Annotated in this window: 107 protein-coding genes and 3 rRNA genes (1 of these 110 running past the window's edge); 40 read left to right on the forward strand and 70 right to left on the reverse strand. The window is 71.2% G+C overall.

All coding sequences use genetic code 11. The annotated features are described in order from the left end of the window. Positions 1–722, forward strand: the 3' portion of a protein-coding gene (locus HYQ63_RS09825) for a phosphatase PAP2 family protein (protein WP_179933467.1). Its footprint begins 325 nt before the window's first position; the window shows 722 of its 1047 coding nt (coding positions 326–1047); its start codon lies off the left edge, out of view; the stop codon is at positions 720–722. A 162-nt stretch (positions 723–884) separates the two neighbouring features. Here the strand turns inward: HYQ63_RS09825 and HYQ63_RS09830 are convergent, their stop codons facing one another. After that, a complete protein-coding gene (locus HYQ63_RS09830; RefSeq protein ID WP_009719045.1) occupies positions 885–1100 on the reverse strand; it encodes an I78 family peptidase inhibitor in 216 nt (71 codons plus the stop codon). A gap of 416 nt (positions 1101–1516) precedes the next feature. On the opposite strand from HYQ63_RS09830, the gene gvpO reads away from it, so the two are divergent. The 9 genes from gvpO (at position 1517) to ctaD (ending at position 6822) form a co-directional block, all read left to right on the forward strand. Next, positions 1517–1819 (forward strand): gas vesicle protein GvpO, encoded by a 303-nt coding sequence (gene gvpO, locus HYQ63_RS09835; RefSeq protein ID WP_179933468.1) that lies wholly within the window; start codon positions 1517–1519, stop codon positions 1817–1819. 50 nt (positions 1820–1869) lie between these two features. Next, complete coding sequence (locus HYQ63_RS09840) at positions 1870–2343, forward strand: gas vesicle structural protein GvpA (protein ID WP_179933469.1); 474 nt, start codon at positions 1870–1872, stop codon at positions 2341–2343. Further along, entirely contained in the window at positions 2343–3062 is a 720-nt protein-coding gene (locus HYQ63_RS09845; protein WP_179933470.1) for a GvpL/GvpF family gas vesicle protein, read from the forward strand. The genes HYQ63_RS09840 and HYQ63_RS09845 overlap by 1 nt, the downstream gene beginning before the upstream one ends. A gap of 17 nt (positions 3063–3079) precedes the next feature. After that, positions 3080–3268, forward strand: coding sequence for a gas vesicle protein GvpG (locus tag HYQ63_RS09850; RefSeq protein ID WP_373689050.1), 189 nt, complete (start codon positions 3080–3082; stop codon positions 3266–3268). Continuing rightward, on the forward strand, positions 3247–3597 hold the full coding sequence (locus tag HYQ63_RS45960; RefSeq protein ID WP_179933472.1) for a gas vesicle protein: 351 nt from the start codon (positions 3247–3249) through the stop codon (positions 3595–3597). Before HYQ63_RS09850 ends, HYQ63_RS45960 begins: the two co-directional genes overlap by 22 nt. Further along, complete coding sequence (locus tag HYQ63_RS09860) at positions 3516–4478, forward strand: GvpL/GvpF family gas vesicle protein (protein ID WP_179933473.1); 963 nt, start codon at positions 3516–3518, stop codon at positions 4476–4478. Before HYQ63_RS45960 ends, HYQ63_RS09860 begins: the two co-directional genes overlap by 82 nt. After that, positions 4475–4690 carry a gas vesicle protein gene (locus tag HYQ63_RS09865; protein ID WP_179933474.1) on the forward strand — a complete coding sequence of 72 codons (216 nt, stop codon included), beginning with the start codon at positions 4475–4477 and terminating at the stop codon, positions 4688–4690. The genes HYQ63_RS09860 and HYQ63_RS09865 overlap by 4 nt, the downstream gene beginning before the upstream one ends. Continuing rightward, entirely contained in the window at positions 4687–4965 is a 279-nt protein-coding gene (locus tag HYQ63_RS09870; RefSeq protein ID WP_009719037.1) for a gas vesicle protein K, read from the forward strand. The genes HYQ63_RS09865 and HYQ63_RS09870 overlap by 4 nt, the downstream gene beginning before the upstream one ends. A 117-nt stretch (positions 4966–5082) precedes the next feature. After that, entirely contained in the window at positions 5083–6822 is a 1740-nt protein-coding gene (gene ctaD / locus HYQ63_RS09875; RefSeq protein WP_179933475.1) for a cytochrome c oxidase subunit I, read from the forward strand. Here ctaD and HYQ63_RS09880 read toward each other — a convergent pair. The 3 genes from HYQ63_RS09880 to HYQ63_RS09890 all read right to left on the reverse strand — a co-directional run bounded on the left by HYQ63_RS09880 (position 6776) and on the right by HYQ63_RS09890 (position 10017). After that, positions 6776–7747, reverse strand: coding sequence for a YafY family protein (locus HYQ63_RS09880; protein ID WP_179933476.1), 972 nt, complete (start codon positions 7745–7747; stop codon positions 6776–6778). The genes ctaD and HYQ63_RS09880 overlap by 47 nt on opposite strands. A 99-nt stretch (positions 7748–7846) precedes the next feature. Then, the gene (locus tag HYQ63_RS09885; protein WP_179933477.1) at positions 7847–8707 is read right to left on the reverse strand and encodes a hypothetical protein; all 861 of its coding nucleotides are present in this window, start codon (positions 8705–8707) and stop codon (positions 7847–7849) included. Positions 8708–8778: 71 nt separating this feature from the next. Further along, positions 8779–10017 (reverse strand): glycosyltransferase family 4 protein, encoded by a 1239-nt coding sequence (locus HYQ63_RS09890; RefSeq protein WP_179933478.1) that lies wholly within the window; start codon positions 10015–10017, stop codon positions 8779–8781. A gap of 271 nt (positions 10018–10288) precedes the next feature. Between HYQ63_RS09890 and HYQ63_RS09895 the strand changes: the two genes are divergently transcribed. Next, positions 10289–11119, forward strand: a complete 831-nt coding sequence (locus HYQ63_RS09895) for a hypothetical protein (RefSeq protein WP_179933479.1) — start codon at positions 10289–10291, stop codon at positions 11117–11119. Between the two features lie 61 nt (positions 11120–11180). Then, entirely contained in the window at positions 11181–11546 is a 366-nt protein-coding gene (locus HYQ63_RS09900; RefSeq protein WP_257231777.1) for a hypothetical protein, read from the forward strand. 42 nt (positions 11547–11588) lie between these two features. Here HYQ63_RS09900 and der read toward each other — a convergent pair whose 3' ends face one another. The 14 genes from der to HYQ63_RS09970 form a co-directional block, all read right to left on the reverse strand. Further along, entirely contained in the window at positions 11589–13052 is a 1464-nt protein-coding gene (der, locus tag HYQ63_RS09905) for a ribosome biogenesis GTPase Der (RefSeq protein ID WP_179933481.1), read from the reverse strand. 54 nt (positions 13053–13106) lie between these two features. Then, entirely contained in the window at positions 13107–13787 is a 681-nt protein-coding gene (locus tag HYQ63_RS09910) for a 1-acyl-sn-glycerol-3-phosphate acyltransferase (RefSeq protein WP_179933482.1), read from the reverse strand. Then, positions 13784–14488 carry a (d)CMP kinase gene (gene cmk, locus HYQ63_RS09915; RefSeq protein WP_246097382.1) on the reverse strand — a complete coding sequence of 235 codons (705 nt, stop codon included), beginning with the start codon at positions 14486–14488 and terminating at the stop codon, positions 13784–13786. Before cmk ends, HYQ63_RS09910 begins: the two co-directional genes overlap by 4 nt. Positions 14489–14580: 92 nt before the next feature. Next, the gene (locus HYQ63_RS09920; protein ID WP_179933483.1) at positions 14581–15666 is read right to left on the reverse strand and encodes a prephenate dehydrogenase; all 1086 of its coding nucleotides are present in this window, start codon (positions 15664–15666) and stop codon (positions 14581–14583) included. Beyond that, positions 15663–16025: a chorismate mutase gene (aroH, locus tag HYQ63_RS09925; RefSeq protein ID WP_179933484.1), complete on the reverse strand. Its 363-nt coding sequence runs from the start codon at positions 16023–16025 to the stop codon at positions 15663–15665. The genes HYQ63_RS09920 and aroH overlap by 4 nt, the downstream gene beginning before the upstream one ends. Positions 16026–16154: 129 nt before the next feature. Continuing rightward, the gene (locus HYQ63_RS09930; protein WP_179933485.1) at positions 16155–17219 is read right to left on the reverse strand and encodes a pseudouridine synthase; all 1065 of its coding nucleotides are present in this window, start codon (positions 17217–17219) and stop codon (positions 16155–16157) included. Beyond that, positions 17219–17902, reverse strand: coding sequence for an SMC-Scp complex subunit ScpB (gene scpB, locus HYQ63_RS09935; RefSeq protein WP_179933486.1), 684 nt, complete (start codon positions 17900–17902; stop codon positions 17219–17221). Before scpB ends, HYQ63_RS09930 begins: the two co-directional genes overlap by 1 nt. Then, entirely contained in the window at positions 17899–19191 is a 1293-nt protein-coding gene (locus tag HYQ63_RS09940; protein WP_179933487.1) for a ScpA family protein, read from the reverse strand. Before HYQ63_RS09940 ends, scpB begins: the two co-directional genes overlap by 4 nt. Before the next feature lie 253 nt (positions 19192–19444). Continuing rightward, positions 19445–20059 (reverse strand): hypothetical protein, encoded by a 615-nt coding sequence (locus HYQ63_RS09945; protein WP_179933488.1) that lies wholly within the window; start codon positions 20057–20059, stop codon positions 19445–19447. Further along, positions 20044–21219, reverse strand: coding sequence for a ParA family protein (locus tag HYQ63_RS09950; protein ID WP_179933489.1), 1176 nt, complete (start codon positions 21217–21219; stop codon positions 20044–20046). Before HYQ63_RS09950 ends, HYQ63_RS09945 begins: the two co-directional genes overlap by 16 nt. 384 nt (positions 21220–21603) lie before the next feature. Continuing rightward, on the reverse strand, positions 21604–22719 hold the full coding sequence (gene ald, locus HYQ63_RS09955) for an alanine dehydrogenase (RefSeq protein ID WP_179939923.1): 1116 nt from the start codon (positions 22717–22719) through the stop codon (positions 21604–21606). A 264-nt stretch (positions 22720–22983) separates the two neighbouring features. Next, complete coding sequence (locus HYQ63_RS09960; protein ID WP_373689051.1) at positions 22984–24996, reverse strand: tetratricopeptide repeat protein; 2013 nt, start codon at positions 24994–24996, stop codon at positions 22984–22986. A gap of 675 nt (positions 24997–25671) precedes the next feature. Then, positions 25672–26298: an NUDIX hydrolase gene (locus HYQ63_RS09965; protein ID WP_179933490.1), complete on the reverse strand. Its 627-nt coding sequence runs from the start codon at positions 26296–26298 to the stop codon at positions 25672–25674. 87 nt (positions 26299–26385) lie between these two features. Continuing rightward, entirely contained in the window at positions 26386–28041 is a 1656-nt protein-coding gene (locus HYQ63_RS09970; protein WP_179933491.1) for a CTP synthase, read from the reverse strand. A gap of 589 nt (positions 28042–28630) precedes the next feature. Between HYQ63_RS09970 and HYQ63_RS09975 the strand changes: the two genes are divergently transcribed. Together HYQ63_RS09975 and HYQ63_RS09980 are read left to right on the forward strand one after the other, a co-directional pair. Continuing rightward, positions 28631–30394 (forward strand): glycoside hydrolase family 15 protein, encoded by a 1764-nt coding sequence (locus HYQ63_RS09975; RefSeq protein WP_306664878.1) that lies wholly within the window; start codon positions 28631–28633, stop codon positions 30392–30394. 189 nt (positions 30395–30583) lie between these two features. Continuing rightward, positions 30584–32287, forward strand: coding sequence for a PucR family transcriptional regulator (locus tag HYQ63_RS09980; protein WP_179933493.1), 1704 nt, complete (start codon positions 30584–30586; stop codon positions 32285–32287). A gap of 12 nt (positions 32288–32299) precedes the next feature. On the opposite strand, the gene HYQ63_RS09985 is transcribed toward HYQ63_RS09980, so the two are convergent. The 6 genes from HYQ63_RS09985 to HYQ63_RS45965 all read right to left on the reverse strand — a co-directional run bounded on the left by HYQ63_RS09985 (position 32300) and on the right by HYQ63_RS45965 (position 39433). After that, entirely contained in the window at positions 32300–33475 is a 1176-nt protein-coding gene (locus tag HYQ63_RS09985; protein WP_179933494.1) for a glycoside hydrolase family 64 protein, read from the reverse strand. A 133-nt stretch (positions 33476–33608) separates the two neighbouring features. Then, positions 33609–34742: a glycosyltransferase family 4 protein gene (locus HYQ63_RS09990; RefSeq protein ID WP_179933495.1), complete on the reverse strand. Its 1134-nt coding sequence runs from the start codon at positions 34740–34742 to the stop codon at positions 33609–33611. 440 nt (positions 34743–35182) lie between these two features. Then, positions 35183–36934: a DNA repair protein RecN gene (gene recN, locus HYQ63_RS09995; RefSeq protein WP_179933496.1), complete on the reverse strand. Its 1752-nt coding sequence runs from the start codon at positions 36932–36934 to the stop codon at positions 35183–35185. A 217-nt stretch (positions 36935–37151) separates the two neighbouring features. Then, positions 37152–38117 (reverse strand): NAD kinase, encoded by a 966-nt coding sequence (locus HYQ63_RS10000; RefSeq protein WP_123098873.1) that lies wholly within the window; start codon positions 38115–38117, stop codon positions 37152–37154. Then, complete coding sequence (locus tag HYQ63_RS10005; RefSeq protein WP_179939927.1) at positions 38114–38980, reverse strand: TlyA family RNA methyltransferase; 867 nt, start codon at positions 38978–38980, stop codon at positions 38114–38116. Before HYQ63_RS10005 ends, HYQ63_RS10000 begins: the two co-directional genes overlap by 4 nt. A 42-nt stretch (positions 38981–39022) precedes the next feature. Then, positions 39023–39433 carry a hypothetical protein gene (locus HYQ63_RS45965; RefSeq protein WP_179933497.1) on the reverse strand — a complete coding sequence of 137 codons (411 nt, stop codon included), beginning with the start codon at positions 39431–39433 and terminating at the stop codon, positions 39023–39025. 66 nt (positions 39434–39499) lie between these two features. Between HYQ63_RS45965 and HYQ63_RS10015 the strand changes: the two genes are divergently transcribed. Further along, positions 39500–39847, forward strand: a complete 348-nt coding sequence (locus tag HYQ63_RS10015) for a sterol-binding protein (protein ID WP_179933498.1) — start codon at positions 39500–39502, stop codon at positions 39845–39847. Positions 39848–39869: 22 nt separating this feature from the next. Here HYQ63_RS10015 and HYQ63_RS10020 read toward each other — a convergent pair whose 3' ends face one another. The 4 genes from HYQ63_RS10020 to HYQ63_RS10035 all read right to left on the reverse strand — a co-directional run bounded on the left by HYQ63_RS10020 (position 39870) and on the right by HYQ63_RS10035 (position 44232). Next, a complete protein-coding gene (locus HYQ63_RS10020) occupies positions 39870–40874 on the reverse strand; it encodes an ABC transporter ATP-binding protein (RefSeq protein WP_257231778.1) in 1005 nt (334 codons plus the stop codon). Continuing rightward, positions 40871–41932 (reverse strand): iron chelate uptake ABC transporter family permease subunit, encoded by a 1062-nt coding sequence (locus HYQ63_RS10025; protein ID WP_179933499.1) that lies wholly within the window; start codon positions 41930–41932, stop codon positions 40871–40873. Before HYQ63_RS10025 ends, HYQ63_RS10020 begins: the two co-directional genes overlap by 4 nt. Then, on the reverse strand, positions 41929–42990 hold the full coding sequence (locus HYQ63_RS10030) for an iron ABC transporter permease (RefSeq protein ID WP_179933500.1): 1062 nt from the start codon (positions 42988–42990) through the stop codon (positions 41929–41931). Before HYQ63_RS10030 ends, HYQ63_RS10025 begins: the two co-directional genes overlap by 4 nt. A gap of 210 nt (positions 42991–43200) precedes the next feature. Next, positions 43201–44232 (reverse strand): HAD-IIA family hydrolase, encoded by a 1032-nt coding sequence (locus tag HYQ63_RS10035; RefSeq protein ID WP_179933501.1) that lies wholly within the window; start codon positions 44230–44232, stop codon positions 43201–43203. A gap of 79 nt (positions 44233–44311) precedes the next feature. On the opposite strand from HYQ63_RS10035, the gene HYQ63_RS10040 reads away from it, so the two are divergent. Then, positions 44312–45604 (forward strand): DUF1015 family protein, encoded by a 1293-nt coding sequence (locus HYQ63_RS10040; RefSeq protein WP_179933502.1) that lies wholly within the window; start codon positions 44312–44314, stop codon positions 45602–45604. Between the two features lie 67 nt (positions 45605–45671). Here HYQ63_RS10040 and HYQ63_RS44020 read toward each other — a convergent pair whose 3' ends face one another. From HYQ63_RS44020 to HYQ63_RS10065, 6 genes are all read right to left on the reverse strand, one after another. Further along, complete coding sequence (locus tag HYQ63_RS44020; protein ID WP_373689208.1) at positions 45672–46532, reverse strand: hypothetical protein; 861 nt, start codon at positions 46530–46532, stop codon at positions 45672–45674. Further along, the gene (locus HYQ63_RS44025) at positions 46502–47596 is read right to left on the reverse strand and encodes a hypothetical protein (protein WP_218929692.1); all 1095 of its coding nucleotides are present in this window, start codon (positions 47594–47596) and stop codon (positions 46502–46504) included. Before HYQ63_RS44025 ends, HYQ63_RS44020 begins: the two co-directional genes overlap by 31 nt. Before the next feature lie 178 nt (positions 47597–47774). Further along, positions 47775–47891 (reverse strand): 5S ribosomal RNA (rrf, locus tag HYQ63_RS10050). 109 nt (positions 47892–48000) lie between these two features. After that, positions 48001–51115: ribosomal RNA gene (locus tag HYQ63_RS10055) — 23S ribosomal RNA — on the reverse strand. A gap of 253 nt (positions 51116–51368) precedes the next feature. After that, a 16S ribosomal RNA gene (locus tag HYQ63_RS10060) occupies positions 51369–52895 on the reverse strand. The 16S, 23S and 5S rRNA genes sit together here, the layout of an rRNA operon. A 547-nt stretch (positions 52896–53442) precedes the next feature. Next, on the reverse strand, positions 53443–54105 hold the full coding sequence (locus HYQ63_RS10065; protein WP_179933504.1) for a DNA-3-methyladenine glycosylase: 663 nt from the start codon (positions 54103–54105) through the stop codon (positions 53443–53445). Positions 54106–54303: 198 nt separating this feature from the next. On the opposite strand from HYQ63_RS10065, the gene HYQ63_RS10070 reads away from it, so the two are divergent. Further along, entirely contained in the window at positions 54304–55086 is a 783-nt protein-coding gene (locus tag HYQ63_RS10070; protein WP_179933505.1) for a sporulation protein, read from the forward strand. Positions 55087–55171: 85 nt separating this feature from the next. On the opposite strand, the gene HYQ63_RS10075 is transcribed toward HYQ63_RS10070, so the two are convergent. After that, positions 55172–55507 (reverse strand): barstar family protein, encoded by a 336-nt coding sequence (locus HYQ63_RS10075; protein ID WP_257231779.1) that lies wholly within the window; start codon positions 55505–55507, stop codon positions 55172–55174. An 87-nt stretch (positions 55508–55594) separates the two neighbouring features. Between HYQ63_RS10075 and HYQ63_RS10080 the strand changes: the two genes are divergently transcribed. Both HYQ63_RS10080 and HYQ63_RS10085 read left to right on the forward strand, forming a co-directional pair. Further along, positions 55595–56134 (forward strand): YbhB/YbcL family Raf kinase inhibitor-like protein, encoded by a 540-nt coding sequence (locus HYQ63_RS10080; RefSeq protein WP_179933507.1) that lies wholly within the window; start codon positions 55595–55597, stop codon positions 56132–56134. Between the two features lie 104 nt (positions 56135–56238). Next, positions 56239–56748 carry an HNH endonuclease gene (locus HYQ63_RS10085; RefSeq protein ID WP_179933508.1) on the forward strand — a complete coding sequence of 170 codons (510 nt, stop codon included), beginning with the start codon at positions 56239–56241 and terminating at the stop codon, positions 56746–56748. Positions 56749–56819: 71 nt separating this feature from the next. Here the strand turns inward: HYQ63_RS10085 and HYQ63_RS10090 are convergent, their stop codons facing one another. The 3 genes from HYQ63_RS10090 to HYQ63_RS10100 form a co-directional block, all read right to left on the reverse strand. Further along, positions 56820–57788 carry an SPFH domain-containing protein gene (locus HYQ63_RS10090; RefSeq protein ID WP_123103165.1) on the reverse strand — a complete coding sequence of 323 codons (969 nt, stop codon included), beginning with the start codon at positions 57786–57788 and terminating at the stop codon, positions 56820–56822. A gap of 137 nt (positions 57789–57925) precedes the next feature. Then, a complete protein-coding gene (locus tag HYQ63_RS10095; protein WP_179933509.1) occupies positions 57926–58351 on the reverse strand; it encodes an NfeD family protein in 426 nt (141 codons plus the stop codon). 106 nt (positions 58352–58457) lie between these two features. Then, positions 58458–59249, reverse strand: a complete 792-nt coding sequence (locus HYQ63_RS10100) for an ABC transporter ATP-binding protein (protein ID WP_179933510.1) — start codon at positions 59247–59249, stop codon at positions 58458–58460. Positions 59250–59359: 110 nt separating this feature from the next. On the opposite strand from HYQ63_RS10100, the gene HYQ63_RS10105 reads away from it, so the two are divergent. Beyond that, positions 59360–60163, forward strand: a complete 804-nt coding sequence (locus HYQ63_RS10105) for a hypothetical protein (protein WP_179933511.1) — start codon at positions 59360–59362, stop codon at positions 60161–60163. A gap of 101 nt (positions 60164–60264) precedes the next feature. On the opposite strand, the gene HYQ63_RS10110 is transcribed toward HYQ63_RS10105, so the two are convergent. The 3 genes from HYQ63_RS10110 to HYQ63_RS10120 form a co-directional block, all read right to left on the reverse strand. After that, positions 60265–60495, reverse strand: a complete 231-nt coding sequence (locus HYQ63_RS10110) for a chaplin (protein WP_179933512.1) — start codon at positions 60493–60495, stop codon at positions 60265–60267. Positions 60496–60632: 137 nt separating this feature from the next. Beyond that, entirely contained in the window at positions 60633–61289 is a 657-nt protein-coding gene (locus HYQ63_RS10115; RefSeq protein ID WP_179933513.1) for a response regulator transcription factor, read from the reverse strand. Continuing rightward, positions 61282–62439 (reverse strand): GAF domain-containing sensor histidine kinase, encoded by a 1158-nt coding sequence (locus HYQ63_RS10120; RefSeq protein WP_179933514.1) that lies wholly within the window; start codon positions 62437–62439, stop codon positions 61282–61284. Before HYQ63_RS10120 ends, HYQ63_RS10115 begins: the two co-directional genes overlap by 8 nt. Before the next feature lie 459 nt (positions 62440–62898). On the opposite strand from HYQ63_RS10120, the gene HYQ63_RS10125 reads away from it, so the two are divergent. Continuing rightward, positions 62899–63639, forward strand: coding sequence for a transglycosylase SLT domain-containing protein (locus tag HYQ63_RS10125; RefSeq protein WP_179933515.1), 741 nt, complete (start codon positions 62899–62901; stop codon positions 63637–63639). A gap of 87 nt (positions 63640–63726) precedes the next feature. Here the strand turns inward: HYQ63_RS10125 and HYQ63_RS10130 are convergent, their stop codons facing one another. Then, positions 63727–66345 (reverse strand): FHA domain-containing protein, encoded by a 2619-nt coding sequence (locus HYQ63_RS10130; protein WP_179933516.1) that lies wholly within the window; start codon positions 66343–66345, stop codon positions 63727–63729. Between the two features lie 350 nt (positions 66346–66695). Here HYQ63_RS10130 and serB point away from each other — a divergent pair, with 350 nt between their 5' ends. Beyond that, on the forward strand, positions 66696–67931 hold the full coding sequence (gene serB, locus HYQ63_RS10135) for a phosphoserine phosphatase SerB (protein ID WP_179933517.1): 1236 nt from the start codon (positions 66696–66698) through the stop codon (positions 67929–67931). Positions 67932–68037: 106 nt separating this feature from the next. Here the strand turns inward: serB and HYQ63_RS10140 are convergent, their stop codons facing one another. From HYQ63_RS10140 to HYQ63_RS10150, 4 genes are all read right to left on the reverse strand, one after another. Next, positions 68038–68556 carry a histidine phosphatase family protein gene (locus HYQ63_RS10140; RefSeq protein WP_179933518.1) on the reverse strand — a complete coding sequence of 173 codons (519 nt, stop codon included), beginning with the start codon at positions 68554–68556 and terminating at the stop codon, positions 68038–68040. Between the two features lie 119 nt (positions 68557–68675). Further along, positions 68676–68891: a hypothetical protein gene (locus HYQ63_RS10145; RefSeq protein ID WP_179933519.1), complete on the reverse strand. Its 216-nt coding sequence runs from the start codon at positions 68889–68891 to the stop codon at positions 68676–68678. 162 nt (positions 68892–69053) lie between these two features. Beyond that, a complete protein-coding gene (locus HYQ63_RS44590) occupies positions 69054–69170 on the reverse strand; it encodes an SGM_5486 family transporter-associated protein (RefSeq protein ID WP_257231780.1) in 117 nt (38 codons plus the stop codon). Positions 69171–69193: 23 nt separating this feature from the next. Then, positions 69194–70519, reverse strand: a complete 1326-nt coding sequence (locus tag HYQ63_RS10150) for a CynX/NimT family MFS transporter (protein ID WP_373689053.1) — start codon at positions 70517–70519, stop codon at positions 69194–69196. A 140-nt stretch (positions 70520–70659) separates the two neighbouring features. Between HYQ63_RS10150 and HYQ63_RS10155 the strand changes: the two genes are divergently transcribed. Then, on the forward strand, positions 70660–71340 hold the full coding sequence (locus HYQ63_RS10155; RefSeq protein ID WP_179933521.1) for a FadR/GntR family transcriptional regulator: 681 nt from the start codon (positions 70660–70662) through the stop codon (positions 71338–71340). A gap of 15 nt (positions 71341–71355) precedes the next feature. On the opposite strand, the gene HYQ63_RS10160 is transcribed toward HYQ63_RS10155, so the two are convergent. From HYQ63_RS10160 to fabG, 3 genes are all read right to left on the reverse strand, one after another. Next, positions 71356–71709, reverse strand: coding sequence for a hypothetical protein (locus tag HYQ63_RS10160; RefSeq protein ID WP_179933522.1), 354 nt, complete (start codon positions 71707–71709; stop codon positions 71356–71358). A gap of 219 nt (positions 71710–71928) precedes the next feature. Beyond that, positions 71929–72699 carry an enoyl-ACP reductase FabI gene (gene fabI, locus HYQ63_RS10165; protein ID WP_123103191.1) on the reverse strand — a complete coding sequence of 257 codons (771 nt, stop codon included), beginning with the start codon at positions 72697–72699 and terminating at the stop codon, positions 71929–71931. 5 nt (positions 72700–72704) lie between these two features. Continuing rightward, on the reverse strand, positions 72705–73409 hold the full coding sequence (fabG, locus tag HYQ63_RS10170) for a 3-oxoacyl-[acyl-carrier-protein] reductase (protein ID WP_179933523.1): 705 nt from the start codon (positions 73407–73409) through the stop codon (positions 72705–72707). Between the two features lie 245 nt (positions 73410–73654). Between fabG and HYQ63_RS10175 the strand changes: the two genes are divergently transcribed. Further along, complete coding sequence (locus HYQ63_RS10175; protein WP_257231781.1) at positions 73655–74881, forward strand: lipase; 1227 nt, start codon at positions 73655–73657, stop codon at positions 74879–74881. Here HYQ63_RS10175 and HYQ63_RS10180 read toward each other — a convergent pair. Together HYQ63_RS10180 and HYQ63_RS10185 are read right to left on the reverse strand one after the other, a co-directional pair. Further along, entirely contained in the window at positions 74871–75338 is a 468-nt protein-coding gene (locus tag HYQ63_RS10180) for a nitroreductase/quinone reductase family protein (protein WP_179933524.1), read from the reverse strand. The two genes, HYQ63_RS10175 and HYQ63_RS10180, sit on opposite strands and share 11 nt — an antisense overlap. A 14-nt stretch (positions 75339–75352) precedes the next feature. Beyond that, positions 75353–76426, reverse strand: a complete 1074-nt coding sequence (locus HYQ63_RS10185) for an alkene reductase (protein ID WP_179933525.1) — start codon at positions 76424–76426, stop codon at positions 75353–75355. A 306-nt stretch (positions 76427–76732) separates the two neighbouring features. Between HYQ63_RS10185 and HYQ63_RS10190 the strand changes: the two genes are divergently transcribed. Further along, positions 76733–77164 (forward strand): MarR family winged helix-turn-helix transcriptional regulator, encoded by a 432-nt coding sequence (locus tag HYQ63_RS10190; protein WP_306664818.1) that lies wholly within the window; start codon positions 76733–76735, stop codon positions 77162–77164. Between the two features lie 9 nt (positions 77165–77173). On the opposite strand, the gene HYQ63_RS10195 is transcribed toward HYQ63_RS10190, so the two are convergent. Both HYQ63_RS10195 and HYQ63_RS10200 read right to left on the reverse strand, forming a co-directional pair. Then, entirely contained in the window at positions 77174–78430 is a 1257-nt protein-coding gene (locus HYQ63_RS10195) for an MFS transporter (protein ID WP_179933526.1), read from the reverse strand. Next, positions 78427–78606 (reverse strand): hypothetical protein, encoded by a 180-nt coding sequence (locus HYQ63_RS10200; protein WP_179933527.1) that lies wholly within the window; start codon positions 78604–78606, stop codon positions 78427–78429. The genes HYQ63_RS10195 and HYQ63_RS10200 overlap by 4 nt, the downstream gene beginning before the upstream one ends. 73 nt (positions 78607–78679) lie before the next feature. On the opposite strand from HYQ63_RS10200, the gene HYQ63_RS10205 reads away from it, so the two are divergent. The 4 genes from HYQ63_RS10205 (at position 78680) to tyrS (ending at position 84181) form a co-directional block, all read left to right on the forward strand. Continuing rightward, positions 78680–79618, forward strand: coding sequence for a LysR family transcriptional regulator (locus HYQ63_RS10205; RefSeq protein ID WP_257231782.1), 939 nt, complete (start codon positions 78680–78682; stop codon positions 79616–79618). A 100-nt stretch (positions 79619–79718) separates the two neighbouring features. Then, positions 79719–81251: a TldD/PmbA family protein gene (locus tag HYQ63_RS10210; protein ID WP_179933528.1), complete on the forward strand. Its 1533-nt coding sequence runs from the start codon at positions 79719–79721 to the stop codon at positions 81249–81251. Further along, positions 81248–82633, forward strand: coding sequence for a metallopeptidase TldD-related protein (locus HYQ63_RS10215; RefSeq protein WP_179933529.1), 1386 nt, complete (start codon positions 81248–81250; stop codon positions 82631–82633). Before HYQ63_RS10210 ends, HYQ63_RS10215 begins: the two co-directional genes overlap by 4 nt. A 129-nt stretch (positions 82634–82762) precedes the next feature. Further along, positions 82763–84181: a tyrosine--tRNA ligase gene (tyrS, locus tag HYQ63_RS10220; protein ID WP_179933530.1), complete on the forward strand. Its 1419-nt coding sequence runs from the start codon at positions 82763–82765 to the stop codon at positions 84179–84181. A gap of 125 nt (positions 84182–84306) precedes the next feature. On the opposite strand, the gene HYQ63_RS10225 is transcribed toward tyrS, so the two are convergent. Continuing rightward, positions 84307–84588 carry a GlsB/YeaQ/YmgE family stress response membrane protein gene (locus HYQ63_RS10225; RefSeq protein WP_179933531.1) on the reverse strand — a complete coding sequence of 94 codons (282 nt, stop codon included), beginning with the start codon at positions 84586–84588 and terminating at the stop codon, positions 84307–84309. Positions 84589–84801: 213 nt separating this feature from the next. Between HYQ63_RS10225 and HYQ63_RS10230 the strand changes: the two genes are divergently transcribed. After that, the gene (locus HYQ63_RS10230) at positions 84802–85227 is read left to right on the forward strand and encodes a DUF3099 domain-containing protein (RefSeq protein ID WP_179933532.1); all 426 of its coding nucleotides are present in this window, start codon (positions 84802–84804) and stop codon (positions 85225–85227) included. 193 nt (positions 85228–85420) lie between these two features. Beyond that, positions 85421–85660: a hypothetical protein gene (locus tag HYQ63_RS10235; protein ID WP_179933533.1), complete on the forward strand. Its 240-nt coding sequence runs from the start codon at positions 85421–85423 to the stop codon at positions 85658–85660. Positions 85661–85742: 82 nt separating this feature from the next. Here the strand turns inward: HYQ63_RS10235 and moaA are convergent, their stop codons facing one another. The 3 genes from moaA to HYQ63_RS10250 all read right to left on the reverse strand — a co-directional run bounded on the left by moaA (position 85743) and on the right by HYQ63_RS10250 (position 88797). Further along, positions 85743–86732 (reverse strand): GTP 3',8-cyclase MoaA, encoded by a 990-nt coding sequence (gene moaA / locus HYQ63_RS10240; RefSeq protein WP_179933534.1) that lies wholly within the window; start codon positions 86730–86732, stop codon positions 85743–85745. Between the two features lie 92 nt (positions 86733–86824). Then, positions 86825–88444: a cation acetate symporter gene (locus HYQ63_RS10245; RefSeq protein WP_179933535.1), complete on the reverse strand. Its 1620-nt coding sequence runs from the start codon at positions 88442–88444 to the stop codon at positions 86825–86827. Then, positions 88441–88797 (reverse strand): DUF485 domain-containing protein, encoded by a 357-nt coding sequence (locus HYQ63_RS10250; RefSeq protein ID WP_179933536.1) that lies wholly within the window; start codon positions 88795–88797, stop codon positions 88441–88443. Before HYQ63_RS10250 ends, HYQ63_RS10245 begins: the two co-directional genes overlap by 4 nt. Positions 88798–89067: 270 nt before the next feature. Between HYQ63_RS10250 and HYQ63_RS10255 the strand changes: the two genes are divergently transcribed. Further along, positions 89068–90669, forward strand: a complete 1602-nt coding sequence (locus HYQ63_RS10255) for a S8 family serine peptidase (protein WP_373689055.1) — start codon at positions 89068–89070, stop codon at positions 90667–90669. Positions 90670–90764: 95 nt separating this feature from the next. On the opposite strand, the gene HYQ63_RS10260 is transcribed toward HYQ63_RS10255, so the two are convergent. Beyond that, entirely contained in the window at positions 90765–91418 is a 654-nt protein-coding gene (locus HYQ63_RS10260) for a lysoplasmalogenase (protein WP_179933537.1), read from the reverse strand. After that, complete coding sequence (locus HYQ63_RS10265; RefSeq protein WP_179933538.1) at positions 91415–92296, reverse strand: sterol desaturase family protein; 882 nt, start codon at positions 92294–92296, stop codon at positions 91415–91417. Before HYQ63_RS10265 ends, HYQ63_RS10260 begins: the two co-directional genes overlap by 4 nt. Positions 92297–92458: 162 nt before the next feature. On the opposite strand from HYQ63_RS10265, the gene HYQ63_RS10270 reads away from it, so the two are divergent. The 5 genes from HYQ63_RS10270 to HYQ63_RS10290 all read left to right on the forward strand — a co-directional run bounded on the left by HYQ63_RS10270 (position 92459) and on the right by HYQ63_RS10290 (position 97214). Then, on the forward strand, positions 92459–93454 hold the full coding sequence (locus HYQ63_RS10270) for a DEDDh family exonuclease (protein ID WP_123106035.1): 996 nt from the start codon (positions 92459–92461) through the stop codon (positions 93452–93454). A 63-nt stretch (positions 93455–93517) separates the two neighbouring features. Next, on the forward strand, positions 93518–93751 hold the full coding sequence (locus HYQ63_RS10275) for a hypothetical protein (protein WP_179933539.1): 234 nt from the start codon (positions 93518–93520) through the stop codon (positions 93749–93751). A 78-nt stretch (positions 93752–93829) separates the two neighbouring features. After that, positions 93830–94642: an SURF1 family protein gene (locus tag HYQ63_RS10280; RefSeq protein ID WP_179933540.1), complete on the forward strand. Its 813-nt coding sequence runs from the start codon at positions 93830–93832 to the stop codon at positions 94640–94642. A gap of 30 nt (positions 94643–94672) precedes the next feature. Next, positions 94673–96454 (forward strand): glycoside hydrolase family 15 protein, encoded by a 1782-nt coding sequence (locus tag HYQ63_RS10285; protein ID WP_179933541.1) that lies wholly within the window; start codon positions 94673–94675, stop codon positions 96452–96454. A 4-nt stretch (positions 96455–96458) separates the two neighbouring features. Further along, positions 96459–97214 (forward strand): SDR family oxidoreductase, encoded by a 756-nt coding sequence (locus HYQ63_RS10290; protein ID WP_179933542.1) that lies wholly within the window; start codon positions 96459–96461, stop codon positions 97212–97214. 725 nt (positions 97215–97939) lie between these two features. Here the strand turns inward: HYQ63_RS10290 and amaP are convergent. The 5 genes from amaP to HYQ63_RS10315 are packed head-to-tail and all read right to left on the reverse strand — an operon-like array spanning position 97940 to position 100096. Continuing rightward, a complete protein-coding gene (gene amaP / locus HYQ63_RS10295; protein ID WP_179933543.1) occupies positions 97940–98485 on the reverse strand; it encodes an alkaline shock response membrane anchor protein AmaP in 546 nt (181 codons plus the stop codon). Positions 98486–98494: 9 nt separating this feature from the next. After that, complete coding sequence (locus HYQ63_RS10300; RefSeq protein WP_179933544.1) at positions 98495–99055, reverse strand: DUF6286 domain-containing protein; 561 nt, start codon at positions 99053–99055, stop codon at positions 98495–98497. Next, positions 99052–99378 carry a hypothetical protein gene (locus tag HYQ63_RS10305; protein ID WP_179933545.1) on the reverse strand — a complete coding sequence of 109 codons (327 nt, stop codon included), beginning with the start codon at positions 99376–99378 and terminating at the stop codon, positions 99052–99054. Before HYQ63_RS10305 ends, HYQ63_RS10300 begins: the two co-directional genes overlap by 4 nt. Further along, positions 99375–99566 carry a hypothetical protein gene (locus HYQ63_RS10310; RefSeq protein WP_179933546.1) on the reverse strand — a complete coding sequence of 64 codons (192 nt, stop codon included), beginning with the start codon at positions 99564–99566 and terminating at the stop codon, positions 99375–99377. Before HYQ63_RS10310 ends, HYQ63_RS10305 begins: the two co-directional genes overlap by 4 nt. Before the next feature lie 53 nt (positions 99567–99619). Continuing rightward, the gene (locus tag HYQ63_RS10315; protein ID WP_179933547.1) at positions 99620–100096 is read right to left on the reverse strand and encodes an Asp23/Gls24 family envelope stress response protein; all 477 of its coding nucleotides are present in this window, start codon (positions 100094–100096) and stop codon (positions 99620–99622) included. Positions 100097–100210: 114 nt separating this feature from the next. Here HYQ63_RS10315 and HYQ63_RS10320 point away from each other — a divergent pair, with 114 nt between their 5' ends. After that, complete coding sequence (locus HYQ63_RS10320) at positions 100211–100897, forward strand: hypothetical protein (protein ID WP_179933548.1); 687 nt, start codon at positions 100211–100213, stop codon at positions 100895–100897. A gap of 3 nt (positions 100898–100900) precedes the next feature. On the opposite strand, the gene HYQ63_RS10325 is transcribed toward HYQ63_RS10320, so the two are convergent. From HYQ63_RS10325 to HYQ63_RS10340, 4 genes are read right to left on the reverse strand one after another with little or no spacing between them, the layout of a single operon-like run. Further along, entirely contained in the window at positions 100901–101359 is a 459-nt protein-coding gene (locus HYQ63_RS10325; RefSeq protein WP_179933549.1) for a MaoC family dehydratase, read from the reverse strand. 31 nt (positions 101360–101390) lie between these two features. After that, the gene (locus HYQ63_RS10330; protein WP_179933550.1) at positions 101391–102875 is read right to left on the reverse strand and encodes a long-chain fatty acid--CoA ligase; all 1485 of its coding nucleotides are present in this window, start codon (positions 102873–102875) and stop codon (positions 101391–101393) included. A gap of 7 nt (positions 102876–102882) precedes the next feature. Continuing rightward, positions 102883–103755: an amidohydrolase family protein gene (locus HYQ63_RS10335; RefSeq protein ID WP_179933551.1), complete on the reverse strand. Its 873-nt coding sequence runs from the start codon at positions 103753–103755 to the stop codon at positions 102883–102885. After that, positions 103752–104690, reverse strand: coding sequence for an SDR family NAD(P)-dependent oxidoreductase (locus HYQ63_RS10340; RefSeq protein WP_179933552.1), 939 nt, complete (start codon positions 104688–104690; stop codon positions 103752–103754). The genes HYQ63_RS10335 and HYQ63_RS10340 overlap by 4 nt, the downstream gene beginning before the upstream one ends. Positions 104691–104827: 137 nt before the next feature. Here HYQ63_RS10340 and HYQ63_RS10345 point away from each other — a divergent pair, with 137 nt between their 5' ends. Continuing rightward, on the forward strand, positions 104828–105298 hold the full coding sequence (locus tag HYQ63_RS10345; RefSeq protein WP_179933553.1) for a MarR family winged helix-turn-helix transcriptional regulator: 471 nt from the start codon (positions 104828–104830) through the stop codon (positions 105296–105298). Here the strand turns inward: HYQ63_RS10345 and HYQ63_RS10350 are convergent. Both HYQ63_RS10350 and HYQ63_RS10355 read right to left on the reverse strand, forming a co-directional pair. Further along, on the reverse strand, positions 105292–105921 hold the full coding sequence (locus tag HYQ63_RS10350; protein ID WP_179933554.1) for a two-component system response regulator: 630 nt from the start codon (positions 105919–105921) through the stop codon (positions 105292–105294). The genes HYQ63_RS10345 and HYQ63_RS10350 overlap by 7 nt on opposite strands. Next, complete coding sequence (locus tag HYQ63_RS10355) at positions 105918–110216, reverse strand: HAMP domain-containing protein (RefSeq protein ID WP_179933555.1); 4299 nt, start codon at positions 110214–110216, stop codon at positions 105918–105920. Before HYQ63_RS10355 ends, HYQ63_RS10350 begins: the two co-directional genes overlap by 4 nt. A 96-nt stretch (positions 110217–110312) precedes the next feature. Between HYQ63_RS10355 and HYQ63_RS10360 the strand changes: the two genes are divergently transcribed. After that, entirely contained in the window at positions 110313–112187 is a 1875-nt protein-coding gene (locus tag HYQ63_RS10360) for a SpoIIE family protein phosphatase (protein WP_373689056.1), read from the forward strand. The last annotated feature ends 21 nt before the right edge of the window (positions 112188–112208 follow it).

Genomic DNA, 112208 nt, shown 5'->3' on the forward strand with positions numbered 1-112208 from the left:
CGGGGCTGGTGCTGGGCACCTCGCTGCTGCTGCTGAACGCCACCGTGGGCGCGGTGAAAATCGGCTTCGGCCGACTCGGTCCGCACTACGCGACGAGCGTCGGCGCCAATGAGATGTGGCGCACCGGCGATATATTTCCTTCGGGTCACACCGCGAACGCGGTGGTCACCTGGGGTGTGCTGGCCTATCTGGCGACCACTCCCCTGGCCCGCAGGATCGCCTCGCTGATCGCCGCGGGCTTCGCCTTCGGCGTCGGCATGACGACCGTCTACCTCGGCACCCACTGGCTGAGCGACGTGGTGCTCGGCTGGGCCGCCGGAGTGCTGGTCCTGCTGGCCCTGCCGTGGCTGGAGCCGGCGATGGCCCGTGCCGAGGTGCTGCTGCTGGGCCTGTACCGGCGGATCCGCGACGGCCGGGCGTCGGTGCCCGTGCCGCCCGCGCGGCCGGCTCCCGGCCCCGCCCTGGCCACACCGCGCACCGCGCGCGACGACGAGCCCCCGGTCCGCGAGCCGGTGAGCGTGGTCGGCCGCCCGGGTGCCACCGGGCGGGTGCCCGAGGCGCGGCCGCACCACGCGGGGCGGCAGCACACGGTCCGCTCCGAGCGCACCCCGGTCACCCCGGTCGGCAGCCGCCGTCCGCCGCACGCCGACCGCGTGCCGCGCACCACGACCCCGTTCGGCCCGTCGGCCGGGCGCGGGCGCACCACGGCCACCGGCGGCTAGCCGCCCCGCCGCACCGCGGGCCGGTACGCACACCCCCGCGGCCCGCGGTGCGGCGGCGAGCAGATGCGCGGGCGAAGGCCCCGGAGGCTCCTGAGGGAGCTTCCGGGGCCTTCGTCATGCCCGTGGGCCCGTCGGTCCCGCGGTGTCGGCGACGGCGGGCCGTCAGCCGCGCCAGCAGCGCCGTACGGCGTCGTCGGCGACCTCGAAGTTGATGCGGCCGTACAGGTACTCCATCGTGATGATCGCGCCCGGCGGAAGCGCCCGCACGGTGGTCCAGCCCCGCTCGCGCGCCACGTCTTCGGCGGTCCGGGCGTCGAGCCCCACATAGCTGTCGAGGTCGTCGTCGGGTTCGGCCGGAAGGTTCGGTACAGGTCCCATGGCAGCCACCGTAGGCGTAGCGGAACGGGTAGGGCAGGCAGGAAAAGAACATGTTCCGGCGTGCTGTGGAGCACACCGACAACGCCTCATGCGGCCCACGTCCGCCATTCGTCACACTTGTGTCACAGAAAACACGCCCGGGTTTGTCATCGACTTTGTCACTCTTACGAGCCGCGTGTTGACGCCCCAAGGATGACGGAGAGTTTTCGTCGATATCCCCTGTCAAAGGCAGGGTTCTGGTATAGGCGCGAGGCCGCCCATGACATGCCCCTCGAGGAATTCAACGGCCGCAGGAATATGCCATCGCCGATCGGGCACCCGGGATCCGGAGCGCACAATTCCGACACAAATCGGGGAATTCGAACCCCGAGGTTTACCCCGCCGGGACCGCGGTACCCGGCGCCACCGAGGCGAACATGACAGACACATCCGATGGAACCCGCAAGAAGACGGCGACCAGTGGCCCGAGCCCACTGGCGCTCCTGCGATCCGCCCGGGAACAGCTCGCCGAACTGACGGGCCTGTACCCCGAGTCGATGCCCCGCCTGGAGCAGACCGACGAGGGCTGGGTCCTGGACGTCGAGGTGGTGGAGCTGGCCCGGGTGCCGGAGACGATGAGCCTGATGGCCCTGTACGAGGTGACTCTCGACGCGGACGGCCAGCTCACCGGCTACCGCCGCATCCGCCGTTACGAGCGCGGGCGAAGTGACCGCGGCTGACCGGCAGGGGGAACGGCCGGCCCGGCCGGACACGAGAGGACACACACGACATGACCACGGTTGTTCCGGCACAGCAGAGCAGGGGCGGGGGCGGCACCAGCGGCCTCTACGACGTCCTGGAACTCATCCTCGACCGCGGCCTGGTGATCGACGCGTTCATCCGCGTCTCCCTGGTCGGCATCGAGATCCTCAAGATCGACATCCGGGTCGTGGTGGCGAGCGTCGACACTTACCTCCGGTTCGCCGAGGCGTGCAACCGCCTCGACCTGGAGGCCGGGCCGAACAAGTCCCCCGGCATCCCCGAGATCCTCGACGGCGCCACCGAGGGAGCCGCCCGCAGCAAGACCAAGGGCGCGCTCAGCGGCGCCGGTGAGACCGTCTCCAAGGCCGCCCATTCGGTGGCCGAGGCCCTGCGGGGCGACGAGGAGCCCGAGCCAGAGGAAGCGCCCGCCCGCACCCGCTCCCGGCGCCCGGCGGCGCGCAAGTCCACGCAGTCCGCGTCGAGGAAGAGCGAGGAGAGCTGATGAGCACCTATGTGTACGGGATCGCCCGCGGCACCCTCCCGGACCTCGGCGACACCCTGCTCGGCATCGGCGATCCACCGCTGCCGGTCCGCGCGCTCAACGAGGGCGAGCTGGCCGCGATCGTCAGCGACTGCCCACCGGAGCTGAAGCCCCGGCGCCGCGACCTGCTGGCCCATCAGCACGTGCTGACCGAGGTGAGCGACAAGCGCTCGGTGCTGCCGATGCGCTTCGGCTCGGTCTCCGCCAGCGACGAGGACGTCCGCACGGTGCTGACCCGGCACGCCGACCGCTACGAGGACCAGCTCCAGCGGCTGGCCCACCGGGTGGAGTACAACGTCAAGGCGGTGCACGACGAGGACGCGGTGCTCCACCAAGTGCTCTCCGAGGAACCTGAGTTGCGGCTGATGGCCGAGGCCAACCGGGCCGCGGGCGGCGGCACCTACGAGGAGCGGATGCGCTTCGGCGAACTGGTGGCGAACGCGGTACGGGCCCGTGAGGTGCGCGACGCGCGGATCGTGGAGGAGGCGCTGGCCCCCACCACCGAGGCGGCGCGCCCCGGCCCGGAGGGCGGCGGCTGGTTCCTGAGCCTGTCGATGCTGCTGGCCAAGGACGGCGCCGAACCGCTGATGGAGGCGGTCGCCGACCTGGAGAACACCCACCCCTGGATCAAGCTGCGGGTCAACGGCCCGCTGCCGCCCTACAGCTTCGTCGAATCCTGATGCTGCTGATCGGCTGGGTGCTGAGACAGGTGCTCGCCGCGGCGGAGCGCGAGTACTACGACCCGGCCGCGATCCAGCGCGAACTGATCGCACTGGAGACGCGGCTGGAGGACGGGGAGATCGACGAGGCGGAGTTCGAGCGGCAGGAGGACGTGCTGCTCGACCGGCTGGAGGAGGCGCAGCAATGGGCGAACGGGACCCTGTGACCACCGCGTACGGCTCCCCGTCGGCGTCGTACGGGTCGTCGGCGGCCTACGGTGCACCCGGTCCGTCCGGGCTCGCCACCCGTGGTGATTCGGCCAATCTCGCCGACATCCTGGAGCGGGTGCTCGACAAGGGCGTGGTCATCGCGGGCGACATCCGTATCAATCTGCTCGACATCGAACTCCTCACGATCAAGCTGCGGCTCATCGTGGCCTCCGTCGACAAGGCCAAGGAGATGGGCATCGACTGGTGGGAGCACGACCCGTCGCTGTCGTCGCGCGCCCGCCGCGCCCCGGTGGAGAACGGCACGAGCGAGGAGGCGGCCGGATGACCGACGCGACCAACGTGACCGACCCGACGGACACGACCGGAGCGACCGCGGCAACCGCGGCGGCCGAAGCGACCACCGCGACCGACCCGACCCCCGCGACCGGAACGCTGGAGTACGCGTACGCCGTCGTCCGCGAGGCCGACACCCCGCACGCCGCCCTGGAGCGGGTGCGCGGGGTCGCGGGCGAACAGGTCCGCGCCGTCCGCCATCTGGGGCTCGCCGTGCTGGCGGGCCCCGTACCGGCCGCCGACTTCGACGAGGGGCCGCTGCGCGAGCGGCTGGAGGACCTGACGTGGCTGGAGGGCGTCGCCCGCGCCCATCAGCAGGTGGTCGACACGGCCGGGGCGGACACGTGCGTCATCCCGGTCCGGATGGCCACCGTCTGTCGCGGTGAGGAGGGGCTGCGGCGGCTGCTCGCCTCCGGCCGGGACCGGTTCGCGACGGCGCTGGACCGGCTGGAGGGCCGGGTGGAGTGGGGCGTCAAGGTGTACGCGGCGCCCGCCCCGGCCGAGGAGCCGTCCGCCGAGCCCTCGGCCGCCTCCTCGGGCCGCGACTATCTGCGCCGCCGCGGCGCCCAGCGGCGCGCCTCCGAGCAGGCTTACGTGCGCACGGAGGAGGGCGCGCGCCGGGTGCACGAGACGCTCGCCGCGCTCGCCGAGGGCGCCCGGCTGCATCCGCCGCAGGACGTCCGGCTGTCCGGGGAGGCGGACCGCAATGTGCTCAACGCGGCGTATCTGATCCCGCACGAGGAGAGCGAGGCGTTCGCGGAGCGGGTGGGCGAGCTGGCCGGGCTCGAGGCGGCGCTGCGGCTGGAGCTGACCGGCCCGTGGGCGCCGTACTCCTTCGTCGCCGCCGAGGGCAACGGACGGGCCGAACCGTGACCACGACGCTCGCCCACCGGCAGATCGCCCTGGTGGACCTGCTGGACCGGCTGCTCGCGGGCGGCGTGGTCATCACCGGCGACGTGACCCTGCGCATCGCCGACGTGGATCTCGTACGCATCGATCTGCGCGCGCTCATCAGCTCGGTGAACGAGAACGTGCCCTCCCCCTGGGACGAGCCGCAAGAACCGCGAGGACCGGAGGAACCGTGAGCCGGAAGCTGGAGCTGGACCAGGACACCGTCGAGCGCGATCTGATGAAGCTGGTGCTGACCGTCGTCGAGCTGCTGCGGCAGCTGATGGAGCGGCAGGCGCTGCGCCGGGTGGACCAGGGGGACCTGACGGAGGACCAGGAGGAGCGGATCGGGCAGACCCTGATGCTGCTGGAGGACCGCATGGGGACGCTGTGCGAGCGCTACGGAATCAAGGAGTCCGACCTCAACCTCGACCTCGGGCCGCTCGGCCCGCTGCTGCCCCCGAGAGAGTGACGCCGCCCTGAGAGAGACACCCGGGACAGTGACACCCGGGACATAGCCTCGCGGATCACCACAAAGCGGGCGATCATGGGCCGGAGCCGACCCCAGCGACAGCCCCAGGGAGCCCCGATGGTGACAGACACCGCGCGTCCCGCGGCCGGACCGGCCGGACGGGGACGGCTGGCGCGCCGGGGCCGGGTGCTGGCCGACTGGCTGACCACCACCGACCACAAGAAGATCGGCCATCTCTATCTGATCTCCTCGTTCGGCTTCTTCCTGGTGGGCGGCGTGCTGGCGCTGGTGATGCGGGCCGAACTGGCCCGGCCCGGGATCCAGATCCTCTCCCAGGAGGCCTACAACCAGGCGTTCACCCTGCACGGCACGATCATGCTGCTGCTGTTCGCGACGCCCGCCTTCGCCGGGTTCGCCAACGAGATCATGCCGCTCCAGATCGGCGCGCCCGATGTCGCCTTCCCGCGCCTGAACATGCTGTCGTACTGGCTGTATCTGTTCGGCGGGCTGATCGTGGTCGCCGGCCTCATGGTGCCCGGGGGCGGCGCGGACTTCGGCTGGACCGCGTACGCCCCGCTGAACAGCATGGTCCGCTCCCCCGGCATCGGCGCCGACATGTGGATCATGGGGCTGGCGCTCTCCGGTTTCGGCACCATCCTCGGCGCGGTGAACTTCGTGACGACCATCATCACGATGCGCGCCCCGGGGATGACGATGTTCCGGATGCCGATCTTCACCTGGAACACCCTCTTCACCTCGGTCCTCATCCTGATGGCGTTCCCGGTGCTCGCGGCGGCGCTGCTGGTGCTGGAGGCGGACCGGCGGTTCGGGGCGATGGTGTTCGACGCGGCATACGGCGGGGCGCTGCTGTGGCAGCACCTGTTCTGGTTCTTCGGCCATCCCGAGGTCTACATCATCGCGCTGCCGTTCTTCGGCATCATCACCGAGATCGTCCCGGTCTTCTCGCGCAAGCCCATCTTCGGTTATCTGACGCTGATCGGCGCGACGATGGGCATCACCGCCCTGTCGATGGTGGTCTGGGCGCACCACATGTTCGCCACCGGGGCGGTGCTGCTGCCCTTCTTCTCGCTGCTGTCCTTTCTGATCGCGGTGCCGACCGGGGTGAAGTTCTTCAACTGGATCGGCACCATGCAGGGCGGCTCGCTGTCCTTCGAGGCGCCCATGCTGTGGGCGGTCGGCTTCATGGTGAGCTTCCTGTTCGGCGGGCTGACCGGCGTCATCCTGGCCTCGCCCCCGCTGGACTTCCACGTCACGGACACGTACTTCGTCGTGGGCCACTTCCACTACGTGGTCTTCGGGACCGTGGTGTTCGCGATGTTCGCGGGCTTCTACTTCTGGTGGCCCAAGTTCACCGGGAAGCTGCTGGACGAGCGGCTGGCCCGGATCCACTTCTGGACGCTGTTCGTCGGCTTCCACCTCACGTTCCTGGTGCAGCACTGGCTGGGCGCGGAGGGGATGCCGCGCCGCTACGCCGACTATCTGGCGGCGGACGGCTTCACGGCGCTGAACATGGTCTCCACGATCGGCGCCTTCCTGCTGGGGATCTCGACGCTGCCGTTCCTCTACAACCTCTGGAAGACGGCCCGGTACGGCACGAAGGTCGAGGTGGACGACCCCTGGGGGTTCGGCCGCTCGCTGGAGTGGGCGACGTCCTGCCCGCCGCCCCGCCACAACTTCCTGACCCTGCCGCGGGTGCGCAGCGAGTCGCCCGCCTTCGATCTGCACCATCCCGAGGTGGCCATGGTCGAGCAGGAGCGGGACCAGCAGCTGAAGGGCAGCCGAGGGACGATCAGCCCGGAGCACGGCCGCCCAGAGCGCGGTCCAGACGGTCCCTGATCTCGCGGATGTGCTCGATGAGTTCGACCGGTTCGCGCACCTCGAAGTCGAAACCGGCCAGCACGATGTGGACCACCAGGACATCGAGGCCATGGGCACCGGTGTGCAGCAGACAGCTGTGCTCGTCGACGGCCTCCAGCACCCCCGCCGCGGGCGAGATGCGCTGCGCCGCCCGCTCGACGGGCACCCGCAGCAGGACGGTCGCCTGCTCGCGGTAGACGGCGCCCGACACGCCCCGGGCGACATACGCCGCGAGATCGTCGGCGGGCGGGCGGCGCGGGGTGAAGCGGGGGCCGTGCGGCGGGGTGGGGGTGATGCGGTCGACCCGGTACGTACGCCAGTCGTCCCGGTCCACGTCCCAGGCGACCAGGTACCACCTGCGCCGGGCCGCGACGAGGCGGAGCGGTTCCGCGGTGCGGCGGGTGACCGCACCGCCGTGGTCGCGGTAGGTGAAGCGCAGCGCTTGAGCGTCCCGGCAGGCGCTCGCCAGCTCGATCAGGACCGCCGGGTCCGCCCCGGGGCCCTGGACCGCGCCGGGCATCGGCACGGTGAACGAGCTCAGCGCGCTCACCCGGCGGCGCAGCCGGTCCGGCAGCACCTGTTCCAGTTTGGCGAGGGCGCGTACGGAGGTCTCCTCGATGCCCTCGACGCCGCCCGTGGCCTGGCGCAGCCCGACCGCGACGGCCACCGCCTCCTCGTCGTCCAGCAGCAGCGGCGGCAGCTGGGCGCCCGCGGAGAGCCGGTAGCCGCCCGCCGTGCCGGGGGCGGAGTGCACGGGGTAGCCCAGCTCGCGCAGCCGGTCGATGTCGCGGCGCACCGTGCGCGGGGTGACGCCGAGCCGGTCGGCGAGGTCCGCGCCGGACCACTCGCGGTGGGCCTGGAGCAGGGAGAGCAGACGGAGCAGCCGGGCCGAGGTCTCCAACATGGGGCCGAGTCTGCCAGCCCCTGAGGACGGAGTATGTCCTCAAGGGCACTCAAGGGCATTCAAGGGCGGTCGCCGACGGCCCGCGGTGAGCGGAGGCGCTCAGTCCGGGTCGGCGACCCTCACCGACAGATCGTTGTCGACGGTGTAGTACGGACGGACCGCGGCGGTGCCGTGCGGGGCGTCGACCGTCCGCGCCGGGTAGGTGAAGATCTCCTTCTTGTCCGCGACGTCGTCGAGTATCCGGGCGAGCCGCACCGGGGCCGCCGTCCCGTCCGCCGGGCGCAGCCACAGGTCCCACAGGTCCGCGCCGCCGCCCCAGCGCTCCGCGAGCCGCGCGTAGTCGAGGGTGAAGGAGAACGTGGCGCCGTCCCCCGTCACCGGCGCCGTGCACACCAGGGTCCGGTCCCGGCGGCAACGGGCCTCGGCCACCGCGCCGTCCAGCCAGCCGGCCGGGTGCTCCACCCGGTACAGCCGCCCGCTGACCGCCATCGCGCCGTCCTCCAGCCGGATCTCCCCGGCCTCGGCGTGCGGCACCCGGCGCCAGGTGCGCAGGCTGAGGTTGCCGTGCTTGGTGGCGTAGGGGATGCGGACGGACAGCGGCGAGGTGCTGGGGCCGGGCCTGCGGTCGACCAGCGAGCGCAGATCGTGCAAGCCGGGGACGAGCCGCCGCGGCTCCTGCTCCCCGTACGCCACGAACACGTCCCAGCGGCCCTCGGGCAGGGCGACGGTGCCGGGCAGCGCGGCCTGCAACCGGCCGTCGGCGGTGGGGCCGAGCGGCAGCCGGACCTCGCCGTCGTCGGCGGGCCCGGCGCCGCGCCGCATCAGCACCAGCGCCCCGCTCCAGTCGTCGTAGCTCCCCGGCTCCGGGCGGACCCAGTCGGAGATGTGGAAGGTGAGTCCACCGGCGGAGTCCGCGACGCAGTCGGCGCGTGTCGCGGCAGTCTCGGTGGCTTCACTCATGCTGTCCCCTTCCATGGGCTCCATGGGCTCCATGCGCTCGGCCGCTCTCGCTGTCGCGCTCCCGGTTCCGCTCATGCCATTCGCACCCTTCGCATCGCCTCGGTCGTCGCCATCGCCCCGCCGACCAGTGAACCGCGGGCCCGGTGCAGCGAGCCGCGCAGCCCGCCGCGCGCCGACAGGTCGGCGAAGAGGCTCTCGTAGCGGCCGGCCACCCGGGACGGGTCGAAGCGGGCGGAGTCCTTCAGGGCCGCCTGGCCCATCTGCTGCCGCAGTTCGTCGTTGTTGATGAGGTCCAGCAGCGCGGTGGCGATCGCGTCGGTGTCCCCGGTCGGGACGAGGCGGCCGTCCACGCCGTTGTCGATGATCTCGGCCGGGCCGTGCGGGCAGTCGGTGGCAACCACCGGGAGGCCGCAGCGCATCGCCTCCACGATGGTCATGCCGAACGACTCCAGGCTGGAGGTGACGGCCGCTATCGAGCCCTTGGCCCACTCGGGGTCCAGGGGGTTGGCGGGGCCCATGAGGAAGACGTGGTTGTAGAGGCCGAGCTTGTCGATGAGGGCGCGCAGCTTGGCGCGCTGCTCGCCTCCGCCGTAGATCCGCAGCCGCCAGTCCGGGCGGGCCGCGCTGACCTTGGCGAACGCCCGTATCAGCAGGTCGTACCGTTTCACCGGGGCGAGCCGGCCCGCCGCGACGACCCATTTGCCGGTGCCGTCGGCCGGTTCCAGACCGGGCTCGGGGACGCTGTTGGGCACGGACTCGATCCGTACGCCCGGCAGCCGCATCTCGGCGCGGTAGTCCCGGGCGTCGGCCTCGGTCACGGTCGTCACCGCGTCCAGCCGGGGGTAGAAGCCGCGCAGGGTGCGCTTCAGCCCCTTGGAGTGGGTACTGAGCGTCAGATGCTCCTGGCCGACCCGGACCGGGCCGCGGCGCGCCTCCCTGGCGATGTGCACATTGAGGCCCGGGCGGGTGCCGACCACCACGTCGGCCCGGAGCCGCCGCAGATGCTCGCCGATCCGGCGGTCGGTCAGCTCGCTGTACTGCTTGTACCGGCCCTCGGTGACCGGGAAGACCTTCGCGGGCCGCGTGTACGCGGGGTCGTCGCCCTCGTAACCGGGGCTGTTCTTACGGATGTCGACGAGATGGCTGATCCGCACGTTCGGACCGGGGTCGAAGATCGGCTGATCCCGGTGGCGGAACACCGAGACGATCTCCACGTCGTGTTGCTCGCCCAGGGTACGGGCAAGGTTGTACGTGGTCCGGATCGTCCCGCCGATCCCGTACGCGTTGTGAATCAGGAATGAGATGTGCATCCGTCCCGTATCCCACCGTTTTTGTGCGGACGGGGTGTCTCGTCCGCCTACCACGAGGTAAGACCCCGAAAGGGGTTGTCGGGTTGGGTTCCATCACTGTCTTGTTCCTCAACAGATAGGAAATCGGTAGCCAATTCGGGGAACTTCCGAGGGAACTGACGCATCAGAGGTGCGGCGGGCTTCAGGCCGCGTGACCCCCGCCGTGGATGGCCGTTGTCTACGTATGAGCCGGGGACCGCCCGGCCCACGGACCAAGACCGAGGAGCCACCCGTGCCGCGCATGCTCGACGTCAGCGATGACGTACGCGCCGAGATCGGCGACGAAGAAGCCGACCGGCTGCTCGCCGGTGACAACGCCCCGGGCGCCTACGACTGCACGTCCTGCCGCACCCCCGGCAACTCCGACCAGGAGCGCACCAGCACGGTGCTGTTCGTGGGGCAGGAGACCGCCGTGCTCGCGTTCGCGCACGCCACCTGCGTTCCCTCCCAGGTCGTCCCGGTCTCCGAGGAGCAGCTGGCCGGTGCGGTCCGGTCCATCACCGCCGAGGAATCCTCGCCGTACGGGGCCGAGCCGCCGCCGCCCGCGCAGCCCGCCCCCGCCGCCCACGCCTACTCCGCCCCACCGCCGCAGCAGGCGGTGCTCGGCGTCACCAGCGGGGTGGTGCTGGTGGGCGGGGAGCAGCGCCCGGCGCTGGTCGTCGAGCCGACCGGGCCGATCACCCGGCCCGGCGCGACCGGGCACGGCGACGACTTCCTGCCGCTCCTCACCGAGCAGGGCTTCCTGCCCGTGGTCGACCTCGGCCGGCCGCCGGTGGCCATCCCCGGCTGGTCGGTACTGCTCGCCATGGGGCAGCTGCACGCGGTGCTGATGCCCGCGGCGGGCGGCGGCTCCCCGGTGGCCTGGTGGCAGGCGCACAGCCCGATGCCGCTCAGCGAGGGCTGGCGCAGCGCGGTGGGCCGCTCCCAGCAGGTCCTGGTGTACGCGGCGGCGGCGGGCACGATCGGCACCCAGCCGCGGGAGGACCAGCTGCGCGCCGCCCTGGACCGGGCCGCGGCGCACGGCGCGCTGGTCGGCGCCTCGATGCCGCTCGCGGGCACCTGATCCGGTGACCCACCCCGTTCCGGGCTGCCGCTGCCTGACCCAAGCGGCCCATTCGCCGCCTATGCCGCATCCCCCGGGCGGCCTGGTCGTTGGCACATACGTGCACGGATACGACCTCCCCTACCGCTCCCCCTCGTACGCCCACATCCCGGCCATGCGCCCGGCGCTGGAGGCGTCGCCCGACCCGTGGCGGCACTCCGCGACGCCGATCTACGACGCGCTGTACGCGGAGTACCGGCGGCTGTTCCGGGCGCTGCCCGGCGACCGGTCGGACGAGGAGGATCTGGGGTTCGTCGCGTTCAGCGCCATCGGCCAGCCCCGCGGACTGACCAGTGGCGGCCACGGCGGGGCCTGGGACACCGGCGGGCTGTACTACCGCACGTACCTTCCCGCGCTGCCACCCGGCCAGCGCGACGGGCGGTACTGAGGCGCCACCCGACGGGTGGCGCCCCGCGCGGCCGCGAGGGGCTTACTTCTTGCGGCCGCGCTTCTCGCGCACCCGCACCGAGATCTGGATCGGGGTGCCCTCGAAGCCGAACTCCTCGCGCAGCCGCCGCTCGATGAAGCGGCGGTAGCCCGCCTCCAGGAAGCCCGAGGCGAAGAGGACGAACCGCGGCGGCCGGGTTCCGGCCTGGGTGCCGAACAGGATGCGGGGCTGCTTGCCGCCGCGGATCGGGTGCGGGTGGGAGGCGACGATCTCGCCGAGGAACGAGTTCAGCCGCCCGGTCGGCACCCGGGTCTCCCAGCCCGCCAGCGCCGTCTCGATCGCCGGGACGAGCTTCTCCATGTGGCGGCCGGTGCGGGCCGAGACATTGACCCGGGGCGCCCACTGGATCTGCCCCAGCTCGGTCTCGATCTCCCGCTCCAGGTAGTAGCGGCGCTCCTCGTCGAGGGTGTCCCACTTGTTGTACGCGATGACCAGTGCGCGCCCGGCCTCCACGGCCATCGTGATGATCCGCTGGTCCTGGACGCTGATGGGCTCGCTGGTGTCGATGAGGACGACCGCGACCTCGGCCTTCTCCACGGCGGCCGCGGTGCGCAGCGAGGCGTAGTAGTCGGCGCCCTCCTGGAGGTGGACGCGGCGGCGGATACCGGCGGTGTCCACGAACTTCCAGGTGATCCCGCCGAGTTCGATCAGCTCGTCCACCGGGTCGCGGGTGGTGCCCGCGACCTCGTTGACGACCACCCGCTCCTCGCCCGCCACCTTGTTGAGCAGCGAGGACTTGCCGACGTTCGGGCGGCCGATGAGCGCGATGCGGCGCGGGCCGCCGACCGTGGCCCCGAAGGTCTGGGCCGGGGCCTCGGGCAGCGCCTCCAGCACCGCGTCGAGCATGTCGCCGGTGCCGCGGCCGTGCAGGGCGGAGACCGGGTGGGGCTCGCCGAGGCCGAGGGACCACAGCATCGCCGCGTCCGCCTCGCCGCTCGGGCCGTCGACCTTGTTGGCGCACAGCACGACCGGCTTCCCGGCCCGGCGCAGCAGCTTGACCACGGCCTCGTCGGTGTCGGTCGAGCCGACCGTGGCGTCCACCACGAAGACCACCGCGTCGGCGGCCTCGATGGCGAACTCGGCCTGGGCGGCCACGGACGCGTCGATGCCGAGCACGTCCTGTTCCCAGCCGCCGGTGTCGACCACCTTGAAGCGGCGGCCGGACCACTCGGCCTCGTAGGTGACCCGGTCACGGGTGACGCCCGGCTTGTCCTCGACGACCGCCTCGCGGCGGCCGATGACCCGGTTCACCAGGGTCGACTTGCCGACGTTCGGGCGGCCGACGACGGCGAGCACCGGCAGCGGGCCGTGCCCCGCCGCGGCGAGGTCGCCCTCGACCTGTTCCAGGTCGAAGCCCTCCTGCGCGGCGAGCTCCATGAACTCCGCGTACTCGGCGTCGCCCAGCTCTCCGTGTTCGTCGCCGCCGCTGTGGATCTGGTCGTTCATGAAGTGATGTCCTCGTCGTCCCTCAGTGCCGCGCGCCCTCATGGGCGCGCGGGTCTATGTCTCGTTGTGGCGGCCCGTGAGCCGCCTGGCGCTCCCCAGGTGCTCGCCCAGACGCTTCTGGATGAGCACGGTCGCCTCGTCCAGCGCCGCCCTGGTCCGTCGGCCGCTGCCGTCCCCCGCCTGGAACGGGTCGCCGAAGACCACGTCGATCCGGCTGCGCAGCCTCGGCAGCGCCCGGGCCCGCCCGTCGGCCCGCCGCTGCTCGCCGGTGCCGAGCACGGCCACCGGCACGATCGGTGCGCCGGACCGTACGGCGAAGTACGCGAGCCCCGAGCGCAGCGACGCGAAGTCGCCCTCGCCGCGGGTGCCCTCGGGGAAGATCCCCAGCATCCCGCCGCGCTTGAGCACGCCCAGCGCATGGGTGATCGCGGTGCGGTCGGCGCTCTCCCGGTCCACCTTCAGCTGGCCGATGGAGCGCAGGAACGGGTCCAGCGGACCGGTGAACGCCTCCTTCTTGACCAGGAAGTGCAGCGGCCGGGGCGAGGTACCGATCAGCATCGGGCCGTCGACGTTGTGGGAGTGGTTCCCGGCCAGGATGACGGGGCCGGCGGACGGGATCCGCCACGCGCCCAGCACCCGCGGCCGCCACAGCCCGTACATCAGGCCGATGCCGATCCCGCGCCCCACCGCGGCACCGGCCGCGCTCGGCAGTGCGGCGTCGGCGGTGGCGGTCATGCGGCGGCCCGCTTCTCCTCGACCAGCGTGACCACGCACTCGATGACCTGGTCGAGGGTGAGGTCGGTGGTGTCCACCTCGACCGCGTCGTCCGCCTTCGCCAGCGGCGACGCCTTGCGGCCCGAGTCGGCGGCGTCCCGCTTGGCGAGCGCCGCCTGGGTGGCGGCCAGGTCGGAGGCCTCCTTGCCCTTCAGCTCACCGCTGCGGCGGGCGGCCCGCGCCTCGGCGGAGGCGGTGAGGAAGATCTTGAGGTCGGCGTCCGGGAGCACGGTGGTGCCGATGTCCCGGCCCTCGACCACCATGCCGCGCGGCGCCTCGGTGGCGATCGTCCGCTGGAGCTCGGTGATCACCTGGCGCACCTCGGGAACCGCGCTGACCGCGCTGACCCGGGAGGTGACCTCCTGGGTGCGGATCGGCGCCGAGACGTCGGTGCCGTCGACGGTGATGGTCGGGGCGGCCGGATCAGTGCCGGAGACGATGACCGGCTTGCGGGCGGCGTCGGCCACGGCGACGGCGTCCTCGACGTCGATGCCGTTGTTCACCATCCACCAGGTGATCGCCCGGTACTGGGCGCCGGTGTCGAGGTAGCCGAGGCCGAGCTTGGCCGCGACGGCCTTGGAGGTACTGGACTTGCCCGTGCCTGCGGGGCCGTCGATCGCGACAATCACTGCTGCCGGGGCGGTCCGGGCGGCGGTTTCCACGGTGACAGACACCTTTCGTATGCACGGGGCTGGTTCGAACGGAGCTTGGTGAGAGCCCCGGACAAGGTTACTGGCTCATCCGGGGCTCCCGGTCACTGCCGGATGGACCAGCCCCGCTCGCGCAGGGCCTTGGTCAGACCGGGGGCTGCGGCGGGCTCCACCATCAGCTGGATCAGGCCCGCCTGCTGGCCGGTGGCGTGCTCGATCCGCACGTCCTCGATGTTGACGCCCGCCCGGCCCGCGTCGGCGAAGATCCGGGCCAGCTCGCCCGGCTGGTCGCCGATGAGGACCGTCACGGTCTCATAGACGGCCGAGGCGGCGCCGTGCTTGCCCGGCACCCGCTCGCGCCCGGCGTTGCCGCGGCGCAGCACGTCCTCGATCCCGGCCGCTCCCCCGCCGCGCTTGGCGTCGTCGGCCGACTGGAGCGCGCGCAGCGCCCGCACCGTCTCGTCCAGGTCGGCGGCGACCGCGGCGAGCACGTCCGCGACCGGGCCGGGGTTGGCCGACAGGATGTCGATCCACATCGCGGGGTCGGAGGCCGCGATCCGGGTCACGTCGCGGATCCCCTGGCCGCACAGCCGCACCGCGGTCTCGTCGGCGTCCCGCAGCCGCGCCGCGACCATGCTGGAGAGCAGATGCGGGGTGTGCGAGACGAGCGCCACGGCCCGGTCGTGCGCATCGGCGTCCATCACCACGGGCACGGCGCGACACAGCGCGACCAGTTCCAGTGCGAGATTGAGCACTTCGGTGTCGGTGTCGGCGCCGGGTGTGAGCACCCACGGCCGCCCCTCGAACAGGTCCGCGGTGGCCGCCAGCGGCCCCGAGCGCTCCCGCCCGGCCATCGGATGCGTACCGATGTACCGGGTCAGGTCGCAGCCCAGCTCCTCCAGCTCCCGGCGCGGCCCGCCCTTGACGCTGGCCACGTCCAGCACCGCCCGCGCCACACCCCGGCGCAGCACATCGGCCACCGTCCGCGCCACGTGCGCGGGCGGCACGGCGACGATCGCCAGGTCCACGGGCCCGTCCGGCTCCTTCTGCGTACCGGCCCCGAGCGCCTCCGCGGTCCGCGCCGCGTCCGCGTCGTGGTCGGCGAGGTGCACGTGGATGCCGCGGCCCGCGAGGGTGAGCGCGGCGGAGGTACCGATCAGTCCGGTACCGATGACGAGGGCTGTTCTCACTGGGCGATGTCCTTGCGGAGGGCCGCCGCGGCGCCGAGGTACACATGGGCGACGTCGGTCTTGGCGAGGTCGGTCTCGACATGCGCGAGTATCCGGACGACCCGCGGCATGGCCCCGGCGATGTCCAGCTCCTGCGCACAGATCAGCGGCACATCGGTGATCCCCAGCTTGCGCGCGGCCACCGCGGGGAAGTCGCTGTGCAGATCGGGCGTGGCCGTGAACCAGACGCTGATCAGATCGTCCGGCACCAGGCTGTTGCGCTCCAGGATGGCGGTCAACAGCTCGGAGACCTGCTCCTGCATGTGCCCCGCTTCGTCCCGCTCCAGCTGAACCGCCCCGCGGACCGCTCGTACCGCCACGTCTGTGCTCCCTGCGCCTGCTCTGCCCGTACCGCGTCCCACGCGTGTCTCCACGCCGTACGCGTCCCCAGTGTCCCCGCCCAGCCTAACCAGCCCACCCCCGCGCCCCTCACGCGTCCGCGGGGAGGCTCAGAGGTCCACCTCGCGCATCAGCATGCCGACCTCGGTGTTGGTGAGGCGGCGGAGCCAGCCGGACTTCTGGTCGCCGAGGGCGATGGGGCCGAAGGCGGTGCGGACCAGCTTTTCGACCGGGAAACCGGCCTCGGAGAGCATGCGGCGGACGATGTGCTTGCGGCCCTCGTGGAGGCTGACCTCGACGAGGTAGTTCTTGCCGGTGTTCTGGACCACCTTGAAGTGGTCCGCGCGGGCGTAGCCGTCCTCCAGCTCGATGCCGTTCTTGAGCTGCTTGCCGAGGTCGCGGGGCAGGGGGCCCTGGATGGCGGCGAGGTAGGTCTTCTTCACGCCGTAGCGGGGGTGGGTGAGGCGGTGGGCCAGCTCGCCGTGGTTGGTGAGCAGGATGATGCCCTCGGTCTCGGTGTCGAGGCGGCCGACGTGGAAGAGCCGGGTCTCGCGGTTCGTGACGTAGTCGCCCAGGCACTGGCGGCCGTCCGGGTCCTCCATGGTGGAGACCACACCGGCGGGCTTGTTCAGCGCGAAGAACAGGTACGACTGGGTGGCGACGGTCAGCCCGTCGACCTTGATCTCGTCCTTCTCCGGGTCGACGCGCAGCCCCTGCTCGGTGACGATCTTGCCGTTGACCTCGACCCGGGCCTGGTCGATCAGGTCCTCGCAGGACCGGCGCGACCCCATGCCCGCGCGGGCCAGGACCTTCTGGAGCCGCTCGCCGTCCTGCTCGCCGAAGGTCTTGGGCAGCTTGGTCTGCGGCTTGTTGTGGCGGGCCCGGTTCCGCTCCTCTATCTGGGCCTCGTACTCGCGCGGGCGGGCCGGGGCGTTCGGCTTCCGGCCGCGGCCGCCGACGCCCTTGGGGGCACCGCTCTTGGCCGCGCCGCCCCGGGGGCCGCCGCCGCTCTGCTTCGGGGCGCCCGCGTCGTAACGGCGCTCCTCGGGGCGGGGGCGACCGGTGCGCTTCTGCTTGTCGTCGCGCCCGTTCCCGGCCCCCCGGTAGTTCTTGCCGCCGCTGCTGCCGCTGCCGCCGCTACCGCTGCCCCTGCTGTTCCTGCCGCTGCTTCGCATCAAGTTTCCGTCTGAGAGTGGCTGCTGTCGTCTGCGTCTACGTGTGCGTGTGTTACGTCTGTGTCCGGTGCGTCCGGGTCGAACGAGGGCACGCCCTCCTGGGACTCGCCCTCGACCGCGTCCACCTCGGGGAGGAACGGTGCCAGCTCGGGAAGCTCGTCCAGGCCGCGCAGACCCATCCGCTCCAGGAAGTAGTTCGTCGTCCTGTACAGGATCGCACCTGTTTCGGGTTCCGTGCCCGCCTCCTCCACCAGTCCGCGCTGGAGGAGGGTGCGCATCACGCCATCGCAGTTGACGCCGCGGACGGCGGAGACGCGGGAACGGCTGACCGGCTGACGGTACGCGACCACCGCGAGGGTTTCCAAAGCGGCCTGGGTGAGCCGGGCGTGCTGGCCGTCCAGAACGAAGCCCTCGACGGCCGCGGCGTACGCGGGCCGGGTGTAGTACCGCCAGCCGCCCGCGACCAGCCGCAGCTCGAAGCCGCGGCCCTGCGCCGTGTACTCGTCCGCCAGCTCCCGCAGCGCCCCCGCGATCGCGCGGCGCGGGCGGTCCAGCACCTTGGCGAGGTGCTCTTCGGTGGCGGGTTCGTCCACGACCATGAGGACGGCTTCCAGCGCGGGCTTGAGATCGAGCGCCGCGACCTCCGAGGGCTCCGCCTCGGTCTCGGTGACCGGCTCGCTCATGTCCGTACCTCCTGTGCCTGCGCCTTCTGTGCCTGTGCCTTCTGCGGCTGCGCCTCCTGGTCGAACTCATCGGTGACCAGCGGCCTCTGCCCGTCCTCCGCGCCGCCCGTCCAACGCACCAGGAGCGACCCCAGCGCCTCCGACTGGTCGAGCAGGACCGCGCGCTCCCGGTACAGCTCCAGCAGCGCCAGGAAGCGGGCCACGACGGTGAGCACGTCCGGCGCGTCCTCGGTGAGCGCGGCGAAACTGGCCTCCCCCAGCTCCCGCAGCCGCCCCACCACCACCTCCGCCTGCTCCCGCACGCTCACCAGCGGGGCGTGGATGTGGTCGACGTACACCTGCGGCTTGGGCTTGGCCTGCATCGCCTTCACGGCCAGCTTCGCGAACCCCTCCGGGCCGACACGGATGACGACGTCGGGCAGCAGATCGGCGTGGTGCGGCTCCAGCCCGACCGTGCGGGGGTAGCGGCGGGCCTCCTCGGTCAGCCGGTCGTGGAAGATGTCCGCGATCTGCTTGTACGCGCGGTACTGGAGCAGCCGCGCGAACAGCAGGTCCCGCGCCTCCAGCAGCGCCAGGTCCGCCTCGTCCTCCACCTCGGCGGCGGGCAGCAACCGGGCCGCCTTGAGATCCAGCAGGGTCGCCGCGACCACGAGGAACTCGGTCGTCTGGTCGAGGTCCCAGTCCGGCCCCATGGCCCGGATGTGCGCCATGAACTCGTCGGTGACCTTGGAGAGGGCGACCTCGGTGACGTCCAGCTTGTGCTTGGAGATCAGCTGGAGGAGCAGATCGAAGGGCCCCTCGAAGTTGTCGAGCCGAACGGTGAAGGTGCCGTTGCCGTCCTCGGCACCTTCGTGGTCTTGGGCGCCCTTGCCGTCTCGGACGCCTTCGCCGTCTTGGGCTGCCTCGCCGTCTGCGGCCGCTTCGTCGTCCTGGGCGCCCTCGCCGTCCGCCCTGGGCTCGCCGTCACCGTCACCATCGACGGAAGGCTCCGTACCGCCGTCGGGCGGCGCGCCGTGGCCCCGGGCGGCGTCCTCGTCCGCCCCGTCCTCACCCTGGGCCCGCTCGTGCGCGGGCTCGGACTCCCCGGCGGACCGCGTCGACGGGGCCGCCTCGGACGGCCCATCGCCCGGCGCGGGCTCTGTCCTCGGCTGGTGGGCGGCGTCGGGGCTGCCGGGCGCCGGGCCGGGGTCCGTGGCAGTTTCCGCCGCCGTGGGGGGCGGGGTGGTGCCGGGGCCTCGGCCCAGGGGGCGGCGGCGGGGCGGGGGGTCGTGCGGGTCGTTGGTCGGCATCGCGGTCCAGGGTGCTAGGGGGTGCCTTGTGGATCAGGCCGGATCAGCGAGCGGCCGTCTGGTGCAGGGGGCACCTCCAGCGGTAGCTGGGGGAGGCTCGCAACCCGCGTGAGGAGAGCGCAGCGGCACTGCGTGCGACGAGCGCGGGGCCGCGAGGTGCCGTGCCAGACGTCGGGGGCCCGGCATGATCCACAAGGCACCCCTGGGGCCGGGCGGTCAGCCCGCGATCCGGGCAGGCTATCGCCCGGCCCGGTCAGCGGCCGCGCAGGCGGCGCACCAGAATGCTCGCGTCGCCGCGCGACTCGAGGTCGGCGAGGACGACCGCGACCGCCTCGCGGACGATCCGGCCGCGGTCGACCGCGAGTCCGTGTTCGCCGCGGAGCACCAGTCGCGCGTGTTCGAGGTCCATCAGCTCCTCGGCGGAGACGTAGACCGTGATCTTCTCGTCGTGGCGCTCGCGCCCGCTGGGGCGCCGGTTGGCCGCGCGGGCGCGGCGGCGGGCGGGGCCGCCCTGGGCGGGTGGGGAGGTGCCGTCGGGCGCCTGACGGCCCTTGGCGGGCCGCTCCCCGGGCCCCGGCCCGGTCCCGGCCGCGGCCGCCGCGGCGGGGCGTCCGCCGCCCGCGTCCTGGGGCGTGGTCTCCCGGCCGCTGTGCTCGGCGGCGCCGGACTGCTCGCCGCCTTCGGCCGGTGCGCCGCCCGGCGCCGCCTCGCCGCCGCCCGGGTCGGACTCGTTGGCGGGGGCGGGGACCCGTGGGGCCTCGCCGTTCGCCTGGCGGCGGCCGGACGCGGGCGAGGAGGACTGGAGCCCCATCCCTCCGGTGGTGCGGAACAGTTCGTCGGCTCCCGGCAGACTCACTCGGCGTGACACCGGGCGAGCACCTCCCTGGCGAGCTGGCGATAGGCGGCGGCACCGACGGAGTTGGACGCGTACGTGGTGATCGGCTCACCGGCGACCGTGGTCTCCGGGAAGCGGACCGTACGGCCGATGACCGTGTGGTAGACGTGATTGTCGAACGCCTCGACCACGCGGGCGAGGACCTCACGGCTGTGCACGGTGCGCGAGTCGTACATCGTGGCGAGGATGCCGTCGAGCTCCAGGTCGGGGTTGAGCCGCTCCTGGACCTTCTCGATGGTCTCCGTGAGCAACGCCACACCGCGCAGCGCGAAGAACTCGCACTCCAGCGGCACGATCACCTTGTGCGCCGCGGTGAGCGCGTTGACGGTGAGCAGGCCGAGCGAGGGCTGGCAGTCGATGACGATGTAGTCGTAGTCCGCCATCAGCGGCTTGAGCGCCCGCTGGAGTGTGGACTCGCGGGCCACCTCGCTGACGAGCTGCACCTCGGCGGCCGACAAGTCGATATTGCTGGGCAGCAGGTCCATGTTGGGCACGGCCGTCTTCAGCAACACCTCGTCGGCCGACATGCCCCGCTCCATGAGCAGGTTGTAGACGGTGAGGTCCAGCTCCATGGGGTTGACGCCGAGGCCGACCGACAGCGCGCCCTGCGGGTCGAAGTCGACGAGCAGGACCCGGCGTCCGTATTCGGCGAGGGCCGCGCCCAGGTTGATGGTGGAGGTGGTCTTGCCGACCCCGCCCTTCTGGTTGCACATCGCGATGATCTTCGCGGGGCCGTGGTCGGTCAGCGGCCCCGGGATCGGGAAGTACGGCAGCGGCCGACCGGTGGGACCGATGCGCTCGCGTCGCTGGCGGGCCGCGTCGGGGGCGAGGGTGGCCGCGTATTCGGGATCGGGCTCGTACTCGGCGTCCGGGTCGTAGAAGTGCCCGTCGGGCAGGTCGTCGTAGTCGGCGAAGCGGGCGGGTTCGTTGCCCCCCTGGTCGCCGGCCATGGCGTTCACGTGATGGCCGTCCATGCTGTGGCTCTGGTGGGCTGTGGTCATGCTCGTCACGCTCTGGTGGGTTGCGAAGGTACGGACAGCGACGGAGCCGACAGCCTCGAGCCCCGAGGGACCCTGGCCCCGCGCAGCCGATCCTGGTTGACCACCCCCGGGAGAAAATGTCGACTCATTCACAAGTCGTCCTACCTCCTTGGTGACCAGGAAATTTCTCGATAGGTCAGCGTGACACCATGCCGACGGTTGGCGACTCTATGGCGTGTCGGCGGTCCTCAGCAACACAATCCACCGGACACGGCACGATGTGTCGGCAATCGAACACCCCGATGTCAAGGGCGTATGAGGGTCGGCGCGGAGATTTCACCACCCCCCAAAGCGTCTGGATAGTTACATTCAGGGCTAGTTGACCGAAGCCCGAGCCGGGCCTGATCCGGGGCGTTCCGGACACACCCGCGGCCGGGTCCCGTCGCTCGACAAGACCCGGCCGGATGCTCGGTGTTGACCTGATGTTGACGGCTCGCGTTGACCTGCCGTCGCCCGGAGTTGACTGGCTGCGCGGCCTCAGCCGATCAGCGAGGTCAGTTCGACGGAGGGCAGTCCGTGGGCCTCGGCGACCGGCCCGTAGACGACCTGGCCCTCGTGGGTGTTGAGCCCCTTGGCCAGCGCGGCGTCCCGGCGCAGCGCCTCGCGCCAGCCGCGGTTGGCCAGCTCGACGATGTACGGGAGCGTCGCGTTGGTGAGCGCGTGGGTGGAGGTGTTGGGCACCGCGCCCGGCATGTTGGCGACGCAGTAGAAGACCGAGTTGTGGACCGTGAAGGTCGGCTCGGCGTGAGTGGTGGGACGGGAGTCCTCGAAGCAGCCGCCCTGATCGATGGCGATGTCGACAAGGACACTTCCCGGCTTCATGCGGGACACCAGCTCGTTGGTGACCAGCTTGGGCGCCTTGGCACCGGGGATGAGGACCGCGCCGATGACGAGGTCGGCCTCGAGGACCGCCTTCTCCAGCTCGTAGGCGTTGGAGGCGATGGTCTGCACCTTGTTGCCGAAGATCCGGTCGGCCTCGCGCAGCTTGTTGATGTCCTTGTCGAGCAGGGTCACGTGGAAGCCCATGCCAATGGCGATCTGCGCGGCGTTCCAGCCGGAGACGCCGCCGCCGATGACGACCGCGCGGGCCGCGGCCACGCCGGGCACGCCGCCGGGCAGCGCGCCGCGGCCGCCGGCCGAGCGCATCAGGTGGTACGCGCCGACCTGCGGCGCGATCCGGCCCGCGACCTCGGACATCGGGGCGAGCAGCGGCAGCGCGCGGTTCGGGGCCTCGACGGTCTCGTACGCGATGGCGGTGGTGCCCGACTCCAGCAGCGCGTCGGTGCAGGCGCGGGACGCGGCGAGGTGGAGGTAGGTGAAGAGCGTCTGGTCCTTGCGCAGCCGGTGGTACTCCTCCGCGATCGGCTCCTTGACCTTCAGCAGCAGGTCGGCGGTGGCCCAGACCTCGTCGGCGGTGGCAAGGATCCCGGCGCCGGCGGCGACGTACTCCTCATCGGTGATGGAGGAGCCCAGACCGGCGCTCTGCTCCACGAAGACCTCGTGGCCGTTGCGCACCAGCTCGTGCACGCCGGCGGGGGTGATGGCCACACGGAACTCGTTGTTCTTGACCTCGCGGGGGATACCGACCTTCACGTCGATCACGGTCCTTGATATGGGGGGAACTAAGGGCTTGACCGGTCACAACCGGTCATAGACCGGCCGGAACCGGCCATAGACAGGCAAAACGGATGAGATCCGCATGCCGGAAACCACCGCTGCGATCGCGGTACAGCCAGTGTAATGAAGGACGTCTCACTGTCTAGCCTTGCATTGCTTCAATCTTTCGCGAGACCACCACTGATTTCGTAGGTCGACTCGCGATCTCCCTTCATCCCCGGGGTTCGCGGCCCTCCGGCGTCATGTCCCCTCCCCGCGCTGTGACCTGCTCCACTCGTCCGCCCGCCGCGCCGCCGCGGCCGCCTCCGACCATGTGCGCAGCGCCTCCTTCGACCGCCCCGTCTTCTCCTGGGCCTTCGCCGTGCCGCTCAGTGCCCGCGCGTACCCCTCCGGGTCCCCGGCCCGGCGGCAGGCGGCCGCGGCGGCGCGCCAGTCGCGCAGCGCCTCGGCCCAGCGGCCCGCGTAGCCGCGGACCGTGCCCAGACGGGCGTACAGCCGGGCCTCGGCGGCCAGGTCGCGGCGGCTCAGCCGCAGTTCCAGGGCGCGGCCGTACCAGTCGGCGGCGCGGTTCCAGTCCTCCAGCTCCTGGTACGTCCCGCCGATGGACTCCAGGGCCCGCCCGGTCGTATACGGATCGCCCGCCGCGCGGGCCGCCTCCAGCGCGCCCTTGTAGCGGGCGAGCGCGGCGTCGATCCGGCCCGCGCCCGCGTCCAGATCGCCCAGGTTCAGCAGCGCCGCCGCCCGCTCCACCGGCAGATCGCGGCGCCGCGCCACGTCCAGCACCAGCTGGTGGAGCCCGTACAGTTCGGGCGCCGCGCCCTCGGCGCCCCGGTGCGCGGTCAGCGCGTGGGTCAGCGCGGCCACCAGCCGCCGGGCCAGGGTGTCGACCTCACCGGCCTCGACGGCCACCCGGGCGGCCTCGACCAGCGCGGGCATCCGGCTCTCCAGCCACTCCCGCGCCGCCTCCGCCGACGGAAAGCGCAGCGACGTCGGCAGCGCCGCCAGCTTCTTGCGCGCCGGGGAGCCCGCCGGCTCGGCGGCCAGCCGGCAGGCGTGCAGCTGCCGTACGGTGCGCTCCAGCATCCGCGCCCGGGCCAGCTCCACCTCCGCCGGGCGCTCCGTCGCCTCCAGCAGCGCGCGCAGCAGCGGGTCGAGGCAGCCGGGCAGCTCGTACCGGCCCTCCTCGCGCGGCCGCAGCATCCCGTACCCGGCGAAGCCCTCCAGCGCCGCCTGGCCGTCCGCCACCGAGCATCCGGCCAGCGCGGACGCGGTGTGCGCGTCGGCCGACCCGGCGGGCGCGAGCGCCAGCAGCCGCAGCATCCGGGCGGCGGCCGGGGGCAGCGAGCCGTACGCCAGCCGGAAGGCGCGGGCCAGCGGGCGGGCACCGCGGTCCACGTCCCCGTCGGTCGGCGGCAGTTCGCGCAGCCGCTCGATGACGTCGGACACCGACGCCTCGGGCCGGGCGGCGAGCCAGCCGCCGACGAGCACGAGCGCCGCGGGCTGACCGGCGCACTCCTCGACCAGGGTCTGCGCGGCCACCGGGTCACAGGTGATCCGGGTCGGCCCGGTGTACTGCGCCAGCAGCCCCACCGCCGCGCTCACGTCCAGCCCGCCGACGGTGCACGGGCGGACGTCCGGAACGCCGGTCAGCGGGCCCCGCGAGACCGCGACCACCAGGCAGTCGGGCTCGTCCGGCAGCAGCGCGTCCACCTGCTCGGCACCCGCCACGTCGTCGAGCAGCAGCAGGATCCGCTTGCCGTCGAGGGCGCCGCGGAGCATCTCGCCCAGCTCGTCCTCGTCCGCGCCGGGCGGGGCGGTCACGCCGAGCCTGACCAGCAGGTCGCGGGCGGTGCGCTCGGTGGGGACGGGGTCACCGGAGGACGTCATCAGCCGGGCCTGGAGCACCCCGTCGGGATAGTCGTCCGCCAGCCGCCGGGCCAGCTCCTCGGCCAGTGCGGTACGGCCCCAGCCGGGGCGCCCCGCGATGAGCAGCACCCGGCTGCGGGCGGCCTTGCGGCCCGCGATCGTGTCGAGCCCCGCGCGGTCGATGTCGGCCCGCAGCGCGAGCAGCTCCCGACGGCGGCCCGCGAACCCCCGGCCCACGGTGGCGGCGGCCGCGAACAGCACCGCGCGCGTCGCGCCGCTCCACACCCCGCCGTCGACTGCGCCGCGCGCCGGAGGCACTCCGTCCGCATCCCCGTCCGCGGGTTCGCCCAGGGGCTCCCCGTCGGTGTCGACCGCCTGCTCCGCCACGGGCCCCACTCCCGTCCACCTGCGCATACGAGCCCGCCGCGGCTGCGGTCAGGGTTCATACGAGCGTAGTTCACTCCGCGTCAGGTCCCGGGCACTCCGGGCCGGTGACGCGGACCGAAAATCACCCCATCGGATGGTGCGACGGGTCGGGCGACCCGGTTTGTCCCCCACCCCGCCCCTCCCCGAACCGAGGGGGCTCCGCCCCTGGCCCCCGACACCGACGGATCGCCCGGAGCGGAAACAACAAGCGCCGCCCGCGCCCGGCGGGAACGGTTCGGAAGCGCGCCCTGAACTAGGGCGAGGCGCACGGCCCGGGCCGCGGGCCCGGCGGGTACAGGGTGGGAGCGCGCGGCCGCACAGGCGCGAGACACACGGCCCGGGACGCGAGCCCGGCGGGAACGGGCGCGGACCCGCGGGCCCGCACAGGGCGAACAGCACGGCCCGGCGCTCGGGCCCCGCGGGCCCAGGGCAGGAGCGCGCCCCGTACGGGGCAGGCACGGCCCGGGACGCGGACCCGGCGGGACCGGCCGGAAGCGCGCGCCCGGTCGGGGCGGACACCACGGCCCAGCGCGTGGGCCCGACGGGGACGGAGCGAAAGCGCGGCCCCGCACAGGGGCGGCGCGCGCGGCCCGGGGCGCGGGCCCGGCTGCGCGGCTCTCCCCCGGTTCGGTGGGGTTACGGCTCGAAGGGGCGGGCCGGCCAGGGGGCGTCTGCTTCGCGCAGGGCCTCCACGCCGTCGCCTGCCAGCGCGGCGTGGAGGGCCAGGACGCCCACCGCGAGGCAGTTGTTGTGCAGGTCACCGGCCAGTACGGCGCGTACCAGCTCGTCCAGCGGCACCCGGGCCAGCTCCATGTCGGCCTCCTCCTCGGAGACCTCGTACCGCTCCCCGTCCGCCGCCGAGATCTCCCGCGCGAGGAAGACCCGTACGGCCTCGTCGCAGCCGCCGGGCGTGGTGTAGACGTCGGCCAGCACGCGCCAGTCCTCGGCCTTGACGTGCGCCTCCTCGTACAGCTCGCGCTGCGCGGCGTGGAGCGGGTTCTCGCCGGGGATGTCGAGGAGACCGGCCGGGATCTCCCAGAGCCGCTGGCGGACCGGGTGGCGGTACTGGCGCAGCACGATGACGCGGTCGGTGTCGTCGAGGGCCAGGACGGCGACGGAGCCGGGGTGGACCTGGTAGTCGCGATTGACGGTGGTGCCGTCGGGCATGACGACCTCGTCGGTGCGCACGCTCGTCTTGTTGCCGGTGAACGGCGTGGCGGTGGCGATGGTCCGCCACTCCTCGGGGGTGTCCTGGATGCCCATTGCTCTGCCTCAGCGTCCTTTCCGCATGCGGTTGACCGGGGGCGGCGGGCCGCCCGGAGCGGCCGGCGCCCCCGTCAACCGTATCGGTCAGGCCCCGGCGGCCTTGCCCTGACCAGCGGTCTGTCGCTCGACTGCCGCCTTCACCAGACCCGCGAAGAGCGGGTGCGGGCGGGTCGGCCGGGAGCGCAGCTCGGGGTGGGCCTGGGTGCCGACGAGGTAGGGGTGGACCTCGCGCGGGAACTCGACGTACTCGACCAGCTTGTTGTCGGGGGAGGTTCCGGAGAAGACCAGTCCGGCCTTCTTCTCCAGCTCACCGCGGTAGGAGTTGTTGACCTCGTAGCGGTGGCGGTGGCGCTCCTCGACGTACGGCTGGTCGTCGTAGACCTCGCGGACGATCGAGCCCTCGGCGAGCTTGGCCGGGTACATGCCCAGCCGCATGGTGCCGCCCATGTCGCCCTCGCCTGCGACGATGTCCAGCTGCTCGGCCATGGTGGAGATCACCGGGTCGGTGGCGGCCGGTTCGAACTCGGTGGAGTTGGCGCCGGAGATGCCCGCCAGGTTCCGCGCGGCCTCGATGACGATGCACTGGAGGCCGAGGCACAGGCCCAGCAGCGGGATCTTGTTCTCGCGGGCGTAGGTGATCGCGCCGACCTTGCCGATGACGCCGCGGTCGCCGAAGCCGCCGGGGATGCAGACCGCGTCGCAGTCCGCCAGCTGCTGCCGGGCACCGGCGGCGGTCTTGCAGTCGTCGGACGTGACCCACTTGATCTTCACTCGGGCGTTGTTGGCGAAACCGCCCGCACGCAGCGCCTCGGTGACGGACAGGTAGGCGTCGGGCAGGTCGATGTACTTGCCGACGAGCGCGACCGTGACCTCGTGGTCGGGCTGGTGGACCCGCTTCAGCAGGTCGTCCCACTGGGTCCAGTCCACGTCGCGGAAGGGCAGGTCCAGCTTGCGGACGACATAGGCGTCCAGCCCCTCGGAGTGCAGCACCTTCGGGATGTCGTAGATCGACTTGGCGTCGATGGCGGCGACCACCGCGGCGTCGTCCACGTCGCACATCAGCGAGATCTTGCGCTTGATGGAGGTGGGGACCTCGCGGTCGGCGCGCAGCACGATGGCGTCCGGCTGGATACCGATGTTGCGCAGGGCGGCGACCGAGTGCTGGGTGGGCTTGGTCTTCAGCTCGCCGGACGGGCCGATGTACGGCAGCAGGGAGATGTGCACCACGAAGACGTTGTCCCGGCCGACCTCGTGGCGGACCTGGCGGACGGCCTCCAGGAAGGGCAGCGACTCGATGTCGCCGACGGTGCCCCCGACCTCGGTGATGACGACGTCCACGTCATCGGTGGCCATGCGCCGGATGCGGTGCTTGATCTCGTTGGTGATGTGCGGGATGACCTGCACCGTGTCGCCCAGGTACTCACCACGCCGCTCCTTGGCGATCACGCTGGAGTAGACCTGGCCGGTGGTCACGTTGGCGGAGCCGTCGAGATCGACGTCGAGGAACCGCTCGTAGTGGCCGATGTCCAGGTCGGTCTCGGCGCCGTCGTTGGTGACGAACACCTCACCGTGCTGGAACGGGTTCATGGTGCCCGGGTCGACGTTCAGGTACGGGTCGAGCTTCTGCATGGTGACCCGCAGACCCCGCGCCTTGAGCAGCGCACCGAGGCTGGAGGCGGTCAGGCCCTTGCCGAGTGAGGAAGCGACACCCCCGGTGACGAAGAGGTGCTTGGTCGTCATGGGCTTAGCGGCAATGGCCAAAAGGGGGCTCCCGTGGTCGCGTCGTGAGGGTGCGGTCCGGCTGCGGCCCCGCTGTCGCGGGGGTGCCGTCGCTGAGGTTCGGGGGTTTTGTGCCCGCCGCTCCACGGGCTACCAGGGTATCAGTGCCCCGGGGCGGCCGCTGGAGCCCGTCCGCGTGGCACGGCCCGCCGCACCTCCGCCGCACCGTACGCTGTCATGACAACAGAACGCGTATCGTCCGCACCCCGCGTCGCCCTGCGTCGCCCCGCGTCACCTCGCGTATCGCGACAGCCACCGCCCGTACGCGACCGCTCGACACGGACGGACACCCACCGGTGATCCCGCCACCCGATCGGCGGTCGTGACGCGAGCCACGATATGGACGGGCTCAAGCGGATCACTGTCCTGCGTCGTATCCTGCTCGGACGAAACGCTACGAGCCCCGGCACGGCACCACCAGCTCGCCCCCGGAACAAGAGCTCGTCCAATATTTCCGGAGACCGTAAGCACCCCCGCAGGGGCAATGCGGCCGTTCGAATAGGGGAAGCACGTGGCCGGGCGTATCGAGGACTACGCACTCATCGGGGATATGCAGACCGCCGCCCTCGTCTGTAAGGACGGGACGGTCGACTGGCTGTGCCTGCCGCGTTTCGACTCCCATGCCGTCTTCGCCGGTCTGCTCGGCACCGAGGAGCACGGGTTCTGGCGGCTGGGTCCCGCGCACGCCGCCGGAAGCGAGCCGCCGGTCGCCGACCGCCGCCGCTACCGGGGCGACTCGCTCGTCCTGGAGTCGGAGTGGGACACCCCGCGCGGCACGGTCCGCGTGATCGACTTCATGCCGCCGCGGGACGGCGTCCCCCAGCTGGTGCGGATCGTCGAAGGGGTCAGCGGCCGGGTGCCGGTGCGCTCCGCCCTGCGGATGCGCTTCTCGTACGGCTGGGTCGTGCCGTGGGTGCACAAGGTGGACTCGCGGACGGTCGCCGTCGCCGGCCCCGACTCGGTGTGGCTGGACACCGAGGTCGACACCTTCGGCAAGGACCTCACCACCTACGCCGACTTCACCGTCGCCCCCGGCGACCGGATCGCCTTCACCATCAGCTGGCAGCCCTCGCACAAGGAGCCGCCCGCCCTGCCCGAGCCGGAGGCCGCGCTGGAGGCGACCGAGGCGTTCTGGCGGGAGTGGGTCGAGCACTGCACGTACCACGGCCCCTACCGGGACGCGGTCGTCCGCTCGCTGATCACGCTCAAGGCGCTCACCTACGCCCCCACCGGCGGCATCGTCGCGGCGCCCACCACCTCGCTGCCCGAGGACATCGGCGGCGTACGGAACTGGGACTACCGCTTCACCTGGCTGCGGGACGCGGCGATCACCCTGTCCTCCCTGCTGCGCACCGGCTACCGCGAGGAGGCGCGCGCCTGGCGCGAATGGCTGCTGCGCGCGGTCGCGGGCGACCCGGAGAACCTCCAGATCATGTACGGCATCGCGGGTGAGCGCGAGCTGTCCGAGGCCGAGCTGACCTGGCTGCCCGGCTACGAGAACTCCCAGCCGGTCCGGGTCGGCAACGGCGCGGCGGGCCAGCTCCAGCTGGACGTCTACGGCGAGGTCACCGAGGCGCTGCACCTGGCCCATATGACGGGCCTGGCGCGCAACGACTACGCGAGCGTGCTCCAGCTCAAGCTGATCCGCTACCTGGAGGAGCACTGGGACGAGCCCGACGAGGGCATCTGGGAGGTGCGCGGCCCGCGCCGGCACTTCGTGCACTCCAAGGTGATGGCCTGGGTCGCCGTCGACCGCACCGTCAAGCTCATCGAATCGGGCGACGTGGACGGCCCGTTGGACCGCTGGCGGGATCTGCGCGACGAGATCCACCGGGACGTGTGCGAGAAGGGGTACGACGCCGAGCGCAACACCTTCACCCAGTCCTACGGCTCCAAGGAGCTGGACGCCTCCCTGCTGCTCATCCCGCAGATGGGCTTCCTGCCGCCGGACGACAAGCGGGTCATCGGCACCATCGAGGCGATCCAGCGCGAGCTGTCCACCTCCGACGGCTTCGTGATGCGCTACCCGACCGCGGGCGAGGACGCGGGCGTGGACGGCCTGGAGGGCGACGAAGGCGCCTTCCTCGCCTGCTCGTTCTGGCTCGCCGACGACCTGGCGATGATCGGCCGGGTGGACGAGGCCCGCAGGCTCTTCGAGAAGCTGCTCGCCCTCCGCAACGACCTGGGCCTGCTGGCCGAGGAGTGGGACGCGCACCTCCAGCGCCAGGTGGGCAACTTCCCGCAGGCGTTCAGCCATGTCCCGCTGATCGACACCGCCCTGCGGCTGACCGCCTCCGGCGCGTACGGCGGCTGACGCGGCTGCCGTCACACCGGCCCCGCGCAGATGCACGTCGTCGTCCTGGATGCCTCCCGCGAACCGCCCCGGTTCAGCGCGCTGAAGCGGGACATCGACATCGCGCGGCGGCTGCGGGACGCCTGGCAGTGAGGCGCTCGCGGGCGTGGCCCGGGGCACCTCTGAGCGCAATCGACGAGCCGGAGCCGGATGGACACACAAGGAACGATCACCGTGGCGCGGGCGCTGGACCTGCCCGCCCTGCGCCGTGGGCTCCCCGAGGTGGTGACCGGGGGCGAGTTGCTGGACCGGCCGGTGCGCTGGGTGCACGCGGGTGAGGCGCCGAACATCGCCGCCCTGCTCAAGGGCGGCGAGCTGCTGCTGACCACCGGTCTCGGCGTCGGCCCCCGCCCCGCCGAGCAGCGCGCCTTCGTCCGGCGGCTGGCCGAGCGGGGGATCGCGGCGCTGGTGGTGGAGCTGGGGCCGCGGTTCCGTACGCTCCCGGTGGCGGTGGTCGACGCGGCGCGCTCGTGCGGGCTGCCGCTGGTGCAGCTGCATCGCGAGGTGCCGTTCGTGGCGGTCACCGAGGAGATCCACACCGAGATCGTCAACGAGCACTACGCCCTGCTCCAGCAGGCCGACGTCGTGCACCGCCAGGGCACCGAGGTGCTGCTGCGGGGCGGCGGGGTGCCGGAGATCCTGCGGAACTTCGCGGAGTTCGCGGGCAATCCCGTGTTCCTGGAGACCCCCGACGGCCGGCTGCTGTACGCGGCCGGACCCGCGGGCGTACGCCCCGGCGCCACCGATCCGCTCCAGGCGTGGGAGGGGCTGCGGGCCCGCCACGCGGACCGGCCGGACCGGCGGCCGTCCGAGCCGACGGCGGGCAGTGTGCTGGCCGACGTGCCGGGCGGCGGCCAGGGCCCCGGCGCGGTACGGGCCCGGCTGACCGTGCTGCCGGTGGCCGCGCCGCTCGGCCCGGTCCACCGCATCGCCGCCGAGCGGACCGCGGATCTGCTGGCGGTGGTGCTGCTGCGGGCACGTCAGGAGGAGGAGCTGGCGGCGCGCGGCCGGGGCGACTTCCTCACCGATCTCGCGGAGGGGCGCGTCGAACCGTCGGACGCGCCCGCGCAGGCGCGGGTGCTGGGCTTCCGGCCCTCCGGTGACGGCCCGCTGCTGCCGATGGTGATGCGGCTCGCGGAGGACCCGCATCCGCTGAGCGGGAGCGGAAGCGGGGCCGGGGCCGTCGGGACCGCCGGTGGCGGCGGCGCGGAGGGCTGGGCGGCGCTGGCCCACGCGCTGCGGGAGGAGCTGGCGGCGGTGGGCGTGCCGGTGCTGCTGGGCGTACGGCTGCCGGAGGGCCGGGTGCCGCTGCTGGCAGGGTTGCGGACCGCGGCGGACCGCGGCGCGGTGGCGATGCGCGTCGCGGCGGCCCTGCGGGCGGGGGTGGAGCGGGCCTGGCCCGACCGTCCCGCCGGGGCGCACCCGCCCGTGGTGATCGCCGGGCTCGCGGCCGGGTGGGACGCGGTCGGCGGCGAGTTGCGGCACGCGGCGGAGGCGGCGCACGCGGCGCACGGGCTGGCGGACCGGGACTGGTACGACGTGCGCAGCCTGGATGTCGACCTGTTGCTGTGGCGACTGCGGGAGCACGGGGACCTGGCCGCGTTCGTCGACCGGGTGATCGGTCCGCTGCTCGCCCATGACCGCGACGCCCGTCCGCCGCTGGTGCCGACGCTGGAGGCGTATCTGCGGCACGCGGGCCGCAAGGCGGAGACGGCCCGCGCACTGCACCTCAACCGCCAGACGCTGTACGACCGGCTGGCCCGGATCGCCCGGCTGCTCGGCACCGACCTGGAGGACCCCCAGACGGTGCTCGCCCTGGGGGTGGCCCTCCAGGCCCGCCGCCATGTGCGGTGAGGAACCGTGGCCCTAGAACGGGGTCAGGGTGAGGGTGATCCCGGTCGGGGCGGTGTCCTGGATGTACGACGCGAAGTCGGCCACGTCGTCGAAGGCGAAGCCGTACGCCTTGCCGTCGGCCGTCGCCGCGTGCATCGCCTTGGCGTAGTGGTGGGTGATCTGCTCACCGTAGAAGGCGGCCGGGTCGGTCGTCGGCTGGGCGGCGGTGTCGTGCAGCGTGGTGCGGTTGAAGCCCGCGCCGAGAATGGCCGCGACCGGCCCCGTCGTACCGTCGTTGGGCGCGGCCAGGGCGCCGTCGCAGAACAGCACGTCCTTGGTGGACGGCTTGTCGAAGGCGACCGGTGCGGGGCCGGTGAAGGAGAGCCTGCCGCCGCTGACGCGGCCGGTGAAGGTGCCCGCGTTGGTGGTGACCTTGAGGTCCTTCGAGGCGTAGGCGTCCCAGACGCGGTCGATGTAGGACGCGAAGTAGTCCTGCGGGAACAGCCCCGCGCCCAGGCCGTGGCCGGGCGCGACGACCCGCAGGTCGTCCCCGATGACCAGCGGCTCGAACGCCTCGACCGCGCGGAGGTCGGAGAAGACCTTGGCGCGGGCGCCGTCCTTGAGGGTGCCGGTCGTCTGGTCCTTGGCGCCGGTGAGACGGATGGCGAGCGGGACGCTGAACATGTCGACCATGGTGGTGTTGCAGAACATGCCGGAGGCGTTGAAGGTGAACTCCGCGCAGTCGTGCATGACCTGGTAGTTCGGGTCGCCGGACACCCAGCCCGCCGGGTACTGGAGCGCGGCCTTGCCCGCCCCGTCCGTCACCACCTTGAACTTGAGCTTGGCGCCCAGCGCGACATAGATCCGGCCGGACATCCGGGGCAGCGTCAGCTTCGTGTCGCCGTTTCCGGCTAGCGGGATGGCGTAGTCGGCGAAGCCGTCGGCGCCGTTGTCGGAGAGCGCGACGGGGGCGAGGGTGCCGTCGGGGGTGACGCGGACCTGCTGGTTGTCGGCGTTGCCGACGATGTAGAGCCATATCGACGCGTTGCCGAACTGGCCGGTCTTGTTGGCGACCGTGAGGGGAAGCGTTTCGGCACTCGTCAGGGCCTGACTCGTCAGGGCCTGCGCCCTGCTGCCGAGCATGAGCCCGGTGCCCGCGGCAGCGGCGGAAGCGGCGATTCCACTCAGCAGCATTCTGCGTGTGATCATGACAATGCACTCCTCGGCGTAGTGGGGGTTGCCGGGACATGACAGGAAAAGCGACACGAGGAAAGGCGCGCGCCGTCAGAGAGCGCTCTCTCGGTCCACCGCGCAGCACCCTGCCGATCGGCGACCGGGGGCGTCAACCCCCTGCGCGCAGAAAGGTCTGCACCAATTCGTCGTAGACGCTGAGGACATGGGCCACCGTGTCGTCCTCCGTCGGCCACTCCACGGTCCGCGTCCGCCCCGCCGCGGTCAGCTCCGCGCGCCGCCCGGGGTCGCCCAGCAGCCGGATCACCGCGTCGGCCAGGGCGTCGGGGTCGCCGTACGGGACGAGTTCGGCGGCGTCCCCCACCAGTTCGGGCACCCCGCCCACCGCCGTGGCGACCAGCGGAACCCCCGCGTGCAGCGCCTCCTGGGCCAGCAGCGAGCGCGCCTCCCAGCGGCTGGACAGCACGCAGACATCGGCGACCGCCAGCAACTCCGGTACGTCGTCCCGGCGGCCGAGCAGCCGCACCGGGAGGCCCTCGGCGTCGATCCGGCGCTGCAACACCGCACGGTCCGGCCCCTCCCCCGCGATCGCCAGCAGCGGCGGCGGGTCCAAGGTGCGCCAGCGGCGCGCCGCGTCCAGCAGCGCGCCGTGGCCCGTGGCGGCGTCCAGACGGCCGACCGCGAGCAGCAGGGCCCGCTCCACCGCGCCCAGTTCCGCGCGCGCCTTCTGGCGGGCACCGTCGCCCGTCTCGGGCGCGGGGCGCGGCGCGGGCACCGCGACCGGCGCGAGCCGGGCGTCGCGCGCCCCACGGTCACGGGCCCGGTCCACCAGGTCCGAGGACACGCCCAGCACCACCGAGGCGGCACGTGCCACCCGCCGCTCCATCATCCGCACGACGCGGCCCCGCGGCCCCTCGGCCTCCCGCTTGGTGTGCCAGGTGACGACGAGCGGGACCCCCCGGCCGCGCAGCGCGAGCGCGGCCAGCAGACCGGGCCACAGGCCGTGCGCGTGCACCAGCCCCGCGCCGACGGACGCCGTACGGATCGACGCGATGCTCCCGGCGTCCGTACGGCCGTCGAGCGGCGCGAACCGGGCGCCCGCCTCCGTGAAGCCGTACCCCTGCTGGGCGCTCCAGGGCCCGCACACGGTCACCCGCAGCCCCCGCGCCACCAGCCCGGCCGACAGCGACCGCACATGCACCCCGCTGCCCGAACTGCCCTCGCCCAGCACCTGAACGGCGTGCAGCGACGGCTGCCCGTGCGGCGGGACCGGTGTGTTGCTCACGGTACTGCTCACTCGGGCGGAGCTCCTGGGGCGGTGTCGGAGGTGCGGTTGCTGCGCTGCTCTTTGCTCCGCCAAGAATGCCAGCCTTCGCGGTGCGCTCGCCGCAACGTTCCCATGCCACACCCGCCTAGCGCTCGCCCGTACGTCCGCAGCACCACCCATATGGGTGACCTCGATGGCATTCCCCCTCCCCAATCCGGCAGCTTGCCCAGGCCCCCGGCGCGCCCCCGGCAACACTCGCACCCGGGCTGGGGGCTGAGGCCAAGCCCCGGCAGGGCCCGGAGACCAAGCCCGGGGATGGGGGACCCGGCGAGTCGGGGCGAGAGCCCGGGAGGGGGCAAGCCACGGCGGGCCCGTGGGCGGGGGGCCAGGGGCGGAGCCCCGGCGGGGCCGGGCGGCGCCCGGTTCGGGAAGGGGCGGGGTGGGGAAAGGCCCCCCGGTCAGCGGCCCGTGCGGGCAGCCTCCAGCAGCTCCTCCGCGTGGGCCCGGGCCAGCTCCGAGTCCTCCTGGCCCGCCAGCATCCGGGACAGCTCCCGGACCCGGTCCTCGCCCTCCATGGCCTTCACGCCGCTGCGCGTCACCGCCCCGTCGTTCGTCTTCTCCACCACCAGGTGCCGGTCCGCGAAGGCCGCGACCTGGGGCAGGTGGGTGACGACCACCACCTGGGCGGAGCGGGCGAGCCGGGCCAGCCGGCGGCCGACCTCGACCGCGGCCTTGCCGCCGACGCCCGCGTCCACCTCGTCGAAGAGATACGTCGGTACGGGGTCGGAGCCCGCGAAGACGACCTCGACCGCGAGCATCACCCGGGACAGCTCACCGCCCGAGGCGCCCTTGGCGATGGGGCGGGGCGGGGCGCCGGGGTGGGGGGCGAGCAGCAGCTCGACCTCGTCGGCGCCGTGCGGACCGTACGCCACCGCGCGCCCGCCGACCTCGACGCCGGACGCCTCGTCCGCGGCCTCGGTCTGACGGATCGCGAACGTCACCCGGGCGTGCGGCATCGCGAGGGAGGCCAGCTCCTCGGTGACGGCGTCGGCGAAGCGCGCAGCGGCCTCCGTACGGGCGTCGGTGAGCGCCTGGGCCAGCCCGCCCAGGTCGGCGCGGAGGGCGTCACGTTCGGCGGTCAGCTCGCCGATGCGGTCGTCGTCGCCGTCCAGTTCGGCGAGCCGGGCGGCGCCCTGCTCGGCCCAGGCCAGCACGTCGCTGATGTTCTCGCCGTACTTGCGGGTCAGCTGGGCCAGCGCGGCGCGGCGCTCCTCGACGGCGGCGAGCCGCAGCGGGTCGGCGTCCAGATCGTCGGCGTACCCGGCCAGTTCACCGGCCACGTCGGACAGCAGGATGCCCACCTCGCCGATGCGGTCGGCGAGCCCGGCGAGGGCGGGGTCGTGGGAGCGGACCGCCTCCAGGGCGCGGTGCGCGCCACCGACGAGGGTGGCGGCGTCCACGCCCTCGGGGTCCTCCGGGTTGCCCGCGAGGGCGGTGTGCGCGAGGGCGGCGGCGGACGCGAGGGCCTCGGCGTGGCCCAGCCGCTCGGCCTCGGCGGCGAGTTCGTCGTCCTCGCCCGCCCGCGGCTCGGCGGCGGCGACCTCCTCCAGGCCGAAGCGCAGCAGGTCGGCCTCCTGTTCCCGCTCGCGCGCCCGAGTGGTCAGCTCGTCCAGTTCGGCGGCGACGGCGCGCAGCCGCCGGTAGGCGCCCGCGTACTTCTCCAGCGGCCCGGCGACGGCGGCTCCCGCGTACCGGTCGAGCGCCTGGCGCTGCCGGGCGGGCCGCATCAGGCCCTGCTGGTCGGTCTGGCCGTGGACGGCCACCAGGTCGTCGGCCAGCTCCCCGAGCAGCCCCACAGGCACAGACCGGCCACCTACATGGGCGCGGGACCGCCCTTCGGCCGAGAGGGTACGACTGATCAGCAGCGCCCCGTCGTCGAGTTCGGCACCCGCCTCCTCGGCCCGTACGGCGACGGGCGAGCGGGCGTCGACCGTGATCCGGCCCTCGACGACCGCCGCCTTGGCGCCGATGCGCACCAGGGCGGCGTCGGCGCGGCCGCCGAGCAGCAGTCCGAGACTGGTGACGACCATGGTCTTGCCCGCGCCGGTCTCGCCGGTTACCGCGGTGAAGCCGGGTGACAGCTCGACCACGGCATCGTCGATGACACCCAGGGCACGTATCCGCATCTCCTCCAGCACGTGCAAGACCATACGAGGTTTACCGGCCACCTCGCGACGGCCACCCCTGGGGACGGCCCCACCCCTACCCAGGGTGAACGCGGGATTGCCCGGTCACCTCCCCCTCACCAACGCCGGGGGCGTACCGGATGTACCCCCTCGAAAGGGTTTCCCTATGCCGCCGCCGTCGCCCCCGTGCGCCACACGGACGGCGTGTGGCGCACGGGCGGCTGGTGCGGCGCACGGACGGCTAGTGCGGCGCCCCGCGCCAGCCCGCCACCGGCAGCGCGAACTTCGCCACCAGCCGGTCGGTGAACGACGCGTGGTGCAGCCGGGCCAGCCGGACCGGCACCGCTCCCCTGCGCACCTCCACCCGCGCCCCGGCGGGCAGCTCCACGGTGCGCCGCCCGTCGCACCACAGCACCCCGTGCGGGGTCTGCGGCTGCACCTCGACCGCGAGCACCGACTCCGGCGTCGTCACCAGCGGCTTCGCGAACAGGGCGTGCGCGCTGATCGGGACCATCAGCAGCGCCTCGACCTCGGGCCACACCACGGGGCCACCGGCCGAGAAGGCGTACGCCGTCGAGCCGGTCGGGGTCGCGCACACCACGCCGTCGCCGCCGAAGCGGGAGACCGGGCGGCCGTCGACCTCGGTGACGACCTCCAGCAGCCGCTCGCGCGCCGCCTTCTCGACCGACGCCTCGTTCAGCGCCCAGTCGGTGTGCACGATGTGCCCGTCGTTGCGGACCAGCACATCGATGGTCATGCGCTCCTCGACCTCGTACTGGCGGCTCACCACCCGGTCCACGACCTTGTCCAGGTCGTCCCGCTCGGCCTCGGCCAGGAAGCCGACCCGGCCCAGGTTGACGCCGAGCATCGGCACGCCGGAGATGCGCGAGAACTCCGCGCCGCGCAGCAGCGTCCCGTCCCCGCCGAGCACCACCAGCAGTTCACAGCCATCGAGTACGTCACGGCCCGCGTCGACCAGTTCGACGGCGGGCGGCAGCGGCAGGTCCGCGGCCTCCGCGGCGAGCACCCGCACCCCGATGCCGCTGCGCAGCAGCCCCTGGACGACGAGTTCCGCACTGCGGATGGCCGCCGGGCGGCCGGTGTGCGCAAGCAGGAAGACGGTACGGTCGGCTGTCGCCTCGGTCGTCGGCTTGTCCCCCGTCTCCGCCGCCGACTCCGCCTTCGCCGCTGGTTCTGAAGTGGTCAACTGGGCCCCTCCGCCACTGCACGGTCAACATCGTCCGGGTCCAGTGCCGGCGCCCCGGCGCGCATCCACAAAAAGTACTCGACGTTCCCCGACGGCCCCGGCAGCGGGCTGGCGGTCACGCCGAGTACGCCCAGCCCCAGGTCCGCCGCCTGATGAGCCACCGTCCGCACCGCCTCGGCACGCAGCTCGGCGCTGCGGACGACACCACCGCTGCCGAGCCGTTCCTTGCCGACCTCGAACTGTGGCTTGACCATCAGCACCAGATCGGCGTCGGGCGCGGTGCAGCGCACCAGGGCGGGCAACACCAGCCCGAGCGGAATGAAGGAGAGATCCCCGACGACAAGGTCCACGGGCTCGCCTCCCATCTGCTCCGGCGTCAGCTCGCGTACGTTCGTACGGTCAAGAACGGTCACGCGTTCATCACTTTGCAAAGACCACGCAAGTTGCCCATAACCGACGTCCGCGGCGACGACGTGGGCGGCGCCCGCGCGCAGCAGGACGTCGGTGAAACCGCCGGTGGAGGCGCCCGCGTCCAGCGCCCGGCGGCCTGCGACGGTCAGCCCGGAACCGGAGACCGGGGTGGGGTCCGTGGTCCGCCCCGCCCCCTCGCGGTACTCCTCGCTGAAGGCGTACAGCGCGCCCGCGAGCTTGTGGCCGCCGCGCGAGACATAGTCCGGATCGCTGTCGTCCTTGATCACGACGACCGCGGCACTGGTCTCGACCTGCGTCGCGGCCTTGGTCGCGGTGGCCCCGCCGACGGTCACACGGCCCGCCGCGATCAGCTGGCTCGCGTGCTCGCGCGAACGGGCCAGCTTGCGGCGCACCAGCTCCGCGTCGAGTCGTACGCGTCGTGGGCGGGTCACTGCCACGGGTGGTTCAGCTCCTGGGGTCGGCCGTATGGGGTCTTACGGGGAGGGGGCGGCGGGCGGGGCCGGAGGTCCGGGCCGCCGGTCGAGTGCCGTCAGCGTGTCGCGCAGGCCCCGGTGCACATCCTCGTACACCTCCAGATGGCTGCTCACCGGGAGGTCGTCCGCGTCGGCCAGCCGGTCGAGCCGGGCGTCGACGTCGGGGACGCCGGTGGGCGTACGGCCGACACCGAGCGGAGCCGGATCGGCGGGCCCGGGCGGCGCCTCCCTGGGAGCCCCCTCGGCCGCCTCCCCAGGCACCTCCCCGGCGGCCTCCACCGGCGCCTCGGAGGGCCCGGGGACCGCCTGAGCAGGCCCCGGGTCCGGCTCCCCGGCCGCCTCCGCGCCCGGCTCGTCCGCCCCCGGCTCCTGCTCAGGCCCGGGCCGCACGCCCGGCATCGGCTCACTCATGCCCCCGACGCTACCGCGAAGAGGGCTCGTCCCGACGGGGCGCGACCTGGGGTACCGTCGTCGGCGATGGCCACCTTGGAACAGTGCCGTGACGCACTCGACAAACTGGCGGAGAACCTCGCGGGCGCGAACGGGGACCTCCGCAGCGCCGCCGCGCTCGATCGCTCCGTGAGCTGCTGGATCACCGACCTCGACACGACCTTCATGGGCCGTCTCGCGGAGAGCCGCATCGAGGACGTGACGACCGCGCCCGGCCCCCCGGCGGAACGCGCCCAGATCCGGCTGACCATGTCCGGCGACGACCTGGTGGCCCTGGTCGACGGCGAGCTGCACTTCGCCCGGGCCTGGGGCAGCGGCCGGGTCAAACTGGAGGCCGGGCTGCTCGACCTGCTGCGGCTGCGGAAGCTGCTCTAGCGTCGCGTACGGGCCGCGGCCCTCAGGACTCCGTCGCCGCGGCGGCCAGCGGCTCATCCGCCGCATCCGCGGCCTTACGGGACTGGCGGGCGGCCGGTATGACCAGCGGCGTCCCCGTCTCCGGGTCGTCGATGACCTGGCAGCGCAGCCCGAAGACCCGCTCCACCAGCTCCGCCGTGACGATGTCCCCCGGCGCGCCCTCCGCGACGATCTCGCCGCCCCGCATCGCGATCAGATGCGTGGCGTAGCGGGCGGCGTGGTTCAGGTCGTGCAGCACCGCGACGAGGGTGCGGCCCTGCTCCTCGTGGAGCTGGGCGCACAGGTCGAGGACGTCGATCTGGTGCTGGATGTCCAGGTACGTCGTGGGCTCGTCCAGGAGCAGCAGCGGGGTCTGCTGGGCGATGGCCATGGCGATCCACACCCGCTGGCGCTGCCCGCCGGACAGTTCGTCGACGAAGCGATCCCCCAGCTCCGCCACGCCGGTCGCCGCCATCGACTCCTGAACGATCCGCTCGTCCGTCTCCGACCACTGCCGCAGCAGCCCCTGGTGCGGGTAGCGGCCACGGGCGACGAGGTCGGCGACGGTGATCCCGTCCGGGGCGATGGACGACTGCGGCAGCAGGCCGAGGGTGCGGGCGACCTTCTTGGCGGGCAGCGAACCGATCACCTCGCCGTCCAGCAGCACCGACCCCGCCGTCGGCTTGAGCATCCGGGACAGGGCGCGCAGCAGGGTGGACTTGCCGCAGGCGTTGGGCCCGACGATCACCGTGAAGGAGTGGTCGGGAATGGTGACCGACAGGTTCTCGGCGACGGTGCGCCGGTCGTACGCGAGGGTCAGCCCCTCGGCGGTGAGCCGCTGCCGGTCCGTCGTCTTGTCGCTGGTGCTGTTGCTGCTGGAAGCCACGGTCTGCCCGGTGTCCTTTTCCCTGTAGCCCTTGTAGCCGTTGTAGCCCTTGTCGCTCTCGCCGCTCGTACGGCCCTTGCCGCTCCTGCGGCCCTCGTCGCCCGCCCGCATGCGTTCCGTCATATCCGCCCCGCCTTGCGCTCGGTCACCAGCAGCCACACCAGATAGCCGCCGCCCAGCATCGCGGTCAGCGCCCCGACCGGCAGCTGGTCGGCGCCGAAGGCCCGCTGCGCGGACCAGTCGGCGGTGACCAGCAGGGCCGCGCCCATCCAGGCCGCGGGGAGCAGGTTGGGACCGGCCGAACGGGTGAGCCTGCGGGCCAGTTGCGGGGCGACGAGCGCCACGAAGGAGACGGGCCCGGCAGCGGCCGTGGCGGAGGCGGTCAGCAGGACGCCCGCGAACATCAGCACCAGCCGGGTCCGTTCGACCCGCACCCCGAGGGCGTACGCGCTGTCGTCGCCCATTTCCAGCATCCGCAGGCCCCGCGCCTGCCCGAGGACCAGGGGCAGGAGGACCGCGCACACGCAGGCCAGCGGCCAGACCTGGTTCCAGTCGCGCCCGTTGAGCGAGCCGGTCAGCCACACCACCGCGCGGGTGGCGTCGGGGAGGTCGGCCTTGGTGAGCAGATAGCCGTTGACGGCGGCGAGCATCGCGGTGGCGCCGATGCCGACCAGCACCAGCCGGTAGCCGTGGACGCCCCGCCGCCAGGCCAGCACGTAGACCCCGACCCCGGTCAGCAGACCGCCAAGGATCGCACCGGCGGCGACCTCGGTCGGGTTGCCCTGGAAGAGGACGATCACGGTGAGCGCCCCGGCCGCCGACCCCTGCCCGAAGCCGATCACGTCCGGACTGCCCAGCGGATTGCGGGAGATGGACTGGAAGACCGCCCCGGCCAGCCCGAGCGCCGCGCCGACCAGCAGCCCGACCAGGACGCGCGGCAGCCGCAGGTCGTGGACGATGAAGTCCTGGGCCATGGTGCCGTTCCCGGCCAGGGTATTGAGCACATCGGCGGGGGCCATGGGGAAGTCGCCGGTGCCGATCAGGACCACGCTCATCGCCAGCGCCACGGCGAGCAGCAGCAGCCCCACGACCGCGCCGCGGACGTCCAGGCGCAGCGAGAGGCCGCCGGTGCGCAGCGTGACTCCGCTCGTCCTGGGCGTGGTGCGCTTGCTCGCGTTCACAGTTGGGCCATCCTTCGGCGGCGTACGAGGTAGAGGAAGACGGGCCCGCCGACGAGCGAGGTGACGACGCCGACCTGGAGTTCGGCGGGCCGGGCGAGGACCCGCCCGATCACGTCGGAGCCCAGCAGCAGGACGGGCGACAGCACGGCGGCGTACGGCAGCGTCCACCGCACATCGGGTCCGGTGAGCGCCCGGACCAGGTGCGGAACCATCAGCCCCACGAACGCGATCGGCCCGCAGGCGGCGGTCGCGGCCCCGCACAGCAGGGTGACGGCCAGCATGGACATCGCCCGGGTGCGGACCAGGTTGGTGCCGAGGGCGCGCGCGGTGTCGTCGCCGAGCGCCACCGCGTTCAGCGAACGGCCGAGCAGCAGCGCCAGCACCGCGCCGACCAGGAGGAACGGGGCCACCTGCCGGACCACGGTCATATTGGCGGAGGCGAGCGAACCGACCGTCCAGAAGCGCATCTTGTCGAGCGCCGCGCTGTCCAGCAGCTGTACGGCGTTGATGTAGCCGTAGAGCGCCGCGTACACGGCCGTACCGGCGAGCGCGAGCCGCACCGGCGTGGCGCCCCGGCTGCCGCCGAGCGCGTACACCAGCACGGAGGCGACAGCGGTGCCGAGGAAGGCGAACCACACATAGCCGGTCAGGGAGGTGACGCCGAGAAAGCTGATCGCCGAGACGACGGAGGCGGACGCGCCCGCGTTCAGCCCCAACAGCCCGGGGTCGGCGAGCGGGTTACGGGTGAGGGCCTGGATGACCGCGCCCGCGAGCCCGAGGCCGACGCCGACGAGCAGCCCGAGGAGGGTGCGCGGCAGCCGTACGTCCTTGATCACCACATCGGTGTCGCTGCTGGTGTAGTGGGTCAGCCCGTGCCAGACGTCCCCGAGCGCGATCGGCTTGGCGCCGATCGCGATGCTGGCGGCCGCGACGGCCACCAGCGCGCAGAGGGAGACGACGAGCCCGGCCGCTCGGCGTGCGGTGTGCCGGCGGGGTGGCGGGGCCGCCGTATCGGTCGCTGTCTCGGGTCCGGCTTTCGCCGGACTGACCAGGGTCACGCGGAACTCCACCTCACAGCACGGCCGATCAAGACTTAGGTTAGGTTACCCTAAGCCGTGCATGCGACACCCGGACGGGTCCCCCGCCCCGGCCACATCACCCCAGGCCCCGGCCTCGTCACGCCCCCTGGCGGGGTTCGCTCACCACCCCGGCCGGGTCGAGCCCGAGCCGGGTCACACCCCCCAGCGGGGTCACAGCCCCCAGCGGGGTCACAGCCCCAGCCGAGCCAATGCCTTCCCCGCGTCCGCGCCGCTCACACCCTCCCCCGCCTCGTTCCAGGCCGCCGCGCACAGTGCCCGCAGCCCGTCCAGCGGCTCATCGCCGTCCCCCTCCAGCAGCAGCGCGCCGTCGCCCACCCGCGCCGTCCAACCGCCGCACCGGAAGCCGCCGTCGGACGGCTCGACGACCGGCTGGGGCGTGAGCAGCCCCCGCAAGTCGCGGTCCACATAGGCGGGACGGTGCTTGGGCTCCGCGGCCAGCAGCTGCGCCGGGGTCGTCACCCCGGTCAGCACGAGGAGCGAGTCGACCCCGCCCGCGTACGCCCCCTCGATATCGGTGTCCAGCCGGTCCCCCACCACCAACGGCCGCCGGGCCCCGGTCCGCAGGATCGTCTCGCGGTGCATCGGCGGCAGCGGCTTCCCCGCGACCTGCGGGTCCTGGCCCGTCACGATCCGTACGACCTCCACGCCCGCGCCGTTGCCCGGCGCGATCCCGCGGCCGCTCGGAATCGTCAGGTCCGTGTTGGACGCGTACCACGGCACCCCGCGCGCCACCGCGTAGCCCGCCTCCATCAGCCGCGCCCACGGCATGTCCGGCCCGCCGTACCCCTGGACCACCGCCGCCGGGTCGTCGTCGGCGGACTCCACCGGCAGCAACCCGCGCTCGCGCAGCGCCACCCGCAGCCCCTCGCCGCCGATCACCAGTACCCGCGCGGCCTGCGGCAGCTGCTCGGAGATCAGCCGGGCGACGGCCTGCGCCGAGGTGATCACGTCCTCGGCCCCGGCGGGCACCCCGAGCCGGGTCAGATGCTCGGCGACGGCCTGCGGCGTGCGCAGCGCGTTGTTGGTCACATACGCCAGCCGCATCCCGCCGTCCCGCGCGGTGCCGAGCGACTCCACGGCGTACGTGATGGCCTCGCCACCCGCGTACACCACCCCGTCGAGGTCCAGCAGCGCGGTGTCGTACGCCTCGTTCAGCGACCGCTGGCTGCCCTCGGGCGCGATCCGGACGGTCTGGTTCATGGGGGGACACTCTCCTCGCAGATCCATGCGTTCTCCCCCCGATCATGGCGCATCGCCGACCGGGGCATAACATTCTCTAATGAGCACTTCAGGGCCTGGCGGGCAAGGTCTCCAGCTCACCCCCTTCCGGGGGCTGCGCTACGTCGCGGAACGGGTCGGCAGTCTCGCCGCCGTCACCTCACCTCCCTACGACGTGGTCGTACGCCCCGACGGTCTCCGCGAACTCGAGACCGCCGACCCTCACAACATCGTCCGGCTCATCCTCCCGCAGGCCGGCACCCCCGCCGACCGCCACCGGCAGGCCGCGGACACGCTGCGCCGCTGGCAGGCCGACGGCATCCTCGCGCCCGACCCCGAACCGGCCCTGTACGTCTACGAACAGCGCGACAGCCACATCCTCCAGCGCGGGCTGATCGGCGCCCTGCGGCTGAGCCCGCGCGAGGAGGGCGTCGTCCTCCCGCACGAGGAGGTCATGCCGCACATCGTCGAGGACCGCGCCGACCTGATGCGCGCCACCGCCGCCAACCTCGAACCCCTGCTGCTCGCCTACCGCGGCAACGGCGGTGATGCGGAGGGCGGTGCCGCCGCGGTCATCGAACGCACCATCCGGCACGAGCCGTTGCTCTCCACCACCACCGAAGACGGCTTCGACCACCATCTGTGGCGGGTCACCGACCCGGCCGACCTGGTCGCCATCGCCGCCGATCTGCGCAACCACCAGGCCCTCATCGCCGACGGCCACCACCGCTGGGCCACCTATCTGCGGCTGCGCGAGGAGCGGACCGAGCCCGGGCCCTGGGACTTCGGCCTCGTCCTCCTCGTGGACACCGCCCGCTACCCGCTCCGGGTCCGGGCCATCCACCGGCTGCTGCGCCACCTCCCGGTGGCCGAGGCGCTCGCCACGGCACGTACCGCCTTCCGGGTACGGACGGTCGACGGCCCGCTGCCCCGCGCCCTGGACGCCCTCGCGGAGGCGGCCGCCGCACCGGACGGGCAGAACGCGTTCCTGCTCGCGGGCGACGGCGGATTCCACCTGCTCGACCGGCCCGACCCCGGGCTGCTGGCCCGTACGGTCCCCGAGGGACGGCCGGAGGCCTGGCGGGCACTGGACGCGACAGTCCTGCACTCACTGCTCCTGGACCACCTCTGGCAGATCCCGGACAGCGCCGAGCACATCGGCTACATCCACAATGCGGAAGCGGCCGTCGAGCAGGCGGAGCGGCACGGCGGCACGGCGGTGCTGATGCATCCGGTGCCCGAGGAGGTCGTCCACGAGCTGGCGCGGCAGGGGGTCGCCATGCCGCGCAAGTCGACGTCCTTCGGGCCGAAGCCCGCCACCGGGCTGGTGCTGCGCAGCCTGACCCTGGGCTGAGCCCACAGGACGACAAAGAGGGCGGAGCCCCGGCCGGGGGTGGTGGTCGGGGTTCCGCCCTCAGGCATCAGCTGGCGTCGTTGCGCTCGCTGTTCTCGCTGTCCGCGGTGTCCTCGGCGTCGTCGTCCGTGGCCTCGGCCTCCGCGGTGTCCGCGGCCTCCTCGGCAACGTCGTCGGCCTCGACCTCGGCCTCGACGTTCGCGACCTCGACGACCTCACCGGCGTCGGCGACCTCATCGGCGTCGAGCGCGTCCACGAACTCGACACCATCCAGCTCCGCGAGCCGGTCGGAGGCGTCCGTGGTGCCGCCCTGGTCCGCCTCCAGCGCCTTCGCGAACCACTCCCGCGCCTCGTCCTCACGGCCGACGGCCAGCAGCGCGTCGGCGTAGGCGTACCGCAGCCGGGCGGTCCACGGCTGGACGGAGTTCGAGGCCAGCTCCGGGCTCTGAAGGGTGACGACGGCGGCGTCGGCCTGGCCCATGTCGCGCCGGGCGCCCGCAGCCACCAGGCGCATCTCGACCTGCCCGGCCCGGTCCAGCTTCTGCACCTCGGGCTCACCGGCCATGGCCAGCGCCCGCTCGGGACGGCCCATGCCGCGCTCGCAGTCGGCCATCACCGGCCACAGGTCGTTGTTGCCCGTCATACGGCGCGCGGCACGGAACTCCGCCAGCGCCTCCGAGTACTTCGCGACGGCGTACGACGCGAACCCCGCCGCCTCGCGGACGGCGGCGACGCGGGAAGCGAGCCGCAGCGCGACGCGCGAGTACTGGTACGCCCGCTCCGGCTCCTCGTCCAGCAGCTTGGCGACCATGACGAGGTTCTTGGCGACGTCCTCGGCGAGGGTCTTCGGCAGGCTCAGCAGCTCCTGCCGTACGTCCTTGTCGATCTCATCGCCGGTCACGTCCTCGGGGATCGGCAGCCGCTTGATCGGCTCGCGGTCGCGGTCCCGTCCGCGCTCGTCGCGGTCGCGACGGCCGTAGCCCCCGGACCGGTCGTCCCGGCCGCGCCCCTGGCCACCGCCGTACGGACGCCGAGAACCCCGGTCGTCCCGACCGCCGCGGTAGCCGCCGCCGTCACGGTCGTCGCGACGCGGCCCACGGGGCCGGTCGTCACGACGGTCGTCCCGGCGGAACCCACCACGGTCATCCCGGCGATCATCGCGCCGGTCGTCGCGACGGAACCCACCACGGTCATCACGCCGCTCACCACGACGGTCATCCTGACGGAACCCACCACGGTCGTCGCGCCGATCATCACGGCGGAACCCACCGCGATCGTCACGCCGATCATCGCGACGGTCGTCACGCTTGAACCCACCGCGGTCATCACGCCGGTCGTCGCGACGGAACCCGCCACGGTCGTCACGGCGGTCACCACGGTCACCACGGCGGTCATCCTGGCGGAACCCACCGCGGTCGTCACGGCGGTCGTCGCGCCGGAACCCACCGCGGTCATCACGCCGATCATCCCGACGGTCGTCGCGCCGGTCATCCCGGCGGTCATCGCGACGGAACGGGGGCCGGTCATCCCGGCGATCGGAGCCACCGCGCGGCCGGTCACCGCGGTCGTCACGGCGCCCGTAGCCACCGCCGGGACGTCCGCCACGGTCGTCGTCGCGACGCGGCCCACGCGGCCGATCGTCACGCCGGTCGTCCCGACGGTCGTCACGCCTGAACCCACCACGGTCGTCGCGGCGGTCGTCCCTGCGGAACCCACCGCGGTCGTCACGCCGGTCATCCCGGCGATCGTCGCGACGCTCGTCACGACGGAACCCACCCTGACGGAAGCCACCGTCGCGGTCGTCCCGGCGCGGACCACGCGGGCGATCGTCACGCCGGTCATCACGCCGGTCGTCCCGACGGTCGTCACGCCGATCATCGCGGCGGCCGTAGCCACCGCCGGGGCGTCCACCGCGGTCGTCGTCGCGACGCGGCCCACGAGGCCGGTCGTCACGACGGAAGCCACCACGGTCCTGGTCACGATCGCGGTCACGACGCGGTCCGGAGTCGCGGAAATCCCTCCGGTCGCCGCCGTCCCGGCGCCGCGGCTCGCGGTCCCCCCGGTCGTCGGAAGAGTTGGTGGGCATTTACGTGACTCCTGTCTTCAGGTCAAAACAAAAAGGACCCCTGGTCCCAGCATGAACGCTGGGACCGGGGGTCCTCCAAAGATTGTTCGGCGGCGTCCTACTCTCCCACAGGGTCCCCCCTGCAGTACCATCGGCGCTGAAAGGCTTAGCTTCCGGGTTCGGAATGTAACCGGGCGTTTCCCTAACGCTGTGACCACCGAAACCCTATCGGGTTCTAGCGAACAAGCACACTCTTCAATTAAGTAAGTGGAACTGATTCACCGGTGCGACTGTTCGCAACCCGGGAACCACACAGTGGACGCGAGCAACTGAGGACAAGCCCTCGGCCTATTAGTACCAGTCAACTCCACCGGTCACCCGGCTTCCATATCTGGCCTATCAACCCAGTCGTCTACTGGGAGCCTTACCCCATCAAGTGGGTGGGAGCCCTCATCTCGAAGCAGGCTTCCCGCTTAGATGCTTTCAGCGGTTATCCCTCCCGAACGTAGCCAACCAGCCATGCCCTTGGCAGGACAACTGGCACACCAGAGGTTCGTCCGTCCCGGTCCTCTCGTACTAGGGACAGCCCTTCTCAAGACTCCTACGCGCACAGCGGATAGGGACCGAACTGTCTCACGACGTTCTAAACCCAGCTCGCGTACCGCTTTAATGGGCGAACAGCCCAACCCTTGGGACCGACTCCAGCCCCAGGATGCGACGAGCCGACATCGAGGTGCCAAACCATCCCGTCGATATGGACTCTTGGGGAAGATCAGCCTGTTATCCCCGGGGTACCTTTTATCCGTTGAGCGACGGCGCTTCCACAAGCCACCGCCGGATCACTAGTCCCGACTTTCGTCCCTGCTCGACCCGTCGGTCTCACAGTCAAGCTCCCTTGTGCACTTACACTCAACACCTGATTGCCAACCAGGCTGAGGGAACCTTTGGGCGCCTCCGTTACCCTTTAGGAGGCAACCGCCCCAGTTAAACTACCCACCAGACACTGTCCCTGATCCGGATCACGGACCCAGGTTAGACATCCAGCACGACCAGAGTGGTATTTCAACAATGACTCCACCATGACTGGCGTCATGATTTCACAGTCTCCCACCTATCCTACACAAGCCGAACCGAACACCAATATCAAGCTGTAGTAAAGGTCCGGGTCTTTCCGTCCTGCTGCGCGAAACGAGCATCTTTACTCGTAATGCAATTTCACCGGGCCTATGGTTGAGACAGTCGAGAAGTCGTTACGCCATTCGTGCAGGTCGGAACTTACCCGACAAGGAATTTCGCTACCTTAGGATGGTTATAGTTACCACCGCCGTTTACTGGCGCTTAAGTTCTCAGCTTCGCCCCACCGAAATGGAGCTAACCGGTCCCCTTAACGTTCCAGCACCGGGCAGGCGTCAGTCCGTATACATCGCCTTACGGCTTCGCACGGACCTGTGTTTTTAGTAAACAGTCGCTTCGCTGGTCTCTGCGGCCACCACCAGCTCACACTGCAAGAGTGATCACCAGCAATGGCCCCCCTTCTCCCGAAGTTACGGGGGCATTTTGCCGAGTTCCTTAACCATAGTTCACCCGAACGCCTCGGTATTCTCTACCTGACCACCTGAGTCGGTTTAGGGTACGGGCCGCCATGAAACTCGCTAGAGGCTTTTCTCGACAGCATAGGATCATCCACTTCACCACAATCGGCTCGGCATCAGGTCTCACCCTTAACGAGGAACGGATTTACCTACTCCTCGGGCTACACCCTTACCCCGGGACAACCACCGCCCGGGCTGGACTACCTTCCTGCGTCACCCCATCACTTACCTACTACCACCTTGGATCAGCGGCTCCACCACTCCCCTCAACTCCGAAGAGATCAGGGCGGCTTCACGGCCTTAGCATCAGAGGATTCGATATTGGCGCTTCAAAGCGGGTACCGGAATATCAACCGGTTGTCCATCGACTACGCCTGTCGGCCTCGCCTTAGGTCCCGACTTACCCTGGGCAGATCAGCTTGACCCAGGAACCCTTAGTCAATCGGCGCACACGTTTCCCACGTGTGTATCGCTACTCATGCCTGCATTCTCACTCGTGAACCGTCCACAACTACCTTCCGGCGCTGCTTCACCCGGCACACGACGCTCCCCTACCCACCACAGCCCTCGTTGGAGGTATTGCTGCAGTGACACGACTTCGGCGGTACGCTTGAGCCCCGCTACATTGTCGGCGCGGAATCACTTGACCAGTGAGCTATTACGCACTCTTTCAAGGATGGCTGCTTCTAAGCCAACCTCCTGGTTGTCTCTGCGACTCCACATCCTTTCCCACTTAGCATACGCTTAGGGGCCTTAGTCGATGCTCTGGGCTGTTTCTCTCGACCATGGAGCTTATCCCCCACAGTCTCACTGCCGCGCTCTCACTTACCGGCATTCGGAGTTTGGCTAAGGTCAGTAACCCGGTAGGGCCCATCGCCTATCCAGTGCTCTACCTCCAGTAAGAAACACACGACGCTGCACCTAAATGCATTTCGGGGAGAACCAGCTATCACGGAGTTTGATTGGCCTTTCACCCCTAACCACAGGTCATCCCCCAGGTTTTCAACCCTGGTGGGTTCGGTCCTCCACGAAGTCTTACCTCCGCTTCAACCTGCCCATGGCTAGATCACTCCGCTTCGGGTCTTGAGCGCGCTACTAAACCGCCCTATTCGGACTCGCTTTCGCTACGGCTTCCCCACACGGGTTAACCTCGCAACACACCGCAAACTCGCAGGCTCATTCTTCAAAAGGCACGCAGTCACGACGCAGAGACAAGTCTCTGCGCGACGCTCCCACGGCTTGTAGGCACACGGTTTCAGGTACTATTTCACTCCGCTCCCGCGGTACTTTTCACCATTCCCTCACGGTACTATCCGCTATCGGTCACCAGGGAATATTTAGGCTTAGCGGGTGGTCCCGCCAGATTCACACGGGATTTCTCGGGCCCCGTGCTACTTGGGAAATACGCAAGAGAGCCGTACAGATTTCAGCTACGGGGGTCTTACCCTCTACGCCGGGCCTTTCGCATGCCCTTCGCCTATCCATACGGTTTCTGACTCTCCGACCGGTCGGCAGACCGATCCAGCACACTCCCACAACCCCGCATGCGCAACCCCTGCCGGGTATCACACACATACGGTTTAGCCTCATCCAGTTTCGCTCGCCACTACTCCCGGAATCACGGTTGTTTTCTCTTCCTGCGGGTACTGAGATGTTTCACTTCCCCGCGTTCCCTCCACACTGCCTATGTGTTCAGCAGCGGGTGACAGCCCATGACGACTGCCGGGTTTCCCCATTCGGACACCCCCGGATCAAAGCTCGGTTGACAGCTCCCCGGGGCCTATCGCGGCCTCCCACGTCCTTCATCGGTTCCTGGTGCCAAGGCATCCACCGTGCGCCCTTAAAAACTTGGCCACAGATGCTCGCGTCCACTGTGCAGTTCTCAAACAACGACCAGTCGCCCACAGACTTCGTGGACTCCGGCCTCCGAGGGGTCATTCCCTCAGACACCCAACAGCGTGCCCGACAACTCTCTTACTTCCACCCTGTGTTCCACGCCCAAAGGCAGTACTAGCAGGAAGAACCACGAGAGGTGCCGAGTAGTCAACGTTCCACCCATGAGCAACCGTGCAAGTCATTCGCTCGCAGTCGGCTATGTGCTCCTTAGAAAGGAGGTGATCCAGCCGCACCTTCCGGTACGGCTACCTTGTTACGACTTCGTCCCAATCGCCAGTCCCACCTTCGACGATTCCCTCCCACAAGGGGTTGGGCCACCGGCTTCGGGTGTTACCGACTTTCGTGACGTGACGGGCGGTGTGTACAAGGCCCGGGAACGTATTCACCGCAGCAATGCTGATCTGCGATTACTAGCGACTCCGACTTCATGGGGTCGAGTTGCAGACCCCAATCCGAACTGAGACCGGCTTTTTGAGATTCGCTCCACCTCACGGCTTCGCAGCTCATTGTACCGGCCATTGTAGCACGTGTGCAGCCCAAGACATAAGGGGCATGATGACTTGACGTCGTCCCCACCTTCCTCCGAGTTGACCCCGGCAGTCTCCTGTGAGTCCCCATCACCCCGAAGGGCATGCTGGCAACACAGAACAAGGGTTGCGCTCGTTGCGGGACTTAACCCAACATCTCACGACACGAGCTGACGACAGCCATGCACCACCTGTACACCGACCACAAGGGGGCGCCTGTCTCCAGACGTTTCCGGTGTATGTCAAGCCTTGGTAAGGTTCTTCGCGTTGCGTCGAATTAAGCCACATGCTCCGCCGCTTGTGCGGGCCCCCGTCAATTCCTTTGAGTTTTAGCCTTGCGGCCGTACTCCCCAGGCGGGGAACTTAATGCGTTAGCTGCGGCACGGACAACGTGGAATGTCGCCCACACCTAGTTCCCAACGTTTACGGCGTGGACTACCAGGGTATCTAATCCTGTTCGCTCCCCACGCTTTCGCTCCTCAGCGTCAGTATCGGCCCAGAGATCCGCCTTCGCCACCGGTGTTCCTCCTGATATCTGCGCATTTCACCGCTACACCAGGAATTCCGATCTCCCCTACCGAACTCTAGCCTGCCCGTATCGAATGCAGACCCGGGGTTAAGCCCCGGGCTTTCACATCCGACGCGACAAGCCGCCTACGAGCTCTTTACGCCCAATAATTCCGGACAACGCTTGCGCCCTACGTATTACCGCGGCTGCTGGCACGTAGTTAGCCGGCGCTTCTTCTGCAGGTACCGTCACTTTCGCTTCTTCCCTGCTGAAAGAGGTTTACAACCCGAAGGCCGTCATCCCTCACGCGGCGTCGCTGCATCAGGCTTGCGCCCATTGTGCAATATTCCCCACTGCTGCCTCCCGTAGGAGTCTGGGCCGTGTCTCAGTCCCAGTGTGGCCGGTCGCCCTCTCAGGTACTACCCGTCGTCGCCTTGGTAGGCCATCACCCCACCAACAAGCTGATAGGCCGCGGGCTCATCCTGCACCGCCGGAGCTTTCCACACACAGACCATGCGGTCGTGTGTCGTATCCGGTATTAGACCCCGTTTCCAGGGCTTGTCCCAGAGTGCAGGGCAGATTGCCCACGTGTTACTCACCCGTTCGCCACTAATCCCCCACCGAAGCGGGTTCATCGTTCGACTTGCATGTGTTAAGCACGCCGCCAGCGTTCGTCCTGAGCCAGGATCAAACTCTCCGTGAATGCTTCCAGGTAATCCTGGTGAACACCACGAGAGCGGAACCACCGGAGGAATAATCCGATGGTTCACAGCGTCCTCGCTGTGTGTTTTCTTCAAAGGAACCTCGACCACATCGATGATGCGGACGGGGTATCAACATATCTGGCGTTGACTTTTGGCACGCTGTTGAGTTCTCAAGGAACGGACGCTTCCTTTGAAACCGTATCACCGGTTTCTCCGGGCTCTTCCCTCCGGCCTTTCGGCCTTTCGTGTTTCCAACCTTACCAGATCCGTTTTCCGTTCCGTTTCCGGTCCGAATTCCGTTTCCGGCCCCCTGTTGGAGCGGGGTGTTTCGCGCCTTCCGGCGTGTCCACCACTTTAGCGAATTTCCCGCTCAGCTCCTAATCGGAGCCCCAGGGCATGATTTCGCGCAGCGAAATAGGACCCTGTTGGGGAAGTGTCAGTAGTGGTTGGCCACCTGGGGCTGCTGGGACCCGACCTGATGGTCGTGCCGACAGCGCTGCCCGTCTCAAGCGGCTCGGGCTACGTTAGGCCCCCGGCCGACCGGAGTCAAGTTTCCACCTGACGGCGCGTCGGACCGCGGCGCCTCGGGGTGTGCGCCCGGTACGGGCTGACCGAGGGGTCGCCCTCGATCCAGAAGCGCCACGGATGAGTGGCTCCCTCGCCGCCGACTCCCGTGCGGGGTCCGCTGAGCACCTGTTCGGGCCGGGCGGGGCAGCCGGTGAGTATCTCCAGCGGGGCCTGCGGGCCCGCGCACACATCGGTGCCGTCCAGCCGGCGGTCGACACCGAGTGCCGTGGCCAGCCGGGCGGGTCCCTTGGCCAGTTCATGGTCGTTGCGCGCCTTGGGCCGACGCTCATGGGCGTGCTCGTGTCCGTACAGCACCTCCCCCGCGCGCAGCAGTACCCCGCTCGGGGAGCCCTCCGGTCCGCAGACCAGGTTGAGGCAATGCCACATGCCGTAGGTGAAGTAGACATACGCATGCCCCGGGGGGCCGAACATCACGGCGTTGCGCTCGGTGCGGCCGCGGTAGGCGTGCGAGCCGGGATCGGCAAGGCCCGCGTACGCCTCGACCTCGGTCAGGCGCAGCGCGATCGGGCCGTCGGGGGTGCGGCGGACGAGGGTGCGGCCGAGCAGGTCCGGGGCGACCTCCAGGACCGGGCGGTCGAAGAAGGTTCGGGCCAGCGGCGCGCGGTCGGGTCCATCGGTCACTTCGGCTCCGTCAGTCACGCGGTCCGAGCGTAGTGGAACCGATAGGTGCCGGTGGTTGGAGCGGGGCCGGTGCGCTGCAAGGCTATGAGCTGCGGAACCGCTCGCGGCTGTTCCGCGTATCTACTGTTCAACAGCGATCGATGCGATCGAGTCATGGCGCGAAAGCGTCGGCGCGAATGCGTCTTTGAGAGGGAGAACATGGGCTTCAAGAAGCTGCTCGCGAGTTTGGGTGCCGGTGGCGCCTCGGTGGAGACGGTGCTGACCGAGGAGAACGTCCTCCCGGGTGGCGTCGTGCAGGGCGAGGTCCGGATCCAGGGGGGCTCCGTCGCGCAGCAGATCGAGGGGCTCTCCGTCGGCCTTCAAGCCCGGGTCGAGGTGGAGAGGGACGACCAGGAGCACAAGCAGGACATCGAGTTCACCCGGCAGCAGCTGGGCGGCGCGTTCGAGGTGCAGCCGGGTGCGGTGCACGCGGTGCAGTTCGGTCTGGAGATCCCCTGGGAGACTCCGGTCACGACGTTCCTGGGGCATCATCTGACCGGGATGAACGTGGGCGTGACGACGGAGCTGGCGATCGCGCGTGCGGTGGACTCGGGCGACCTCGACCCGGTCAATGTGCATCCGCTCCCCGCCCAGCAGGCGATCCTGGACGCGTTCGGTGCGCTCGGTTTCCGGTTCAAGAACGCCGACTTGGAGAAGGGGCACATCCGCGGGACGCGCCAGAAGCTGCCCTTCTACCAGGAGATCGAGTTCCACGCGCCGCAGCAGTACCGGGGGCTCAACCAGGTCGAGCTGTCCTTCGTCGCGGACGACCGCGAGATGGACGTCGTCCTGGAGATGGACAAGAAGCCGGGCCTGTTCAGCTCGGGCAGCGACTCGTACCGGTCCTTCACGGTCGGCCTGGACTCCTACCAGGAGACGGACTGGACCGCGTATCTGAACCAGTGGCTCGCCGAGGTCGGCGGCAAGCGCAACTGGTTCTGAGCCTTCGCCGGTTCCGACCCCCACACGACGTCCCCGCGGGGCGTGCGCCGGATGCGTCCGGTGCGCGCCCCGCGCGCGTGTCGCGCTATGCGTCGTCCGGGCCGTCGTCGTACCAGATGGTCAGCGGCGTGCCGTGGGCGGACCAGTACGTCACGGCGTCGCTGAGGATGTCCGCCGCGATCGCCGCGGCCTCGGGTGCCGCGTCGCGGAACCCGTTCCAGCCCCGGACCCGCAGCAGATAGCCGCTGGGCTCGGCGCCCTCGCCCCACCAGGAGAGATCGGTGAGGCAGTCGGCGAGTGCGTCCCAGTTGTGCCCGTACCACTCGGGGAAGCGCAGGTCCCGGGCGCAGCGCGCAAGGAAGCCGTCCTTGTCGGACACGCCGTCGAGGTGCAGGGGGAGGACGGGGGTCGGGCCGGTCATGGGCGCCATGGTGCCAGCCCTCGGCGGCCGGGTCTCGTTAGGCTGGCCGGACAGCTGATCAACCGCGATCATCAGGAGGTTTTCGACGTGTCCGATCAGAACCGGCGTCCGCTCCCCCATGACTTCCATCCGCCGGTGCCCTCGTTCACCGTGGTGAGCGACGGGGTGGAGGCGGGCGGCACGCTGCCGTCCGCCCAGGTGTACGCGGAGGGGAACACCTCGCCGCAGCTCCGCTGGGAGGGTTTCCCGGAGGGGACGAAGAGCTTCGCCGTCACCTGCTTCGACCCGGACGCGCCGACCGGCAGCGGGTTCTGGCACTGGGTGCTGTTCGACATTCCGGCGACTGTGACGGAGCTGCCGACCGGAGCGGGCAGCGGTGACTTCGCGGGGCTTCCCGAGGGCGCCGTGCACGCCCGTAACGACTTCGGCACCCGGGACTTCGGCGGGGCCGCGCCGCCGCCCGGGGACGGGCCGCACCGCTATGTGTTCACGGTGTACGCGGTGGACACCGAGAAGCTGGGCCCGGATGCCGACGCGTCGCCCGCGGTGGTCGGCTTCAACCTGCGGTTCCACACGCTGGGCCGGGCGCATCTGATCGGCGAGTACGAGGTTCCGGCGGCGGGCTGACGCCGCGAAATTGCGTTGTCCCCGGCCGTCCTCCCGGCCAGAGTTGATCCCGGCCCGCCCGCCACGGAGAGGCGGGCGTGGCCGGGATGCGGGAGGTGGTCGGGATGCGCGAGACGCTGGTTCTGAACGCGAGCTTCGAGCCGCTGTCGACGGTGACGCTGCGGCGTGCGGTGGTGCTGGTCCTCCAGGAGAAGGCCGTCGTCGAACGCGCCCATCCCGGACTGCGGGTGCGCGCCGCGGAGGTCGATCTGCCGGTGCCGCGGGTGATCCGGCTGTGCCGTTACGTACGGGTGCCGTTCCGAAGACGTGCTCCGTGGTCGCGGCGCGGGGTGCTGGTGCGGGATCAGCACCGGTGCGCGTACTGCGGGCGGCGGGCGACGACCGTGGACCACGTGGTGCCGCGGTCGCGCGGCGGCGGGGACACCTGGCTGAACACCGTGGCGTCCTGCGCGGAGGACAACCACCGCAAGGCGGACCGGACTCCGGAGCAGGCGGGGATGCGGCTGCTCAACTCGCCGTTCGAGCCGACGCCTTCGGACGCGCTGCTGCTGGCGCTGGGGGCGGCCGAGCGGGACGGGCTGCCGGAGTGGCTGGCGCTGCCCGCCTCCGCCTGAGCCCGGTCCCGGCCGGGAACGGTTGAAGGGCCGGTACCCCGCGGGGTACCGGCCCTTCAATGGTTGTGAGGTCAGTCGATCCTCGGCTGCTCGCGGCGCGGGGCGGCCTCCTTGCCGGTGCCCGTCGGGGCGGCCGGGGCGGCGCCGCCGCCGTTCCCGCCGGTCATCGGGCCGAAGTTGCCGATGGCCCCGCCGAGGCCCTTGAGGGCGTCGCCGATCTCGCTGGGCACGATCCAGAGCTTGTTGGCGTCGCCCTCGGCGATCTTCGGCAGCATCTGGAGGTACTGGTAGGAGAGCAGCTTCTGGTCCGGGTCTCCGGCGTGGATGGACTCGAAGACCGTACGGATCGCCTGGGCCTCGCCCTCGGCGCGCAGCGCGGCGGCCTTGGCCTCACCCTCGGCCCGCAGGATCGAGGACTGCTTCTCACCCTCGGCGCGGAGGATCTCGGACTGCCGGACACCTTCGGCCTGGAGGATCGCGGCGCGCTTGTCACGGTCGGCGCGCATCTGCTTCTCCATCGAGTCCTGGATGGAGGTCGGCGGCTCGATGGCCTTCAGCTCGACGCGGTTGACGCGGATGCCCCACTTGCCGGTGGCCTCGTCGAGGACGCCGCGCAGCGCCGCGTTGATCTCCTCACGGGAGGTCAGGGTGCGCTCCAGGTCCATGCCGCCGATGATGTTCCGCAGGGTGGTGACGGTCAGCTGCTCGATCGCCTGGATGTAGCTGGCGACCTCGTAGGTGGCGGCCCGGGCGTCGGTCACCTGGTAGTAGATGACGGTGTCGATGTTCACGACCAGGTTGTCCTGGGTGATCACCGGCTGCGGCGGGAACGGGACGACCTGTTCGCGGAGATCGACGCGGTTGCGGATCGAGTCGATGAACGGGACGACGATGTTGAGGCCCGCGTTGAGGGTGCGCGTATAGCGGCCGAAGCGTTCCACGATGGCGGCACTGGCCTGCGGGATGACCTGGATCGTCTTGATCAGTGCGATGAAGACGAGCACCACCAGGATGATCAGGACGATGATGATCGGTTCCACAGCGGCTCCCCGTGCCCTTCATGCGTGCTTCTGGATGATCGGGATGATCAGGTCCGGTCTTGTGGGTGGAGTCTGTCAGATCGACGGCCGACTCCGCAGCTGAGCGGGGTAGGGCTCAGCTCTTGGTACTACGACGTCTACATGACGACGGCGGTGGCGCCGTCGATCTCGACGACGTCGACCTGCTGGCCCGGTTCATAGGTCTGGTCGGGGTCGAGCGAACGGGCGGACCAGATCTCACCGGCCAGCTTGATGCGGCCGCCGCCGCTGTCGTCGACCCGTTCGAGGACGACGGCCTGCCGGCCTTTCAGCGCCTCGACGCCGCTGCGCAGCCCGGGTTGCTGCTGTCGGCTGCGCACCGCCATCGGGCGGACGACGGCGACCAGCGCGACCGAGACGGCGCAGAAGACGATGACCTGGAGCACGACACCGCCGCCGAGCGCGTCGGTGATCGCACCGGCGACCGCGCCGACCGCGACCATCCCGAATTCGGGCATCGCGGTCAGCACGAGCGGAATGCCCAGTCCTACGGCGGCGATCAGCCACCACACCCACGGATCCACAAGGTCATGGTAGTTCTCATGGTCCGTCGGGGAACAGGGCGCAGTTCGGGGTGCCGGTCGTATGCGCCGTGTTCGGGGCGGGGGTTCAGGCCATCGGAGGGCGGTTTCAGGTCAGCGGCAGGCCCTGGGCGGTCCAGCGGTCACCGTTGCGCTCGACGAGCAGCGGGAGCCCGAAGCAGCGCGAGAGGTTACGGGAGGTCAGCTCCATGTCGATGGGCCCGGCGGTGAGCACCTTGCCCTGACGGATCATCAGGACGTGGGTGAAGCCCGGGGGGATTTCCTCGACGTGATGTGTCACCATGATCATCGACGGCGCGTACGGGTCGCGGGCGAGCCGTCCGAGGCGGCGTACGAGGTCCTCGCGGCCCCCGAGGTCGAGCCCTGCCGCCGGCTCGTCGAGGAGCAGCAGTTCGGGGTCGGTCATCATCGCGCGGGCGATGAGGGTGCGCTTGCGCTCACCCTCGGAGAGGGTGCCGAACTTGCGGTCGAGGTATGCGTTCATGCCGAGCCGGTCGAGGAAGGCCCGGGCCCGGGTCTCGTCGACCTGGTCGTAGTTCTCCTGCCAGTGCGCCGTCATGCCGTACGCGGCGGTGAGCACGGTCTGGAGGACGGTCTGGCTGCGCGGCAGCTTGTCGGCCATGGCGATGCCCGCCATGCCGATGCGCGGGCGCAGCTCGAAGACGTCCACGGCGCCGAGCTGCTCGCCGAGGATCCGGGCGGACCCGGCACTCGGGAAGAGGTAGCTCGACGCGAGGTTGAGCAGGGTGGTCTTCCCGGCGCCGTTGGGGCCGAGGATCACCCAGCGCTCCCCTTCTTTGATCGACCAGGAGACGTCGTCCACCAGAGCCCGACCGTCGCGGACCACGGATACGTCCACCAGCTCCAGAACCTCGCTCATGAGCGCGTTGTCTCCCATTGCAGTCTCGAGTGTCGCGTGCGCCTGTGGGCGCAGCCCCCAGAGGAAAACCTACGCCACGCATTGTCGGTGCCAGTCCTTAGGCTGGTTCCATGCTCGATGAACCACGTTCAGGGCGCCTCGCAGCCTGGGGAAATGCCCTTCTCGCCGGACTTGTCCCCCCGGACGACGCCGCGCACCGGATCGCCGGGGAGGACGCGTCGCACCGGGTTGCGGAGCTGCCCGGCGAGTCCGGGCCGGTCGGACTGACGCTGGCGCTGGGGCGGCTGAGAGCGCTCGGGGCCAAGGGGCTGCGGGTGGCGCTGCCGATAGCGGGACATCCGCTGGGGCTGAGCGGGCCTCCGGAGTTCAACCAGAAGGCGCTCGACGCGGGCGAGGCGGTGCTGGCCACGGGGGTGGCGCTGGGCCTGGTGCCCGAGGTGTCGGCGGTGGGGCCCGAGGGCGACCAGCACATCGAGGTGATGTGGCATTGCCTGCCGGTGCGGGAGGCTCCCCCGGCGGATGTGCCGTCGCTCGGCGAGGCCGAGCGGGAGCTGGCCGAGGCGCTGCGGGAGGCGACCGAGGTGCTGTCCCGGCTGAACGTGGCCGGGGCCGGTCCGGCCGCCCAGGCGGCCCTGGAGGCGTACCGGGCGCGGGCCGAGCGGGGGCGCGAGGTGCTGGCGCCGGGCTATCCGCCGCGGGCGCTGCGGGTGCTGGAGCTGGCGCAGCGGGTGGGCGCGCTGATCGCCATCGCGTACGCGCCGGGCGGGGACGGCAAGGATCACGGCGGGGCGGTGAGCGCGTCGGAGATCGCGGCCCGGGCGGAGGCGCTGCGTCCGGTGGAGCGCACCGCGCGGCGGGCGCAGGTGGCGGCGTACAACGCGTATGTGGAGGAGCTGGAGCGGGGCGGGTTCTGACGCCCCTGGCGCATGCCCGGGACGCATGGGGCCGGCCCCGGAGGCGATGCCTCCGGGGCCGGCCGGGGTGGTGCGCGGTGCCTCTGCTCCGAGGGGAGGGATCAGTCGCAGAAGCCCGGGTTCATGGTCCCGATGACCGAGATGGTGTTGCCGCAGACACCCACCGGCACATGGACGGGCACCTGGGCGTTGTTGCCCGAGACGACGCCCGGGGACGTCGTCGCCCCACCGTCGGCCATGGGACCGTCCTGGGCGGAGGCGACACCCGCACCGACGACGGCAAGACCGCCGGCCGCGATGGTGATGGCAGCGATCCTCTTGATGTTCTTCACTTCTCAAGACCCTTCGTCCATAACGCGTCGCTGCGGCGAATCGCCGCAGTACGCCGTGAAGAACGGGCGGGGGCGGGCGGAGTTGCGCTGTTCGGGTGACCTACACACGTTGGTGTGATTGCACGGAGAAACGCTGTTCATGCTCCGATTCCATGGCGTACCGCCCAGAGTGCGGCCTGAGTGCGGTCGGCCAGGTCCAACTTCATAAGAATGTTGGACACATGTGTCTTTACGGTCTTTTCGGACAGTACGAGCCTGCGTGCGATCTCCCGGTTCGACCGGCCGTCCGCGATCAGCCCCAGCACTTCCCGCTCCCGGTCGGTGAGGGAGCCCCCGCGCCCCTGGCCGCCGCCCACCTCGTCCTGGGAGAGCAGCGCGTCGGCCACCTCGGGCTGGAGCACCACATGCCCGGCGTGGACGGACCGTATGGCGCTCGCGAGGGCGTCGGGGTCCACGTCCTTGTAGACGTAACCGGCGGCGCCCGCGCGCAGGGCGGGGACCACGGTGCGCTTCTCGGTGAAACTCGTCACGACCAGCACCCGGGCCGGGTTGTCCAGGTCACGCAGCTTGCGCAGCGCCTCGATGCCGTCGATGCCGGGCATCTTGACGTCCATCAGGACGATGTCGGGGCGCAGCTCCTCGGCCCGGGCGATGCCCTCCTCCCCGTCCGAGCCCTCGCCGACCACGTCGATGTCGTCCTGGACCTCCAGGAAGGTCCGCAGGCCGCGCCGCACCACCTGGTGGTCGTCGACGAGCAGCACCCGGATCGCCGCTCCGTCCCGTCGCTCACCCACCGGGCACCTCCATCTCGATCACGGTTCCCTTGCCGGGCGCCGACTCCACGGTCAGTCCGCCGCCGACGCCGCTCGCCCGGTCGCGCATCGACACCAGCCCCAGGTGCCGCCCCGCCCGGCGCACCGCCGAGGGGTCGAAGCCGCCGCCGTCGTCGCTCACCCGCAGCAGGGCGCCCTGGCCGTGCCGGGAGAGGGTGACGTCGACCTGGCGGGCGTCGGCGTGGCGCAGCGCGTTGTGCAGGGCCTCCTGGGCGACCCGCAGCAGCGCCTCCTCCTGGGCGGCGGGCAGCGCCCGTACGCCGAGGGCCTCGAAGGTGACCCGGGCGGTGTGGGCCCGGTCCAGGACCTGCACCTGGGTGCGCAGCGTGGCGACCAGGCCGTCCTCGTCGAGCGCGGCGGGGCGCAGCTCCACGACGGCGGAGCGCAGCTCGTCGGCGGCCTCGGCGGCGAGGGCCGTGACCTGGTGCAGCTCGTCCTTGGCGCGGACCGGGTCGCGGTCCACGAGCGCGGCGGCCGCCTGGGCGGTCAGCCGCAGCGAGAAGAGCTTCTGGGAGACGGCGTCGTGCAGCTCATGGGCGAGCCGGGCGCGCTCCCCCGCGATGGTCAGCTCGCGGCTGCGCTCGTAGAGCCGGGCGTTGGTGAGGGCGATGGCCGCGTGCTGGGCGAGGATGGCCAGCAGCTCCTCGTCCTCGGCGGTGAAGCCGCAGCCGCCCTCCGGTTTCGCGCAGCGCTTGTTGGCCAGGAAGAGCGCGCCGAGGACTTCCTCCCCATCCGCAATGGGAAGTCCAATAAAGTCAGACATATCCGGATGTTCCGGAGGCCAGCCCTCGAATCGCGGATCCCGCCGGACATCGGCCAGCCGCTGCGGGGTGGCGTCCTTGAGCATCGCGGCCAGGATCCCGTGCTGGCGGGGCAGCGGCCCGATGGCCTTCCACTGCTCATCACTGACGCCATCTACTACGAACTGGGCAAAACCCCCGTGGTCGTCCGGAACCCCCAGCGCCGAGTACTCCGCATCTAGCAGCTCACGGGCGGACACAACGATGGTCTTTAGGACATCCCGGACTTCCAGATGCCTGCTCATCGCGAGGAGCGCACTGCTCACCCAGGCCAGCCCCGCCCCGGCTCCACCACCCGGTCCTTTGGTCATGGGCTTCACCGTACCGGCGCCGCGACAGGGTGCGTATAGGCCTTTCAGCAGTGCTTCATTGCGACCCGAGACGTAGCCCGAGACCTAGGTCGGGGGAAGCAGGAGCAGCTCCGGAAGGGGCTGTTACAAGGGCCGGAAATTCGACCACACTCCGCATTTGCTCGGGCACACCTCGCAATATTAAAGACTCTGCAATGTGACCCCTGACACAGGATCCACGTCACTTACGAACTCGGTTAGTGGATGTTTTGACCCGGGATGAGCGGGGACGACGCCCGTCCTCCCGGGCAAGGAAAACATACTTATCCACTAAGCAGCATCGTATGTCACGCCTTTGCCACAGCATTTTGCGGCCGCTAAGAATTTCCCCCAGTCGCACGGCGCCGTAGATCCAGACACGGCGCACAAGGCGCCGATTTGGCCTGCGACACATAGCGATTGGAAGAGGTCTACTCCGCCATGCCCCTGCTCAGCATCTCCGGCTACAACCGCCTGAACAAGAAGACCAAGTACTCCGCCGCCGGCATCGCCGCGGCCAGCGCTGCCGCCGTAGCCTTCGCGCTCGTCCCCGGTGGCAACGCCGATGCCAAAACGACGGCCAAGGACCTGCCGGCCAAGCCGGTCGCCTTCACCTCGCAGAAGGTCGACAGCAAGGCCCAGCAGGAGGTTCTGCTGAAGCAGGCCGCCCTTACCAGCAAGCAGGCGCAGGCCGAGGCCGCGCAGAAGAAGGCCGCGGAAGCGGCCGCCGCGAAGAAGGCCGCCGCCGAAGCGGCCGCCAAGAAGGCCGCCGCGGCGCAGGCCGCCAAGGAGCGCGCCGCCAAGGAGGCCGCGAGCCGTGCCGCCGCGCGCGCCAAGCTCGCCGCCGCCAAGAAGACCTACCCGAACAACCTCGACGGCTGGATCCGGGAATCCCTCGACATCATGAAGAAGCACGGGATCCCGGGTACCTACAACGGCATCCACAAGAACATCATCCGGGAGTCCGGCGGTAACCCGCGGGCCATCAACAACTGGGACATCAACGCCCAGAACGGTGTTCCGTCCAAGGGCCTGCTCCAGGTCATCCTGCCGACCTTCCAGGCGTACCACGTCAAGGGCACGCCCTTCGACCAGTACGACCCGGTCGCCAACATCGTCGCCGCGTGCAACTACGCCGCCGACCGGTACGGCTCCATCGACAACGTCAACGGCCCGTACTAAGCCCGGCGTTCACACGCCGAAGGGCGGCGGCACCCCCTGTGTGCGAGGGGTGCCGCCGCCCTTCGGGCTGTGCTGCGAGCCGTTCCGCTACTTGCGCATGACCTCCGGCTCATGGCGGCGCAGCAGCCGCGCCACCGCGAACGCGCAGATGATGGCAAGCGCCAGCAGGATGCCCATGTCGATGGCCCACTGGGTCGTGGTGTGCTCCCACAGCGGGTCGGTGTCCAGCGGCTTCTTGCGGTCCCACGGCGCCATCAGATGGCCGGGGCCGGGGCCCAGGTCCAGCGTCGCGCCGACGGCGCCGACCGCCCAGCGGGCGGGCATCAGATACGCGAACTGCTCGATGCCCGGCGATCCGTAGATCTTGAACAGGATGCCGGTGAAGACGACCTGGATGATCGCGAACATGACCAGCAGCGGCATGGTCTTCTCGGCGGTCTTCACCAGCGAGGAGATCACCAGGCCCACCATCATCGAGGTGAAGCCGATCGCGATGATGGCCACGCACATCTCGACGGCCGGCGGCAGGATCAGCGCTTCCTCGGGCAGCTCACGGGTCGAGAAACCGATGGCGCTGATGATCACGCCCTGGAAGGCGGTGATCACGCCGAGCACGATCACCTTGGACATCAGATAGGCGGAGCGGGACAGGCCGACGGCCCGTTCCCGTTCGTAGATCACCCGTTCCTTGATCAGTTCTCGTACGGAATTGGCCGCGCCCGAGAAGCACATGCCGACCACGAGAATCAGGGTGATCGTGCCCGAGTCCTGGTTGAACTGGCCCTTCGGCGCTCTGGTGAAGCCGAAGTCCGACGGGATCACGGTACTGACCGCGCCGAGCACGGCGGGCAGGATCACCATCAGCGCCATGAAGCCGCGGTCGGAGGCGATGACCGAGACGTAGCGGCGTATCAGCGTCCACAGCTGGGAGCCCCAGCTCTGCGACTTCTGCATCCGCGCGGGCGGCGCCTGCACGTCGACGGACTGCGGGGCGACGGCGTCGATGTCCGCGGCGTACATCTGGTAGTGCTGCGAACCGCGCCAGCGGCCGGACCAGTCGTAGTCGCGGTAGTTCTCGAACGCGGAGAAGACGTCCGCCCAGCTGTCGTAGCCGAAGAAGTTGAGCGCCTCGTTCGGCGGGCCGAAGTAGGCCACCGCACCGCCCGGCGCCATCACCAGCAGCTTGTCGCACAGCGCCAGCTCGGCGACCGAGTGGGTGACCACCAGGACGGTGCGGCCGTCGTCGGCGAGGCCGCGCAGCAGCTGCATGACGTCGCGGTCCATGCCCGGGTCGAGACCGGAGGTCGGCTCGTCCAGGAAGATCAGCGACGGCTTGGTGAGCAGCTCCAGCGCGACCGAGACCCGCTTGCGCTGACCGCCGGAGAGCGCGGTGACCTTCTTGTCGCGGTGGATGTCGAGCTTCAGCTCGCGCAGCACCTCGTCGATCCGGGCCTCGCGCTCGGCGGTCGCGGTGTCGCCCGGGAAGCGGAGCTTGGCGGCGTACCGGAGCGCCTTCTGGACGGTCAGCTCCTTGTGCAGGATGTCGTCCTGCGGGACCAGACCGATGCGCTGGCGCAGCTCGGCGAACTGCTTGTACAGGTTCCGGTTGTCGTAGAGGACGTCGCCCTCGTTGGCCGGACGGTAGCCGGTGAGCGCCTTCAGCAGCGTGGACTTGCCGGAGCCGGACGGGCCGATGACCGCGATCAGCGACTTCTCGGGAACGCCGAAGGAGACGTCCTTGAGGATCTGCTTGCCGCCGTCGACGGTGACGGTGAGGTGGCGGGCCGAGAAGGAGACGTCACCGGTGTCGACGAACTCCTCGAGCCGGTCGCCGACCAGCCGGAAGGTGGAGTGGCCGACGCCGACGGTGTCGTTCGGGCCGATCACCTGCTGACGGACCGGCTGACCGTTGACGTACGTACCGTTGTGGCTGCCGAGGTCGCGGATCTCGAAGCGGCCGTCGGGCAGCGCCCGGAACTCGGCGTGGTGGCGGGAGACCTGGAGGTCGGAGACGACCAGCTCGTTCTCCAGCGCACGACCGATGCGCATCACCCGGCCCGCGTCCAGCTGGTGGAACGTGGTCGGGCTGCGGTCGCCCTGGCCGGTCCGCGCCTCGGCGGAGCCGCCGGGCCCGCCGCCGTGGCCGTTCTGCGCGTGGTGGTCGCGCGGGTTCTGCTGCTGCGGTACGAACGGCTGCTGCTGCGGGGGCTGCTGCCACCCCTGGGGCTGCTGGCCCTGCTGCGGCCAGCCCGCGCCGGGCTGCTGCTGATACGGCTGCTGCGGGGGCTGCTGGTACTGCTGCGCCTGTTGCTGTGCCTGCTGGGGCTGCTGCTGTGCCTGCTGAGGAGCGCCCATGGCCCCCTGCGGGCTGTACGCGGCGGCACCCGCGCCCGCCCCGGCGCCCGCCCCCGAAACGTTCAGGCGGGGACCATCGGTGGCGTTGCCGAGATGCACGGCCGCACCCGGACCGATTTCCGTCTGTTGGATTCGCTGGCCTTGCACATAAGTGCCGTTGGTGCTGCCGTGATCTTCAATGATCCAACTGCGCCCGCCCCAGCGCACCGTGGCATGCCGCCAGGAGACTCTGGCGTCGTCCAGCACCATGTCGCCCTGTGGGTCACGCCCCACGCTGTATGACCTGGATGGATCAAGCGTCCAGGTCCGTCCGTTCAATTCCAGTACGAGTTCCGGCACTCCATGCCCCACTAGTTGTCCCCCGAGCTACCCCCTGCACAGGGAGTCTAGGGATGGCGAACATCGTGAGGAACTATTTCAGGCTCAGTCGCTTAACCGGAAGTCGGGTTTTGACAAGATGGCATCTCGGGCACGTTGCCCCCTCCGTAAAACCCCCCGGAAAGCGATAAGCGCAGACGGATGGGACCGACCACGGATGATCCGGGCAACTCGCTTCGAGCGGGTCGATCACGACCGGCGTCGGGGTACGGACCGGCGGTGACGCGGTGGCGTCCGGCAGATGAACGTTCCCCACCACCTGGCCGTCCACGACGCGGGCTGCCGCGCGCCGGGCTGCGGTGGCCGGATACGGTGGTAAGACCATGAGCGCATCGCAGATTCCTCCTGCCACCGCCGTCCCGGCCGACGGCGATCCCACCCTCCTTGTCAAGATCTTCGGCAAGGACCGTCCCGGCCTCACCGCCGGGCTCTGCGACACCCTCGCCGCATACGGCGTGGACATAGTCGACATAGAGCAGGTCGTCACCCGGGGCCGCATCGTGCTGTGCGTGCTGGTCACGGCCCCGAAGGGCGACGGGGCGGAGGGGGAGCTGCGGGCCACCGTGCACAGCTGGGCCGAGTCGCAGCGGATGCAGGCCGAGATCATCTCGGGCCGGGGCGACAACCGTCCGCGCGGCACCGGCCGGTCGCACGTCACCGTGCTGGGGCATCCGCTGACCGCCGAGGCGGTGGCCGCGATCGCCTCCCGTATCACCGGCACCGGCGGCAACATCGACCGTATTTTCCGGCTCGCGAAGTATCCGGTGACGGCCGTGGACTTCGAGGTGTCCGGCGCCGAGACGGAGCCGCTGCGCACCGCGCTGGCCACCGAGGCGGCCGACATCGGGGTCGACGTGGCGGTCGTGGCGTCGGGGCTCCAGCGCCGGGCGCAGCGGCTGGTGGTCATGGACGTCGACTCCACGCTGATCCAGGACGAGGTGATCGAGCTGTTCGCGGCCCACGCGGGCTGCGAGGCCGAGGTCGCCGAGGTCACGGCCCGGGCGATGCGCGGTGAGCTGGACTTCGAGCAGTCGCTGCACGCGCGGGTCGCGCTGCTGGCGGGGATCGACGAGTCGGTGGTGGAGAAGGTGCGCGCGGAGGTCCGGCTGACGCCCGGCGCCCGCACCCTGATCCGTACCCTCAAGCGCCTGGGCTACCAGGTGGGGGTGGTCTCCGGCGGCTTCACCCAGGTCACCGATGATCTCCAGGAGCGGCTGGGGCTGGACTTCGCCTCCGCCAACACCCTGGAGGTCGTGGACGGCAAGCTCACCGGGCGCGTGATCGGCGAGGTGGTCGACCGGGCGGGCAAGGCCCGGCTGCTACGGCGCTTCGCGGCCGAGGCGGGGGTGCCGCTGGTGCAGACCGTCGCGATCGGCGACGGGGCGAATGACCTGGACATGCTGAACGCGGCCGGGCTCGGGGTCGCCTTCAACGCCAAGCCGGTCGTACGGGAGGCCGCGCACACCGCGGTGAACGTGCCGTTCCTGGACACCGTGCTGTATCTGCTGGGCGTGACCCGCGAAGAGGTCGAGGCCGCGGACGCGCACGAAGAGGACTGACCACCCCGCCGGGCCCCCGGCTGACCACTCCCGGTTCCGCCCGCCTCGCTGCCGAGGCGGGCGGAACGGTACGGCGGCGGAACGTAGGGCAATACGGCGGCGGGTTTTACTCGTGCGGCGCCCAGAAGTCGTCGAGGCGGCCCACGCCATGCTCGACCGACTTCCACGAGCCGTTGAAGCTCACCACCGCGATCGCGGAGGTGGGGAAGCCGGTGCGGGCCATCCGCTCCCGGGTGCCCTCCGCGGCCTGGCCCGCGAGGGCGTCGGCGAGGGCGTGCACCCCGGGGTTGTGGCCGACCACCAGCAGGTCGGTGATGTCGTCGGACGTCTCGTTGAGAACCGCGATCAGTTCGCCGAGTGAGGCGTCGTACAGCCGCTCCTCGTAGACCGTCTTGGGGCGCTGGGGCAGCTCGTGGACCACGAGCTTCCAGGTCTCCCGGGTACGCACGGCCGTGGAGCAGAGGGTCAGTTCGGGGACCAGACCGGCTTCGGTGAGCCGGCGCCCGGCGAGTGGGGCGTCCTTGCGGCCGCGCTCCGCGAGCGGCCGCTCATGGTCTGCCACCTCGGGCCAGTCGGCCTTGGCGTGTCGGAGAATGACAATCCTGCGGGGCACATCGACGCTCATGCGTCCCAGCTTCGCATGAAACGGCTGGCGAGGCGCAGGGTGTTGAAACGGTGCTCACCAAAGTGAGCGCACAAAGCGAGTGCCCCCGCGCACCGGAGGGTGCCCCCGCGCACGCTCGGTCACGCTCCCAGGTGGCCGAGGGTCTGGCGCACCAGCTCCAGGAACTGCGCGAGGGCGCCGGAGCCGCTGGCGGCCTGCGCGTCGGACGGCCCGGTGAGCAGGAGCAGCAGCACCGCGAAGGCGAGGGTGGGCAGCGCGAGGGCCCACCACGGCAGCCGGACGTCCATGCCACCGTCCGCCGGGTTCGCGGGCCGGGTGGGGGTGCGGGCGGACATGGGGATCGCCTCCGGTCGGGGAACCACGCTGCTTCGGATGGTTCGACGGTACGGAGCGGGCGGGCCGGTTCCCATCCGGTGATCCACCCAGTTCCCCCTGACCCTGGCCCCCTAGGGGATGGTGGTGCTGGCCCCCTCCCCCCGGTGCGGGGGCGGGGGGCGTCAGGGGGAGACGATGGTGGCGATCACGCCGATGACCACCGTGATCCCGAGCATCACGCCCAGGATGAGGAGGAGCTTCTTCTGGCCGTCCGGCGGGTTCTCATCGAGCACTGGCATGCGGTCAGTGTCCCACCCGGCGGTCAGATCTCGTCTTCCAGGGTGCGGTCACGCCCGGCCAGCAGGCCCGTCACGATCTGCGGCACCATCAGCCCGGCCATCAGCGCGAGCGGAGGCCCCCAGCCGCCGCTGTGCTGGTACAGCGTGCCGACCAGCAGCGGGCCCGGGATGGACAGCAGATAGCCGGTGCTCTGGGCGAAGGCGGAGAGCCGGACCACGCCCGCGCTGGTCCTGGCCCGCATGCTGATCATCGTGAGGGCGAGCGGGAAGGCGCAGTTGGCGACGCCGAGCAGGACGGCCCACACCCAGGCGCCGCCCGCCGGGGCCAGCCACAGCCCGGCGTAGCCGATGAGCCCGCAGACGCCGAGGACCACGGCCAGCACGCCCTGGTTGCGCAGCCGGGCCGCCACCCGGGGCAGGACGAAGGCCAGCGGGACGCCCATGGCCATGATGACCGCGAGCAGCACCCCGGAGGTGGAGGCGGAGACCCCCGCGTCGCGGAAGATCTGCGGCATCCAGCCCATGGTGATGTACGCGGCGGTGGACTGGAGGCCGAAGAAGACGGCCATCGCCCAGGCGGTGGGGCTCCGGGTGATCCGGGTGCCCGCAGCGCCGGACGCGGGCTGGTCGGAGGCGGGCCGGTCGGATGCGGGCTCCGGTGTGGCCGGTTGCTCGGAGGGGGCATCTCCCAGCGGTCGCTGGGGGCGGCGGTGCGTACGGTCGCGGGCGAGGAACAGCCAGGGCACCATCGCGACCCCGGCGAGCACCGCCCACACCCCGAGCCCGGCCCGCCAGCTGCCGCCCAGCGCGTCGGTCATGGGCACCGTGGCGGCGGCGGCGCTGGCCGTGCCCAGCGACAGCCCCATGGAGTAGAGGCCGGTCATCGAGCCCACCCGGTCCGGGAACCAGCCCTTGACGATCACCGGCATCAGGATGTTGCTGACCGCGATCCCGGCCAGGCCGAGCGCGCTGGCGCACAGGAAGGCCACGGTCCCGCCCGCGAACGGGCGCAGCGCCAGGCCCGTGGCGATGGCCACGAGACCGGTGCAGACGACGGCTCCGGGGCCGAAGCGGCGGGCCAGCCGGGGCGCGGTGATGCCGAAGACGGCGAAGCAGGCCGCGGGCATCGAGGTGAGCAGTCCGGCGATGGTCCCGCTCATGCCGAGGTCGTCGCGGACCTCCTTCAGGAGCGGGCCGAGGCTGGTGACGGCGGGGCGCAGGTTGAGCGCGGCCAGCAGCAGGCCGACGACCACGATGCGGCGGCGCCACGGCGAGGGCGCGGGGCGCGGTTCGTGGTCCCGTTGGGCGGGGGCCGCGGGGTCGAGCGTCGCGAGGTCGTCGTTGGACATGCCGACCATCATAGAATCATGGGATGAATGCCTGTCCAGTCGATATGTAACCGCCGGGTGACAACCAGACGGCATCATGGAACGGCTCGTTATGGAACGGCCCGTTTCTCAGCAACAGCAGCCCCAGGCACAGGAGAGTCATGCCGCTGACGTCGACCCAGCGCTCCGCCCTCGCCGACCAGGTGATCGCGCAGCTGCGCGCCCAGATCACCTCGGGCGAATGGCCGGTGGGATCGCGGATCCCGACCGAGCCCGAACTGGTCGAGCAGCTCGGGGTGGCGCGCAACACCGTGCGCGAGGCGGTGCGCGCGCTGGCGCACAACGGCCTGCTGGACATCCGGCAGGGCTCGGGCACGTACGTCCTCGCGACCAGCGAGCTGGCCGGGGTCATGCACCGCCGCTTCGCGAGCGCCGACCCGCGGCACGTGGCCGAGCTGCGCAGCGCCCTGGAGACGAAGGCCGCGCAGCTGGCCGCGGAGCGCCGTACCGAACAGGACGTCAAGCAGATCGACGCACAGCTGGACCGGCGCGAGCGGGCCTGGGAGTCCGGTGACGCGGACGCGTTCGTGGAGGCGGACGCGACGCTCCACATGGCGATCGTGGCCGCCGCCCACAACGACGTACTGGCGGCGCTCTACGCGGACCTGGGAGCGGTCGTACGGGACTTCCTGCGCGCCGACGTCGCCGACGACATGAGCCCCGAGGCGTACGTGGACCACGCGCGGCTGGTGGAGGCCATCCGGCAGCGGGACGGGGAACGGGCGGCGGCCGAGGCGAGCACCCACCCGTTCGCCTGCCGCCTCGGGCCCGAGGCCGACTGAGCGCGCTCATCCCGGTCAGCGGCGGTGGGTGACCCACGCCCTGCGGATCTCCTTCCAGCAGCGCTCGTCCAGCTCCACGTGCTGCGCCGGGCCCACCTCCACCCGGCGGCTGTCCATGTCCGGGTCCCACCAGCGGGCGCATTCGACGTGCAGCTGCACCCGGTCGGCGTCGGGGTAGGGGTTGAAGCAGCTGGCGGTGGCGTGCGAGCCGCGCACCGACGCGGAACAGGCGGCCTCGCGCGGCCGGGGGCGCTCCTGTGGGGCGGACGCGACGGATGCGACGGACGCGACGGAGTCGGAGGCGGCGAGGACGCACCCGACCGCGGCGACGATCAGCGAGGCGACCGCGAAGCGACGGGGCGTACGCATGGCAGGACCTCCTCCGCCGGGCTGTCGCTCCGCGAGTCGTGCCTTGTCGTGTCGTGTCTCCACCCTGCGTGCGGCGCCACCCGCCCGCCCGCCCGCTGGTCCGAACGGGTGAGGGCCGCCATGCGAACGGCCGCCGCCCCTGCCCCGCTTTCGCGCGGGGCGGGACGGCGGCCGTATCGACGCGTCCGGGTGCTCAGGCGCCCATCATGTGCACGGTGCTCAGGCGCCCATCATGTGCACGCCGCCGTCGACGTGCACGATCTCGCCGGTGGTGCGCGGGAACCAGTCGGACAGCAGGGCGACGACACCGCGGCCCGCGGGCTCCGGGTCGGTCAGGTCCCAGCCGATCGGGGCCCGGTGGTTCCAGACGTCCGCCAGCTCCTCGAAGCCCGGGATGGACTTCGCGGCCATGGACTTGATGGGCCCGGCCGAGACCAGGTTGCAGCGCACGTTCTTCTCGCCCAGGTCGCGGGCGAGGTAGCGGCTGGTCGACTCCAGGGCGGCCTTGGCCACGCCCATCCAGTCGTACTTCGGCCACGCGAACTGGGCGTCGAAGGTCAGGCCGACGATGGAACCGCCGCGCGGCATGACCGGCAGGCAGGCCATCGTGAGCGCCTTGAGGGAGTACGCCGAGACGTGCACGGCGGTGCCGACGTCCTCCCAGCTGCCCTCCAGGAAGTTGAACGCGCCCTGCGGGCCGAAGGCGATGGAGTGCACGACACCGTCGAGGTCGACGCCCTCCCCCAGGTGCTCGCGCACCTTGTCGGCGAGCCCGTCGAGGTGCTCCTGGTTCTGCACGTCCAGCTCGATGACCGGGGCGGGCTTGGGCAGCCGCTTGGCGATCCGCTCGACGAGGGAGACCCGGCCGAAGCCGGTCAGGATGACCTCGGCGCCCTCCTCCTGGGCGAGCTTCGCGGCGTGGAAGGCGATCGAGGACTCGGTGATGACGCCCGTGACGAGGATGCGCTTACCGGCGAGAATTCCACTCATGACGTTCAGTGACCCATGCCCAATCCGCCGTCGACAGGGATGACGGCTCCAGTGATGTACGCGGCCTCGTCGGAGGCCAGGAAGCGGACCGAGGCGGCGATCTCCTCGGGCTGCGCGTAGCGCGCGACCGGCACCTGCTTGACGATGTTCTCGCGCTGCTCGTCGCTGAGCGCGCGCGTCATGTCCGTGTCGACGAAACCGGGCGCGACCACGTTGACGGTGATGTTCCGCGAGCCCAGCTCCCGGGCGAGCGAACGGGCGAAGCCCACCAGGCCCGCCTTGGACGCCGCGTAGTTCGCCTGCCCGGCGGAGCCCATGAGCCCGACCACCGACGAGATCAGCACCACACGCCCCTTACGGGCCCGCAGCATGCCCCGGTTGGCCCGCTTGACCATGCGGAACGTACCGGTGAGGTTGGTGTCGAGGACGGAGGCGAAGTCCTCCTCCGACATGCGCATCAGCAGCTGGTCACGGGTGACCCCGGCGTTGGCCACCAGAACCTCGACCGCGCCGTGCTTCTCCTCGATCTCCTTGTACGCCTGCTCGACCTGCTCGGGCTCGGTGATGTCGCACTTCACCGCGAGAAAGCCGGCCGGCGGCTCACCGGACCGATAGGTGATGGCGACCTTGTCGCCTGCGTCGGCGAAGGCCCGGGCGATGGCGAGGCCGATGCCGCGGTTGCCTCCGGTGACGAGAACCGAGCGGCTCAAGGGACCACCCTCTCTTGTAGATGTCGTGCTCGACCCCACGCTGTGTCCGTACGTGTGTCGACCCTCGTGCGGAAAAACTACCGGGCTACGGATGGGTTCGGAGAATCGAGCGCGCACAGGGGCGTGTGGCCGACCCTGTCGACTTCCTACAGAAACCCTCAGGAGGAACCCTCAGTGGCATGCCGGGGTCGGCTCCTCCTGCCGCCGGATGTCCCGGTGCGGGGCGCGGAGCCAGATTGGCCCTCATGCGCATCGACAGAGTTTTAGCCATCGCGGCGGGCCTCGCCCTCGCCCTCACCACCGGTGCGGCCGCCTCCGCCGCCCCCGCGCCGTCGTCCTCCACAGTGCAGGAAGCCGTCCGGTTCGAGCTGCCCGAGCCGACCGGCCGGCACCCGGTCGGGAGCACGGAGCTGCATCTCGTCGACCGCGACCGGCCCGACCCCTGGGTCTCGGGAAGGGACCGGGAGCTGATGGTCAGCGTCTGGTACCCGGCGCGTACGACGCACGGGTATCCCCGCCAGCCGTATCTGCGGCCCGGGGCCGCGCGCCACCTGGACGAGTCGGGCTCGTACGGCCTGGCGCGCCCCGGCGAGGTGGACTGGGCCGCGATCCGTACTGACGCGGCCTCGGGAGCCCCGGCCGACAGCCGCGGCAGACGGCCGGTCGTGCTGTACTCACCGGGCCTGGGTATGCCCCGCTCGCTGGGCACCTCGATGGCCATGGAACTCGCGAGCCGTGGCTATGTGGTGGTCACCATGGACCACACCTATGAGACCTCTCCGGTGGAGTTCCCGGACGGCCGGGTCGAACTGGCGAAGGATGCGGGCACGCCCGGGAAGACCAAGAAGGCGATCGACACCCGGGTACGCGACACCCGCTTCGTCCTCGACCAACTCGCTGCCTTACGGGACGGCCGCAACCCCGACGCCGAGGGGCGCCCCCTGCCGCACGGCCTGGGCGGGGCGCTCGACCTGAAGCGGACAGGCATGTACGGCCATTCGGGCGGAGGGGTCACCGCGGCGGAGACCATGCGCGTAGACCCCCGGATCGACGCGGGGATCAACATGGACGGCACGCTTCAGTACAGCGCGACCGAATTCCTCCCCGTGGCCCTGGAAGGGCTGGACCGCCCGTTCATGCTCATGGGCAAGGCGGACCAGACTCACTTGAACAAGCCCTCCTGGCAATCCTTCTGGGACCGCTCTACCGGCTGGAAGCGCGATCTGAGCCTGGAGCGGGCCCGCCACTTCAGCTACACCGACGCCCAGTCGTTCGTGCCCGCCCTGGACGAGGCCCTGGACATCCCGGCCCAGCTCCGTGAGGACTACATCGGCACCGTGGACCCCGAGGGCAGCGTCGCCGCCCAGCGCGCCTACCTCGCGGCGTTCTTCGACCAGCACCTGCGGGGCCGCCCGCAGGATCTGCTGGACGGCCCCTCCCCCGCCCACCCGGAGGTGCGCTTCATTCGGTGAGCCTCGGGGTGAGGCGGATGACGGGCAGTTCGCGATCGGTCTTCTGCTGGTACTGACCGAAGCGTGCCGACGCGTCGGCGATCCCGCGCCAGGCGCGTTCGCGCTCTTCGCCGTGCAGCTGTTCGGCGACGACGGGCACGGTCCGGCCGCCGAGGGTGATGGCTGCCTGGTCGGGGTGAGCGGCGAGGTTGTAGTACCAGGCCGGGTTCTTCGCGGCTCCGTTGGCCGAGGCCACGATCAGCCAGCTTCCGTCCTCCCCGGGGAACCAGCACACCGGGGATTTACGGGGCTCACCGCTCTTCTTGCCGACCGTGGTCAGAACGAGCGCGTCCAGGCCGCCGAGCATCTCACCGCCGCCTTTGCGGACGATCTGGCGCATGGTCACCTTGTTCAGCCAGCGAACCGCGGCTCCGGGCTGCCGTGCCCCGTATGTGCCGGGGCGGGTCGTGAAGCTCATGGTGCGTCTCCGGTTCAGCCGAGGGCGGGGTAGTCGGTGTAGCCACGGTGGTCGCCGCCGAAGGAGGTGGCGCGGTCCGGAGCGTTGAAGGGGCCGCCCGCGGCGAGACGGACGGGGAGGTCGGGGTTGGCGAGGTAGAGCGCCCCGTAGGCGATCAGGTCGGCGGTGCCGTCCTCGATGAGGGCCAGCGCGTCGGGGCCGGTGGGCTCCGTACCGGTAGAGGGGTTGAGGACGAAGGTGCTCGGCCACGCCTTGCGCAGCCGCACGGTCAGGTCGCGGATCTCGGGAGCCTCCATCTGGTGGAGGTAGGCCAGGCCGAGCGGGGCGAGCGCGTCCACCAGGGCGGTGTAGGTGGCCTCAACGTCCGCCCGGTCGCTCTCGTCGATGTCGTTGAAGGGGTTGCCAGGCGAGATGCGGAGGCCGACCCGGTCCCCGCCGATGGCCTCGGCCACGGCCCGCGCGGTCTCGACGGCGAAGCGGATCCGCCGCTCGGGGCTGCCGCCCCAGGCGTCGGTGCGCCGGTTGGAGTTGGGCGCGAGGAACTGGTGGATCAGGTAGCCGTTGGCGCCGTGCAGCTCCACGCCGTCGAAGCCCGCCTCTACGGCGTTGCGCGCGGCGGCGGCGAAGTCGGCGACGGTTTCCGCGATCTCCGTCTCGGTCAGCTCGTGCGGCGTGACGAAGTCCTGCGGACCGTCGTGCGTATAGACCTGGCCCTGGGCCGCGACCGCGGAGGCGCCGACCGGAGTGAGCCCCATCAGGCTCGGGTGCCCGACCCGGCCGGTGTGCATCAGCTGGAGGAAGATCCTGCCGCCCTCGGCGTGCACGGCGTCGGTGACCTTGCGCCAGGCCGCGATCTGCTCGGCGGAGTGGATGCCGGGGGTGTCCGGATACCCCTGTCCGACCACCGAAGGCTGCGTGCCCTCGGTGACGATCAGCCCGGCACCCGCCCGCTGCGCGTAGTAGGTCGCCATCAGCTCGGTGGCGCTCTGCCCGGGACCGTACGCACGGCTGCGGGTCATGGGCGCCATCACGATGCGGCTGGACAGGGGGATGCCGCCGAGGTTGTAGGGGGCGAAGGCCGTTGTCATGATCAGGCTCCTGTTCGGCTGGGGTGCGCGGCACCACACGATGCCATTGCCTGTCCGAACAAGTAAATGCGCGGATCGATTCCTCGAAGACTGTGATGCACGTCACCCATTGCGCCTGCTTGAGCACCTGACACCCCCTCCCAGGCGGCGGCAAGGGCGGCGATAGAATGTCCCTGCCCAGGCAATCATCACTGCGAGAGGGTCATGAAGGACGTGTCGAACGATCCCGGCGCCGCATCACCCGCGGACTGCTCCGCCGCGGACATGGCCCGCCCGCCGATGCCGCCCTCGATCCGGGCGGGAGCCATGAACCACGCGATCTTCCGCGTGGCCCGCCTGCACCGGATGCTCGCCGGACAGCTCCTGCGCCGCGTGGGACTGCACCCCGGGCAGGAGCTCGTCATGATGCAGCTCTGGGACCTCGGCCCGCAGCGCCAGACCGACCTCGTACGCCTCCTCGGATCGGACGCGGCCACCATGACCCGCACGGTCAAGCGCCTGGAACACGCGGGCTTCGTCCGTCGCCGCCCCAGCGAATCCGACAAGCGCGCCACCATCATCGAACCCACGGCCGCCAGCCTCGCCCTGCGCAAGGAAGTCGAACAGGTATGGGCGGACCTCGAGGAAAGCACCGTCGACGGCCTGGCCGAGGAGGAACAGGAAGCCACGATCCGCGCCCTGGCCCGCATCGAGGACAGCCTCAGCCGAGCAGCCGAACGCCAGCCGCCCCTCGCGTAGTCGGCACGGTCACCGCGCGGGCGGGGCGGGGGTGTTCGCGGGGGCGGTGGGGTGCTCCGTGGGGTCCTCCGGCCGTGGGGGGATCGGCGTTACGAGGCCGGGGCGGGCGGCCAGGAGGCCGCAGATCAGCTCGGGCACCACCAGCAGGAGCAGCAGGCCGATCGACGGCTCCCAGCCGCCGGTGACGCTGTGCAGCACGCCGAAGGTCAGCGGGCCCGTGGCCGCGAGGAGGTATCCGCCGGACTGGGCCATGCCCGAGAGGCGTGCCGTGACCGCGGCCGTGGGTGAGCGCAGGTTGAGGAGGGTGAGGGCGATCGGGAACGCGCTGCCCGTGGCGACCCCGAAGACCGCGACCCAGACCCATCCGGCCTGGGGAGCCAGGAGCAGGCCGCCGAGTCCGATCGCCATCAGGGTGACGACCCCGAGGACGAGCGGGCGTTGGTCGCGCAGGCGGGCGGCGACGACGGGGACGACGAAGCCGAGGGGGATTCCGATGATGATGATGACCGAGTTCATCATCCCGGCGGTGGCGGGCGCGTACCCGTGGTCGCGCATCATCTGAGGGAGCCACGCCGTCAGCGTGTAGAACATCAGCGACGTCATGCCCATGAAGACCGTGAGGGACCACGCCAGCGGCGAGCGCAGCAGCGCTCCCTTCTCCGCGCGGGCGGGCATCCGTTCCGGCGGCTGCTTCCGCCCGCGGAGGGCGAGCGGGCACCAGACCAGGGCCGCGATCAGGGACGGGGCCGCCCACGCGGCGAGAGCCAGCCGCCAGCCGCCCGTGTGGTCCAGGGGGACGGCCAGGCCCGCCGCGGCGGCGCCGCTGACGGACATCAGCATCATCGCCAGGCCGGTGAGCGGGCCCACGTGGCGGGGGAACGCGCGTTTGATGACCGCGGGCACCAGCACGTTGCCCGTGGCGATCCCGGCTCCGGCCAGCACGGTGCCGGTGAACAGCGCCGCCTGGGCGGGGACCACGCGCAGCAGGAGCCCGGCGGTGAGCACGACGAGCGCCACGGTGATCGCCGCCTGGGCGCCGATGCGGCGGGCGAGCACGGGGGTGAGCGCGGAGAAGATGCCGAGGCACAGCTCCGGCAGGGTGGCGAGCACCCCGGCCTCGACGCCGGTGAGCCCGAAGGTGTCCTGGAGTTGGCCCAGGACCGGGGGTATGCCGGTGATGGCCGCCCGCAGGTTGAGGGTCAGCAGCACCAGGCCGATGAGGGTCCAGAGGGCTGTGAGGCGAGTGATACGGGGTGTGGACGTCATGTCGCCCGACCGCGGCGGGGGTGCCGGGTGCCGTGTCCGCCCGCGGCGAGTGCCTTGCCGTCGATGCCGTACGGGACCAGGAGCATCCGAAGCCGTCCGCAGCCGCAGCGGCTCCAGACCACGACGCCCTCGCTGGTGGTGTGCCGGGAAACGATGGTGCTCGTGTCGGTGCACATGGCAGCAGGATGACCCTGGGCGACCGTTGCGGTCCATTGCACGTTTTGCGGGTGGTGTGTGCAAGATAGTTTCATGATTGACCTGCGTCGGCTTCACATGCTCCGCATGGTGCACCAGCAGGGCACGGTCACCGCGGCCGCCGAGGCCCTGCACCTCACCCCGTCGGCGGTCTCCCACCATGTGCGCGAGCTGGCGCGCGAGCTCAAGGTGCCGCTCCTGGAGCCGCAGGGCCGCGGCGTCCGGCTGACCCCGGCCGCGCTCCTGCTGATCGACCACGCCGACGCGCTGCTGGCCCGGTGGGAGGAGGCGCAGGCGGAGCTGGAGTCGTACCGGGCGGGCATGACCGGGCCGCTGCGCATCGCGGGCTTCACCACCGCGATCAGCGGCCTGATCGCCCCCGCGGCCGGGCGGCTGCGGCACAGCCACCCCGACCTCCTGGTGCAGGTGCGCGAGCGCGACACCGTGGAGAGCATGGACCTGCTGGTGGCGGGCGAGGTGGATCTCGCGCTCGTGGAGCCCATCGAGGGCGGGCCGCAGCCGGATGACGCGCGGTTCGAGCAGAGCCCCCTGCTGGAGGAGCCGTACTTCCTGCTGGTGCCCGCCGACCACCCGCTGGCGCGGGTGGGGTCGGTGCGGCTGGAGGACGCGGCGGCCGAGGACTGGATCGTCGCCGACCCGGGCACCTGCGACCACGCCCAGCGGGTGCGGGTGCTGTGCGCGTCGGCCGGGTTCTCGCCGCGGATCGTGCACGCCGCCACCCAGTGGCCGGCGGTCTGGTCGCTGGTCGGGAACGGGCTGGGCGTCTCGCTGATCCCGCGGCTGGCCGAGGGCCCGGCGGGCGGGGCGGTGGCGCGGGTTCCGGTGTCGAGCGAGAAGATGCCGACGCGGCGGATCCTCACCTGTGTGCGCCGGGGCAGTCGGCACAACCCGCTGGTCGACCTCGGGATACGGGCGCTGGAGGACGCGGCGCGCGACCACGGGACCATGGAGGACTGGCCCCGATCCGCCTGATGGCTCACCGCCGCCTCCGCCGGGTAACGCGATGGACACCCCCGGTGTCGTACCGGCATGGTTCACTGCGGTCGGACATACATCGACGAAGGGGTCGCCCGTGTCGCACGAGATCGATCCGTCCTTCCTCGCGCTGCCGTTGCACGCGCTCGCCGACGCGGCGCTGGCGCGGGCGCGGGCGTTGGGGGCCGAGCATGCGGACTTCCGGTTCGAGCGGGTGCGCAGCGCCTCGTGGCGGCTGCGGGACGCCCGGGTCGCGGGGTCGTCCGACATCACGGACCTGGGGTACGCGGTGCGGGTGGTGCACGGGGGGAGCTGGGGGTTCGCCTCCGGGGTGGATCTGTCGATGGACGCGGCGGCGCGGGTGGCCTCGCAAGCGGTGGCGATGGCGAAGCTGTCGGCCAAGGTGATCGAGGCGGCCGGATCGGACGAGAAGGTGGAGCTGGCGGACGAGCCGGTGCACGCCGACAGGACGTGGGTGTCGTCGTACGAGATCGATCCGTTCGAGGTGCCGGACACGGACAAGACCGGGCTGCTGGCCGAGTGGAGTTCGCGGCTGCTGGCGGCGGACGGGGTGGCGCATGCGGACGCGTCGCTGCTGACCGTCCATGAGAACAAGTTCTACGCGGACACGGCGGGCACCACGACCACCCAGCAGCGGGTGCGGCTGCATCCGCAGCTGACCGCGGTGGCGGTGGATCCGGCGAGCGGCGAGTTCGACTCGATGCGCACGCTGGCCCCGCCGGTCGGCCGCGGCTGGGAGTACCTCACCGGGGGCGGGACCGGTAGCTGGGACTGGGACGCGGAGCTGGCCGAACTGCCCGGGCTGCTGGCTGAGAAGATGGCGGCGCCGTCGGTCGAGGCGGGCTCGTACGACCTGGTGATCGATCCGTCCAATCTGTGGCTGACGATCCATGAGTCGATCGGCCACGCGACCGAGCTGGACCGGGCGCTGGGGTACGAGGCGGCGTACGCGGGGACGTCGTTCGCCACCTTCGACCAGCTGGGCAGCCTGCGGTACGGCTCGGAGATCATGAACGTCACCGGCGACCGGACCGCCGAACACGGACTGGCCACGATCGGGTACGACGACGAGGGCGTGGCCGCGCAGTCCTGGGACCTGGTGAAGGACGGCAGGCTGGTGGGGTATCAACTGGACCGCAGGATCGCCCGGTTGACCGGCCTGGGTCGGTCCAACGGGTGTGCGTACGCCGATTCGCCGGGGCATGTGCCGGTGCAACGGATGGCGAACGTGTCGCTGCGGCCCGACCCCGACGGCCCGGCCACGGACGGGCTCATCGGCGATGTCGAGAACGGGCTCTATCTGGTCGGCGACCGCTCATGGTCGATCGATATGCAGCGCTACAACTTCCAGTTCACGGCGCAGCGGGCGTACCGCATCCGGAACGGGGAGCTGGCCGGGCAGGTGCGGGACTTCGCGTACCAGGCGACCACCACCGACTTCTGGGGCTCGATGACGGCGGTCGGCGGGCCGCAGACGTACGTCCTGGGCGGCGCCTTCAACTGCGGCAAGGCCCAGCCCGGCCAGGTCGCGTCGGTGTCGCACGGCTGCCCGTCCGCGCTCTTCCGCGGCGTGAACATCCTCAACACCACCCAGGAGGCGGGAGCATGAGCGTGAAGCCGCACGAAATCGTGGAGCGCACCCTGGAGCTGTCCCGCGCGGACGGCTGTGTGGTGATCGCGAACGAGACGTCGACCGCCAACCTCCGCTGGGCGGGCAACGCGCTGACCACCAACGGCGTCACCCGCGGCCGCACCCTGACCGTGGTGGCCACGGTGGACGGCGCGGAGGGCACCGCCTCCGGGGTGGTGTCCCGGTCGGCCGTGACCGCCGAGGAGCTGGAGCCGCTGGTACGGGCCGCCGAGGCGGCCGCGCGGGAAGCGGGCCCGGCCGAGGACGCCCAGCCGCTGGTCGAGACCCGGCCCGCCTCCCCCGGCTTCGCCGACTCCCCCGCCGAGACCTCCTCGGAGGTGTTCGCGGCGTTCGCGCCCGCCCTCGGCGAGGCGTTCGCCGCGGCCCGCGCGGGCGGCCGGGAGCTGTACGGGTTCGCCAGCCATGAGGTGACCACCAGCTACCTGGGCACCTCCGGCGGGCTGCGGCTGCGCCACGACCAGCCGAGCGGCACGCTGGAGCTGAACGCCAAGTCGCCGGACATGACGCGCTCGGCCTGGGCCGGGCGGGCGACCCGGGACTTCACGGACGTGGACCCGGCCGCGATCGACACCGAGCTGGCCCGGCGGCTGCGCTGGGCCGAGCGGAAGGTCGAGCTCCCGGCGGGCCGCTACGAGACGCTGCTGCCCCCGACCGCCGTCGCCGATCTGCTGATCTACCAGCTGTGGTCCTCGTCGGCCCGGGACGCCGCGGAGGGCCGTACGGTCTTCAGCAAGCCGGGCGGCGGCACCCGGGTCGGGGACACGCTGTCGGAGCTGCCGCTGACGCTGCGCAGCGACCCGCACGAGCCGGGTCTCGAGGCGGCGCCGTTCGTGATCGCGCACTCCTCCGGGGACGACGCGTCGGTGTTCGACAACGGGCTGCCGCTGCCCGCCACCGACTGGATCCGGGACGGGGTGCTGAAGCACCTGGTCACCACCCGGCACTCGGCGGGGCTGACCGGGCTGCCCCTGGCCCCGGGGATCGACAACCTGATCCTGGACGCGGGCGGCACCCGCTCGCTGGAGGAGATGGTCGCCTCGACCGAGCGGGGCCTGCTGCTGACCTGTCTGTGGTACATCCGCGAGGTCGATCCGGCCACCCTGCTGCTGACCGGGCTGACCCGGGACGGGGTGTATCTGGTGGAGGGCGGCGAGGTGGTCGGCGAGGTGAACAACTTCCGGTTCAACGAGTCGCCGGTGAGCCTGCTGTCCCGCGCCGCCGAGGCGGGGCGCACCGAGCCGACCCTGCCGCGCGAGTGGGGCGACTACTTCACCCGGGCCGCGATGCCCGCGCTGCGGATCCCGGACTTCAACATGAGCTCGGTCAGCAAGGGGGTGTGAGGCAGCAGGGGGTGTGAGACAGCAAGGGGGTGTGGGCCCGGCCGGACGATATTGAGTCCGGCCGTGCGGGACCGGCGAATAGACTGGTCCCCGCCCATCCGTCCGCTCCCCACTCTCACCAGGATCCCCATGACACGCCTCGGCGCATCCGTCGCCCGCGCCCGCGAGCTGCTCGACCAGGACCTCTCCTCCGACAAGACCGTCGAGCAACTGCTCGTCGAGACGTCCGCGCGGCGCTCCCTCGATCTGAGCGACCTGTCGGCCCAGGAGCAGGCCGAGCTGATCGCCTCCCGTTCGGTCGAGGTCCTGCCGGGGATCAAGGAGCTGGCCGAGCGGATCGAGGAGCGCCGGTCCGCTGGCCAGGGCCTCGCCATCAAGCTGGGCATCGACCCGACGGCCGCCGATGTGCACCTCGGCCACACCGTGCCGATGATCGTCCTCAACCGCTTCCAGCGGATGGGGCACGACGTCACGCTGCTGATCGGTGACTTCACGGCCAAGATCGGCGACCCGTCGGGGCGTACGGCCGAGCGCCCGCCGCTCACCGACGACGACATCGCGCGGAACCTCGCGGGCTACCAGGAGCAGGTCCGGCCGTTCTTCGACTTCGAGAAGGTCAGCTTCCGGCAGAACAGCGAGTGGCTGTCGCCGTACACCTTCCCGGAGTTGCTGGGGCTGCTCGCCCAGGTGCCGGTGTCGCAGCTGCTCCAGCGCGAGGACTTCCGCAACCGGCTGGCCGCGGGGTCCGGGCTGACCATGTCCGAGCTGCTGTACCCGATCGCGCAGGGCCTGGACTCGGTGGCGCTGGAGAGCGACGTGGAGCTGGGCGGCGCCGATCAGCTGCTGAATCTTCAGATGGGCCGCAAGCTGATGGAGCTGCGCGGGCAGCAGCCGCAGCTGGTCGTCACCATGCCGCTGATCGAGGGCACGGACGGCACCGGCGCCAAGATGTCGAAGTCCAAGGGCAACTACGTGGCGCTCAGCGCGCCCGCCGACGATGTCTTCGGCAAGATCATGTCGATCCCGGACCGGTTGATGAAGCCGTACCTGGAGGCGTGGACGGAGTGGACGGACGCGGAGATCGCCGCCGCGACCACCCGGCTGGAGACCAAGTCGCTGCACCCGATGGACCTCAAGAAGGTGCTGGCGGGTGAGGTCGTGGCGGCGCTGTACGGCGTCGAGGCGGCGATGAAGGCGCGCGCGGGCTTCATCGCGCAGTTCTCCAAGAAGAGCTTCACCGACGTCGGGACGCTGCCGGTGGTCGACGCCGCGGAGCACGGCGGCGAGACCATCGCGACCGTGCTGAGCAAGGTCCTGGAGTTCCAGCCGAGCGCGTCGGCGGCCCGCCGGGTCGCCAAGCAGAACGGCCTGCGGCTGGTCGTGGAGGCCGAGGACGGTCAGAAGGCGATCGTGCTCGCCGAGGCCCAGGCGGTACGGCCGCTGGCCGAGGTGGTCGCGGAGGTGCTGGCGGACGCCGGGCTCACCCCGGCCTCCGGCGGGGTCTACCTCAAGGCCGGACGGAAGATCGCCCAGCTCCAGGGCGTGTGACCCCTCGCATCCCGGCTCACATCCCGGACAGAGCGGCGGCCGGTGCGCTTCCACCATGCGCGCCGGCCGCCGCGGCTTCCGCGGTGCGCTCCCGGCCCTAGGGGTGCCTTGCCCCTAGACCCCGCTCAGGCCCGTTCTCTCCTGCCGCCGTGGCGGATCGTCTGCCACAGCGGGGTGCCGAGCGCGACGATCACGATGGCCCCGGCCAGCTGGAGCAGATGCCGGATCCAGTCGAATCCGCCGGTGTGCCTGACCCCGATCCACCCGGCCACCGCATTGCCGACGATGGCTCCGAGGATGCCGTAAATGCAGGTCAGCCACAGCGGGATGTCTTGCTTGCCCGGCAGGATCGCCCTGGCGATCACACCGAGAATGACTCCTACGACAATCGCCCACAGCCAGTTCATGTCGCCTCCTGACGCGGCGGGGGATGCGCGTTTCCTCCCAGTGTTCGACCGTTTTCGCTACGGCGCATGTCGAAGCGTCCCGTACGCGCCGTGGCGTACGGCCGTCGCCACCCATCGGGGTGCCCCGGTCTCGAACCGTATGGGGGCGCGGCGTAACGTTGAGTACGTATCGGAGCGGGGGGTACCTGCTCGGGGACCAGGTGGTGGAACGTGATGCGGAAGCACAGCGAGACCGAGGTCTTCCGGATCACCGGGGCCCGTCAGGGGCTGGCCGAGGACGTGCGCGGCCGGCAGCGGCGCTATGTGATCTCGATGTCGGTGCGGACGGTGGCGGTCGTGCTGGCGGCCGTGTTGTGGAACGTCGAGCGCCATGTGGCCATCGTTGCCCTGGTGCTGGGTGTGCTGCTGCCCTATGTGGCGGTGGTGATCGCGAACGCGGGCCGGGAGAACGCCCCTTCGCTCCCCACGACCTTCGTCTCGACGCCGCTGCGCCCGATGCTCAACCCCGGCCGGGACGAGACACCATCGGATGCGGAACCGCCTTCGGCACCGCATGCGGCGCCGCATTCGGCAGCGGCGGAATCCGGTCCGGAAGATGCCGCACATACCAGCGAGGATGGACGCGGGGGACACGGCTGACCTGCCGCGTTTCCGTAAGCTCAGGAAAACCTCAGATCAATCATGCTGTTCCGGTGCACCGCGCCCTATCCCTCGTGACATACTTCGTACGCGCTCCGCATCCCCCGTCGGAGCGACGGACCGACGCCGGGCGGCTCCCCCCGTGGCTGCCCGGCGTCGTCATGTCCGCGCCGGTTTCCGTAGCATCTGCGGTGTGAACATCCTCGACACCGCCACCGAGACCGACACCCCGATCTGCTCCGCCAAGGGCTGCCGCGCCCCCGCCGTCTGGGTGCTGGCCTGGAACAACCCCAAGATCCACACCCCGGAACGGCGGAAGACCTGGCTGGCGTGCGAGGAGCACCGCGAGCATCTGTCGAAGTTCCTGGGCATGCGCGGCTTCCTGAAGGACGTCGTGTCCCTGGAGGAGTGGTCGGCCGCCGAAAACCAGTGATCCGGCCGCGGAGGCCGGTGATCGACCGCGGACGCCGGTGATCGACCGCGGACGCCGGTGATCCGTCCGCGGTCGCCGGTGGTCAGCCGCCGATCGCTGACATCGGGCGGTCCGGCTGGAGGAACGACGGGTCGTCCAGCCCGGACCCCGCCTTCTTCCCCCACATCGCCTGCCGCCACAGCCGGGCGACCTCCTCGTCCGGCGCCCCGGAGCGCAGCGCGCCCCGCAGGTCGGACTCCTCGCGTGCGAACAGGCAGGTGCGCACCTGTCCGTCGGCGGTGAGCCGGGTGCGGTCGCAGGCGCGGCAGAAGGGGCGGGTGACGGAGGCGATGACGCCGACGCGGGCCGGGCCGCCGTCGACCAGCCAGCGCTCGGCGGGGGCGGAACCGCGCTCGTCCTCGCCCTCCGCGGTGAGCGTGAAGCGGGTGCGCAGGCTCTCCAGGATGTCCCCGGCGGTGATCATGCCCTCGCGCTGCCAGCCGTGCTGGGCGTCGAGCGGCATCTGCTCGATGAAGCGCAGCTCGTAGCCGCTGTCCAGGGCCCAGGCGAGAAGGTCGGGGGCCTCGTCGTCGTTGAGTCCGGGCATCAGCACGGCGTTGACCTTGACCGGGGTGAGCCCGGCGGAGTGCGCGGCGGCGAGGCCGCGCATCACGTCGCCGTGGCGCTTGCGGCGGGTCATGGTCTGGAAGACGTCGGGGCGCAGGGTGTCGAGCGAGACGTTGACCCGGTCCAGACCGGCGTCGCGCAGGGCGGCGGCGGTGCGCTCCAGGCCGATGCCGTTGGTGGTCAGGGACATCTCGGGCCGCGGGGTGAGGGCGGCACAGCGCTCGACGATGGAGACGAGGCCGGGCCGCAGCAGCGGCTCACCGCCGGTGAAGCGGACCTCGGTGACGCCGAGGTCGGTGACGGCGATCCGGATCAGCCGGACGATCTCGTCGTCGGTGAGCAGATCCGGTTTGGCGAGCCACTGGAGTCCCTCTTCCGGCATGCAGTAGGTGCACCGCAGGTTGCACCGGTCGGTCAGGGAGACACGCAGGTCGGTGGCGACTCGACCATAGGTGTCGATCAGCATGTCGGCGGCCCCTCACGGTTCGCTTGCGTGCGCTGCGATCAATTGTCCCGCACCGTACGCGAAGGCAGTGACATCGAGGGGCCGCCGGGGCGTCAGTGGGCGCCGTGTCCGGTGAGCGAGCGGACCTCCAGTTCGGCGTACTTGGCCTTGTCCGGCTCCTCCTTGGAGACGATCGTGCCCAGCCAGCCCAGCAGGAAGCCCAGCGGGATGGAGATCAGGCCGGGGTTCTCCAGCGGGAACCAGTGGAAGTCGATGTCCGGGAACATCGAGGTCGGCTTGCCGGAGACGACGGGCGAGAAGAGCACCAGGAAGACGGAGGAGATGAGTCCGCCGTAGATCGACCAGAGGGCGCCCTGGGTGGTGAAACGTTTCCAGAACAGGCTGTAGAGGATGGTCGGCAGATTGGCGGAGGCGGCGACCGCGAAGGCGAGGGCGACGAGCCCCGCGACGTTGAGATCTCGGGCGAAGACCCCGAGGACGACGGCGACGGTTCCGATGCCGACGGTGGCCCAGCGGGCGGCCCCGATCTCCTCCTTCTGGGTCGCCTGGCCCTTGCGGATCACGTTGGCGTACAGGTCGTGGGCGAAGGACGACGAGGAGGCGAGGGTGAGCCCGGCGACCACGGCGAGGATGGTGGCGAACGCCACCGCGGAGATCACCGCGAGCAGGATCGCGCCGCCGGTGGAGTCCGCGCCGCCGCCGATCTCCTCGGCGAGCAGGGGCGCCGCGGTGTTGCCGGACTTGTTGGAGGCGATGATCGCGTCGTGGTCCAGCAGGGCCGCCGCGCCGAAGCCCAGCGCGATCGTCATCAGGTAGAAGCCGCCGATGATGCCGATCGCCCAGTTGACCGACTTACGGGCGGCCTGGGCGGTGGGGACGGTGTAGAAGCGGATGAGGATGTGCGGCAGTCCGGCGGTGCCGAGGACCAGCGCGATGCCGAGCGAGAGGAAGTCGAGCTTGGAGGTGGCGTTGACCCCGTACTTCAGGCCCGGCTCCAGGAACGCACTGCCCATGCCGCTGTTCTTGGCCGCCTCGCCCAGCAGTTCGGAGACGTTGAAGTTGAACTTGAGCAGCACCAGGAAAGTGATCAGCAGCGTTCCCGCGATGAGCAGGACGGCCTTGACCATCTGCACCCAGGTGGTGCCCTTCATGCCGCCGATGGTGACGTAGAGCATCATCACCACGCCGACCAGCACGACGATGAGGATCTTCCCGGCCTCGCTGGTGATGCCCAGCAGCAGCGAGACGAGGACGCCCGCGCCCGCCATCTGGGCCAGCAGGTAGAAGATCGACACGACGATGGTGGAGACGCCCGCGGCGGTGCGCACCGGGCGCTGGCGCATCCGGTAGGCGAGTACGTCGCCCATCGTGTAGCGGCCGGAGTTGCGCAGCGGTTCGGCGACCAGGAGCAGGGCGACCAGCCAGGCGACGAGGAAGCCGATGGAGTACAGGAAGCCGTCGTAGCCGGAGAGCGCGATGGCCCCGGCGATGCCGAGGAAGGACGCGGCGGACATGTAGTCGCCGGAGATGGCGAGCCCGTTCTGGAAGCCGGAGAACTGTCTGCCACCTGCGTAGAAGTCGTTGGCGTCCTTGGTCTGCCGGCCCGCCCAGACGGTGATGGCCAGGGTCGCCACGACGAAGACCGTGAAGAGCGTGATGATCAGCGGACGGTTGTCCGACGCGCTCTCGGCCGCAAGCACGTAGTCGCTCATGAGCTATCCCCCAGACGGGCCTTGATGGCCTCCGCGCGCGGATCGAGCTTGGCGGCGGCGTGCCGGGAGTACCACCAGGCGATGAGGAAGGTGGTCAGGAACTGGGCGAGGCCGAACACCAGGGCGACGTTGATGTTGCCGATGAGCTTGGTGCCCATGAAGCCGCCCGCGTAGTTGGACAGCAGGACGTAGAGCAGGTACCAGCTGACGAACGCGATGGTCAGCGGGAAGGCGAACGAGCGGTGTGCGGTGCGCAGTTCGCCGAATTCGGGGCTCGCCTGCACCTCGTCGTACGGGGGGCGATGTTGCTGCCGCTGATCGTCGGGACGATCGCTGGCCGGTGCGGTATCCACGGTCTCTCCTGGTGAGTGGGTCCGACGGGGACGTACGACGGCGACGGTGATCCGGATCACGCATCGTAAATCGGGAGTGAGGTCCACAACAGGGTCTGGTGGTTGAAAGACGGAGAGAGATTCGGAGGAACGTTTGGATCCGGGCGCTGTGGCGGGCTTTCTTCCGGAATGTATTGATACCCGGCGATGATCAGCGATAGCTTCGCTCGTCATGTACCCGCCCACGCGCATCCGCGCTGCGGCGGTCGTTACGGATGAGGTGGAGACCCCATGGCTCAGCTGAGATCGGATGCCCCCAGACCCGGGACAGGTTCCACTGCGCGAAAGAAGTCTTCCGGATCGCGGGGGCTGACGCCGCGGGCCGTCGCCATACCCGCCGCCTTAGCGCTCACCGGCGCGCTGGCGTTCCTGCCGACCACGGCGGGCGCGATCGGGCAGGACAACCCCGCCCCCGCCGCCCCGGCCGCGACCGCCGACGACGGCCCGTCGCTCAGCTACGTCGTCAACGTCCGCCCGGGCCACCGCGACAGCTCGCGGATCGAGAAGGCGATCAAGCAGGCCGGCGGCACGGTCGTCACCTCGTACGACCGGATCGGCGTCATCGTCGCCCACTCGGCGAACCCCGACTTCGCCAAGACCCTCCGTACGGTCCGCGGCGTCGCCTCCGCCGGTGCCACCCGCACCGCGCCGCTGCCCGCCCAGTCCACCGGCGACGTCGGCACCCCGAAGCTGCTGAGCGAGAAGGAGCGCAAGGCGGTCGCGGCCCGTGCCAAGGCCGGTCAGGACCCGCTGGAGCCGCTCCAGTGGGACCTGCCCGCCATCAAGGCGGACAAGGCCCATGAGAAGACCCTCGGCAGCCGCAAGGTGACGGTCGCGGTCATCGACACCGGCGTGGACGACACCCACCCCGACCTCGCGCCCAACTTCGACCGCAAGGCCTCGGTCAACTGCGTGTCCGGAAAGCCGGACACGGCCGACGGCGCCTGGCGGCCCAGCGCCGAGGAGAGCCCGCACGGCACGCACGTCGCGGGCGAGATCGCCGCCGCGAAGAACGGCATCGGCGTCACCGGGGTCGCCCCGGGCGTCAAGGTGTCCGGCATCAAGGTGTCCACGACCGCCGGGTTCTTCTACACCGAGGCCGTCGTCTGCGGCTTCATGTGGGCCGCCGAGCACGGTGTCGACGTCACCAACAACAGCTATTACACCGACCCGTGGTACTTCAACTGCACCGGAGACCCGGACCAGAAGGCCCTGGTCGACGCGGTGCGCCGGGCCTCGTCGTACGCCGAGCGCAAGGGCGTGGTCAACGTGGCGGCGGCGGGCAACGAGAACTACGACCTCACCTCCGACAAGATCACCGACACCTCCAGCCCGAACGACACCACCCCCGGTGAGCGGGTCATAGACCCCAGCACCTGCCTGGACATCCCGACCCAGCTGCCGGGCGTCGTCACCACCGCCTCGACGGGCGCCAAGGGGCTCAAGTCGTCGTTCTCCAACCACGGGCTCGGCGTCATCGACGTCGCGGCCCCCGGCGGCGACAGCACCGTCTACCAGAAGCCCGCTCCCCCGGCCCAGGACGGCCGGATCTACAACACGCTCCCGGGCGGCAAGTACGGCTACATGGCGGGCACCTCGATGGCCTCCCCGCACGCGGCGGGCGTCGCGGCGCTCATCAAGAGCACCCACCCGCGGGCCTCCGCCGCAATGGTGAAGGCCCTCCTGAAGGCCCAGGCCGACGACACCGCCTGCCCGACGTCGTACGACATCGACGGCGACGGCAAGATCGACGCGGTGTGCGAGGGCGGCAAGGGCTACAACGGCTTCTACGGGGCCGGGCTCGTGGACGCCCTGGACGCGGTCAAGAAGTGACGCGCTGACAGGATGTACGGGCCGCCGGGCAGCACTTCCGCCCGGCGGCCCGTGCGTGTTCCCGGTGCCCTCCGACCCGGCCCGGATCGTCCGGCTCAGGCGGCTGCCGGAAGCGCCCTGAGCGGTGCTTCGCGGGCCGTCCGGCGCAGCAGTCCGGCGGTCAGCAGGTACTGCGCGGCGCAATAGGTGGCCATGATCCAGAACTGCGGTACGGGCAGCTGCGGCCAGTCCGCGAGACCGGCCGCGATCAGGCCGTCGGAGAGCAGGAACAGCGCCCCGCCGAGCCCGGTCCACGGGCCCGCCCGCAGCGCGCCCAGCGCCATCGTCGTCAGCAGCAGGCTGTACGCGGCGACCGGGACGCGCAGCCCCGCGTCCAGACCTGGCCACAGCGCGGCCGTGCTGCCGAGCCACACCGCCCCGTACCCGGCCGCCACCCACGGCCCCGTACGGCGCCGCCCGGACCGCGCGAACAGGGTGAGGTAGCTCAGGTGCCCGGCCGCGAAGCAGCCCATTCCGGCCAGGAAGGCGGTCTCACCGCCGAGTTGCAGCAGCACGTCCCCGCCGCAGCCGCACAGCAGCGCCGCCACCAGCGGGCGCGGCCCGCCGCGCAGCAGGACGTGCGCCGCGATGACCGGCATCAGGGCGGGCTTCGTCAGATGGACGAGCGTGGTGGCGTCCGCGAGCAGCGCGCCCAGATGCGTGGCGGCCAGCAGCGCGAAGAGTCCGGCGAGGGCGCGCGCGGCGCTCATACGGCGCGCTCCGGCTCCCGCTCCGCCGCACCCGCCGCGTCGGGCGGCGCCGCGGGCGCCCAGCCCGGGCCGCGGAAGACCCGCCCGGCCCGCTCGCGCCAGTCGCGGGCCGCCGCGATGTCCCGGGCGATGGCCGCGTACTCATGGGTGGCCACGCGCAGCGGGTTGTAGGTGTCGATGTTCTTGGTGAGCCCGAAGACCGGGGCTTCCGTTTCGGGGACGAACGACCGGAAGAGCCGGTCCCAGACGATGAGGATCCCGCCGAAGTTGCGGTCCAGATAGCCCCCTTGGGAGGCGTGGTGGACGCGGTGGTGCGACGGGGTGTTGAAGACGAACTCGATCGGGCGCGGCAGGGTGCCGATCCGCTCGGTGTGGATCCAGAACTGGTAGACGAGGTTCACCGACGAGCAGAACGCGACCGCGGCCGGGTGCACGCCGAGCGCGACCATCGGTACGTAGAACGGCCACACGGTCCAGGTGGTCCACGGCTGCCGCAACGCGGTGGTGAAGTTGAACTTGCGGCTGGAGTGGTGCACCACATGACAGGCCCACAGGATGCGGATCACATGGTGCCCGCGGTGCGACCAGTAGTAGAAGAAGTCCTGCGCGAGCAGCATCAGCGGCAGCGTCCACCACTCCACCGGGACGCGCAGCGGGGTGAGTTCGTACACGGCGGTGTAGACCGCCACGATCGGGATCTTCCACACCAGGTCGAAGACGAGGCTGCCGAGCCCCATGGTGACGCTGGTCGCGGCGTCCTTGGCCGCGTATCCGGCGGCGTCCTCGTCGGGGTGCAAGCGGTAACTCACCATCTCCACGACGGCGAGCAGCACGAAGGCGGGTATCGACCACAGCACGGCGTTGGGCAAATGCGGCATACCGGCAACATAGAACCGGTTTCACCCCACCGCCAGAGGCAGTTACCAACAAGTATGATAGACGTGATGTCAACAACGAGCCCGGGCCGGTCGGCTGACGGCACGTGCCCACACGGGCCCGGCGGCCCGGAGTGTCGGAGCCGGCCCGTATCCTCATGGACCATGCTCGAAGACCCCACGGCAGCCGCACCGCGAACCGCGTCAACACCCTCGTGGCCGGAGGCCTATCCGCAGGGGTATGCGGTGGTCGACGTCGAGACCACCGGTCTCGCCCGCGACGACCGGATCGTCTCCGCGGCGGTCTATCAGCTCGACGCCCGGGGCGCGGTGCAGGACCGCTGGTACACGCTGGTCAACCCGCAGCGCGATCCCGGCCCCGTGTGGATCCACGGCCTCACCCGGGAGACGCTGGCCGACGCCCCGCTCTTCCCGGACATCGCCGCCGCGTTCGCCGAGCGCCTCGACGGCCGCGTCCTGGTCGCGCACAACGCCGCCTTCGACTGGTCGATGATCGCCCGCGAGTTCGCCCGGTCGAAGACCGAGGCGCCGGTGCGTCAGCGGCTGTGCACCATCGCCCTCTCCAAGGAGCTGGGGCTGCCGCTGGCCAACCACAAGCTGGAGACCCTGGCCGCGCACTACGGGGTCGTCCAGGAGCGGGCCCACCACGCGCTGGACGACGCGCGCGTGCTCGCCGAGACCTTCCGGCCGAGCCTCCACCGGGCCGCCGAGGCCGGGGTGCGGCTGCCCCTGCTGGCCTGTCAGCCGCTCACCGAATGGTCGGACCCGCCGTCCCGCGGGATCGGCGCCCAGCGCTCGTACCGGCAGCAGAGCTGGCGTCCCAGCCGCAAGCGCCCCGCCTGCCCCTACCCCAACCCGGGGCGCTACCAGCCGGGCGGGCTGCTGACCCAGGGCATGCGGGTGGCGTTCTCCGGGGACACCTCGGTCGACCGGGAGCTGCTGGAGGACCGGGCGATCGAGGCGGGGCTGCACGTGGCGACCAGCGTGTCCCGGCTCACCAGCCTGCTGGTCACCAACGATCCGGACGCGGCCACCTCCAAGACGGTCAAGGCCCGCTCCTTCGGAACGCCCATCGTCGACGAGGCCGCCTTCACACAGCTGCTGCTCGACGTCACCCCTGCCGAGCCGACAATCAGGTGAAACCCACGCGACGCGCCCGCCCACCGCTCGCCCGTCACCGCCCGGGCCCGCACGCTGTGGCGCATGGCACGCTGTGAGGTCTGCGGAAACGACTACAACATGACGTTCGAGGTGCACGCCCAAGGCAATGTGCACGTCTTCGACTGCTTCTCCTGCGCCATCCACCGCATGGCGCCCATCTGCGAGCACTGCCGGTGCCAGATCATCGGCCAGGGGGTGGAGGTGGACGGCCATTACTACTGCGGCGCCCACTGCTCCCGCGCGGAGGGGAAGGAGGGCATCGTCGACCACGTCTGAGTCCGGTCCGGATGCGTGGATTGTCGTCCGGTGCCCCCCGTGGCCGGGGGACAATCCACGCCGAGTAGTGTCAAGGACGTGTACCGCTTCCTGTTGACCCGGCAGTGGGTGATCCTCACCCTGATCGGGCTCGCACTGATCCCCACCATGATCAGGCTGGGCTTCTGGCAGCTGCACCGCCACGAGGCCAAGGTCGCGCAGAACCAGCTGATCGGGAACAACCTCGGCGCCCCCGCCGTGCCGGTCGACAAGCTCACCGCCCCCGGCCGCGCCGTCCCCCGCGATGACACCTTCCGCACGGTGACCGCCACCGGGACGTACGACACGGCCCATGAGGTCGTCGTCCGCCAGCGCACCGGCTCCGACGAGCAGAGCATCGGCTACTTCGTCCTCACCCCGCTGATCGAGGGCAAGCGGGCCGTCCTGGTCAACCGGGGCTGGATCCCCGCCGGGGCCGACCTCACCAAGTTCCCCGAGGTCCCCGCCGCCCCCAGCGGCAAGGTCACCGTCACCGGCCGCCTCAAGGCCGACGAGACCAGCGCGGACAGCGGCATCAAGGACAAGCAGGGGCTGCCGCCGCGCCAGGTCATGCTGATCAACAGCGAGCATCAGGCCAAGGCACTCGGCCGCCCCCTCCAGGGCGGCTACATCGAGCTGACCTCGTCCTCCCCCAAGGGCGCCAAGCAGCCCGAGCCGGTGCCGGAGCCGGAGCACGACGACATCGGCCCCCATATGGCGTACGCGGTCCAGTGGTGGCTGTTCTCCGCCGGAGTGCCCGTCGGCTGGTTCGTCCTGGCCCGCCGCGAGCGCCGCGACCAGGCGGCCGAGGCCGCCAAGGCGGCCGCCGGGACCGCCGAGCCGAAGACCCCCGCCGCCGCGCACGCGGACTAGTTCTCCCGCTCTCCGGGAAGACGCCCGGACGTGGCACAGGACATCGACGACTACGCGCTCATCGGGGACCAGCAGACGGCGGCACTCGTCGGCCGCGACGGCTCGATCGACTGGCTGTGCCTGCCCCGCTTCGACTCCGCCGCCTGCTTCGCCGCCCTCCTCGGCGACGACGACAACGGCCACTGGCGGCTGGCCCCCAAGGGTGCCGGTGCCTGCACCCGCCGCGCCTACCTCGACGACTCCCTCGTCCTGGAGTCCGTCTGGGAGACCGGCACCGGCACCGTCAACGTCATCGACTTCATGCCGCAGCGCGACCGGGCGCCCGACGTCATCCGCATCGTGGAGGGCGTCTCCGGCAGCGTCGAGATGGCGGGCGTCCTGCGGCTGCGCTTCGACTACGGGCACGTCATCCCCTGGGTGCGGCGCACCGACGGCCACCGCATCGCCGTCGCCGGACCCGACTCCGTATGGCTGCGCTCCGAACCCGAGGTGCACACCTACGGCAAGGACTTCAGCACCCGCTCCGAGTTCACCGTCTCCGCCGGAGACCGGGTCGCCTTCGTCCTCACCTGGCACCCCTCCCACGAACCCCGGCCCCGCCTGGTCGACCCGTACGAGACCCTGCGGTCCAGCCTGGACGACTGGCGCGCCTGGGCCGCCCGCTGCCGCTACCGGGGCCCCTACCGGGACGCCGTCGTCCGCTCCCTCATCACCCTCAAGGCGCTCACCTACGCCCCCACCGGCGGCATCGTCGCCGCCCCCACCACCTCGCTGCCCGAGCGGCTCGGCGGGGTGCGCAACTGGGACTACCGCTACTGCTGGCTGCGCGACTCCACCCTCACCCTGAACGCCCTCCTCTCCGCCGGCTACCGCGAAGAGGCCGCCTCCTGGCGCGACTGGCTGCTCCGCGCGATCGCGGGCGACCCCGCCGAACTCCAGATCATGTACGGGCTCGGCGGCGAGCGGCGCCTCCCCGAACACGAGCTGCCGTGGCTGGAGGGATACGGCCACTCCGCCCCCGTCCGGGTCGGCAACGGCGCCGTCGCCCAGCGCCAGCACGACGTCTACGGCGAGGTCCTCGACACCTTCCACCTCGCCCGCGCCCACGGCATGGCGCCCGAGCCGCACGCCTGGAAGATCCAGAGCGCCCTCATGGACTTCCTCGAATCCGCCTGGCAGGACCCCGACGAAGGGCTGTGGGAGGTCCGCGGGCCCCGCCGCCACTTCGTCCACTCCAAGGTCATGGCCTGGGTCGCCGCCGACCGCGCCGTCCGCACCATCGAGGCCCACCCCGAGCTGAACGGCAACGCCGACCGGTGGCGCGCCATGCGGGACGCGGTCCACCGCGAGGTCTGCGACAAGGGCTACGACGCCTCCCGCGCCACCTTCACCCAGTCCTACGGCTCCACCGCGCTCGACGCCGCCACCCTCCTCATCCCCCGCGTCGGCTTCCTCCCCGCCGACGACCCCCGCGTCATCGGCACCATCGACGCGGTCCGCCGCGAACTCAGCCACGACGGCGTGATCCGCCGCTACTCCACCGACGACACCGCCGACGGCCTCCCCGGCAGCGAGGGCGCCTTCCTCGCCTGCTCCTTCTGGCTCGCCGACGCCCTCCACCTCAGCGGCCGCCGCGGTGCCGCTTCCGCCCTGTTCGACCGGCTGCTGTCCCTGCGCAACGACGTCGGCCTCCTCGCCGAGGAGTACGACCCCGGGGCCGGCCGGCTGCTCGGCAACTTCCCGCAAGCCTTCAGCCACATCGGTCTGGTGGGGACCGCCCTCACCCTTTCGGCCCCCGCCCAGGCAGACTGAACCCATGGATCTTGGACTCAAAGACCGCGTGTACATCGTCACCGGAGCCACCCGTGGGCTCGGCCGCGCCGCCGCGGCGGAGCTGGTCGCCGACGGCGCCAAGGCCGTCATCACCGGCCGCGACGCCGACACCGCCGCCGCGGCCGCCGCCGACCTCGGCCCGGACGTGGTCGGCGTCGCCGCCGACAACGCCGACCCCGACGCCGCCGAACGCCTCATCGCCACCGCCCGCGAACGGTTCGGCCGCTTCGACGGCATCCTCATCAGCGTCGGCGGGCCGCCCGCCGGGCCCACCGCCGACATCACCGACGCCCAGTGGCAGGCCGCCTTCGACTCGGTCTTCCTCGGCGCCGTGCGGCTCGCCCGGGCCGCCGCCGCCGAACTCACCCCCGGCGGGGTGATCGGCTTCGTCCTCTCCGGCTCCGTCCACGAGCCCGTTCCCGGCCTCACCGTCTCCAACGGCCTGCGCCCCGGGCTCGCGGGCTTCGCCAAGAACCTCTCGCTGGAGCTCGGCCCCCGCGGCGTCCGCGTCGTGGGCCTCCTCCCGGCCCGCGTCGACACCGACCGGGTGCGGGAGCTGGACGGGCTCTCCGGCGATGCGGACGCCGCCCGCGAGCGGAACTCCGCGCTGATTCCGCTGCGGCGGTACGGGACGCCTGACGAGTTCGGCAAGGCCGCCGCGTTCCTCCTCTCCCCTGCGGCGTCCTACCTCACCGGGCTGATGCTCCCGGTGGACGGGGGCGCGCTCCACGGCTGGTGAGGCGGGGGTCTTCCCGCACCCCGCCCCTACCCGACCCGGGGCTCCGCCCCGGACCCGGGTGGGGGCTCCGCCCCCACACCCCCGCCGGGGCTCCGCCCCTGAACCCCGCTCCTCAAACGCCGGAGGGGCTGGGAGTGGGGCATCACCGCCCCTGCACCGCGCGCTCCTCAATTGCCGGAGGGGCTGAGGGTGCGGCGTCACCGCCCCTGGGCCGCGCGCTCCTTGATTGCCGGAGGGGCCTGGATTTTGCTAACCCGGAACGGGGTGGGGGCGCGGTTGGTCCGGTGGGAGGTGCCGGGGCGGGGCCTCCGGGGCGGGGCCCCGGACCGTATATTTACGGCGCCGCTGCCGTGGAACGTGGGGTGGGCCGGAAGTCCACGGCGCCACAAATACACGTCAGCGTCCGGAACCCCACCCCTGCGACCCCGCCCCTCCGCCGCATGGCGGCTCCCCGCCGGAGCCACGTTCCGACGGCTGGGAGGAGGCAGGGGCCCCAGCCATCGGGCGAACAGGGAACCGGATCGGGGCCGGGGCCACCGGCGGGGAGCCGCCAGTCGACGGGAGGGGGCGGGGGCGCAGGGGTGGGGGCCTGGACGTTCCGTATATTTGTGGCGCCCATTTCCGGCCCACCCCACGTCTCCGGGCACCGGCGCCAAAAATATACGAGTCCAGGACCCTGCCCCGGAGGCCCCGCACCCGGCACCCAGGACCAACCACAGGCGCACCTACCGCGCTCGCTCCGCCTTGTGGTGTTCGCCCCGTAGGCGGACCTCCGCCGGTAGGTGGGGCAGGCCCGCTGAGGTGCGGGCTTGGGTCAGGGTTTCCGACTCCAGGCGGCGCAGCGTGGCCACCGGTTCCGCCCTCGCGTCCAGGACCAGGCCCACCCGCGCCCTCGGCGCGGTGCGGCGGCCGTGGAGGTGGACGTGGGCGTGGGCGACGCCGGACAGGGACTCCGCGTCGGCCCTCAGCGCGGCTTCGAGGGCGCGGCCGCGCAGGCGGGCGCCGGTGCCGTCGTCCAGCGGGACCAGTACGTCGTCCAGGCGGCGGCGCCGCAGTTGGGCCAGGGCCCACCACAGCGCGAGCAGGACCAGCACGCTCAGTGCCGCGATGACGCCGGGCCACCACCAGTCCTCGGCGCGCCAGCGCACCCGGTCCGCGCGGGTCAGCAGGACGGAGTTGGGGGAGCGCCGTCCGGCGAGGAGGACCGCCGCGCCCGCGCCCGCCAGGGCCAAGCCCAGTACCCCCAGCAGCGTCCGGTTCACGATCCGCATGGCGCCCGATCACCTCGCCGGTCGCCGTACGCGGACGGACAGGCCCGGCCGCCGGGCGAGCCCGAGTTGCCGGATGCCGTCTCCGAGCGCGGCCAGCAGGTCGGCCCGTACCTCGTCGAGGTCGCGGAAGTGCGCCTGGGCGCGGGCTGTGATCCGGCGGCGGCCGACATCGACCCGTACGGCGCGTACGCCGGGCACCGCCATCGCCCGGTCGCGGAGCACCAGACGGACGGCGGTGCGGTCGATTCCGGCCCGGATGGCGTGGGCATCGTTCTCGCCCTCGCCCATCGGCAGGAGCCCCCGCAGGCCCGGGGTCAGGGCCAGGGCCACCATCCACGCGCCGATCACGATCAGGGCCACCGCGATGCCCACGATCCAGCCGTCGTGGAGGGGACGCGTGGCGAGCTGTTCGGCGAGCCAGCGCCGCCACTCCATCACGGGGTGGCCGGTGCGTTCGGAGACGACGTCGTACAGGAGCAGGCCGAGCGCGCCGAGCAGCACCAGGGCGGTCAGCCCGGCGGGTACGCGCCGGGCGGACCAGAAGCGGCCGTGGCGGCCGGAACCGTTCATCGGACGTTCCCCCGGTCCAGCTGCGGTGAGTGCAGCCGTTCCACGGTCACCGCCACGTCCGGCACCTCCATGCCCGTCAGTTCGCCGACCCGCGTCGTCACATGGCGCCGTACCGCCGCGCACTGCGCGCCGATGTCGGACGGATAGCCCAGTTCGACGGCGACCCGGACGCGCGCGGCGCCCGCGCGGACCGCGACGGCCGCGTGCGGCAGCAGCCCGGGCCTACTGTTGAGCACTTCCCGCGCCGCCCGCGAGGCGATCTTCGCGACGACGCGGTCCGCGATGCGCGTCGCGCCCCGCTCGCCCGGTTCGCTCACGCTCACCGCCGCCGTTCACCACGGTCGCGGGTGCGGAAGAAGTCGCCCGCTTCCAGGTCACCGTCCAGGAACCGGCCCGCGAAGAACCCGACGGCGCCCAACGCCGCCACCAGCAGAAAGGCCCCGAAACCACCGAAGTATCCGGCGAAACCCAGTGCCATCCCTGCGATCACCCCGATCAGGGCCATATTCATCGTGTGCTCCCCTGCTGGAGCCGACCGGAGCCGCCGCGCAGCCGCTACTGCGGCTACTGAAGCCTGGGCTCCGGCGATTCCTCTTCCTCATCCGGCAACTTCACATCGCTGACCGCGATGTTGACCTCGACCACCTCGAGGCCGGTCATCCGCTCGACCGCCGTGATCACGTTCTCCCGCACGGCCCGGGCGACGTCGGCGATCGAGACGCCGTAGTCCACCACGATCTCCAGGTCGAGGGCCGTCTGCACCTCGCCCACCTCGGCCTTCACCCCGCGGGCGACAGACCTGCCGCCGCCGGGCACCCGGTCGCGGACGACCCCGAAGGTGCGGGCGATACCGCTGCCCATGGTGTGGACGCCGACCACGTCGCGGGCGGCCATTCCGGCGATCTTTTCGACCACGCCGTCGGCGATGGTGGTACGGCCACGCGATCCCGGGTCGACGCCGGCTCCGAAGGTCTTCGGCGTACCGGCGGACGGCTCCGCGACGGGGGTCTGGGGCCGGTTCCGTGGCGCGGTCTCGGACATCACCAATCACCCCTTCCTTTTCTATTTGCCCTACTTGCCACACTAAAGGTGCTTCGTCCGTAATGCTCGCACTATGCATCATTTAGGGAACCCACACGCCGAAGGGATGGCGCCATGGCCACGGACCGGCTCGCACAAGCCGTGCGGCAGCAGCTGCGGCTCGGCCGTCTTCTCCCCCTGGGCGGGCCGGAGGACGGGGCCTGGCTGACCGAGCGCGCGGCGGACGCCGTGCTGCGCCGGGCGGCCGACGCCGTGCCCGGCGTACGGCTCGGGGCGCTCCGTATCGCCCTGGCCGAACCGGAGGCCGCCGTGCCGCCCGCGGTCCCGGCCCCGCCGAGCGCGCTGCCGCCGGGGCCGCTGCGGGTCGAGGCGGAGTGCGCGGCGACGGTGGACCGGCCGCTGCCGGAGACGGCGGACCGGCTGCGCGGAGCCCTGCTGGGCGCGGCGGCGGAGCGGCTGGGGCTGGCGGTGGGCGCGGTGGACCTGCGGGTGACGGACGTACTGGAGGAGGTTCCGGGGCGCCCGCCCGCCGAGGAGCCGCCCCGGCGGGCGAATGAGCCGGACGACGGCTCGGCCGTCGCCGCCGCGGTCACCGCCGTGCCCGGGGTGGCCCGGCTCGCTCCGGTGCTGAGCCATCAGGCCGTACGGATCGAGGGGCCGCACGTCCGCGTCGAGCTGGCCGTCGCTCCGGGCCACCGCGCCCTGGACGTGGCCCGCGCGGTGCGCGGGGCGGTCGCGGCCACCGCGCCGCCCCCGGCGACGGTGGCCGTCCTCGTCACCGCCGTGGACGACGGCGGCTGACCGTCACCAGTGGTAGCGGTGGACCGCCTGGGCGACACAGCACGGCTTGTCGCCGCCGTCCCGTTCCACCACCAGGTCGATGACGGCCTGGGCGCCGCCGTCGCCGAGTTCCTCGACGGAGACAAGCGTCGCCCCGGCCCTGATCCTGGCGCCGACCGGGACCGGCGCCGGGAACCGCACCTTGTTGAGGCCGTAGTTGACGGCCATCCGGACGCCGCCCAGTTCGAGGATCTCGCTCCACAGCGGGATCAGCAGGGACAGGGTGAGATAGCCGTGGGCGATGGTGCCGCCGAAGGGGCCGTCCTTGGCCCGCTCGGGGTCGACGTGGATCCACTGGTGGTCGCCGGTGGCGTCGGCGAAGGTGTCGATCCGGTCCTGCTCGATCTGGTGCCACCGGCTGTGGCCGAGGTGCTGTCCCGCCAGCTGCTTCAGCTCGTCGAAGCTGTTCACGGTCGTGGGCATGCAGGGTCTCCGTTCATGGGGTTGCGTATCGTCAGCGCAGGGCGGACTTGCGGATCTTTCCGCTGGCGGTGCGCGGCAGCGCGGTCCGGAACTCGACCGCCTTCGGCACCTTGTACTTCGCGAGGCGGCCCGCGAGGTGGTCGAGCAGGTCCTGCGGCTCGGTGGCGGCTCCGGCCCGGAGGACCACGACGGCCTTGCCGACCTCGCCCCACCGGGCGTCCGGCATGCCGATCACGGCGCATTCGACGACGTCGGGGTGGTCGTACAGCGCGTTCTCGACCTCGGCCGGATAGACGTTCTCACCGCCCGAGATGATCATGTCTTTGACGCGGTCCACGATGAACACATAGCCGTCCTCGTCCCGCACCCCCACGTCCCCGGAGCGGAACCACCCGCCCTCCAGCAGCGCTTCCGCGGTCGCCTCCGGCAGGCCGTAGTAGCCGCGCATCACATGGGGGCCGTGCACCAGGATCTCGCCGGGCTCGCCGGGAGCCACCTCGCCCGTCAGGTCCGACCGGACCAGGCGGACGTCGGTGAAGAAGTGCGGTACGCCCGCGGAGCCCGCCTTGACGGCGCTCATCTCACGGTCGAGCAGCAGCGTCCCGGGGGACGCCTCGGTCATCCCGTACCCCTGGATGAAGGAGAGGCCGCGCCGCAGATAGACCTCGATCAGCGCCGTGGGGACGGGGGAACCGCCACACATCAGGATGCGGACGCTCGACAGGTCGGCCGTCTCCCAGCGCGGCGACTCCGCGACCGCCGCGAACATGGTGGGGACGCCGAACAGGCAGGTCACGCCCTGGCCCTCGATCAGGTCGAGCATCCGTTCCGCGTCGAAGCCGGGCTCTATCACCACGCGTCCGCCCTTGAGCAGGGTCGGCAGACAGGTCATGTTGAGCGCGGCGGTGTGGAAGAGGGGCGCGGTGACGAGGGTGATCTCGTCCGAGGCCAGATCGGTGTCGACCAGGACGTTGAGGCTGTTCCAGGTGATGTTCGCGTGGCTGAGGACGGCGCCCTTGGGCCGGCCGGTGGTGCCGGACGTATACATGATCATGCACGGGTCGTCGTCGGCCATGACCTCGTCCGCCCGGTCGCCCCCGTCCCCGTCCCCGTCCACCAGGTCGTCCACCGCCACCGCGATGCCCGGACCCGCCTCCGCGGCGGTCTCCGCGCAGCGCGGGTCGTGGAGGAGCAGCCGCGCACCGGAGTCGCTCAGCATGTAGGCCAGTTCGGGCGCGGCGAGCCGGGTGTTGAGCGGGACGAAGACGGCACCCACCGCGCAGGTGGCGAACAGCGCGTGGAGGAACGAGGGGTGGTTGGGGCCGAGGTAGGCGACGCGGTCGCCGCGCCCGATCCCCCGCGCCCGCAGGGCCCGGGCGTACCGGGTGACGGTCTCGTCCAGCTCCCGGTAGGTCTGGGTGTCGTCGCCGTGGACGATCGCGATCCGCCCGGGGGTCTTACGGGCCCGCCGCCGCGGCCACGATCCGATGCCGGTCCCCTGCTGCTCGAGCATCATCTCCCGCTCACTCCTTCGTGAGGCCGAGCAGCCGCGCCGCGTTGTCCTTGAGGATCAGCGGCCGAACCTCGGGCTTGATATCGAGTCGGTCGAAGTCGGCCAGCCACCGGTCCGGGTCGATCACCGGGTAGTCGGAGCCGAAGAGAACCTTGCGCTTGAGCAGCGAATTGGCGTAGCGGACCAGCTGCGGCGGGAAGTACTTGGGCGACCAGCCGGACAGGTCGATGTACACGTTCGGCTTGTGCGTGGCGACGGCCAGCGCCTCGTCCTGCCAGGGGAACGACGGATGGGCCAGGATGATCGGCAGATTCGGGAAGTCCACGGCGACGTCGTCCACGTCCATCGGGTTGGAGTACTTCAGCCGGATGCCGCCGCCCCCGGGCACGCCCGCGCCGATCCCGGTCTGCCCGGTGTGGAAGAGCGCGGGCACCCCCAGCTCCTCGATGGCCTCGTACAGCGGATAGAACCGCGGGTCGTTCGGGTGGAACGCCTGGAGGGAGGGATGGAACTTGAAGCCGCGCACCCCGTGGCCCTCGACCAGTCGCCGGGCCGCCCGCACCGCCGCCCGGCCCTTCCACGGGTCGACGCTGGCGAACGGGATGAGGACGTCGGCGTGTTCGGCGCAGGAGGCGGCGACCTCCTCGTTGCTGATCGGCGGATGGCCGGTGGCGCTCTCCGCGTCCACCGTGAAGACGACGGCGGCGATGCGGCGTTCGCGGTAGTGGGCGGCCAGCTCGGGGATGGTGGGCTGCCGGGCGCCATGGGTCTTGAAGTACGCGGCGGATGCCTCGGCCAGTTCGCCGCTCAGCGAGGAGTGACCGTCGGCCGAGACCTCGGCGTGGGTGTGGACGTCGATGGCGACGAGGTCGTCGAGGTTCACCGCCCGGCCCCCTCCGTACCCTTCAGGCTCTCCGGCTCGACGGGCGCGGGGATGCCGACGCCCTCCGGGTGCCGCCCCAGCGACGTACCCCAGACGCCCGCGATGGCGTCCGCGTCCCAGCCGCCCTCGCGGTAGACCGCGGAAGTCTCCTCGGGGTGGGTCCACAGGGTCAGCCGGTCGCCGCCGACGCCGATGGCCTGCCCGGTGATGCCGTCGGCGGCGTCCGAGGCGAGGAAGACCACGAGCCCGGCGACGTCGTCGGCGGTGCCGAAGCCCTCGCCCTGCCGCAGCCAGCCGGGCAGCGGCTCGCCGCGCTCCTCGTACGCCTCGACGTACGGCGCGAAGGCGGGGATGGTCGCGGTCATGGCGGTCGCGGCGACGGGGATCACCGCGTTGACGCCGATCCCGGCCTTGGCGCACTCCATCGACCAGGTGCGGGTCATGCCGACGATGCCCGCCTTGGCGGCGGAGTAGTTGGTCTGCCCGAAGTTGCCGCGCTGTCCCGCGGGTGAGCCGATGAGGATCAGACGGCCGCCCCCGCCGCGCTCGCGCATGTGCCGGACGGCGGCGCGGGCGCAGGTGAAGGTGCCCTTGAGGTGGACGCCGACGACCGCGTCGAAGTCCTCGTCGGTCATCTTCCACAGCACCCGGTCGCGCAGGATGCCCGCGTTGGTGACGAGCACGTCCAGCCGTCCGAACGCCTCGACCGCGCGGTCCACGAGCGCGTCGGCGACCTCGCTGGTGCCGACCGCCCCGGGCGCGGCGACCGCCGTACCGCCCTCGTCGGTGATGACCTTGACCGCCTGTTCTGCGGTGGCTGCGTCGGCGTCGTTGACGACCACGCGGGCCCCCGCCCGGGCCAGGGCGCGGGCGTAGGCGAGGCCGAGGCCGCGCCCCGCTCCGGTGACCAGGGCGGTCTTCCCCGTCAGCTCCATGGGCTTCGGTTCCTTCCACGAGTATCATCAGGGTTCCTGATTCTGATGGTGAGTGGAGCACTCCGGGAGGTCGGGTGTCAATGGGCGGAGCAACGGCCGGACGCCGTCCCCGGCCTCCGGTCGGGCAAGATGGCCGAATGACCACTTCCGAGCAGTCCGACTCCGCGCAACTGGACCAGGTCGGCACGCTCTACCTGGTGAAACGGCTGGAACAGGCGATACGGGCCCATCTGGACGCGCTGCTGCGCCCGCTCGGCCTGACCACGCTCCAGTACACGGCGCTGACCGTCCTGGAGCGCCGGGACGGGCTGTCGTCGGCCCAGCTCGCCCGGCGCTCGTTCGTCAAGCCGCAGACGATGCACGAGATGGTCCAGACGCTGGAGGAGCGGGGGTTCATCGAGCGCCGCCGGGACCCGGCCAACCGCCGGGTGCTGCTCATCAGCCTCAGCGACCGGGGGCGCGAGGCGCTGCGCAGCTACGACGAGCAGGTGCGGCTGCTGGAGGAGCGGATGCTCGGCGGGCTGACCGAGGACCGGCGCGGGGAGCTGCGCCATGCGCTGATCGACTGCACCCGGGCGATGTCGGACGCGCCGCCGCAGGGTCATTGACCCTGGTAGGCCCGACGGGCGGCCCGCAGGTCCTCCACGGTGCGGGTCAGCTCGGTGACGCACTCGGCCAGCCCGGCCACCGCCTCACCGCCCCCGCCGCCCTCGTGCAGCACCTCCGCGGTGCGGGCGAGCTGTGCGGACACCCGCTCCAGCCGCTCGTCCGAGGGGGCCGGTTCACCGGCCAGCTGCCGGCGCAGCTGTTCGGCCTGGGCGGCGAGCTGGAGGTTCTTGCGGTGGAGGTCCAGGAAGACGTTGACCTTGGTCCGCAGCAGCCAGGGGTCGATGGGTTTGGTGAGGAAGTCGGCGGCGCCGATGGCGTAGCCCCGGTAGGGATAGTCCGACTCGGCGTCGGTGCCGGTCAGCAGGATGATCGGGACGTCCTTGGTCTGGTCGAGGCGCTTCATGTTGGCGGCGGTCTCGAAGCCGTCCATGCCGGGCATCAGGACGTCGAGCAGCACGACGGCGAAGTCCTGCCGGAGCATGGCCTTCAGCGCCTCCTCACCGGAGCGGGCGCGGACGAGGCGCTGATCGAGCGGGCCCAGGACGGCTTCCAGCGCGATCAGGTTCTCTTCCATGTCGTCGACGATCAGTATTCCGGCACGGTCGGGTGCGGCGGCGCTCATGACTCCCCCTGTCTCGGCCTCGGCGGGCGCGTCTCCGCGTCCGGGCCGGTCTCTTCACGGGTCTCGTCGCCGGTCACGTCTCCGGTCGCGTCCCCGCGCTCGCCGCCGGTCCCGTCCCCGGGCGCGCCGCCGTCGTCAACGGTCTCCGCACCCTCCACCGGTTCTCCCGGGACCGGTCCGGGCACGGGGTCGAGCAGGTCGCAGACCGTGGACATCAGCCGGTCGACGTCCACCGGCTTGGGGACATAGCCGTTGGCGCCGCTTTCGAGCGCCTTCTCGCGGTCGCCGGGCATGGCCTTGGCGGTCAGGGCGATGATCGGCAGATCGGCGAGCCGGGGCGTGCCGCGGATGGCCCGGATCGTCTCGTAGCCGTCCATCTCCGGCATCATCACGTCCATCAGCACCAGGGACACATCCGGGTTGCGGTGCAGGACGTCCAGCCCCTCGCGGCCGTTCTCCGCGTACTTCACGGTCATGCCGACCCGGCCCAGCACATGGGTGAGCGCGAAGACGTTGCGGATGTCGTCGTCGACGATGAGGATGCGGCGGCCGGTCAGTACCCGGCCGGGGCGGCCGCACTGCCACTCCTGGAGCCGGGGGGCGTCCGTCCGCCCCTCGTCCTCGGCGCCGCCGCGGTCCTGGGGGGCCAGCAGGTTCTCCAGGGAGCCGCGGTCGCCGGTCACGCCGCTCTGGTCGCTGAACACGCCGCTGGGCGCGTGGTCTGCGGTGTCCGGTAGCGATTCGTTCGTGGTGGGCAGCGCCGCCGGGACGGTGGCGCCGGTGGCCCGGGGGTCCGAGACATCGGGCGGCGGGACGACTCCGGCGTAGTGCGCGGGGACGTAGAACGTGAAGCAGGAGCCGACGCCCTGCTCGCTCTCGGCGATGATCCGGCCGCCCAGCATCCCGGCGATCTCCCGGCTGATGGACAGGCCGAGGCCGGTGCCGCCGTATTTGCGGCTGGTGGTGCCGTCGGACTGCTGGAACGCCTCGAAGATCACGGGCAGCTTCTCGGGCGCGATGCCGATGCCGGTGTCCTTGACGGAGAACGCGACGACCGCGTCCGCGTCGCGCAGCGTCTCCTCCTGGAACTCCGTGCCGACCGCCCGCTCCACGCGCAGCTTCACCCCGCCCGAGGAGGTGAACTTCAGGGCGTTGGAGAGCAGGTTGCGCAGGATCTGCTGGATCCGCTGCTCGTCGGAGTACAGCTCGCGCGGTACGTCCTCGCCGACGGCGATCTCGAACGACAGGCCGCGGTCGATGGCGAGCGGCCGGAAGGTGGCGTGCACGTAGTCGAGCAGCTTCATCAGCGGCAGCTTCTTCGGGCGGACGTCCATCCGCCCGGCCTCGATCTTCGACAGGTCGAGGATGTCGTTGATCAGCTGGAGCAGGTCGGAGCCGGAGCGGTGGATGGTGGTGGCGAACTGCACCTCCTGCGGGGACAGCCGCTGGTCGGTGTTGTCGGCGAGCAGCCGGGCCAGGATCAGCAGCGAGTTGAGCGGGGTGCGCAGCTCGTGCGACATGTTGGCCAGGAACTCGGACTTGTACTGGGAGGCGGTGGCCAGCAGCGCGGCCTTCTCCTCCAGCTCCGCATTGGAGCGCTGGAGCTCGTTGGAGCGCTGCCGCAGCTCGGTGGTGAGCCGCTGGGATTCGGACAGCAGCGACTCGGTGCGGGCGTTGGCGATGATGGTGTTGATCGAGACGCCGATGGTGTTGACGAACTGGTCGATGAAGGCGAGGTGGACTTCGCTGAACCGGCTGAAGGAGGCCAGTTCGATGACGCCGAGCACCTGGTCCTCGTACAGGATCGGCAGGATGACGACGCTGGTGGGGAGCGCGGCGCCGAGTCCGGAGTTGATGGTGATGTAGTCGGGCGGGACGTTGTTGATCAGGATCCGCTTCTTCTCCATGGCGGCCTGGGCGACCAGTCCGCGGCCGCCGGCGCCGCTGGCCGGAAGCGGGCCGTTGTTCTGCTCGGTGCCGTATCCGGCGATCAGTTTCATGCCCTCACCCGGTCCGGCGCCGGGCTGGCCGAGGAAGAACGCTCCGAACTGGGCGTTCACCAGCGGGGCCAGCTCGCGCAGGATCAGGTCGGCGACCTCGACCAGATCGCGGTGGCCCTGCATCAGGGAGGCGATGCGGGCCAGGTTGGATTCCAGCCAGTCCTTGGCGCGGGTGGTCTCGCGCAGGTTGGCCACCATGAGGTTGACGTTGTTCTTCAGTTCCGCGACCTCGCCCTGCGCCTCGACCGAGATGGACCCGGACATGTCGCCCTTGGCGACGGCGGAGGCGACCTCGGCGATGGCCCGCACCTGGGTGGTGAGGTTGAGGGCGAGATCGTTGACGCTGGTGGTCAGCCGCTTCCAGGTGCCGTAGACGCCCTCGACCCGGGCCTGGCCGCCGAGCTGGCCCTCGCTGCCGACCTCGCGGGCGACGCGGGTGACCTCGGAGGAGAACGAGGAGAGCGTGTCGACCATCGTGTTGATGGTCGTCTTCAGCTCCAGGATCTCGCCCCGGGCGTCCACGTCGATCTTCTTGGACAGGTCGCCCTGGGCGACCGCGGTGGCGACCTGGGCGATGTTGCGGACCTGGCTGGTCAGGTTGGACGCCATGAAGTTGACGTTGTCCGTCAGGTCCTTCCACACCCCGGACACGCCCCGGACCTGGGCCCGGCCGCCGAGCTGGCCTTCGGTGCCCACCTCGCGGGCCACCCGGGTCACCTCGTCGGCGAACGCCCGGAGCTGCTGGACCATGGTGTTGACGGTCTCCTTGACCTCCAGGATCTCGCCCCGGGCGTCCACGGTGATCTGCTTGGACAGGTCGCCGTCGGCGACTGCCGTGGTCACCTGGGCGATGTTGCGGACCTGGGTGGTCAGGTTCAGCGCCATGAAGTTGACGTTCTCGGTCAGGTCCTTCCACACCCCGGACACGCCGCGGACCTGGGCCTGGCCGCCGAGGTTTCCTTCGGTGCCGACCTCGCGTGCCACCCGGGTCACCTCGTCCGCGAAGGACGACAGCCGGTCCACCATGGTGTTGATCGTCGACTTCAGCTCCAGGATCTCGCCCTTGGCCTCCACGCCGATCGTCTTGCTGAGGTCTCCCTCGGCGACCGCGGTGGCGACCTGGGCGATGTTGCGGACCTGACTGGTCAGGTTGTCCGCCATGAAGTTGACGTTCTGGGTGAGGTCCTTCCACACCCCGGACACGCCGCGGACCTGGGCCCGGCCGCCCAGCCGGCCCTCGGTGCCCACTTCGCGGGCCACCCTGGTGACCTCGTCGGCGAACGCCGACAGCTGGTCGACCATGGTGTTGACGGTGTTCTTGAGCTGGAGGATCTCGCCACGGGCGTCGACGGTGATCTTCTGTGAGAGGTCACCGGTGGCGACGGCCGTGGTCACCTGGGCGATGTTGCGGACCTGGCTGGTCAGGTTGGACGCCATGAAGTTGACGTTGTCCGTCAGGTCCTTCCACACCCCGGACACGCCCCGGACCTGGGCCCGGCCGCCGAGTTCGCCCTCGGTGCCGACCTCACGGGCCACCCGGGTCACCTCGTCGGCGAACGCGCGCAGCTGATCGACCATGGTGTTCACGGTCAGCTTCAGTTCCAGCAGCTCACCGGTGGCCTCGACGGTCACCTGCTGGGTGAGGTCGCCGCGGGCCACGGCCGTGGTCACCACGGCGATGTCACGGACCTGGCTGGTCAGCCGGGAGGCCATGGTGTTGACGGCCTCGGTCACCTCGCGCCAGTCCCCGGACAGCCCCTGGACCTTCGCCCGGCCGCCGAGGCGTCCTTCGGTGCCGACCTCGCGGGCCACCCTGGTCAGCTCGCCGGTGAACAGCGACAGCTGATCGACCGTACGGTTCACGCCGCGGGCCAGCCGCCGCAGATCGCCGCGCAGCTGACGCTTGCCGTCGTGCAGGTCGACCCGCCGGGTCAGATCGCCCTCGGCGATGGCGTCCAGCACCCGGGTGGCGTTGGACACGGGGCCGGTCAGCGCGTCCACCAGCTGATTGGCGTCGTCCACGCTGGCCGCCCACCCGCCCTGACCGGGACTGGCGGTGATCCGCTCGTCGAGGCGCCCCTGACGTACCACCTCGCGGCGGACCCGCTGGAGCTCGGAGGCCAGGTGGGCGTTGCGTGCCACCAGTTGGTTGAACGTCCCGGCCATTTCGCCGAGCACGCCCTCGCCCGTGCCGTCCATACGCACGGTGAAGTCGCCGTCGCACAAGGCGTTCATCGCCGCCAGCAGCGACCTCAGCTCGGCAGTGCACTCCGCGGGATTCGGGTCGCGTGCCATGGCGCCGTCCCTTTAAAAGATCATTAGATATCCCTACGTCTGTCATAATATGGCACCTAGATGGCCCAATCCGCCCGAATTGCCCAGGAGCCGCACGTGGGAGCTTTGCTTCCCCTCTCGCGCGAGTCCGTCGCCCGGACCACGCTCCCCGGAAGCGTGCGCGCACCAGGGGCTGCGCGCTCCTTCGTCCGCACCACCCTCGCGGGGAAGTCCGCGACCGAAATCCTCGGGCCCGGCGCGGTCGGCACGCGGGTGACCGAGGACGCGGTGCTGCTGGTGAGCGAGCTGGTCACCAATGCCGTGCTGCACGCGGGCACCCGGGTCGAGGTCACCTGCCGTCTCCGGGCCGGGAACGGACCGGAGGATTCCGATGACGCTCCCGCCGACACCCCCGCCGATGCCGAGCCGCCGGACCACCCGGGCATCGTCATCGAGGTGGCCGATCTGCACCCCGCCAGCGTGGTGCTGGGCGGGCCCGACAGCCAGCGCCACGGCCGGGGCCGCGGCCTCCAGCTGATCGGCGCGCTCGCCGAGTCCTGGGGCGTGACGTACCACCGCACCCGCAAGTCCGTGTGGTTCCGCCTGGACACCGAGACCGCGTCGGCCCGGGTCGACTCCGCACCCGCCGAGGCCCCGGACCGCGCTCCGCTCGCCGCCGCGCGCCGCACCCCGGCCCCGCCGCAGGGGCGCCGCGACCGGACGGCCGAATGGGTCGACCGCGGCGGGTCGTCGTTCCTCGCCGAGGCCAGCGAGCTGCTCACCGGCCAGCTGGACGAGAACATGGTCGCCTCCCTCGCCGGGCAGCTGCTGGTGCCCCGGCTGGCCGACTGGTGCGCCGTATGGCTGAACTCCGAGAGCGGCCGACTGGAGCTGCGCCGGGTCTGGCACAACGACGAGCGCCGCATCGAGGCGCTCCGCGCCACCCTGGAGCGCGACCCGCCACCGGCCGGGCTCGGCGCCCCCGGCACCCCCCGGCCCTGGCCCGAGGCCGCCGCACCCTCCGGCACCGGCGGCTCCGCGCTGACCTTCCCGCTCATCGCCCGCGGCCGCGGCTACGGCGTGCTGCTGCTCGGCCGCGCGGGGGTGACGCAGATGACCGAGGGCGTGGTGCGGCTCTCAGACGACCTGGCGCGGCGGATCGCCCAGGCCGTGGCCACCGCCCGGCAGTACACCCAGCAGGCCACCATCAGCCGGGCGCTCCAGCGCCGCCAGCTGCCGGTCTCGCTGGCCCACATCCCGGGCGTGGACACCGCGATCGTCTACGAACCGCACGGCGAGGGCCAGACGGTCGGCGGCGACTTCTACGACCTGTTCCCGATGGGCGGCCGCCGCTGGTGCTTCCTGCTCGGCGACGTCTGCGGCAGCGACCCGGAGGCGATGTCGGTCACCGGTCTCGCCCGCCATCTGGTGCGGCTGCTGGCCCGCGAGGGCCACGGCGTGAAATCGGTGCTCACCCGGCTCAACCAGGCCCTGGTGGAGGAGGAGGCGGAGGCCACGGCCCTGGGCGGCGATCAGGCCCGGTCGCGCTTCCTCAGCCTGCTCTACGGGGAGCTGGAGCCCGACCCGGACTCGGGCGGTGCGCACTGCGTCCTGGCCAGCGCCGGGCATCCGCTGCCGCTGCGGCTGAGCACCGACGGGGAGGTGGCGCCCGCGGCGCTCCCGCAGATGCTGCTGGGCATCGACGACGAGCCCGACTTTCACGCCGACTCCCTGGACCTGGCGCCGGGCGAGACGCTGCTGTGCGTGACCGACGGGGTGACCGAGCGGCGGGACGGCAACCGGCAGTTGGACGACGACGACGGCCTGGCCGAGATCCTGCGCGGCTGTGCGGGGCTCGGCGCCAAGGCCATCGCGGAGCGGGTGCGGCTGGCCGCCCATGACTTCGGCACCGAGCCGATCGACGACGATCTCGCGGTGCTGGTGCTGGAGGCGGTGCCGACGTCGGCGCAGGAGCTGATGCGGGCGCCGTGAGCCTGTGGCCTGCGGGCGCTC

It is taken from the genome of Streptomyces sp. Rer75, assembly GCF_013414305.1.
Lineage (GTDB): Bacteria > Actinomycetota > Actinomycetes > Streptomycetales > Streptomycetaceae > Streptomyces > Streptomyces himastatinicus.

Bases quoted from the DNA above. Each gene is read 5' to 3' on its own strand.
- HYQ63_RS09830 (WP_009719045.1), bottom strand. From the start codon at position 1,100: ATGGGACCTGTACCGAACCTTCCGGCCGAACCCGACGACGACCTCGAC.
- gvpO (WP_179933468.1), top strand. From the start codon at position 1,517: ATGACAGACACATCCGATGGAACCCGCAAGAAGACGGCGACCAGTGGC.
- HYQ63_RS09840 (WP_179933469.1), top strand. From the start codon at position 1,870: ATGACCACGGTTGTTCCGGCACAGCAGAGCAGGGGCGGGGGCGGCACC.
- HYQ63_RS09845 (WP_179933470.1), top strand. From the start codon at position 2,343: ATGAGCACCTATGTGTACGGGATCGCCCGCGGCACCCTCCCGGACCTC.
- HYQ63_RS45960 (WP_179933472.1), top strand. From the start codon at position 3,247: ATGGGCGAACGGGACCCTGTGACCACCGCGTACGGCTCCCCGTCGGCG.
- ctaD (WP_179933475.1), top strand. From the start codon at position 5,083: ATGGTGACAGACACCGCGCGTCCCGCGGCCGGACCGGCCGGACGGGGA.
- HYQ63_RS09880 (WP_179933476.1), bottom strand. From the start codon at position 7,747: ATGTTGGAGACCTCGGCCCGGCTGCTCCGTCTGCTCTCCCTGCTCCAG.
- HYQ63_RS09885 (WP_179933477.1), bottom strand. From the start codon at position 8,707: ATGAGTGAAGCCACCGAGACTGCCGCGACACGCGCCGACTGCGTCGCG.
- HYQ63_RS09890 (WP_179933478.1), bottom strand. From the start codon at position 10,017: ATGCACATCTCATTCCTGATTCACAACGCGTACGGGATCGGCGGGACG.
- HYQ63_RS09900 (WP_257231777.1), top strand. From the start codon at position 11,181: ATGCCGCATCCCCCGGGCGGCCTGGTCGTTGGCACATACGTGCACGGA.
- der (WP_179933481.1), bottom strand. From the start codon at position 13,052: ATGAACGACCAGATCCACAGCGGCGGCGACGAACACGGAGAGCTGGGC.
- HYQ63_RS09910 (WP_179933482.1), bottom strand. From the start codon at position 13,787: ATGACCGCCACCGCCGACGCCGCACTGCCGAGCGCGGCCGGTGCCGCG.
- HYQ63_RS09930 (WP_179933485.1), bottom strand. From the start codon at position 17,219: ATGCGAAGCAGCGGCAGGAACAGCAGGGGCAGCGGTAGCGGCGGCAGC.
- scpB (WP_179933486.1), bottom strand. From the start codon at position 17,902: ATGAGCGAGCCGGTCACCGAGACCGAGGCGGAGCCCTCGGAGGTCGCG.
- HYQ63_RS09940 (WP_179933487.1), bottom strand. From the start codon at position 19,191: ATGCCGACCAACGACCCGCACGACCCCCCGCCCCGCCGCCGCCCCCTG.
- HYQ63_RS09965 (WP_179933490.1), bottom strand. From the start codon at position 26,298: ATGGGCATCCAGGACACCCCCGAGGAGTGGCGGACCATCGCCACCGCC.
- HYQ63_RS09970 (WP_179933491.1), bottom strand. From the start codon at position 28,041: ATGACGACCAAGCACCTCTTCGTCACCGGGGGTGTCGCTTCCTCACTC.
- HYQ63_RS09975 (WP_306664878.1), top strand. From the start codon at position 28,631: ATGCAGACCGCCGCCCTCGTCTGTAAGGACGGGACGGTCGACTGGCTG.
- HYQ63_RS09980 (WP_179933493.1), top strand. From the start codon at position 30,584: ATGGACACACAAGGAACGATCACCGTGGCGCGGGCGCTGGACCTGCCC.
- HYQ63_RS09985 (WP_179933494.1), bottom strand. From the start codon at position 33,475: ATGATCACACGCAGAATGCTGCTGAGTGGAATCGCCGCTTCCGCCGCT.
- recN (WP_179933496.1), bottom strand. From the start codon at position 36,934: ATGGTCTTGCACGTGCTGGAGGAGATGCGGATACGTGCCCTGGGTGTC.
- HYQ63_RS45965 (WP_179933497.1), bottom strand. From the start codon at position 39,433: ATGAGTGAGCCGATGCCGGGCGTGCGGCCCGGGCCTGAGCAGGAGCCG.
- HYQ63_RS10015 (WP_179933498.1), top strand. From the start codon at position 39,500: ATGGCCACCTTGGAACAGTGCCGTGACGCACTCGACAAACTGGCGGAG.
- HYQ63_RS10020 (WP_257231778.1), bottom strand. From the start codon at position 40,874: ATGACGGAACGCATGCGGGCGGGCGACGAGGGCCGCAGGAGCGGCAAG.
- HYQ63_RS10035 (WP_179933501.1), bottom strand. From the start codon at position 44,232: ATGAACCAGACCGTCCGGATCGCGCCCGAGGGCAGCCAGCGGTCGCTG.
- HYQ63_RS10040 (WP_179933502.1), top strand. From the start codon at position 44,312: ATGAGCACTTCAGGGCCTGGCGGGCAAGGTCTCCAGCTCACCCCCTTC.
- HYQ63_RS10070 (WP_179933505.1), top strand. From the start codon at position 54,304: ATGGGCTTCAAGAAGCTGCTCGCGAGTTTGGGTGCCGGTGGCGCCTCG.
- HYQ63_RS10075 (WP_257231779.1), bottom strand. From the start codon at position 55,507: ATGACCGGCCCGACCCCCGTCCTCCCCCTGCACCTCGACGGCGTGTCC.
- HYQ63_RS10085 (WP_179933508.1), top strand. From the start codon at position 56,239: ATGCGCGAGACGCTGGTTCTGAACGCGAGCTTCGAGCCGCTGTCGACG.
- HYQ63_RS10100 (WP_179933510.1), bottom strand. From the start codon at position 59,249: ATGAGCGAGGTTCTGGAGCTGGTGGACGTATCCGTGGTCCGCGACGGT.
- HYQ63_RS10105 (WP_179933511.1), top strand. From the start codon at position 59,360: ATGCTCGATGAACCACGTTCAGGGCGCCTCGCAGCCTGGGGAAATGCC.
- HYQ63_RS10120 (WP_179933514.1), bottom strand. From the start codon at position 62,439: ATGACCAAAGGACCGGGTGGTGGAGCCGGGGCGGGGCTGGCCTGGGTG.
- HYQ63_RS10125 (WP_179933515.1), top strand. From the start codon at position 62,899: ATGCCCCTGCTCAGCATCTCCGGCTACAACCGCCTGAACAAGAAGACC.
- serB (WP_179933517.1), top strand. From the start codon at position 66,696: ATGAGCGCATCGCAGATTCCTCCTGCCACCGCCGTCCCGGCCGACGGC.
- HYQ63_RS10140 (WP_179933518.1), bottom strand. From the start codon at position 68,556: ATGAGCGTCGATGTGCCCCGCAGGATTGTCATTCTCCGACACGCCAAG.
- HYQ63_RS10145 (WP_179933519.1), bottom strand. From the start codon at position 68,891: ATGTCCGCCCGCACCCCCACCCGGCCCGCGAACCCGGCGGACGGTGGC.
- HYQ63_RS44590 (WP_257231780.1), bottom strand. From the start codon at position 69,170: ATGCCAGTGCTCGATGAGAACCCGCCGGACGGCCAGAAGAAGCTCCTC.
- HYQ63_RS10150 (WP_373689053.1), bottom strand. From the start codon at position 70,519: ATGTCCAACGACGACCTCGCGACGCTCGACCCCGCGGCCCCCGCCCAA.
- HYQ63_RS10155 (WP_179933521.1), top strand. From the start codon at position 70,660: ATGCCGCTGACGTCGACCCAGCGCTCCGCCCTCGCCGACCAGGTGATC.
- HYQ63_RS10160 (WP_179933522.1), bottom strand. From the start codon at position 71,709: ATGCGTACGCCCCGTCGCTTCGCGGTCGCCTCGCTGATCGTCGCCGCG.
- fabI (WP_123103191.1), bottom strand. From the start codon at position 72,699: ATGAGTGGAATTCTCGCCGGTAAGCGCATCCTCGTCACGGGCGTCATC.
- HYQ63_RS10175 (WP_257231781.1), top strand. From the start codon at position 73,655: ATGCGCATCGACAGAGTTTTAGCCATCGCGGCGGGCCTCGCCCTCGCC.
- HYQ63_RS10180 (WP_179933524.1), bottom strand. From the start codon at position 75,338: ATGAGCTTCACGACCCGCCCCGGCACATACGGGGCACGGCAGCCCGGA.
- HYQ63_RS10185 (WP_179933525.1), bottom strand. From the start codon at position 76,426: ATGACAACGGCCTTCGCCCCCTACAACCTCGGCGGCATCCCCCTGTCC.
- HYQ63_RS10190 (WP_306664818.1), top strand. From the start codon at position 76,733: ATGAACCACGCGATCTTCCGCGTGGCCCGCCTGCACCGGATGCTCGCC.
- HYQ63_RS10195 (WP_179933526.1), bottom strand. From the start codon at position 78,430: ATGACGTCCACACCCCGTATCACTCGCCTCACAGCCCTCTGGACCCTC.
- HYQ63_RS10200 (WP_179933527.1), bottom strand. From the start codon at position 78,606: ATGTGCACCGACACGAGCACCATCGTTTCCCGGCACACCACCAGCGAG.
- HYQ63_RS10205 (WP_257231782.1), top strand. From the start codon at position 78,680: ATGATTGACCTGCGTCGGCTTCACATGCTCCGCATGGTGCACCAGCAG.
- HYQ63_RS10215 (WP_179933529.1), top strand. From the start codon at position 81,248: ATGAGCGTGAAGCCGCACGAAATCGTGGAGCGCACCCTGGAGCTGTCC.
- tyrS (WP_179933530.1), top strand. From the start codon at position 82,763: ATGACACGCCTCGGCGCATCCGTCGCCCGCGCCCGCGAGCTGCTCGAC.
- HYQ63_RS10225 (WP_179933531.1), bottom strand. From the start codon at position 84,588: ATGAACTGGCTGTGGGCGATTGTCGTAGGAGTCATTCTCGGTGTGATC.
- HYQ63_RS10230 (WP_179933532.1), top strand. From the start codon at position 84,802: ATGCGGAAGCACAGCGAGACCGAGGTCTTCCGGATCACCGGGGCCCGT.
- moaA (WP_179933534.1), bottom strand. From the start codon at position 86,732: ATGCTGATCGACACCTATGGTCGAGTCGCCACCGACCTGCGTGTCTCC.
- HYQ63_RS10245 (WP_179933535.1), bottom strand. From the start codon at position 88,444: ATGAGCGACTACGTGCTTGCGGCCGAGAGCGCGTCGGACAACCGTCCG.
- HYQ63_RS10255 (WP_373689055.1), top strand. From the start codon at position 89,068: ATGGCTCAGCTGAGATCGGATGCCCCCAGACCCGGGACAGGTTCCACT.
- HYQ63_RS10260 (WP_179933537.1), bottom strand. From the start codon at position 91,418: ATGAGCGCCGCGCGCGCCCTCGCCGGACTCTTCGCGCTGCTGGCCGCC.
- HYQ63_RS10265 (WP_179933538.1), bottom strand. From the start codon at position 92,296: ATGCCGCATTTGCCCAACGCCGTGCTGTGGTCGATACCCGCCTTCGTG.
- HYQ63_RS10270 (WP_123106035.1), top strand. From the start codon at position 92,459: ATGCTCGAAGACCCCACGGCAGCCGCACCGCGAACCGCGTCAACACCC.
- HYQ63_RS10275 (WP_179933539.1), top strand. From the start codon at position 93,518: ATGGCACGCTGTGAGGTCTGCGGAAACGACTACAACATGACGTTCGAG.
- HYQ63_RS10290 (WP_179933542.1), top strand. From the start codon at position 96,459: ATGGATCTTGGACTCAAAGACCGCGTGTACATCGTCACCGGAGCCACC.
- amaP (WP_179933543.1), bottom strand. From the start codon at position 98,485: ATGCGGATCGTGAACCGGACGCTGCTGGGGGTACTGGGCTTGGCCCTG.
- HYQ63_RS10300 (WP_179933544.1), bottom strand. From the start codon at position 99,055: ATGAACGGTTCCGGCCGCCACGGCCGCTTCTGGTCCGCCCGGCGCGTA.
- HYQ63_RS10310 (WP_179933546.1), bottom strand. From the start codon at position 99,566: ATGAATATGGCCCTGATCGGGGTGATCGCAGGGATGGCACTGGGTTTC.
- HYQ63_RS10315 (WP_179933547.1), bottom strand. From the start codon at position 100,096: ATGTCCGAGACCGCGCCACGGAACCGGCCCCAGACCCCCGTCGCGGAG.
- HYQ63_RS10320 (WP_179933548.1), top strand. From the start codon at position 100,211: ATGGCCACGGACCGGCTCGCACAAGCCGTGCGGCAGCAGCTGCGGCTC.
- HYQ63_RS10325 (WP_179933549.1), bottom strand. From the start codon at position 101,359: ATGCCCACGACCGTGAACAGCTTCGACGAGCTGAAGCAGCTGGCGGGA.
- HYQ63_RS10330 (WP_179933550.1), bottom strand. From the start codon at position 102,875: ATGATGCTCGAGCAGCAGGGGACCGGCATCGGATCGTGGCCGCGGCGG.
- HYQ63_RS10340 (WP_179933552.1), bottom strand. From the start codon at position 104,690: ATGGAGCTGACGGGGAAGACCGCCCTGGTCACCGGAGCGGGGCGCGGC.
- HYQ63_RS10345 (WP_179933553.1), top strand. From the start codon at position 104,828: ATGACCACTTCCGAGCAGTCCGACTCCGCGCAACTGGACCAGGTCGGC.
- HYQ63_RS10350 (WP_179933554.1), bottom strand. From the start codon at position 105,921: ATGAGCGCCGCCGCACCCGACCGTGCCGGAATACTGATCGTCGACGAC.
- HYQ63_RS10355 (WP_179933555.1), bottom strand. From the start codon at position 110,216: ATGGCACGCGACCCGAATCCCGCGGAGTGCACTGCCGAGCTGAGGTCG.